Raw genomic sequence first — 115,343 nt, forward strand, 5'->3', positions numbered from 1 at the left:
GTTCGGGTACGTCAAGGCGGGAAAGAAGGGAGACAGTTTCGGGCGACATGGGGCTCGCCAGCAGTGCCACCAGGCAGTCTTCGATGTTCTTGATGAACAACTCGGTGTCCATCACCAAGGTCTTCTTATCACTCGCATCAAGCATGCGAGAGTGATCGGCAAGCCCATGGAGGAGCAATACTGCCGCCAAGTGCAGGCGCTGCTGGGCCACAGACTCCGGTAGGTCCTGGAGGACCCCGAGCAGCGCCCGCCTCAACCGATCCACCTGACCCAGATTGAGCGTGGAAGCGCGCAGGTTCTGTACGGAGAGCGTATGCACCGCCACCAGTTGGGCATCCAGTCGGATAAAGTCCTTCCCTCCGTTGGGATCGAACATCTTGTCGGCCACCGGATACATCAGCGCGCGGACCACGTCTCGCACCGAGGGGCTACCTCGCTTCTCCAGTTCATCGAGCAATGCGTTGCGCCGAGCGGCAATACCAGGTTCATGCTTGTCGAGGATGGCCTGCAGCAAGCCGTCCTTGCTGCCGAAGTGGTAATTCGTGGCGTTCTTGTTTCGCTGCCCGGCGGCTTTGTTGATGTCGCTTAACGACACCCCTTCGATACCGCGCTCGGCGAACAGCCGTTCGGCAATTGACACGAGCTTTGCTCGAGTGACGACGCTTTTCAGTGTCAAACGTTCGATTTTCCTGACTTGCTGGGTCATCACACCAATCTTTTGAGTCGACCAATGGTACGAAACGAATCGCAGTTTAACATCGGCCATAGGGTGGATCGTACAAGTAAACTCACCGACCGGCCGGTGCGCTTCGCAGGACGCAAAGTTACACGATCTGGCAGGTAGGCCCACCTCCTTTCAGACTATGGATCCGGGTGTTGCGCTCAATCGACGACGGCACTTATTCTCGACCATCTCCAACACTAATAAATATAAAAGGATTGTCCATGCAGAGCCTCAGCCTCGAGACGTTCAGCGAGTTCGTCGGCAATCTCTATCAAGGACCGCTGGAGAACATCCCCTGGACGACCTTCCTCAACCGGCTCAATGTGCATCTGCAAAGCAAGTTCGTCACCTTCATCCTGCGCCCGCCGAGTCAACACGACACTGGCCTGATGATCCACACCACGGGTTCCTCAGCCGAAATCACTGCCTCCTATAACCAACACTTTTTCACCCTCGACCCCTTTGTCGACCTGCCCAACCGCCAGGTCGTTACCCTGGCCGAATTCGTCTCCCACGACGATTGGCAAAACTCCGAGTTCTGCAAGAATTTCCTCGAACCGCAGGACGTGTTCCATATCCTCGGCGCCGACATCAACACTGCCGACGGCGCTCAGTGCCGCATCCGCATCAGCCGCGGTCGAGAAGACAGGGCGTTCAACAATGATGAAAAGGCCCTGTTGGCGCAGTTCATTCCGCACCTGGAACGTTCGATCGAGATCCATATGCGCTTGAACCGTATCGAAACCGAGCGCAACCTCTACGCTGGCGCGGTAGATCAGATGGCAGTTGGAACGATCATTCTCGACGAAGCCGGCAAAGTGCTGCGGACCAACCAGGTGGCCGACCGCCTGATCCAGGAAAAAGATGGTATCAAGCTGGTCAACGATGGCCTGCAGATCGGCACCGCGCGGGACACCCAAGAGTTCCGGCGTCTGGTGAAACAGTCGCTGCTCTCACAAAAAAGCAGTAACCCCTCGGTGGTCGAGGCCTTGCGCGTGCAACGGCCTTCGGGCCGCGCTGACCTGGGCATCATCGTGCGCTCGGTACCGTTGTCAGACTGGAGCGAAGGCAAGCAGTGCCCGGCAGTGGTGATCTTTATCAGCGACCCGGAACAGCAATCCAGTGCACCGCAAGAAATTGTCCGCGCCCTGTTCGACTTCACCCCAGCCGAAACCCAACTGGCCATGCTGCTGGCCAACGGCCTGACCCTGGACGAGGCCTCCGAAGAACTGGGCATCAGCCGCAACACCTCACGGGCACACCTGCGTTCGACTTTCTCCAAGACCGGGGTGACCCGCCAGACCATGTTGGTGCGGTTGATCCTGCGCAGTGTAGCGACCCTCGGTTAGGGTAAGCAGTAGCCGTGTTGGATGCAGTGTATTTCACTGAACTTCAGGCACAAAAAAAGACGTCCGTGGACGTCTTTAGATGATGAAGTGGTGGGCCGGGGTAATTTGAATCCGTTTAGTAAATTATTGATTTATAACATTAATACCTAATTTGATTTTTAGTTGGAATACCAATTGGAATACTGCACTCCAGTTGACCACCCGTTTGCATTCGATCTGACCAGCACGTTTCGTAACCATGATTGGCAGTGAACTAACCATAGCTGCCGGTTGCGACAGGCAGAAATCGGTCAGTAGCTGCCCCTCATCAGAGGCAACAAACGGCCAATAGCCGACGGCGGCGCCAGGTAAAACTCGACCCTGATTGAACAGTCGTGCATCTACGACATTGGGGGGGGGGAGACTCTATGTGATTGAGCTTGCTTGGCGACTACTCGTCCATTCAGCTACGAAGGCTATAGTCTGTGATCAGTCGAACGGTAGCAGGTACATTTTATGCCGCGTCTCAAGGATATTTACCCAACGACCACTCAACTGTGTGACGCGCCTTTGCTGGATTTGAGTGAAGCAGTTCTCCAAGTCTTGGGTAGCCAATTGCAGGGTTCTCAAAAAGCTGAGTGCGCCCATAACTTTCTTTCAAGCGTTCTGACCGACTACGACCGAAGCGAGCTCGCAGCATTGGCATGTTCAGAAGCATGGGGTTGGCTGTATAGCAACGGTTTTATTTGCCATCACCCGATTAGCGACAGCCCGTGGATGACCCTCTCACGCCTCGGGTGTAAACACTACGAGCAAAGCACGCCGTTGAAATCGTGGGTAGAGGATCGCCAACTCCCAGAGGAGTTGCTCCACCCGTCACTACGGTCTGCCGCACTAAATCTGTTCAAGCAAGAAATGTTTGATACTGCAGTTTTTGAGGCGTTCAAGACTCTCGAAGTCTCAATACGCAAAGCAGCACTTCTCAGCGATGAATGGATTGGCACCAAGCTCACTACGCATGCTTTTGCTCCAAAAATTGGTCCATTGACGGATAAAAAAGCCGAATCGGGCGAGCAGCAAGCATTGATGCAACTGATGTCAGGCGCAATCGGTAGTTATAAGAATCCTCAAAGCCATCGGCATGTAGGGCTTGAGGCGTCCGAGGCACGGGAGATGATCATTATGGCATCCCACTTGCTCGGCATCGTCGACAGCCGCCGTGCTTCATAGCGGCATATTCGTTCACGGCAACTACCTTTTTTGGGGGCAGTTAGCGGCCAGAAGCAGCTATTCGGCCACCGGGCTTCTGGACACATCACACCTTTCCTGCGGGCTTGCGAAAACTAGAAATATGTATCTCGACACTGATACCTGACGCTATGCTCAGAGCCTTCATACATGTTCTTTTCCGCAAAGGATCTACCCAATGGGAAAATTTTCATGGCCAGCCTATCCCTTGGCAGAGGCTGAGTTTGAACAGCTCATGGCCGCTACTGATAAAGCGTTAGCAACTGAAGGCTTGACGCCTTTTCAAAGGCCACTTCACGTTGGACGCTTATTCTGGGAAGCTTTCGGTTGGGGCGGTCGTATGACCCCGCCTGACGAGCTAGCTGACCTGCCTGGTTACCAAGGCGATATTCTGATGGCCAAGGCTCTTCGTTGGTACACACAAACTCTTGGTAACCGGTTGAAAACCTATTTCGAACTAGGATACGTACCGGCTCGTCTTGCACAGACCATTTGGCGAGTTCGGATAGCTGGCTGGTATGGCTCCGTGGAATTTTTCCTACATAGAAACTTGCAAAATAAAGGATCAAGCAAAGGGAGCCAATCAAGCTTACCAAGCATGAACATACTTACACTCGTCGAAGATTTACCACAAGGGTTGGTAGACCGACTTACTAACGGTGAACTAGAAGCTCATTTTATGTACCACATGTTCGCCGTAGAAAATATCCAGTGGCTGGATAATCTTCCCCGCACGAATATGCTTAGCGTTGCGAAAGGTGATTATGCAGGCTCCACTCAGGAACTCCTCGCACACCGTTATCCCCAATCCCGATGGGCAGCGCAGCAATGTGTCGAAAAAACATTGAAAGGTTTTTTGGAAATCGCCGGCATAGCTTATTCCAAGAGAGGAAAAGATGGTCACGATCTCAGCAAGCTGGCGAAGACTCTTCATGATGAACAAGGAATTTCGATAAATTCGCACCTGATCGATATGGCTCACTGCTCCACCGGCGCGAGATACCAGGATGAGCCATCCACGGAAGATCAGGCTTTCCAAGCCAACGTGGCCGCACTTCACATTTTCGACACACTGAGGAAAAGCCCAGAAATCGTTAGATTGCTGGAAAATCACTATACAAAAAATCCAATTTGTTAAGTTGCCTCACAATAACAAATGGAGCCGCAGGTATTTGCTGGTTTCAACGCCCGCTTCTCAATGATTTCCGCCTAGTCGCGACAGTCAGCTATGGGTCGTTTTCAGCCGGTCGCGACAGGCAGAAAACGGACAAGAGCGTACGTTCAACCAAGGACTATTTAAGGCAAGATGTCCCAACGGCAAGTCTCTCAGAAACAAATATCAATAATTTTAACCGCCAAATGAGATATACGAAATGGACCTCTCAGAATTTACATGTTCTATATTTCAGTTCGGCACCGAGACTTATCAAGCGTTCAATAATTTAAAAGACCCAATAATGGCTGCCGCGCAAGCAGCAATCCTGGACGAAAAGAGCGCGATCTGGGCAACATTAGTAACCGATATAATCACTATTGCCGCAGCCCTTGGGGCACTCGCACTTCCAATATCATTGAACGTCATCGAGACAACTAGAACGCGCTACAGAAGCCCCTCACTATTAAAAATAACCTCATCGCTTTCAGGGGTAGATGCCAAAAAGTTAAACCGACATCTATTTGTGGTTTTAGGGATTTCTCTCGCAGCCAAGTTTCTTATTTCAATTCGAGTGTTTGACTTGATCTCCTTGGCTCCATATTTGTGTGGGTTAACGGTCGGGTTCAGCATTGTAGTGGGTCAGGTATACCGACACCTCAAGTTCACTTACACTTTTATGTCCAACATAGAAGCAATTCATGAGCGCATTTATCGGAACATAAACAAATATGCCAATCACAGTTTTTTGCTATACGATGATGAGCGTGGGATATTTGCCAGGAGTCTGCTAAGAATAAACAGCCTGTTCTCTAGTCGAGTACAAATACAGGATAATATCGCTGCGCTTATGGAGCTGGAGTCATATCTGCTCTGCGCAGATCCGATCAGAACCAACTTAGATAGCCGAATCATAACTATTTCGTACAAAGCGCTCGACAACCTAGAAAGCCATGATGCAAATGAGTTCGCACGTCATTTGCTAGCTTCCCTTCCTTCTGTCTTAGCGACAGTTGAAGTCTCTAGAGAGGTAGATGTTTATCAATCCATCGCTGGCTTTTATTTGAATTTAGCCATGGCAGCAATTCTTGCCAAAGAAGAATACAGATCACAGATCGGGGTAATTGAAAGAATCGCGAGATTCAGAGAGGACAAGCTTCCTTCATACGGTCGTTTTTGTCGAAATGGCCGCTTATTTCTTAGCTTTGCTAACAAAATTACATCTGGCAATGAAGCCTATACATACCTTCAAGCACACTTTAAATTACTTATCGAAACATCCGCTCGCGAGCAGCCAGAAAATATCCCGGAGCTATTGAGAAATATTCGTCAAGTAATACAGTTCAAGAGCAACTACAACAAAGGCGCCTGGGACCTTCCTGAGAAGGTTGAGGAGTTGTGGGGGTACTCACCCATGGCAGAGTTTGATAAAGATGTTGGCGATACTTATGCTGGAAGATTAGCAACAGACGAGCTTGATAAAAAAATAGAGACGAAATACAAGCCCGAGATGCGAGCATATATTGAAGGAAAGATTACAGACAAGATAGTCGTCAAAGAAAAATTTGAAGCGATAGATGCGGCCTTAGAGGAGTGTTGGCACGGCATAGCACTAAATGGATTTTCTAGCGAAATAGAAACAGAAACCCTTCGGGTCCTATCTACTTTGTTATCCACGCACCCAGAGATATTCGTAGAATGTAGGGAGTTACGCAATCCAGCGGGATCGAAATCATTCAATGTGGGGCATTCACCAGTTCCAACCTCTTTGAGCGAGTGCGTCGCGGCATTTCTATCTGCGAAGAACTTCTCTGACTTTTATACAGTTCGCAATGATCTCCAAGAATATAAAATAGTAGACGCAATAGGGGCGCTTATAGTCTATGAACTTTGGAATACTTTTATATTGCGCGCAAGTGGTGCGACCATCAAACCTGAGATGTCTATACCAGCGATACCAAGTTGCCAACTTAGCGAATTAAAAGCTGCAGCGCAAAGGGTCTCCCTACTTAAAACATCACTTCTAAAAGCATTAGCCAATACTAGATTTATAGACCGATTAGGGATTTTAACGGAGCAATCGTTAACATTACAGGAATATGCTTGCGAATTTTGCGACCGACTGAGTGTGGTTCTCGCAGAAAATACGAGAACTCAGATTGCAAATCAAAAGCTGGATGCTGCATCTCTAGAAAGATTTAAGCGCGAAGTTACTGAGGCGATTGGATCGTCCGTAAAGAGATTTGATTTGTTCAAAAGACTCACATTAGATGAAGTATCACCAATAGTTTCAAACATTAGTCTCCCGCGCGAAGCTTTTCTTTCGGGGAACGATACCTATTACGTGTTCGACACATATGGCTTTAATCTGGCTCAAGAAGTTCACAACTGGCTAAATGCTCAAATACTATTCCGCAATCAACAGACTGAGAACTCAGAAATCACACTACCCACTCGCAAAGCTGAATGGATGATTTGCTCCTCTAACGCGCTGAAAAAATTTCAAGCAGCCGGATTTACAACCTCGGGCCGAAACATTACATGGCCTGACGGAAGGGGTAGTATGAAATTCATTGAAATCAATTGCGATGGCTGTGGGTATTACTTGGTTTTTTCTGGTGAGAGTCTGATTAAAGCTAGCTATGCTCATCAAGAAAATGAACTTCCAATAAGTATTAGCTTTACCGATAATGGTGAGTGTGTCGACTTTAAGATTGAATATTATGTTGGTGTTCGGCAATGAGGTGTAGTGCATCGCCCCATTTTATAGACATTCTCCAATGACTGCTTTTGGCCGATTCTGTTGAAAAAGTCGGTCCGCCCAAACTGCCTGCTCATTGGCTGGTGAAAACGCCTTTTTGCACGCGGCTACGTGAAATCCGAGTCCGGAAGCCTCTGCCAAAAGTAAAGATTTCAATCTCGGACGCGTACTTTTCCGATGCGCAAACCATGGCCGACTTTTTCAACAGAATCGGCCGTTTTCTGCCTGTCATCCAAGGTAGCAATCGATGGTGTATTCAATCTGTCGAGCTTCTGCTGCGCGTCATGTGTATGAGGGCCGATCGGCCGTTTCCCAAAAAAGGTCGCTCCTCAATGGCATAAGGCACAAACCCAAGCTTGGGGTAGAGCAGCAGGCCTGCCGTGTTTTCGTTGAAACAGGAAATCTGCACCTCCTTGGCTCCGTAACGCTCGAATGCCAAGCCGGTCATCGTCTCCACGATAAACGTGGCCACTCCTTCGCCCCGAGCGCTCGGCGAGACGATGACATTGCCGATACAGCAAACGCCATTGCGTTCAGCTCGATAGAAATTGGCAAACCCAACGACAGTCCCATTGATCTCCACGACGGTAGAGTCGAAGCGTTGGGAGATCGCGGCATGCAACTGCGTTTCCGTTAGCGGGAAGTGCGCCTTCGGAAACATGAAAAACAACTCTTGAGCATTCTGAGGAAAGCCGCAGATCATTTTTACGTCGTTAGCCTTCACTGGCCTGTGGTTCAGTTTCACTGCTGGTCTCTAAGTTCCATGAGTCAGTACTTTAGCGGCTAGCTCAGGGTGATGGAAAGCAATGGCATGTACGCAAATGGCTGATGGCTGCCCTTGGTGAGAGGCAGCTTGTGGCCGAAAGCGGAGACTTCGGCTGCAACATTTGGTGAAAGAACCGGAGTTCAGACGGGCACATTAATTGGATAGCCATTGCGCATCTGAATGTGAGGACTAACATCAGCTAAATGATTGGTGGCTGAATATGGGGATTTAAATGGACCTATTTCTCGCAGGTCTGAAGGAGATCGCCGGAGCTTCCTCACAGCTCACTACCTGGGCGCTGGCCATGCTCGGCGGCTCGGTAGCTGTCGTTATTGGATCGTCGCATTACAGCCCTGCTAACCGGAGGTGGCGTAGCTTCTACTTTTTCCTAGTTCCAGCCTGGATCTCCCTGCTGGTATCCGTTCGGGCGGGCAATGAGCTCTCGCGAAGCTACCTAGCTGCGTTGTTTACCAAGGGGGCTGCCCAAGATGAAGCGTTTAATCAGATTAATGCCTACTTTCAGGCCCAACTGGATTACCTGTTCTATGGGGTGATTGCGCTCGCACTTTGGCTCACAGCCTATCTTCTTTGGTGGGTGCTTTTTCGCGACGTTGACTGTGGAGAGGGCGACGCATGAAATCGAACCGGGTTGTTGGGATGCTGCTTTGGATGGTTGCTATGAACGTTTCTGCGGACGTCACCTGCAAGTGCGAGTCCTTTCCATTTTTGCCGTCGCCTCCTTGTCCAAAGGTCTGCAGAACCCTTCTATTCGAAAAGGCGGACATTGGCGCGCTTACAACAAGCCTTGAATTGTCGAACGACGAAGCCCAAGCAATTGAGCGATATCGCGTACGCTTTGGGTTTACCGATACACCTAATCAGCCGATTGATAGAAATGTGGAGCTTACGTCTGAAGAACTTGCCGATATCACGAAGGTAAAGCAGAAGGTCGTCGATCTCGATAGACAGCAGATTAAGCCACTGATCAAGACAATCAAACCGGCTGATCGAACGGTCCCCTACTCTGAGTGGGTAGAGCAAAGACAAGAGTTTGAGGTACCGATCGATCTTAAGAATGGTCTGAAATAGCCTAGTATTTTTGACTGACCACTTCTGGCCGCTTTTTGCCGTTGCCGCGTGTGCTTCGAGCAGGTTCATCAGCAAGAGGATATCCGCGCTGAGATAGATGACGGCGGACAAGTGTGCCTGGAAGGCTGCCTACTCACGATTCGAGCGATCCATCAGCAATTGCCGGCCGTTCCCTAATCGCTTCCAGATCAGCAGAGCGGTGAGTCGATAGTAATACCGGGTGGCGCCGGAATGGTCTTTCAGGTGCTGAGTGAGAAACCAGCGCACATGCTTGAGCTGCCAGGTCCAGGGATTGTCTCGCTGCCATCGCTGTTGAATGGCCGCTTGCATGATTCGGGCTTGCCGTAGGTGTCGTTGCTGCGTGACCTGCGAGCCGGTCAGTACGCCGCTCAGGAACAGCGCTATATCGAATGGTTTGGTCACTCTCGACCTCCAATGTAGGCCGAAACCACATCGATCCGGTTATGCCCGAGCTCTAGGCTGATTTGTTGGCGCGCCTATTGATCAAGGTCGCGGTCAATGCGATGGCAGTGGCCACCATTGACTGGTGCGGCGTGCCCCGTGAGCTGTTCGTAGCGCTCGCAGGCGTAGGCTGCTCGCAGTTCATGGAAACCCTTCAGCCCTTGTTCATGCAGCGTTTCTCGGGCGGGGAGCACGGTCTGTTGCAGAAACGCGGCGTAGCTTTCGTCGCGGGCCAGTAAGTTGCGGCTGCGGTGCGGCGATGCCTTACGAGCAAACTGCAGCGCCGCTTTCACCTCTTCATTTACCGCGACCCATCGCGGCGCTGATGCGCCTGAGCGGCCGCCCTTGGTGCCGTCCTGGATGTTGATGCGGCCTAAGTGTTCGGCTTCGCGGTGCAAGCGTGGCAGGTCGGCCAGGATCGCTTCGCGCAGGCGCATGCCGGTTGTTCGGGCCAACAGGACAATCGCGGCCACCCGCTCGTGGTGCTGTTCGCCAAGTGCCTCGAGTACTCGCCGCACCTGTTGGCGGTCTTGGCCATCCGGCGCGCGGGTGCGTACGCTCGAGCGCTGCAGTCCTAACGCCTGGCTCGGGCTGGCGATCCTCACGTCCTGATCACCGCGCAGCGCAGCGAGGGTGCGGTTGACGCTGCTCAGGCGGTTCTGCGCGGTCGCGATGCAGAGTTCACTTTGCTGGATCTGCTGGCGCAGACACGCGGCGTAGTCTTGCAGCGTCCGTCGATCGATCTGGCGCGCATCGTTGTAACCGGGGCCGTCCTCTGATCGACACCAACGCACGAACGCTTGCCAGCGATCACTATGCGCTTTGACCGTGGCGAAGTGGCCGCCGGCAAACAAATCCTTGAGCGCTTGTGGGCCGGCGTAGCTCAGTTGGCGGCCGTAGCCAAAGTTGCGACCCTCACGCCGACCGACCAGTGCCATCGTCATCACCGTTTTCGTTTGTTTGCAGAAAGCGCAGCAGGGCTTTCCAGTGGAGGCTGAGCCTGTCTACCTGCTGCCAGTGTGTTGGGCGGATCAGGAGGGTGTTCTCGTGGTGTTGCAGCAGTGCCCCTTCCTCACGCAGTTGCTCAACCAGCAGGACGAGGTAGGCAGGATCAAGTGGTGGTGTGGCGACAGCGGCGACAGTGGCGACAACCTGCGTCGTTTCTGGCCTGGCACGTGGCGACAGGGTGGCGACAGTGGCGGCGATACGCCGCGATGCTGGTTGCGATTGATGTTGCGCCTGGTAGCGGCGCACCGCGTCATTGAGGCGAAACATGGCGGACCTCGAAGGTTTTCCCGTCGTGGCTGCTCAACCAGCGATGAGTGATCAGCACGACCAATAAAGAGGCGGTATGGTCAGCGCTCTTGCGGGCAAAACGAGGGCCGTTGCGATTAACGTCGCGGATGGTGAAGTGGGTCCAGCCTTTCTGCATCAGCCAGCGCAGCAGCCGATCCGCTTCCTCGCGTCGGCTATTGACCGGTTCCTGTTCGGTCAGGCGCTGAATCTCGGCCAGGTAGTAATCCATCAGCGTGGAGGCGCGCTGGATGTGTCCTTCGTCCAACGCACTGGCCTCTTCAACCATGGCCAGCACTCCCGCGATACGCAGTACATTCGCCGCGGCCTTGCCCGCGACCGGCTGGATGCCGGCTAGCTCGCCGAATTCGCCAGACTGGCACTCGATGGTGTCGTGAATATCAATCCAGGCACAACGGGCACGGGCGGTCAGCTCGAGCGTGGCGGGATTGAGTGAGCCATCCTTGTGAAGCGACCAGGGCTTTTGCAGCAGGGCGGTGATCCGCTGTTGGTAGCCCTGGACTTTGGCATCTCGGGTCAGGTCGATTGCCTTGTAGAGTCGCTGGCCAGCCAGGCGCTCGGGCCAACTGATCAGGCAACGGCCGAGGATGCCTTGGCCATTGATCACCGGGTCTTTGAACAGTTGGTTGGCCAGGTAGGGCTGCAGCATCAGGTGCAGACTGAGGCGGCGGTCATAGGCGCGCAGGCTTTCTCCGGCCATGGAGCGTGCCCGGTCGATGGGGCTGCCATCCCACAGTGTCGACAAGGTGGTGATCGCCTTGAGTAGGTTCTCTTTACTCATGGTGCTGCTGCCCAAGAATTGGCCGCCTTCATCATTGAACAAGCCCATGCTGGGCAAGCCCTGGCACAGACTTTTGACCAGGGCCTCAATGGTGGGCTCGGCAATGATCAGTCTCGGTGGTACCGGCTCGGATAGCTCACCGCCTTCCGCCTCCGTGTGTTTCTTTGCGGTTTTGGGTTTGGCCATGATGTTGCTGGCTGCGCGATAGGCTTTGAGCTTTTCCCCATACAGGGTCCACTGCTGTCGTTCCCAGTCGCGCGCCGCCTTCAGTGCCAGCTGGTCCACCGCGCTTTTGCGATCACCCGAGGACGCCACCGTCAGTAGGTAGAGGGACAGCGGATAGGTTCGACCGTCGAGTTGGACATTGGCATGACCCTGGCTCACCAGGGCAGTAGTAGCCAGCACCGATTGCGCCGCCATGGCGCAGGGTACGCCGATCACCTCGGCTAGTCGTTCGACCGCAGGGCCCAACAGTTCCCCGAGTGCTTCGACCGGGTAGGGCAGTGGCGCCTGCTGGTATTCCAGCAATGGTTGTGGGGGCTCGAAAGCTTCGCACAGTTGCATCGAAATTCTCCTGAGATTATCGACTTCGTCCTCACTCATCCCGCCACGGTTGTTGAGTGTTTTCAGGGATCAAGGCCCTTGCTACCTGTGAGGTTTGTCCACTCACGCAGGACTGACGGCTCCTTACGGCCGGGAGCTTGGGCATCTCATGATCTGGCCTCCTGAACACTTCCGTAGAAGTGGGCGGGTGGAGGCTGCACTGGCTTACGAAGCCGGTGCCGCGAGATCCTGAGTCAGGTGAAGGCAGTGAGGTGATGACCGGGGCATGCCTGACTGTCAGTCAGGTGCAGTCCATTTCATGGGCTGCGGCACCATCATCGGCATCGCTGTGGCGAGTGAGCACTCGGTGTTTGTCACGCCGATTGTCACGAGGGGGAAAGCCGCAAAGGCCCGTGCGAGCAGGGCTGCAGCAATGTGATATGCGCCCGTCTCTTTAGGGGGCAAAGAGACGGGCAAAAGGTTGGCGCAAGAAATAGCCAAGCGGATAAGTTGCTGCAGAGCAGCCAGGAGGGGGCATGAGTTGCCGCAGTGGGCATTCTGGAGGAAGTGGCATCCATCACATCGCTGTGACCGTGCGAGCCGCCGGACGCTAATCGCACTTGGGGGAGAACCACCACAATGTGGCGTAGCCTCAAAGGTTCTGGCTACCTGGGTGCTGTCGAGGACAGCGCTTGTACGGTTCTGGTTTAGCGCTCGTTCTGCTCGCGGTCAACCGTATTTTGGGGGTGGCTGTTGCGCCAATCGGTAACGGTGGAAGACCTTGGAAACCGGTGGTTTTCCATGGCCGGGTGGTCGTTCGTCGGTTTTTAATGTGAGCCTGCGTAATTGCATGGACTTGACCATTTGCATTGTCACTGACCAGTCAATTGCAGTCGTGCTGATCAACCGTTTGCATTCGACTTGATCAGCACACGCCGTAGTGACGACCAGCGGAGCACGGCCAAAAGCAGCCCCTGGTCGCTGTCCAACCTTCGCCCTCATTATGTCGCTCAACCGTAGCAACATCTCCAACCGGTGCTTAATGGTCGACAACGACTAAAACGACATATCATATGAGATTCGTATTAGGCAGATGTAGCAATGGCTACTGATCAGCGTTGAGAACCCAGTCTCTGATCAAGGGCACGCAACGCGCCGCGACTACCTAAGCGCATCGAATAATCTAGGAGCCGAGATGGCATACGTGGTGGCTTTGCTTGCAACTCGATGGGGAAGTGATTTAGGTGGCCTCAATGTATTCAATAAGGGTCTAGCAGAAGGCTTGATCCAAGCACTACCCAAAGGAAGCCAAACGTACTGCTTTGTAAATCGGTTGCCGGAAATCGGATGCGAGGTAGGGGTGACGCTTATAGAGCATAAAGAGTTCAAAGCTTCCGACATAGCTGCCGAAATTGCCAGCTATTGTAGGATAGTAGATATGGAGGCGTTGCAAGGCGTGTTGGTTGTGGGGCATGACGTCATTACTGGCCAAGCTGCCGTCGACTGCGCCAACCAACTTCGTCAACATCTGAGCGAGACGGATATCAAGTCAGCCGTTATAGGTCATATGGACTATTCGTCGTATGCCTTTATGAAAGGGCAAAGCATGGAGGAGGTGACTGCGCGCTCGATCAAGCAGCGAGAAGTCATTGCTGCTGCAGATTGTGCATTTGCCGTGGGTCCACTTTTACAGCGTAACTTCGCATCGGCACGAAGTGCCAAGCATCGACCAAGATCACCTGTAAGGCCATTGATACCCGGAGTGGAAAAGGTTAAGTGGCAGCACCACGATCCTCGCGTCGACTTACAAGTTTTTATCTCAGGTCGGCTTAATCGTGATGATGATCCAATTAAAAATTCTATACTGGCCATTCATGCACTCGCGGAAGCATATTCGCGAGGTCGACAAATTGATGCTGTGGCCTGGCGAGCGCGCGGGCAGCTTTTTGCTTGGGGAGTAGACCCAAGTTCCGACCAAGTTGTGGTAGAAGAGCTGAAGGAGATCGGCAGCAAGAATGCTGCGTTTACTCTTCATGCAGAGCCTTTTTCCGATGACCAGGTAGCCCTACGCCAACGCTTGGCAAATTGTCATGTAGCGTTGATGCCGTCTTGGCATGAAGGGTTTGGCTTGAGTGGATGGGAGGCTCTTTGCGCCGGTATCCCTCTGGTATGCTCGCGTCAGTCCGGGCTCGCGATGCTAATTGATGATCTAAAGCAGCAGTTCCCAGAAGTTCCATTCGACAGCGTTGAGTTCGTGAATCTTGGCGGCAGCATGACTGCAGGTACGCCGAGCCAGGAGGATATCGGGAAATGTGCTGACGCATTGCTTGCGATTACAGGCAACCTCGAGGTGCGAAAGCAAGCTGCTATCGAGGTTGCATCCCTGCTGAAGCGTGAATATAGCTGGAAACGCTGCGCATCTGATTTGCTAGAAGGTACTGGTTGGTACTTGCCTGGATCGGTGCATTGGGCGAACCGACAAGCTGTCGGTCGAAAGCAGGAGGAGTCTCGTCAAGTATTGGACCGAATACTTGAGACTTTGGGCCAACTAGACCTCGAAGAGGACTGGGCTGATTTGACGACGGCCTTCAATAGTCTTAGCGACGCCGGTAAGAACGCCGATTTACATAATAGGGCCGAACTGCAAGAGAAACTGCGTGATATCGGCAGCGCTATTGGTGATCGTATGGCTGTGGCGAGCTCAGCAAGAGACTCGGGATACATGGACGTGTGTTGGCGATTTATGGCTGCTTGCGCAAACATTTGCCCTAGTTTCAGAGCTTTCTCTGAGTCCTTTCCAGAGCCTATGTTACAGGTCATCTGGAAAGATGCATTTTTGACTAAGGAGTTACTCTACTACTCATCAGCCTTTGCTAATGAAATCTTGAATCAGGCCAGCGAGATTGCTCCTAAGTTCTTCGAGCCAGCTCGTTTATTCGATTTTGGGACCTCGTTCGCTATTCGACTCGCCCGCTTGGCAAGCAAAAACCCAGGGCTCGCACAACTTGTTTCGGGAATTGAAACTGATCCTGCTTTCATAATGGAAAATGAGCGCTGTATTAAAGTAACGCAGCACTCACATGATATTGCGGAAATCATCGCAACCGACCCTATGTTGGCGCCTACGACGCTGGCGCTAATGGCGCATGGCTTGGATCCGACTCGACAGATTTCTGATCAGGCTGTCAGTTTTTTAAATATTTATTATCCTGCTGTTGGCAAAGTTAAGGGGCATTGGCGTGGGGATAAGCGTGTATTCGCAGCGCTTGCTACCGCGAGCTTATCGACGCAGGTGCTTCTCGAGACTTTACGGAGAATGGCTCTTGATGAGGATGAAAGTATTAGATGGGCCTCATTGCACCTAGCCTTCTCACACACATTGCGACGGCGACTAGAAGCTGCCTTCTCCGCGGGGGGGTTGAGCATAGAGGGCTCCCTAAATGAGGAACTGGGTAGAATTGTGGACTTGGCTATCAGCACCGATAATGGCCATCCATGGCTGCATCGGGAATTTCTGAGTCATTATCTAGAAGAGTGTGTTTCACTATCGGAACCCGGGAAGCCCGCACCTTTAGGCGTATTGGACTTCCCCGTCGCAAGATGGTTGATTGGCCCAGTCGTAGGTGAGACTGCGCCTACACTTCGTGGTTGTATGCATCCAGAAGTTGCCGTTACGCGCGCTGATACTCTCCAAGATGTTAAGCGCATCCTGCTTGTACTACCTCCCATTGAAATCGATGATGCTGCATCCGGAGCATCGCGGACCAGCACACCAGCTTTGGGCCTGGGCCTACTGGCCTCTCATCTCGCGGCTCAGGGGCACGACGTTCAGATCGCGGACTGTCATAGGTTCCCAAGGCTGCGTGCTGAAGTTTTACGCCTAGCACGAACTTTCGACTTAATTGGATTCAATACAGTATTTTCTACAGTTCAATCAACGATGAATATGCTCGTTGGTATTCGCAAGCGAACACATAGTACTACACTGGTAATCGGCGGGCCGGCAGCCAAGCTAAATGCATGGCAGTTCTCTACAGTACATACAGAGGACGCCCAAGCAAGCTGGGACTTTGCAGTTTCAGACAATGCTGTGGAAAATCTATCGTCCTTGGTGGCTAGTTTGAAAACTCCAGGGAAATGGCCCGAAGCACCGGGTATTACCCCCAACTTAAAGAGTTGGAATGTGGTTGGTCGTGGAGTCCAGAAAGGTAACATGCTGCCGGCCTTATCGCTAAAGTCGCCAGCGGCTACCTGGCCGCAAGTCATAATTGATCGTCGCATTTATCGTAACGAGGGTGGCCAGTATGAGCCCACGCGAACCAGGGCAAAATCGAAGACTTTTCATGAAGCTCATGTAGTTATGTCGCAAGGCTGCGACTGGAATTGTGCTTTTTGTACCGAGCGGAGAGAGAAAAGTGGAGGTGAAATTCGCCGAGAGGTCTCGCATGTTCTCATGGAGGTTAACGGCCTGGCTTTGCAACATCCAGAACTCCGAGTTCAGTTTGTAGACGATAACTTGCTGCCGCAGATTGCATCCGATGGAAAACTTCGAGCAGATAAGTACAATGGACTCGCATGGGCTAGCGATTTTCTTGATGGATTGGTCAGAGTCAAAGAGCGGGCTGGCGACTCATTTGGGTGGCGTGGAATCTTCCGTATTGAGGATTTCATTGCTTACGAAGAGAGTATGGATGTTCCTTTCATAGAGCGGTTACAACAATCAGGATGTCGTATGCTTGCATTCGGCATTGAGCACGGAAGTGAAGAGCGGAGAAAAAAGAGTAAAGCAGCAAGTGAGATCGTAACGAATCGTCAAATTTCAGAATTGTTTGCGCGACTTCGATCTGCGGATATTCTCACAAAGGCCTATTTCATGCTTGGCGGTCAGTGGGAGACACCAGAGTCAGCACAGCAGACTATTGATTTTTCGGTTGAATGTGGAGTGACGCTAGCATATTTTGCACTTTATAAAGATTTTTCCAGCGCTTCAAGCGTCCTGAGTAAAGAGCAGCATGCCAATGACCCAAAGTCAGAAAGCTATATACGATATAAACAGCTAACACTTAACTGGGATCGGAAACTCACTGACGTACGAAGCAATCCTGTGAGCTTGGATTTCGATATGGGCGGCTCTCCTATTACGGAGCAAGAGCTGAAATGCTATCGTGAGCTTTCAACCCTGGGCTTTCAATTTGCAGACTTGGTCAAGTACAACGACTTTCATAGCGAAGAATCTAATGGAGGTAAACTTCTACACTCTGTAACATGGGGGGCACCATCGGAGTACTTCAAAATCGTTGAGCAAGCATACCGTAGGTTCTATTTGCGAGATGGATTTGTTAAAGAGTATTGCGCATTGCTGGAGCACGGATATTGAGCCAGCGCCAGTATCCGCTCTTGGCCGATTCTGTTGAAAAAGTCGGCTTCGGTTTCCATGGCAGAAAAGTACGCGTCTGAGATTGAAATCTGTGTTTTGCGCAGAAGGTTCAGGGCTCAGATTTGACGTAGCAGCGTGCAAAAAAGGCGTTTTCACCGCTCAATGCATGGGTACTCAGGCCGGGTCGACTTTTTCAACACAATCGGCCGGTTGCAGTCCTTCAGTGCTTGGCTGACGCACTCGCGCTGAGTGGCACCCGCTGATACCCATCAACTGCAAACGGCTGGTCAGCGCGAATGCAAATGACTGGTCAAGCCGGATGCAAACGACTGGTCAGTGGCAATGCAATTAGGTGGTCAAGTGAGATGCAATTACCCAGAGCCCATGCGAGTGGGAATGCGGAGCCTTCCCGCTCGCGTGGGCTTGGCCGAGAAAGCCCCAAGAGCGAGGCTTGCAACGGCGACAGTCGCCACTTCTGTCGCCATGCTGCAGGCCAGGTATTACATGGGTTGTCGCCGGTGTCGCCGCTGTCGCCAAATCAACCATCACTCTATCTGGGGAGTCATCATCGGTTACCAACGGCGTCCGGTGAGCGCTCACCGTATCGGCACGACGTTGTGGTCCCTGGTTTGATTGATCGCAGATGCCGACAGGTTGCCAGTGGCCGCTTTTTGGATGTGCTCACTCCACCAAGCCATCATCGGACGCCGGCGCTCGATGTAGTCAGCTCGGTTGTAGGCACTTCGGACTTCGTCCTTGTCGACATGCGCCAGCGCGACTTCGATCAGCTCCGGATCCCACCCATGTTCGTTCAGGATGGTGCTGGCCATGGAGCGCATGCCATGGCTGACCAAGCGGTCCTGGAAACCCATGCGTTTCAACGCCATGTTGGCGGTCTGACTGTTGGCGTGGGTGCGCGGGTTTCTATCTGCCGGGAACACGTATTCCCTATGGCCGCTGAGGGACTTGAGCGCCTCCAGTAACGCGAGTGCCTGTTCGGTCAGCGGGATGGTATGCGGACGCCGCTTTTTCATGCGCTCCGGCGGGATGGTCCAGATGCGTTTGTCGAAGTCGATGTCTGCCCATCGAGTGGTGGCCGCCTCGACAGGGCGGGTCATGGTATGAAGTTGCCATTCGATCAGGCAGCGGGTCGTCCGCTTGATGCTGGCGTTCGCGATTTCCATCATGAGCTCCGGAAGCTCATCAGGTGGTAGCGCGGCCATATTCTCTTTCTTGGGTTTCTTGAACACCGCTCGAATGCCGCTGAGAGGGTTGGCAAAGATCATTCCGGAGTTGACCCCGTAGGTCATGATCTCGTTAAGGCGCTGGCTCACTCGCTTAACCGTCTCGAGGCTGCCTTTGGCCTCAATCGGACGAAGCAGCTTGATGACCATCGGGGCGTTCACTTCCGATAACGGCGTTGATTTCATGCTTGGAAAAACATGCAGTGTGAGCGAGCGCCAGATGTCTTCGGCATACGCCGGGGTGACGGAATCCTTCTTCAATTCGAACCACGCGGTGGCTACGTTCTCGAACGTATGTTCCGTTTCCGCTCGTTTGGCTTCCTGCAGTTCATTACGCTGAGCTTTGGGGTCGATGCCCTGTGCAAGCAGCTCTCTGGCCTCAACGGTTTTCTTCCTCGCTTGCGCAAGAGAAACCTCGGGATAAGAGCCGAGTGCCATGTTGATTCGATTCTTGGTGACGGGATGCCGGTAGTTGAAATTCCACTGCATCGAGCGATTGACCCTGACTCGCAGCTGGAGCCCGTCGCCATCCGTGAGGACGTAATCCTTGTCTTTCGGTTTGACCGCCTTGAGCTGGCGGTCGGAGAGGCGGGTGGTTTGAGCGCACATGAGAAGTACTCCATGACACCTTTTGGTATTCCCAAGATTAGCGCCGGGTAGCCGGGAATACCATTGGGAATACCAAACCGCCTGGAACTCAAAAAACCTGGAAAGCCTCCCGCAGCCCTGAAACCCCCGTATTCACTGGATTTCAGGCACAAAAAAAGACGTCCGTGGACGTCTTTAGATGATGAAGTGGTGGAGCCGGGGGGATTTGAACCCCCGTCCGCCAGTACTCCGCTGTCGGTACTACATGCGTAGCCGTGTCTATTAAGTTAACCCTCAGCGACCCGACGGGCAGGGTGCTTTGGGCGAGTTGTGTAAGTTTTAGCCGCTTCGTCCACAACGTACTGCACGGCGATTCTGTTCTATATGACAATCACTTTGGGTTTACAGACATCCCCTGGTGATTGCTGGACCCGAAGGTACCAGAAGCTCAGGGCTAAGGCTGCTTACGCAGCGAGAGCGAATTCCTGGCCGTAGTTATCGTCATTGGCAACTATAAGTAGTTGCAACAGTGGATTTACGAGTTCTGTTACCAACTCGGCATGCACCTAAAGTTTCGCAACCGGCGTCGAATCCTAAACGGCCCCGAGCCTGATGCTCTGTGAATCAAGTGAGCAGCAGGCCTGTACAGTGTACGTCATCACGCCCCGGAAGGCCAACCCGAAGGTTGACCACCACAGATCATGGGTTTGGTTGGTTGCCCTGACTGTCAGCAAGTGCCAATGCCTGGGTGGCCTCGGTGACGCATTTTTTGTCGTCCCCGGAGGCTTGTGAGGCTTCGGCGCTGGACATCAGCCTTTTGATCTCCATTGAGGTGTTTGTGGCGGTCGCCGGCAGCGCATTCACTTTGCCTTTGAGCTCTTGCAACTTGCTCGTACAAAGGTTGTTGTCCGCAGCAAATACAGGAGAGGCCAGCATGGCGGCAGCAATGAACAGGCCAGCGAGTGTGGTGCGTTTCATGGGTATCTCCTTGAGCTGATGGTCTCGGTGCTGGCGTATGAGCGGACAGCCAGGCCAAGCCCGAAAAATCAGCCACGATCTGATGGGGCTTACCTCAAAGACTGCGATTCAACGCAAGAATTCGGTTTTTTAAGAAAGTGTGTCGAGCTTTTCCAGCGATGGTAGGCACATTTCCAGACCCCAGATGCAACAAAACCCGCAACTGGCGGGTTTTGGTTTGCTTCGTAGCGGGTGCAGCCGGGCTTTGAACTCCCGGCTGCCTGTACTCCGTTGTTGATGTACGCCAGCGTGGCGCGGAAGGTCAACCCGGAGGTTGGCCGTGGACCGGGTTACTTCCCGCCTTTTTTCGAGTCGGTGACGGCCTTGATGATGTCGTTGGTCTCGGCGATGCAATCATCAGTGCCTTCCTTGGTGCCTTTTGCCTGGTCGGCTTTGGCTTGCTCGACAGAGGCTTTTACCTGGTCAGTCATTTCCGGAGGAATCTGTGCCTTGCCGTTTTCGATGGTTTGCAGGTTGACCGCGCATAGGTCTTTTTCGGCCGCAAACGAAGTGGAAGCCATCATGGAAGCAGCAACGAACAAACCTAACAGCACAGAACGATTCATGTGTTTCTCCTTGAACTGAAGGTCCAGCATTGCTGGCCATCAAATCGGTTTACCGAGTTTTGGGAAAATCCCGCATTTGCGGGGCTTGATCAGTGGACTGCGGTGGCACATCAGGGTTCTTTTTTTCTGTAGAGCTGTCGATTCCGACAAGAAGCGTTAACGAAGGGCACCTTTATGCACCCTCCTTTAGATCCTGCTATCAGGGCACCCTAGCCTGGGTAACGCGGTCCACCAGATAGACTAGTCCGTGGTAGTCAATGCCGCCATGTTGCGTCAGACCGATCTCACAGGTGCGGCTGGTGGAAATCCCCTCGCTGCACTGTTTCACCGCGTCCTTGAGCGTGCGCAGCGAATGGGCGTTCAGTTCCGGGGTGGTGAAACCCTTGTCGCCGGCGAAGCCGCAGCAGTGGATACCCTCGGGAATAATCACGTTTTTGCTGCACTTGCGCGCCAGGTCGATCAACGCCTGGCTTTCTCCGAGGTGCTGGGTGCTGCAGGTTACGTGCACGGCGATCGGCGCCTCCTGAGGCTTGAAATCCAGGCGGTCCATCAGGTGTGTACGGATGAAGCGTACCGGGTCGTACAGGTCCAGACGGACTTCACCGAGGTCTTGAACCAGGCGCAAGGTGCAGGGGCTGGTGTCGCAGTAGATCGGGTCGAGCCCGCCACGGCTGGCGTGGAGCAGGGCGCCGATCAGTTCCTGTCGTTTGTGCTCGGCTTGCTCGGCGTAGCCTTTGGATGCGAATGGCTGACCGCAGCACAGATTGTCCAGGTTGTCCGGGAACACCACCTGGTAACCGGCCTTTTCCAGCAGGCCACGGGTCTTGTCGTGCAGCGACATTTGCTCCGTATCGCCGGCTGCCGGACCCATGGCGCGGGACACACAGGCCGCCAGATAGACCACGCGCGGGCGCGCGTCCATCACCGTCGGGCTGAAGCGAATGGCCTTTTCCGGTTGCGGCATCGCGTTGGTCCATTGCGGGACCTGACCCTTGGACAGGCGCGTCAACGTCGCCGACAACTTCGCCAATCTCGGCGCCCCCCAGCAACATCCGCGCGCCATTGGCCACGTGCAGGGTGAAGCGTGCACCTTGAAGTGCCGTGGCGAAATTTCCTTCGAGCCAGTTGGCGGTTTTCGTATGCGTCGCCTTCCGGCTACGCAGCTTTTTCACCAGCTCGCCGGTATTGATGCCTACAGGGCAACGCTGTGCGCACAGGCCGGTGGCGGCGCAGGTGTCGATGCCTTGATAGTCGTAGGCGGCTTCGAGTTCGGACGTATCGATGCCCGCGCGTTTCTTCGCCTGGATGTCGCGCCAGATCACGATGCGCTGGCGCGGGCTCAGGGTCAGTCCTTTCGACGGGCAAACCGGTTCGCAGAAGCCGCATTCGATGCACTTGTCCACAATCTCGTCAGCGGCGGGCAAGGGCTTGAGGTGCTTGAGGTGGATCTGTGGATCTTCGCTGAGCACCACGTCCGGATTGAGAATGCCGTTGGGGTCGAGCAGTCGTTTGAGTTGCCACATCAACTGGTAGGCATCGCTGCCCCATTCCAGTTCGACGAACGGCGCCATGTTGCGCCCGGTGCCGTGTTCGGCTTTCAGCGAACCGCCGAACTCCACCGCCACCAGTTGCGCCACGTCGTCCATGAACGCCTGATAGCGCGCGACTTCTTCCGGGCTGTTGAAGCCTTGGGTGAAGACGAAGTGCAGATTGCCTTCCAGGGCGTGTCCGAAAAGGATCGCTTCGTCGTAGTGATGTTTGTCGAACAGTTCGATCAGGCGGTTGACGCCGATAGCCAGTTGTTCGACCGGAAAGGTGACGTCTTCGATGATCACCGTGGTGCCGGTCTTGCGCACGGCGCCGACGGCCGGGAAGGTGTCCTTGCGGATGGCCCAGAGACGGGCGTTTTCCTGCGGGTCTTCGGTGAAGTCGACCTGCTTTTCCACCGGGAACGCCTTCAGCGACGCCATGATCTGCGCCAGTTGCTCGTGCAGTAAGGTGGACGACGCGGCGCGGGATTCGATCAGCAAGGCGCAGGCATTGTTCGACAGATGCTGTACGAAAGCGGGCATGCCGGGTTTGTTCTGCACCGAGCGCAGGCTGCGGCGGTCCAGCAGTTCCACGGCCGATACCGGTTGGCTTTTCAACACGGTGACCGCGTTGCAGCAGGTTTCGACATCCGGGAACACGATCAGCGCCGAGGCCTTGTTCGGGTGGTCGATCACGGTGTCGTAGGTCACGGCACTGATGAACCCGAGCGTGCCCTCGGAGCCCACCAGCAAGTGGCTCAAGATATCCACAGGCTCGTCGAAATCCACCAGGGCATTGAGCGACAGGCCGGTGGTATTTTTCAGACGGTATTTGTGGCGAATTTTCGCAGCCAGCTCGGCGTTTGCCCGGGTCTCGCGGCCCAGAGACGCCAAGCGCTCCAGCAGGGCGGCGTGGCTTTGGTGAAACGCCGCGACACTGGCGGTATCTTCAGTGTCGAGACGACTGCCGTCGGCCAGCACCAGACGAATGCCGGCCAGGGTGTGATAGGTGTTTTGCGCCGTGCCGCAGCACATGCCGCTGGCATTGTTGGCGACGATGCCGCCGATCTTGCAGGCATTGATCGAGGCCGGGTCCGGGCCGATCTTGCGCCCGAACGGTGCCAGCCAGGCATTGGCCTGGGCGCCGATCACCCCCGGTTGCAGGCGGATTTGCGTGCCTTGGCCGCGGATCTCGCGAGCGTTCCAGTTATCTCCCAGCACGATCAATACCGAGTCGCTGATGGCTTGGCCGGAGAGGCTGGTGCCGGCGGCGCGGAAAGTCACCGGCACCTGATCCCGTTGCGCCAGTTGCAGCAGTGCGACCACTTCGTCTTCGGACTCGACGCGGATCACCAGTTGCGGAATCAAGCGATAGAAGCTGGCGTCGGTGCCGAAGGCCAGGGTCGACAACGGGTCGTCGAAACGTCGCTCTAGGGGGATCAGTTGCTGTGCATCACGCAGGAAAGCAGCCGGTAGACTCATTGGTCCTCCAGGATCAGTACCACCAGGTCCTTCGGACCGTGGGCGCCGTACGCCAGCACTTGTTCGATGTCGGCGGTTTTCGACGGGCCGGATACCAGCAACGCGTTGGTCGGCATGCCCTGGGCCCATTCGAATTCCTGCTGCATTTGATAGAAGTTGTCGCGGATTTCACTGGCCTTGAGCAGGGCGAAATGCATCGGTGGCACCAGGCTCATCAGGCGTGGTTCTTCCCGGGTCGGCCAGAGAATAAGGCTGCCCGTGGCTGCGATGGCGCCGAGGGTTCCAGTGATGCTCGCCGGGGTGTCGTTGAACAGCTCGGCTTTCCATTCTTCAACCGGACGGTCGTAGGCCTTGAGCATTGGCAGGCCGGGATTATTCGCCCAGTGCTGCGTGATCCGTTGACCGTGGGGCGTTGTCGGTGCGATCAGCAGGCTTGGCAACTGGCGGTCCTGCAGCAACTGCGCGAGTAGCGTCGGCCACTCTTGGCCGGACGTCAGATGTGTTTCCGTGTGCACCGCTTCCATCAACTTGCGCAGTTGCGCAATGCGCTGCTCAGGGGCGTAGGTGTAAGGCTGGGTCACCAGATCGACATCGAAGTTGTCGGCCACTGGCGTGGTGCCTGTCAGGCTTTTGCGCAGTTTCGCGAGGATATTTTGCTTGGCGCTCATCAGCGGTCTCCCTGTTTGGCCAGATGTTCGCGGGCCATGTCATGCAGCGAGCGGGCAGCGGGTTTTGGTGCGCTGTGGTTTTGCGTCCATGGGCCGACGTTGCTCGGCGTGAGGGCGCGCAACCGGGTGGCGAAGAAACCGAACAGGCGATACAGCGTCGGCGAGCTGTTGAGCTTGGCCCAGGCGTTCCAGATGAACCGCTCCTTGCGCGAATACTTGCTGCCCTGACCGCGCATCACTTGATGGGGGCTGTCCGGGGCCTTGACGTTCTCTTCCCGCAGGCGTCGCAGCAAAGCAGGGATCGGGATTTTCACCGGGCAGACTTCACCGCAGGCACCGCACAGCGAAGACGCGCTCGGGTGATCCGGGACTTTCGCCAGGCCGACCATGTGCGGGGTGATGATTTTTCCGATAGGGCCGGGGTAAACCTCCCCATAGGCATGGCCGCCGATTCGGGTGTAGACCGGGCAATGATTCATACAGGCGCCGCAGCGAATGCAGTTCAGGGTCTGGCGCAGTTCGCTGTCGGCAAAGGCCTGGCTGCGGCCGTTGTCGAGCAGTACCAGGTGTACTTCTTGAGGGCCGTCGAGCTCATGCTCCTTGCGCGGACCGGAGATCATGTTGACGTAGGTGGTGATCGGAATGCCCAGGGCCGAGCGGGTCAGCAATGACAGCAACGGCACCACGTCGCGCAGGTTTTCCACGACTTTTTCGATACCTGTGACGGCGATGTGTACCGGAGGCACCGTGGTGGTCATGCGACCGTTGCCTTCGTTTTCCACCAGCAGCAGGGTGCCGGTTTCGGCCACGGCGAAGTTGACGCCGGAGACGCCGATGTCCGCTTCGAAGAATTTCTGCCGCAGGACTCTGCGGCCGATCTGAATGAGTTGGTCTACGTCCTTGGTGTATTCCACGCCAAGTTTGTCGTGGAACAAGGACGCGACCTGACCGGCGTTCTTGTGGATTGCCGGCATGATTATGTGTGAAGGCTTCTCGTGGTCGAGCTGGACGATGTACTCGCCCATGTCCGATTCCAGGCATTCAATGCCCCGATCAGCGAGGAAATGGTTCATCTCCATTTCTTCGCTGACCATCGATTTGCCCTTGATCACTTGCCGCCCCTCGTGAGCGCGGATGATCGAGAGGACGATGCCATTGGCCTCGTCCACCGTTTCCGCCCAGTGCACTGTCACACCGTTGCGGGTCAGGTTCTGTTCCAGTTGCTCGAGCAGGTCGGGCAATTTGGAGAGCGCGCGGGCACGGATTGCATTGCCCAGTGCGCGCAAGTGTTCTCTTTCATGGGCATCGCTGAACGCCGCTGCCCGTTTGGTCATCAGTGAATCCATCGCCTTGCGAAAGTTGCCTCGCAATTGCGCGTCACCCAGCGCGTTGTGGGCGCGGGTGCGGAAATCTTCTTCTACGGCAACCGTAGGAATAATCGTCGAGGTGCTCATTTCGCACCTCCGGTTCGCTGCCAGAGGAAACTGGCCAGATGCTGACCGCGCAACGCTTCCTGCTGTTTTTCCAGCGAGCCGTTGATGTTCATCAAACAGCCGCAGTCGGCACTCAACACCTTGTGCGCGCCGGATTCCTTCAGCGCCCGGGTCTTGTCAGCCACCATCGCGCCGGAAATGTCTGGCATACGGACGCTGAATGTCCCGCCAAAGCCACAGCACTCACTTTCGTGATCGTGATTGACCCGCTCCACATTGCTTAGTTGCGACAACAACTCGCGGCCGTGCAGGTGGGTGTTCATTTCACGCCGTGCCGAGCACGAGGTGTGCAGCGCCACTTTTACCGGCTCGCCGCTGTCCTTGAGCTGCACCTTGCAGACAAACAACAGAAACTCGGCCAGCTCGTAGGTCCTGGCCGCCAGGGCCTGGACCTGTTTCAACGTGTCCGGCTCGTCTTTGAACAAGTCGGCGTAATGTTCGCGCAGCATGCCCGCGCAAGAACCTGACGGCACCACCACCGGATAGTCGCCGGCAAACAACGCCAGTTGCGAGCGCGCCACGGTCCGTGCCTGTTCGGTGTAACCAGATGTGTAGGCCGGTTGGCCGCAGCAGCTTTGCCCTTGCGGGTATTCGACACGAATGCCTTCGCGCTCCAGCAGGTGGATCGCATCCATCCCGGCTTGCGGGTAGAACAGATCGACTACGCAAGTCCCGAACAGGTAGACCCGTGACGGTTTCTCGCTGGGGTATTGCCGAGGCTCGGGCAGTGGCGGGGCGACACGGGTCGCATTCGGCACGGCGTTGTAATAAAGCTCGCTCATCAGGCGGTCTCCGGGTGGTCCCGGTTATTCGTCTGTCGAGGCTGCTGAATATAGAGCCGGAAGCTTTCAGTAGCCTTACAGACCGGGGTGTGAATAGCGGACGCCGGGGGCGTGGCCCGGCGTCGGTTTTTATCGTGTTGCCTGTAGCCCTTAGTGCACCAGCATGCCGGTGAACCAGTAGGCCTGGGCCAACGTGATCAAGCCGACAATCGTTGCAAAGAATAGGCTGTGCTTGAGGGTGAAGCGGAACAGATCCGATTCTTTGCCCACCAGACCGGTCGCGGCACAGGCCACGGCGATCGATTGTGGCGAGATCATCTTGCCGGTCACGCCACCGCTGGTGTTCGCCGCCACCAGCAAGGTGTCGTTGACACCGATCTGGTGCGCAGTGGTCGCTTGCAGCGAACTGAACAGGGCGTTGGACGAAGTATCGGAGCCGGTGAGGAACACGCCCAGCCAGCCGAGGAACGGCGAGAAGAACGGGAACGCCGCGCCGGTGCCTGCCAATACCAGGGCCATGGTCGAGGACATGCCCGAGTAGTTGGTGACGAAAGCGAAGGCCAGCACCATGCCGATGGACAGGATCGGCCAGCGCAGTTCGTAGAAGGTCTCCTTGAAAGTGGTAAGACCAGTTTTGATGTTGATCTTCAGCACCAGCATGGAGATCAGGGCCGAGAAGAAAATCGCCGTGCCGGTGGCGGAAATCGGGTCCAGTTTGAACACTGCCGGAAGGGCGGTTGGCGCGGTCACGATCGGTGCGACCTTGATCACCATCTGGTCAAGGTGCGGGATGGCGAAGTTGAATACGAAGCTGTACATCGAACCGCCGGCGGCGAACATCGCCTTGAACGGCTTCAGGGTCCAGATGGTGACCAGTACGGTCAGGATCAGAAACGGCGACCAGGCCTTGAAGATTTCCCCGAGGCTGTAGGGCGAAGCCACGGTGGTGCGTTTCTGGCCGAAACCACCGACACTGGCGCTCACCACAGAGGCCGATACAGCGCCGACGATGTGTTGGCCGGCGGCGCGTTTTGGTTGCCAGACTTTCAGGAACAGGGTCAGGGAAATCAGGCTGGCCAGGGCCGAGGTGATGTCCGGCAGTTCCGGGCCGATGAAGTTCGAGGTGAAGTACTGGGTCACGGCAAAGCTCAAGCCGGCTACCAGGGCTGCCGGCCAGGTTTCCCGCACGCCGCGCAGGCCGTCCATCATGAACACCAGCCAGAATGGCACGAACAACGACAGCAGTGGCAATTGGCGACCGGTCATGGCGCCGATCTTGAACGCGTCGATACCGGTGACTTGGCCGGCAACGATGATCGGAATGCCCAGGGCACCGAATGCCACCGGCGCCGTGTTGGCGATCAGGCACAAGCCAGCGGCGTACAGCGGGTTGAAGCCAAGACCTACCAGCAGCGCAGCGGTAATCGCCACGGGTGCGCCAAAACCGGCTGCACCTTCGAGGAAGGCGCCGAAGCAGAAACCGATCAGCAGGACCTGCAGGCGCTGGTCATCGGTGATCGACAGGACCGAGCTGCGGATGACTTCAAACTGCCCGCTCTTGACTGTCAGTTTGTAGAGGAATACCGCTGCCACGATGATCCAGGCAATCGGCCACAGGCCATAGGCGAAGCCATACCCGGCGGCGGCGAACGCCATGTCGACCGGCATCTGGAAGGCGAAGATCGCCACCAGGATCGACAAAGCCAGGGTGATGCTGCCGGCCACATGCCCTTTGAGGCGGAACACGGCCAAAGCCAGGAAGAAAAACACGATGGGGATGACGGCGGCGAGTGCGGACAGGCCGAGGCTGCCGAGCGGGGTATAGAGCTGTTGCCAGGTTTGCATATGGGGTGGCCCCTAATTGTTGTTGGTCAGGCACTGATCAGCGTTATTGGATAATTGGTAAGACCAATTTACAATCGCTGTTGGCTAGGGTAAAAGCCTTGTAGGCGGTGTGTCAATTTGCCGCCCTAAAACTTTTGTCGAATGCGAAGTGCGCAGGTCGTCTGCCTGGTATGACCAAATGCGTTGTGGCAGGTGCTGGCGCGGCGCCGATAGGCCAGAATAGAGCGCCGGCGAGCCGTCGGATCGTGGAGTAATCGAGTTATGGGGTTTGATCAGATTCGTCAGCGCCGTTTGTCTGACGATATTGTCGAGCAGCTTGAGGGCATGATCCTCGAGGGCACGCTCAAAGCGGGTGGGCGCTTGCCGGCCGAGCGCGCGCTGGCCGAGCAATTTGGCGTGTCTCGCCCTTCGTTGCGCGAAGCCATTCAGAAACTGACCGCCAAGGGCCTGCTGGTCAGTCGCCAGGGTGGTGGCAACTATGTGGTGGAATCACTGGGCAGCACCTTCAGTGATCCCTTGTTGCATCTGCTGGAAAGCAACCCCGAGGCGCAACGCGATCTGCTGGAGTTTCGCCATACGCTGGAAGCGTCTTGCGCCTACTATGCGGCGCTGCGTGCCACGGATGTGGATCGCGAGCGGCTGACCGCGGCATTCAACGAATTGCAGGACTGTTATTCGCGTCACGAAGAAGTGAGTCGTGCCGAAGAGGGTGCGGCGGACGCAAGGTTTCACCTAGCGATTGCCGAGGCCAGCCACAATGCCGTGTTGCTGCACACCATTCGCGGGCTGTTCGATCTGCTCAAGCGCAACGTGGTGACCAACATCGGTGGGATGTACAAGCAGCGCACTGAAACCCGCGACATGCTGATCACGCAGCATCGAGAGTTGTATCAGGCGATTATCGAAGGGCATGCGGAGCAGGCGCGGGAAGTTTCCAGTCGGCACATTCTGTATGTGCAGGAAGTGCTGGAAGAGGTGCGTCAGGAAGTGCAGCGCGTGGCCCGGGCGGAGCGGCGCAAGGGGATGTGACCGTTTAATGCAAAAGATCGCAGCCTTCGGCAGCTCCTACATTGGAATGCGTTCCCTGTAGGAGCTGCCGGAGGCTGCGATCTTTGTTATTCGCGCCGCAATTCGCAGGCAGAAAAATCAGTCTTCCTTGCCCTTGTTGCGCACCGCACGCTGCAACTCGCGACCGGCATCGCGTTCGCGTTCGGTATCGCGCTTGTCGTATTCCTTCTTGCCCTTGCCCAGGGCGATCTCGCACTTGACCATGTGCTTGCTCCAGTACCAGGACAGGCACACGCAGGCGTAACCCTTTTGCTGCACGGCCGCGGCCAGCTTTTCCAGCTCGCGCCGGTTGAGCAGCAACTTACGGGTGCGCACGGGGTCGGCGATGACGTGGGTACTGGCGGTCGTCAGGGGCGTAATGTGGCTGCCGAGCAGCCAGGCTTCGCCATCCTTGAGCAGCACGTAGCTGTCAACCAGCTGCAGCTTGCTTGCCCGCAGACTTTTTACTTCCCAGCCGGCCAGGACCAGACCAGCCTCGAAACGATGCTCGATGAAGTAATCGTGTCGCGCCTTTTTGTTTTGCGCGATGGTCCCTGTTGGGTGTTTCTTCTGTTTAGCCATAGGGGCGGCATTATAGGGAGTTGCACGCGAGTCGGCTACGGTGTTGCTACGTGCTTGAGCAGGTTGATTGAATCCCGGACAATGCGGCCTCTTTTTTGAACGCTTGGGCGTGATAACGATGTCGACAGACAAGGTTTCTGTCCACGGCAGTTGGGCTAGCCGCTGGGTCTTCATACTCGCCGCGACCGGTTCGGCCGTGGGGCTGGGTAGTATCTGGAAATTCCCGTACATGGTCGGCGTCTATGGCGGCGGTGCCTTCGTGCTGATGTTCCTGGCCTGCATCGCGCTGATCGGGGTGCCGGTCATGCTGGCGGAAACCCTGATCGGCCGGCGTGCCCGGCAGAGCCCGGCCAATGCCTTGAAGATCCTGGCGACAGAGGCGGGGCATTCGGCCAAATGGTCCTGGGGCGCTTTTGCCGGGATGATCACCGCGTTGCTGATCCTGTCGTTCTACAGTGTGGTCGGCGGCTGGTCGCTGGACTACATCATCGACATGGGGCGTGGCGATTTTCAGGGGGCGACGCCTGATCAGGTGGGGGCTTACTTCGGCAATGTGATCGCCGATCCCTGGCGCCTGACACTTTGGCACACCATTTTCATGCTGTTGTCCGCGGTGGTGATCGCCAAGGGCGTGGTTGCCGGGCTTGAACGCAGTTTGCGCATCATGATGCCGCTGCTGTTCGTGATGATCCTCGTGTTGTTGGGCTACAGCATGACCACCGGGCATTTCATGGCGGGCGTGCATTTCATGTTCGACTTCCACCCGGAAAAGGTCATGGACGGCTTGTTGCCCGCGATGGGGCATGCGTTCTTTTCCCTGAGCGTGGGCGTCGGCTCGATCATGATCTACGGCGCCTACATGCCGAAGAACTCGTCGATTTCAGGGACGGTCGTTGGCGTGGCGCTGCTCGATACCTTCGTTTCCCTGGTGGCCGGCCTGGCATTGTTTCCGATTGTTTTTGCGGCGGGCCTGAATCCGAGCGAGGGACCGGGGCTGATGTTCGTCAGCCTGCCGTTTGCCTTCGGTAACGTGGCGTTCGGGCAATTGATGGGGGTGGTGTTCTTCGTGCTGGTGGCGGTCGCTGCCTGGAGTTCGGCGATTTCCCTGCTTGAGCCGATGGTGGCCTACCTGGTCGAGCGCACTAAAGTGAGCCGAGCCTGGGTCACCTTCTGGCTGGCGTTCAGCTGCTGGTTTGTCGGCCTGGGCACGGTGTTCTCCTTCAATATCTGGAAGGAGGCGAAGTTCTTCGTGAACGAAGGCGGGATGTTCCACCTCTACCAATGGGGAGCCGCCGGTGGTCTCGACTTCTTCGGTGTGATCGATTTCTTCACCTCGCGACTCATGTTGCCGCTTGGCGGTTTGTGTTTCGTGGTGTTTGCGGGCTGGATCATGGGGCGCGAAGCGGTGCGCGACGAGTTGTCGATCCGTAACCCTGCGCTGTTTGGCCTGTCCTTGTTCTTGATGCGCTATGTGGCGCCCATCGGCATTCTCGTAGTGTTTGCCGCCCAGCTGTGGAAGTGACGCTGACATGACGACACACATTTCACGTTCGGCCTTGCTGCCGTACCCGGCACAAGCGCTGTATGACCTGGTCAACGACGTGGCGCGCTATCCGGAGTTTCTGCCGTGGTGCTCGTCCGCCGAAGTCCTGGAGAGCTCACCTGAGCATATGCGGGCGAGCGTCGGCGTGGCGAAGGGCGGCCTCAGCCAGCATTTCGTGACGCGCAACACGCTGGTTCCGGGGCAGTCGATCGAAATGAACCTCGAAGAGGGCCCTTTCACCCAATTGCATGGCATCTGGGTATTCAAGGCGTTGACCGACAAAGCCTGCAAGATCAGCCTCGATCTGTCGTTCGATTATGCCGGGCCGCTGGTTCGTGCCACCTTGGGACCGCTGTTCAATCAGGCGGCCAATACTTTGGTGGATGCGTTCTGCCAGCGCGCCAAGCAGATACATGGTTGAGGTCATGATTGAAGTCGAGGTGGTCTACGCGGCCGAAGACCGTCAGGTGCTGCTGACAGTGACCGTGCCTGTTGGAACGACCGTGCGGGCGACCTTGCTCAGGTCGGCCGTGGCCGAAGAGTTTCCGGAGCTGGATCTGGCCCATTGCCCTGTGGGGATCTTCGGCAAGGTGGTAGCTGATCCGGAAAGTCGGGCAGTCCAGGCTGGGGATCGCATCGAGATTTACCGCCCGTTGCTGGTCGATCCGAAAGAGGTGCGCCGACTGCGTGCGGCGAAAGCGGCCGAGGCCAAGGCGCGGAATCAGTGATTGGCTGGAACGCCAGACAATAAAAAGCCCGGGCATGCCGGGCTTTTTATTGCGTCGCAAATTATTGCGGCGAGGTGTCCAGTGGTTGCGGCGTCGGGACCGGAACGGTTTCTACACCGTCGACGTCCTTCTGGATCTGATCCAGCAACGAACCTGGCTTGACCGGTTTTTCCGGTTTTGGCTTCTCGACGTTTTCTGCCGGGGCGGCCACTGTCGTGCCGCTGTCCTTGCCGAGAATGGCTTCGTCACGGCTCACGCCTGGCATGAAATCACCAGAGAGGCTGACAAGCTGATCATTTGGGTTGAAGATAACGCTGACGCGTTCCTGTTGGCGTTCACCGCCACCCGGTTGCAGGCTGTACAGATAATCCCAGCGATCGGCATGGAACGTGTCGGTCAGCAGAGGGTTGCCCATGATAAACCGTACTTGCTTACGGGTCATTCCCGGGCGTAACTGGTCTATCATGTCCTGCGTGACGACATTGCCCTGCTGGATGTCGATTTTGTAAACCCCGGGGAATGAACAACCGGCGAGTGCGAGCAGTCCCACAAAGGTGAAACTGGTTAGCAAGAGCTTGGTGTTTTGCATCGGTGGGCGACTTCCACTATCTTGGCTGGGACAACGTAAACGCCGATCATACCCGCATTAAGAGAAGCTGCGAAGCAGCATCGCGAGAAAGCTGACCATGGTTGAAAATAGCGAACTACGCAAAGCCGGCCTCAAAGTGACCCTGCCACGGGTCAAAATTCTGCAAATGCTCGACTCCGCCGAGCAGCGCCACATGAGTGCCGAGGATGTCTACAAGGCCCTTATGGAGGCTGGTGAGGACGTCGGTCTGGCCACGGTTTACCGTGTTCTGACCCAGTTCGAGGCAGCTGGCCTTGTGGTGCGGCACAACTTCGACGGAGGCCATGCGGTCTTCGAGCTGGACGACGGAAAGCATCACGACCATATGGTCAACGTCGAAACCAGCGAAGTGATCGAATTCTTCGACGAAGAAATCGAGCGGCTTCAGAAAGCAATCGTCGACAAGTATGGCTTCGAGATGGTTGATCACAATCTGGTGCTGTACGTGCGCAAGAAAAAGTAAGCATGTCGCGCGAACTCAGGTTCGCGAAACGAACGAAGGCGACCCCAGGGTCGCCTTCGTGCTTTCTGCCTTTATTTATTCAGGCTTTTGCGGCCACCACCATTTTTTTGGCGTGCGCCAGGGACTCCTTGGTGAGATCGATGCCCCCCAGCATCCGTGCGACTTCTTCGACGCGGTCGTTTTTGCTCAATTTGGAAACAGCCGTGCGGGTGGCATCTTCGCCGCGCACTTTATGCACAAATAGATGTTGATGACCTTGCGCTGCTACTTGCGGCAAGTGCGTCACGGTCAGTACCTGTCCGCGTTCTCCGAGGCGCCGCAACAGTTGGCCGACGATTTCTGCTGTCGGACCACCGATACCAACGTCTACTTCGTCGAACACCAGGGTCGGTACGCGGGAGGTCTGCGCGGTGATCACCTGGATCGCCAGGCTGATCCGTGACAGCTCGCCTCCGGAGGCGACTTTTGCCAAGGCTTTCAATGGTTGGCCCGGGTTGGCGCTGACCAGCAGTTCAACCTGTTCAAGTCCGTTAGGCAGCAGTTCGTCGCTGCTGTTTGGGCGCAGTTCGATGGTGAAGCGCCCGCCAGGCATGCCCAGGCGCTGGATTTCCAGCTCCACGGCGCTGGCCAGGCTGCTCGAGGCCTGATGACGCAGGTCGCTCAGTTCCCGAGCCTTTTCCTGATAATGACGAGCGTATGAAGACAGTTCGTCGCTCAGCCGCTCGATGGATTCGTCGTTGGCGTTGAGGGTTTCGATTTCATCCAGCAGTTTCTGCTGCATCTCTGCGACTTCGGTCGGCTGGATGCGGTGTTTGCGCGCCAGGGTGTAGATCGCGTCGAGGCGCTCTTCGAGGTATTGAAGGCGCGACGGATCGGCGTCGAAGTTGTCGAGGAAGCGGTTCAGTTCACCAACGGCCTCTTCAACCTGGATCTGTGCGCTGGTCAGCAAGCTGCTGGCTTCGCCCAGTGCACCGATCGTACTGTTCGCGCTCGACAGGCGGTTGAGGCTGGCGGTGAGGGCGTTCAGGACATTCCCGGAATCGCTCTCACTGCATTGCTCGACGACTTGTCGGCAGATGCCGAGCAGGGTCTCGGCGTTGGTCAGGTTCTTGTGTTCCTGCTCGAGCTGCTCCAGTTCGTTGTCGCCAAGGCCAAGGTTCTCCAGCTCCTCGAGTTGATAACTGAGCAACTGATGGCGGGCGCGTTGCTCATCGCCGGAGTTGGAGAGTCGCTCCAGTTCCTGGCGGGTCTGGCGCCAGCGCTGGGCGGCGAGTTGAACCTGGCGGGCCAGATCGGTCGCGCCGGCATATTCATCGAGCAGGCGACGGTGGGTATCGGTCTTGAGCAGGGATTGGTGTTCGTGCTGGCTGTGAATGTCGATCAGCAGTTCACCCAGCGCCTTGAGGTCGCCAAGCGGGCAGGGCGTGCCGTTGATGTAGCCACGCGAGCGCCCTTCGGATGTGATGACCCGGCGCAGGATGCACGGGCCGTCGTTTTCGAGGTCGCGTTCGGCCAGCCAGGCGCTGGCTTCCGGAATGTCGACCAGATCGAAGGTGGCCAGGATATCGGCCTTGTCGGCGCCGGGGCGGACCACGCCACTGTCGGCGCGATCGCCCAGGGTAAGGCCCAGCGCGTCGAGCATGATTGACTTGCCCGCGCCGGTTTCCCCGGTGATCACGCTCATCCCGCGATCGAGTTCGAGATCGAGATGTTCAACGATGGCGTAGTTGTGTACGGACAGGTGCACCAGCATATGGGCCGCTCCCAGGTGTTAGGTCTGGTTATTTATACAGTGTTTTGTTTCCGGCTGACAATGCCCCTCGTTAGCTCGATTCGCTCGGTCCGACGAAAGCCTTATCGCGGCCGGGAATGACAAAGCAGTTGTTTTTTGTAGGGTTAATCGTCGGACCCCCTTGAAGCCGGATTTTGTGGCCCCATATAGCTGGGCAGAAGCGCGAGTTGAGCTCGCGGACGAAATTGAAAGGAGAAATCTATGGCTGACGAACAGACAGTGGATACGCAAAACCCAGACGCCAACCAGGCGCCCGAGGCTTCGGGTGATGACCTGGCGGCTCGTGTACAAGTGCTCGAAGAGCAACTGGCAGGCGCTCAGGATCAGGCTTTGCGTGTAGCCGCGGATCTGCAGAACGTCCGCCGTCGCGCCGAGCAGGATGTGGAAAAGGCTCACAAGTTCGCGCTGGAAAAATTCGCTAGCGACCTGCTGCCGATCGTCGACAGCCTGGAGCGCGGCCTGGAACTGTCCAGCCCGGACGACGAAAGCATCCGTCCGATGCGCGAAGGCATCGAGCTGACCCTGAAAATGTTCCACGACACCCTCAAGCGTTATCAGCTTGAAGCGATCGATCCCCATGGCGAACCGTTCAACGCCGTTCACCATCAGGCGATGGCCATGCAGGAAAGCGCTGACGTCGAGCCGAACAGCGTTCTGAAGGTGTTCCAGAAGGGCTATCAGCTCAATGGCCGCCTGCTGCGCCCGGCGATGGTCGTGGTCAGCAAGGCGCCTGCGCCGGTTTCGCCTTCGATTGACGAGCAGGCTTGAAATCCGCCGCAAGGCCCCCATTTATAAGTCAAGCGTTTAAGTGCTACCGCAGTTAGCCACCACTGCTGCGGCAACCAAATCCAAAGTTTCGGGAGAGTGAACATGGGCAAAATTATCGGTATCGACCTGGGGACTACCAACTCCTGCGTCTCCGTGCTGGAAAACGGCAAGGCAAAAGTTATTGAAAACGCTGAAGGCGCGCGTACCACGCCGTCGATCATCGCTTACGCCAACGATGGCGAAATCCTGGTTGGCCAGTCGGCCAAGCGTCAGGCCGTGACCAATCCGCATAACACCCTGTATGCGGTGAAGCGTCTGATCGGTCGTCGTTTCGACGAAGAAGTCGTGCAGAAAGACATCCAGATGGTCCCTTACAAGATCGTCAAGGCTGACAACAGCGACGCCTGGGTTGAAGTGAACGGCCAGAAAATGGCACCGCCACAAATCTCGGCTGAAATCCTGAAAAAAATGAAGAAGACCGCCGAAGACTATCTCGGCGAGACCGTGACTGAAGCGGTGATCACCGTTCCGGCCTACTTCAACGACAGCCAGCGTCAGGCCACCAAAGACGCCGGCCGCATTGCTGGCCTGGACGTAAAACGTATCATCAACGAACCAACCGCAGCCGCTCTGGCTTACGGCATGGACAAAGCCAAGGGCGATCACACCGTGATCGTTTACGACCTGGGTGGTGGTACTTTCGACGTTTCCGTGATCGAGATCGCTGAAGTCGATGGCGAGCACCAGTTCGAAGTACTGGCCACCAACGGTGACACGTTCCTGGGCGGTGAAGACTTTGACATTCGTCTGATCGACTACCTCGTCGACGAATTCAAGAAAGAAAGCGGCATGAACCTCAAAGGCGACCCGCTGGCCATGCAGCGCCTGAAAGAAGCCGCTGAAAAAGCCAAGATCGAACTGTCCTCGAGCCAGTCGACCGACGTGAACCTGCCGTACATCACTGCAGACGCCACCGGTCCTAAGCACCTGAACGTGAAGATCTCCCGCGCCAAGCTCGAAGCGCTGGTGGAAGACCTGGTTCAGCGCACCATCGAACCTTGCCGCATCGCAATGAAAGATGCCGGTATCGACGTTGGCGCGATCAACGACGTGATCCTGGTGGGCGGTCAGACCCGTATGCCACTGGTTCAGAAGCTGGTAACCGAGTTCTTCGGTAAAGAAGCTCGTAAAGACGTCAACCCGGACGAAGCGGTTGCCATGGGTGCTGCCATCCAGGGCGCGGTACTGGCCGGTGACGTGAAAGACGTTCTGCTGCTCGACGTCAGCCCGCTGACCCTGGGTATCGAAACCATGGGTGGCGTGATGACCGCGCTGATCGAGAAAAACACCACGATTCCTACCAAGAAATCGCAAGTGTTCTCGACTGCCGACGACAACCAGGGCGCCGTGACCATTCACGTGCTGCAAGGCGAGCGTAAGCAAGCCGCACAGAACAAGTCCCTGGGCAAGTTCGATCTGGCCGACATTCCACCAGCTCCACGTGGCGTGCCACAGATCGAAGTGACCTTCGACATCGACGCCAACGGCATCCTGCACGTAGGTGCGAAGGACAAGGCTACCGGCAAGACTCAGTCGATCGTGATCAAGGCCAACTCCGGTCTGTCCGACGAAGAAATCGAGCGCATGGTGCGTGATGCCGAGGCGAACGCCGAGGAAGACCGCAAGTTCGAAGAACTGGCCGCTGCCCGCAACCAGGGTGACGCACTGGTTCACTCGACGCGCAAAATGGTTGCCGATGCCGGCGATAAAGTGAGCGCTGAAGAGAAGACTGCAATCGAAGCGGCCGTAGTTGCCCTGGAAGCCGCTGTTAAAGGCGACGACAAGGCTGCTATCGACGCCAAGGTTGAGGAGCTGTCCAAGGTCTCCGCTCCAGTGGCGCAGAAGATGTACGCCGAACAGGCTCAGCCTGCTGAAGGCGCTGCACCGCACGACGACAAGGCGGAAAAGGCTGACGACGTTGTCGATGCCGAGTTCGAAGAAGTCAAAGACCACAAGTAAGTTGTTGGTCGGCCGGTTGACTGCCTCAAGGCGGTGACTGGTAGGATGTCGCCGCGCGGGAGCTTGCTCCCGCGTTGGCGTATCTGGAATACGCGAATTTTTACAGCATGCGACAGCGGTCGCGTGTTGTTGGTATGGCCGGGAATGCTCCTGCTTTTCGTGCCGCAAGTACCGCAAGAATCAAAGACCAGGATCGTTGAATTGACGTGAGTTGGGTCCGGGCCTGTATTGGGGCTCAACGAGTTCGGCAAACTCAGGAGGGTTTTGTCGGACGTCCTCAAGAGTGCAAAGACTTATGGCAAAGCGTGACTATTACGAAGTGTTGGGTGTTGAGCGTGGCTCAAGCGAAGCGGACCTGAAAAAGGCCTACCGTCGCCTGGCAATGAAGCATCACCCGGACCGTAATCCCGATGACAAAGCGTCGGAAGACATGTTCAAGGAGGCCAACGAGGCCTACGAAGTGCTGTCCGACTCCAGCAAGCGCGCGGCATACGACCAGTATGGCCATGCCGGTGTCGACCCGAGCATGGGTGGCGGCGGTGCCGGTTTCGGTGGTCAGAACTTCTCCGACATCTTTGGCGATGTCTTCAGTGACTTCTTCGGTGGTGGTCGCGGCGGTTCCCGTGGCGGCGCTCAGCGCGGCAGTGACTTGCGCTACACCCTGGAACTGGACCTCGAAGAAGCGGTGCGCGGTACGACCGTGAATATCCGCGTTCCGACGCTGGTCAACTGCAAGCCTTGCGACGGCTCCGGTGCCAAGAAGGGTTCTGCGCCCGTGACCTGCCCGACTTGCGGCGGTATCGGCCAGGTGCGCATGCAGCAAGGTTTCTTCTCGGTGCAACAGACCTGCCCGCGCTGCCATGGCCAGGGCAAGATCATTTCCGATCCGTGCGACTCCTGCCACGGCGAAGGTCGTGTCGAAGAGTACAAGACCCTGTCGGTGAAAGTGCCGGCCGGTGTCGATACCGGTGACCGCATTCGTCTGTCCGGTGAGGGCGAGGCGGGTGCCCAGGGTGGGCCGACTGGCGACCTGTACGTGGTGATCAATGTGCGCGAGCACTCGATTTTCCAGCGCGATGGCAAGCATCTGTTCTGCGAAGTGCCGATCAGCTTCGTCGATGCGGCGCTGGGTGGCGAGCTGGAGATTCCGACCCTTGATGGTCGGGTCAAGCTGAAGATTCCTGAGGGGACCCAGACCGGCAAGCAGTTCCGTGTACGTGGCAAGGGTGTCGCGCCTGTGCGTGGTGGTGGTGCTGGTGACTTGATGTGCCGTGTGGCGGTCGAGACTCCGGTCAACCTGAGCCGTCGCCAGCGTGAAATGCTCGAGGAGTTCCGTAGTTCGCTGGCGGATGACAACAGCCATTCGCCAAAAACCACCGGTTGGTTCGAAGGCGTGAAGCGTTTCTTCGGCGATTTGTAAGGAGGCAGGCATGCGACGTATTGCAGTGATGGGCGCCGCCGGGCGCATGGGCAAGACCCTGATTGAAGCGGTGCAGCAAACACCGGGCGCCGGTCTGACGGCGGCGGTGGATCGCCCCGACAGCACGCTGGTCGGCGCGGATGCCGGTGAGCTGGCTGCGCTGGGTCGTATCGGCGTGCCTCTGTCCGGTGATCTGGATCGGGTGGTCGACGAGTTCGACGTGCTGATCGACTTCACTCACCCGACGGTGACCCTGAAGAACCTGGCTTTCTGCCGTAAACACGGCAAGGCCATGATCATCGGTACCACCGGTTTCAGCGTTGAAGAGAAGCAACTGCTGGCGGAAGCGGGCAAGGACATTCCGATTGTCTTCGCGGCCAACTTCAGTGTCGGGGTCAACCTGTGCCTGAAGCTGCTCGACACGGCCGCTCGCGTGTTGGGCGACGATGTCGATATCGAAATCACCGAAGCTCACCATCGGCATAAAGTCGATGCGCCGTCCGGCACTGCCGTGCGCATGGGTGAGGTGATTGCCGATGCGTTGGGTCGCGACCTGAAGAAAGTGGCGGTGTACGGTCGTGAGGGGCAGACCGGCGCTCGTGAGCGCGAGACCATTGGTTTCGCCACCGTACGCGCTGGCGACATCGTTGGTGACCACACCGTGCTGTTCGCTGCCGACGGCGAGCGTGTCGAGATCACCCACAAGGCTTCCAGTCGCATGACGTTCGCCAAGGGCGCGGTACGTGCTGCTTTGTGGCTGGACGGGCGCGAGCCTGGCCTTTACGACATGCAAGACGTGCTCGATTTGCGTTAATATGCACCCGAAATCGGGCTCGCGCACCGCGTTTGAGCCCGGTTTTGTTCCGCCAAGCGACGTCCTGTCGCATTCTCCAGCCTTTAAGGCTCATTGGCGGTAGACCAAAAAAGCCTTTTTCTGTAAGCTACAGCTTTAGTGTGTCCACTAAAAGCGCGCAGAATAATTCAGTGAAGAAGCGGGGTGACGTGTCCATACGTCACTCCGCTTTTTTACAACCTGCGATCGCCCTTTCAGGCTTTATTTACGGGAGGTCTTCTTGACTAAGCCAGCCATACTCGCCCTTGCTGATGGCAGCATTTTTCGCGGCGAAGCCATTGGAGCCGACGGTCAAACCGTTGGTGAGGTGGTGTTCAACACCGCAATGACCGGCTATCAGGAAATCCTTACCGATCCTTCCTACGCCCAACAAATCGTTACCCTGACTTACCCGCACATCGGCAACACCGGCACCACGCCGGAGGACGCCGAGTCCAACCGCGTCTGGTCTGCCGGCCTGGTCATTCGTGACCTGCCACTGGTGGCGAGCAACTGGCGTAACACGATGTCCCTGTCCGACTACCTGAAGGCCAACAATGTTGTGGCCATCGCCGGTATCGACACCCGCCGCCTGACGCGCATCCTGCGTGAAAAAGGCGCGCAGAACGGCTGCATCATGGCCGGTGACAACATTTCCGAAGCTGCCGCCATCGCCGCCGCCCAGGGTTTCCCTGGCCTCAAGGGCATGGACCTGGCGAAAGTCGTCAGCACCAAGGAAAGCTACGAGTGGCGCTCGACTGTCTGGGATCTGAAAACCGACAGCCACGCAACCATCGAAGCCTCCGAGCTGCCGTACCATGTGGTTGCCTACGACTACGGCGTCAAGGTGAACATCCTGCGCATGCTGGTCGAGCGCGGTTGCCGCGTGACTGTCGTGCCTGCGCAAACTCCTGCCGCCGACGTTCTGGCGCTGAAGCCGGACGGCGTGTTCCTGTCCAACGGCCCTGGTGATCCGGAGCCTTGCGACTACGCGATCCAGGCGATCAAGGATGTGCTGGAAACCGAGATCCCGGTCTTCGGTATCTGCCTCGGTCACCAGTTGCTGGCCCTGGCCTCCGGCGCCAAGACCCTGAAAATGGGTCACGGCCACCACGGTGCCAACCACCCCGTCCAGGACCTGGACAGCGGTGTGGTGATGATCACCAGCCAGAACCACGGTTTTGCCGTAGACGAAGCGACCCTGCCGGCCAACGTTCGCGCGATCCACAAATCGCTGTTCGACGGCACCCTGCAAGGTATCGAGCGTACCGACAAGAGCGCCTTCAGCTTCCAGGGTCACCCGGAAGCCAGCCCTGGCCCGAACGACGTAGCGCCATTGTTCGATCGCTTCATCACCGAGATGGCCAAGCGACGCTGATCGCTCGCCCTGATGTAGCAAAGCTTGAGGGTGGCCCCGTACCGGCGGCCCCCTCAAGGCTTCAGAGATTGAACAAGACGGCTTGCCGACTGACCTGCGGATTTGAGTGACAAACCCATGCCAAAACGTACAGACATTAAAAGCATCCTGATTCTCGGCGCTGGCCCGATCGTGATCGGCCAGGCCTGCGAATTCGACTACTCCGGCGCCCAGGCCTGCAAAGCCCTGCGCGAAGAGGGTTACCGCGTCATCCTGGTGAACTCCAACCCGGCCACCATCATGACCGACCCGGCCATGGCCGACGCCACCTACATCGAGCCGATCAAGTGGCAGACCGTTGCCAAGATCATCGAGAAAGAGCGTCCGGACGCGCTGCTGCCGACCATGGGTGGCCAGACCGCTCTGAACTGCGCCCTGGACCTGGAGCGCGAAGGCGTTCTGGAGAAGTTCGGCGTAGAGATGATCGGTGCCAACGCCGACACCATCGACAAGGCTGAAGACCGTTCGCGTTTCGACAAGGCGATGAAGTCCATCGGCCTGGCGTGCCCGCGTTCCGGTATCGCCCACAGCATGGAAGAGGCCAATGCGGTCCTCGAGAAGCTCGGCTTCCCGTGCATCATCCGTCCGTCCTTCACCATGGGCGGCACCGGTGGCGGTATCGCTTACAACCGTGAAGAGTTCGAAGAAATCTGCGCCCGTGGTCTGGACCTGTCGCCGACCAAAGAGCTGCTGATCGACGAATCGCTGATCGGCTGGAAAGAATACGAGATGGAGGTTGTCCGCGATAAGAAGGACAACTGCATCATCGTCTGCTCCATCGAAAACTTCGACCCGATGGGCGTGCACACCGGTGACTCGATCACCGTGGCTCCTGCACAGACCCTGACCGACAAGGAATACCAGATCCTGCGTAACGCCTCCCTGGCGGTACTGCGCGAGATCGGCGTGGAAACCGGCGGTTCCAACGTTCAGTTCGGTATCTGCCCGAACACCGGCCGCATGGTCGTGATCGAGATGAACCCGCGAGTATCGCGTTCTTCGGCCCTGGCTTCGAAGGCCACCGGCTTCCCGATCGCCAAGGTCGCGGCCAAGCTGGCTGTGGGTTACACCCTCGACGAGCTGTCGAACGACATCACCGGCGGCAAGACCCCGGCGTCCTTCGAACCGTCCATCGACTACGTCGTCACCAAGTTGCCACGCTTCGCTTTCGAGAAGTTCGCCAAGGCTGACGCGCGCCTGACCACCCAGATGAAGTCGGTGGGTGAAGTCATGGCCATCGGCCGTACCTTCCAGGAATCCCTGCAGAAAGCCCTGCGTGGCCTGGAAGTGGGCGTTTGCGGCCTGGACGAGAAGGTTGATCTGGCCAACCCGGAAAGCATGAGCGTACTCAAGCGCGAGCTGACCGTGCCGGGTGCCGAGCGTATCTGGTACGTGGCGGACGCCATGCGCGCCGGCATGACCGTCGAAGACATCTTCGGCATGACCATGATCGACCCTTGGTTCCTGGTGCAGATGGAAGACCTGATCAAGGAAGAAGAGAAGGTCAAGACCCTGGGTCTGACCAGCATCGACCGCGATCTGATGTTCCGCCTCAAGCGCAAAGGCTTCTCCGATATGCGCCTGGCCAAATTGCTGGGGGTGACCGAGAAGAGCCTGCGCGCTCACCGTCACAAGCTGGAAATCTTCCCGGTCTACAAGCGCGTCGACACCTGCGCCGCCGAGTTCGCCACCGATACTGCCTACCTCTACTCGACGTACGAGGAAGAGTGCGAAGCGGCGCCATCGGGTCGCGACAAGATCATGATCCTGGGTGGCGGTCCGAACCGTATCGGCCAGGGCATCGAGTTCGACTACTGCTGCGTACACGCGGCACTGGCCCTGCGCGATGACGGCTACGAGACCATCATGGTCAACTGCAACCCGGAAACCGTTTCCACCGACTATGACACTTCCGATCGCCTGTACTTCGAGCCAGTGACCCTGGAAGACGTGCTGGAAATCGTTCGCGTCGAGAAGCCGAAAGGCGTGATCGTCCAGTACGGCGGCCAGACTCCACTGAAGCTGGCTCGCGCCCTGGAAGCCGCCGGCGTGCCGATCATCGGTACCAGCCCTGACGCCATCGACCGTGCCGAAGACCGTGAGCGCTTCCAGCAGATGGTCCAGCGCCTGAACCTGCGTCAGCCGCCAAACGCCACCGTGCGCAGCGAAGACGAAGCGATTCGTGCCGCCAGCAAGATCGGTTACCCGCTGGTGGTGCGCCCGTCCTATGTACTGGGCGGTCGTGCGATGGAAATCGTCTACGAAGAAGAAGAACTCAAGCGCTACCTGCGCGAAGCGGTGCAAGTGTCCAACGACAGCCCGGTGCTGCTGGACCACTTCCTCAACTGCGCCATCGAGATGGACGTGGATGCGGTCTGCGACGGCAAAGACGTTGTGATCGGCGCGATCATGCAGCACATCGAGCAGGCTGGTGTTCACTCCGGTGACTCCGCGTGCTCGCTGCCGCCGTACTCGCTGCCAGCGCACATCCAGGACGAGATGCGTGACCAGGTCAAGAAAATGGCCCTGGAACTGGGCGTAATCGGCCTGATGAACGTTCAGTTGGCGCTGCAAGGCGACGACATCTATGTCATCGAAGTCAACCCGCGTGCTTCCCGTACGGTGCCGTTCGTTTCCAAGTGCATCGGTGTTTCCCTGGCAATGATCGCGGCTCGCGTCATGGCCGGTAAGACCTTGAAGGAAATCGGCTTCACCAAGGAAATCATCCCGAACTTCTACAGCGTGAAAGAGGCGGTGTTCCCGTTCGCCAAATTCCCTGGCGTTGACCCGATCCTCGGCCCGGAGATGAAGTCCACCGGTGAAGTGATGGGCGTGGGCGACACCTTCGGTGAAGCGTTCGCCAAGGCCCAGATGGGTGCCAGCGAAGTGCTGCCGACCGGCGGTACTGCGTTCATCAGCGTACGTGACGACGACAAGCCGCTGGTTGCGGGCGTGGCCCGTGATCTGATCAACTTGGGCTTCGAAGTGGTTGCCACTGCCGGTACTGCCAAGCTGATCGAGGCGGCAGGCCTGAAAGTGCGCCGTGTGAACAAGGTGACCGAAGGTCGTCCGCATGTGGTCGACATGATCAAGAATGACGAAGTCACGCTGATCATCAACACCACCGAAGGTCGTCAGTCGATCGCTGATTCGTACTCCATTCGTCGTAATGCCTTGCAGCACAAGATTTACTGCACCACCACCATTGCTGCTGGCGAAGCCATCTGTGAAGCGCTGAAATTCGGTCCCGAGAAGACCGTGCGCCGCTTGCAGGATCTACACGCAGGATTGAAGGCATGAGCATAACGAAGTACCCAATGACCGTTCAGGGCGCTCGCGCCCTGGAAGAAGAGCACACTCACCTGACCAAGGTCGTTCGTCCGAAGCTCAGCCAGGATATCGGTACGGCCCGCGAGTTGGGTGACTTGAAGGAAAACGCCGAATACCACGCTGCCCGTGAGCAGCAGGGTATGGTCGAGGCGCGCATTCGTGACATCGAGGGCCGGATTCAGAATCAGGTCATCATTGATGTCACGACCATTCCTCACACTGGCAAGGTTATCTTCGGTACCACCGTCGAAATCGCCAACGTCGAGACTGATGAAAGCGTCACTTACCACATCGTGGGTGAGGATGAAGCTGACTTCAAACTTGGCAAGATTTCGGTCGGCTCGCCCCTGGCTCGTGCCTTGATCGGCAAGGAAGAGGGCGATGTGGTTGCGGTGAAAACGCCAAGTGGCGTTATCGAGTACGAGATTGTCGAAGTTCGCCACATCTGAAAGCCGGCGCCCGTTTCATGCGGGCGCCATGCTTTGGCAACTGACCCAGATGTTGTGGGTCGGCGGCCTGTGGCTGTTGCAAATCGGTCTGTTGCCGGTGCTGGGGCGAATTGGCCTGGCGCCGCTGCTGATCGACGAAATCGCAGGCATGCTCAATACGCTGGTAGTGGGATTCGCTACGGCGTGTGTGATTTTTCAGGCTTTGGTGCTGGTTAAGGCCGAGGGCCGTGCCAGTCTATGGCGGGATATTCGCGGGCAACTGCTGTTGATGGCGCTGTGTGCGTGCGCGATGTACTTCGCGGTGCGTTTCGGCTGGCCGGATGCGCTGCGTTGGCAGGCGTTCAGCTATCTTGTCCTGGGCTTTTCCGGGCTGGTGCTGGTGTTGCAGCCGGTGCCGGGATGGAGTGGCAGGGTGCGCGAAGCACACCCTTGACCCTTGTCATCACTTGAAGCGATGGACGTTCGACAGCTGCTTGTTGACGCTGAAGTTCTTGCGGTAGATCAGTGCCATCTTGCCGATGACCTGGACCAGATCCGCTTTGCCGACCTTGCAGAGCTCTGCAATGGACGCCAGGCGCGATTCGCGATCGAGGATGTTGAGCTTGATCTTGATCAGCTCGTGATCCGCCAATGCGCGTTCGAGTTCGGCTAACACACCTTCAGTCAAACCATTGTCTGCCACAATCAATACTGGTTTCAGATGGTGGCCAATGGATTTGTACTGTTTCTTCTGCTCTTGAGTGAGCGGCATAATCTGACCCCTGCGTCTGATCTTGTAAAAAGCGGCGGCCAGTTTACCCGAGCGAGTCCGGGACCGCCCAGTTAATCACGACCCGTTTTATTTCCGAGGTATCCCGTGGCCCGTTCCAAGACAAGCCTTAACTGGCTGAAAGAACATTTCAACGACCCATTCGTCAAAATGGCACAAAAAGACGGGTACCGTTCCCGCGCCAGCTACAAATTGCTGGAGATCCAGGAAAAGGATCGTCTGATCCGTCCGGGCATGAGCGTAATTGACCTTGGTGCGGCTCCCGGTGGGTGGTCCCAGGTGACCAGTCGTCTGATTGGCGGGCAGGGTACGCTGATCGCTTCTGACATTCTGGAAATGGACAGCATCCCGGACGTGACCTTCATTCAGGGCGACTTTACCGAGGACGCCGTGCTGGCCCAGATCCTCGATGCCGTCGGAAATAAGGAAGTAGACCTTGTGATTTCCGATATGGCCCCCAATATGAGTGGATTACCGGCCGTAGACATGCCACGAGCGATGTTCCTGTGCGAATTGGCACTGGATCTTTCGACTCGGGTGCTCAAGCCCGGTGGTGATTTTTTGATCAAGATCTTCCAGGGCGAAGGCTTCGACGAGTTCCACAAGAGCGTTCGCCAGCAGTTCGACAAGGTGCAGATGCGCAAGCCGACCTCGTCGCGCGACCGTTCTCGCGAGCAGTACCTGCTGGGTCGCGGTTTCCGCGGGCGCAGTGAAGGTTGAGTGAATTTTCGATCAGGGTGATAGGTTTTTTGTATTACGCCTTGTCAGAATTAGCGAATATTGTGTAGGAAGTGTTTCACAAAGGGTTACAGACGGCGCCTGCCAAGTTGTAGGTAATGTAGTAAGTTAGGCCGGTGAATATCATGCGAAGCGCGCGTCAGTAGCGGAGCTTGCTTCAGAGGGTAGTTAATTGAACGATATGGCAAAGAATCTGATCCTGTGGTTGATCATCGCGGCTGTCCTGGTGACGGTGATGAACAACTTCTCCAGCCCTAACGAGCCGCAGACCCTCAACTATTCCGACTTCATCCAGCAGGTCAAGGATGGCAAGGTCGAGCGCGTGGCGGTTGATGGCTACGTGATTACAGGCAAGCGCAACGATGGCGACAGCTTCAAGACCATTCGTCCCGCGATCCAGGACAACGGCCTGATCGGTGACCTGGTGGATAACCACGTCGTAGTCGAAGGCAAGCAGCCTGAACAGCAATCCATCTGGACTCAGCTTCTGGTCGCCAGCTTCCCTATCCTCGTGATCATCGCCGTATTCATGTTCTTCATGCGGCAGATGCAGGGCGGTGCCGGTGGCAAGGGCGGGCCGATGAGCTTCGGTAAAAGCAAGGCGCGCCTGCTCTCGGAAGATCAGGTGAAAACGACCCTGGCTGACGTCGCCGGTTGCGACGAAGCCAAGGAAGAAGTCGGCGAGCTTGTCGAGTTCCTGCGTGATCCGGGCAAGTTCCAGCGCCTGGGTGGCCGCATTCCTCGCGGTGTGCTGATGGTCGGTCCACCGGGTACTGGTAAAACCTTGCTGGCCAAGGCCATCGCTGGCGAAGCCAAAGTACCGTTCTTCACCATCTCCGGTTCCGACTTCGTCGAAATGTTCGTCGGTGTTGGTGCCAGCCGTGTTCGCGATATGTTCGAACAGGCCAAGAAGCACGCTCCATGCATCATCTTCATCGACGAGATCGACGCCGTTGGTCGCCATCGTGGTGCTGGCATGGGTGGTGGTCATGACGAGCGCGAGCAAACGCTCAACCAGTTGCTGGTTGAGATGGACGGCTTTGAGATGAATGACGGCATCATCGTGATTGCCGCGACCAACCGTCCTGATGTACTGGACCCTGCGTTGCTGCGTCCGGGCCGTTTCGACCGACAGGTTGTGGTCGGTCTGCCGGACATCCGTGGTCGCGAACAGATTCTCAAGGTTCACATGCGCAAAGTGCCGATGGGTGACGACGTTGCCCCGGCCGTGATCGCTCGTGGTACTCCAGGCTTCTCCGGTGCTGATCTGGCCAACCTGGTGAACGAGGCGTCGTTGTTCGCTGCCCGTGCCGGCAAGCGCATCGTCGAAATGAAAGAGTTCGAACTGGCGAAAGACAAGATCATGATGGGTGCCGAGCGCAAATCCATGGTCATGTCCGAGAAAGAAAAACAGAACACGGCTTATCACGAAGCGGGCCACGCCATCGTGGGTCGTGTCGTGCCTGAGCACGATCCGGTGTACAAGGTGTCGATCATCCCGCGCGGTCGTGCGCTGGGTGTGACCATGTTCCTGCCGGAAGAAGACCGCTACAGCCTGTCCAAGCGCGCACTGATCAGCCAGATCTGCTCGCTGTACGGCGGTCGTATCGCTGAAGAAATGACCCTGGGCTTCGACGGCGTGACCACCGGTGCCTCCAACGACATCATGCGCGCCAGCCAGATTGCGCGGAACATGGTGACCAAGTGGGGGCTTTCGGAAAAACTCGGTCCGTTGATGTACGCCGAAGAAGAGGGTGAAGTGTTCCTCGGTCGCGGCGGTGGCGGTCAGGGTGCAAGCTTCTCTGGTGAGACAGCCAAGCTGATCGACTCCGAAGTGCGCAGCATCATCGATCAGTGCTACGGCACGGCGAAGCAGATTCTCACGGACAACCGTGACAAGCTCGATGCGATGGCCGATGCCTTGATGAAGTACGAAACCATCGATGCCGAGCAGATCGACGACATCATGGCGGGTCGTTCGCCTCGCGAGCCGCGCGACTGGTCGGGTGGCACGGGCACTTCCGGTACCCCGCCGGCGGTGCAGGATGAGCGTCCGGAAACACCGATCGGTGGTCCTGCTGCTGACGTATAAGGTTTGAAATGACTTCTGTTCAGTCCTCGACCCGGTTGCCTTGCGGCAACCGGGTTCTTGATTTGGCCCAGACGCATGTCATGGGTATTCTCAATGTCACTCCTGATTCTTTCTCCGATGGCGGCCAATATAGCCAGCTCGACGCGGCCATGCGCCACGCCGAAGCCATGGTGGCGGCCGGCGCGACGCTGATCGATGTCGGTGGCGAGTCCACCCGTCCCGGTGCCAGGGGTCGTATCGCCACTCGAAGAGCTGGAGCGCGTAGCCCCCATCGTCGAGCGCATCAGTCGCGAGCTGGATGTGATCATATCGGTCGATACCTCAACGCCAGCCGTCATGCGTGAAGCTGCGCGCCTGGGGGCCGGGTTGATCAATGACGTACGTTCGTTGCGTCGTGATGGTGCTCTGGATGCAGCGGCAGCCACCGGGCTTCCGGTTTGTCTGATGCACATGCTGGGCGAGCCGGGCGATATGCAGGACAATCCGCAGTATCAGGACGTTACAAGGGAGGTCGGAGAGTTTCTCGCCGAGCGCATGCATCAGTGTTCATTGGTGGGTATTCCCGCTGAGCGGGTCATTCTTGACCCCGGCTTTGGCTTCGCTAAAACCTTGCAGCACAATCTAAGCTTGTTCAAACATATGGAGGCCTTGCATGCCTTGGGGCGGCCCCTGTTGGTCGGGGTTTCTCGAAAGAGCATGATTGGTCAGGCGTTGAGTCGTCCGGTGGGGGGCCGACTGTATGGCGGTTTGGCGCTCGCGGCGCTGGCTTTGGCGAAAGGTGCGCGTATATTGCGCGTCCATGATGTAGCCGAAACAGTGGATGTGGTGCGGATGATCGCCGCAGTGGAATCAGCCGAATAAGAATGATGGAGCACTTATGAGCAAAAAATATTTTGGCACCGATGGTATTCGTGGACGTGTTGGTCAATACCCGATTACCCCTGATTTCATGCTCAAGCTCGGCTGGGCTGCTGGCATGGCTTTCCGCAAGATGGGCGCCTGCAAGGTGCTGGTCGGCAAGGACACTCGAATTTCCGGCTACATGTTTGAGTCGGCGCTTGAAGCAGGGCTGACGTCGGCAGGTGCCGATGTGATGCTGCTGGGGCCTATGCCGACTCCGGCAATCGCCTATCTGACGCGTACTTTTCATGCCGAGGCAGGCATCGTCATCAGTGCGTCGCACAATCCGCATGATGATAATGGCATCAAGTTCTTCTCCGGCAAGGGCACCAAGCTCCCGGATGAAGTCGAACTGATGATCGAAGAGTTGCTCGATACGCCGATGACCGTGGTTGAGTCGAGCAAGATCGGCAAGGTTTCGCGAATCAACGATGCGTCGGGGCGCTATATCGAGTTCTGCAAGAGCAGCGTGCCGACCGGCACCAGCTTCACGGGCCTGAAGATCGTCATCGACTGCGCTCACGGCGCGACCTACAAAGTGGCGCCGAGCGTGTTCCGCGAGTTGGGCGCTGAAGTCGTCGTGCTGTCGGCGCAACCCAATGGATTGAACATCAACGACAATTGCGGTTCGACCCATATGGGGCCGCTGCAGGCTGCCGTCGTGGCTGAGAAGGCCGATCTGGGCATTGCTTTCGATGGCGACGGTGACCGCGTCCAGATGGTCGATCACACCGGTGCGGTGGTGGATGGTGATGAGCTGCTGTTCATCATTGCCCGTGACCTGCATGAGCGCGACAAGCTTCAAGGCGGCGTGGTCGGAACCTTGATGAGTAACCTGGGGCTGGAGCTGGCCCTGGCTGACCTGGGTATTCCATTGGTGCGTGCCAACGTCGGTGACCGCTATGTCATTGCCGAGCTGCTGGAGCGCAACTGGATCGTGGGTGGTGAAAACTCCGGGCACATCGTGTGCTTCAGTCACACCACCACCGGTGATGCAATCATTGCGGCGCTTCAGGTGTTGATGGCGCTGCGATCGCGTGACGAAAGTCTGGCGCAATCCCGGCAGGCGCTGCGCAAGTGCCCTCAGGTGTTGATCAATGTGCGATTCGGTGGCGGCGCAAGCCCTCTTGATCATCCGTCGGTCAAGGAAGCCAGCGAGCGGGTGACCAAGGCCATGGCGGGTCGCGGGCGTGTGCTGTTGCGCAAGTCAGGAACCGAACCGCTGGTGCGTGTGATGGTCGAAGGCGAAGACGAAACGCAGGTTCGTGGCTATGCCGAAGAGCTGGCAAAACTGGTTACTGAAGTTTCTGCCTGAATTCGGCTTGCCAGCCATGATTGTGTTGGGTAACATCTGCGCCCACTTTGACCGACGAGGTACAGCATGCGTCGCCCTATGGTAGCTGGTAACTGGAAGATGCACGGTACCCGCGCCAGCGTCGCTGAGCTGATCAACGGCCTTCGTGACTTGGCGTTGCCGAGCAGTGTTGATGTCGCGGTATTCCCGCCTTTGCTGCATATCAATCAAGTGATTGATGGCCTGGAAGGAAAGTCGATTTCGGTCGGTGCGCAGAATTCTGCGGTGGAATCCGGACAAGGTGCGTTGACCGGTGAAGTTGCACCGAGTCAGTTGGTGGATGCAGGTTGTTCCCTGGTACTTGTCGGGCACTCCGAACGCCGCCAGATCATGGGCGAGCAGGACGCAGTGCTGATCCGCAAGTTCGCAGCGGCACAGGCATGTGGCTTGATTCCGGTGTTGTGCATAGGGGAGACCCTTGAGCAGCGTGAAGCCGGAAAAACTCTTGAGGTTGTCTCGCGTCAGCTGGGCAGTATCATCGAGGAGCTGGGTGTTGGTGTCTTTGCCAAGGCAGTGATCGCTTACGAGCCGGTCTGGGCCATTGGCACCGGGCTGACTGCAACGCCACAACAGGCGCAGGATGTGCATGCAGCCATTCGCGCCCAGTTGGCGGCAGAGAATTTTGAAGTCGCACAAGGTGTGCGGCTTCTATACGGCGGCAGCGTGAAGGCGGCCAATGCGGTCGAACTGTTCGGCATGCCGGATATCGATGGGGGTCTCATTGGTGGGGCTTCCCTGAATGCAGATGAGTTCGGTGCGATCTGTCGCGCCGCGGGAAACTGAAAAAATGCTGGAAACAGTCGTAGTCGTTTTTCATCTGCTGGGTGCATTGGGCGTAGTAGCTCTGGTTTTGCTGCAGCAGGGTAAAGGTGCGGATGCTGGCGCGTCTTTCGGAGCAGGTGCTTCAAATACTGTGTTCGGAAGCCAAGGTTCCTCTACCTTTCTTAGTAAGTTTACTGCTATACTTGCCGCAGGTTTTTTCATAACCAGCTTGGGGTTAGGTTACTTTGCTAAAGAGAAGGCTCACCAGCTGACTCAAGTAGGTCTCCCAAATCCAGCGGTACTGGAAGTTCCAAAGCAACAACCGGCTTCTGATGATGTCCCGGTGCTTCAAGAGCAAAAGTCGGCTACTCCAGCGACTGACGTGCCTCCAGCTCAAGAGCAGAAGTAAGAAGGGTTTCAAACGTAGTATTGCCGAGGTGGTGGAATTGGTAGACACGCAACCTTGAGGTGGTTGTGCCCATAGGGTGTAGGGGTTCGAGTCCCCTTCTCGGTACCAATTAGTCAGGAGAGCCCGCTGTTGCGGGCTTTCTTGCAGGTGGAAGGTTACATTGACCCTGTAGGGGATCGGTCGTATACTTCCGCCCCAGCTTTGTCGCGGGGTGGAGCAGTCTGGTAGCTCGTCGGGCTCATAACCCGAAGGTCGTCGGTTCAAATCCGGCCCCCGCAACCAGTTTAAGGAGCCCCTTTTAAGGGGCTTTTTGTTAGCTGGACACTTTCAACGCCGCTGTTCGACGGCGTTTCAAGGATGGGCGTTTCGCCCATTTTTTTATTTTGCATAGCATGCACATACATGCACTAGGGGGTTCAGGTGTCGAGCAAGCTAGAAGAGTTGCAGGCCTTGCTGGCCCCGGTGGTCGTGGCCCTAGGCTATGAATGCTGGGGTATCGAGTTTTCGGCTCAGGGTCGTCACTCGATGTTGCGCGTTTATATCGATAAAGAAGGCGGCGTGCTGGTGGACGATTGCGCCATCGTCAGCCGTCAGATCAGCGGTGTGCTGGATGTTGAAGATCCAATCTCCGTTGAGTACACCCTTGAAGTTTCCTCGCCTGGCATGGAACGCCCTCTGTTCACTCTTGAGCAGTTTGCAAAATTTGCCGGTGAACAAGTGAAGATCAAGCTGCGCTCGCCTTTTGAAGGACGACGCAACTTTCAGGGCCTTCTGCGCGGCGTAGAAGAGCAGGATGTCGTGGTGCAGGTAGATGACCATGAGTTCCTGTTGCCGATCGATATGATCGACAAGGCCAACATTATTCCCAGTTTTGACTGAGGCGTGCCAGATACTGCGGATCCCGCGGATCCAATGGCTTGCGAAAGGCGAGGCGTACGATGAGCAAAGAAGTACTGCTGGTTGTTGAGTCGGTATCCAATGAAAAGGGCGTACCGGCAAACGTGATTTTTGAAGCGCTGGAGCTGGCCCTGGCCACTGCTACCAAGAAGCGTTTCGAAGACGAAGTTGATCTGCGTGTGGAAATCAACCGCCACACGGGTGCATACGAGACATTCCGTCGCTGGACGGTCGTCGAAGAAGCAGACCTGGACGATCCGGCCATCGAAACCTGGCCGAGCAAGGTTGCCGAAACGCATCCTGGTGCCAAGGTCGGTGACGTCGTAGAAGAGAAGATCGAGTCTATCGAGTTCGGCCGCATCGCTGCACAGACTGCCAAGCAGGTCATCGTGCAGAAAGTTCGCGAAGCCGAGCGCGCTCAGGTTGTTGACGCTTACCGCGAGCGCCTGGGTGAAATCATCTCCGGCACCGTGAAAAAAGTCACCCGCGACAACGTGATCGTTGATCTGGGCAACAACGCTGAAGCGTTGCTGGCCCGTGAAGACATCATTTCTCGCGAAACTTTCCGGGTTGGCGTGCGTCTGCGTGCGCTGCTCAAGGAAATCCGCACCGAGAACCGCGGCCCGCAGCTGATCCTGTCGCGTACCGCGCCGGAAATGCTGATCGAGTTGTTCCGCATCGAAGTGCCGGAAATCGCCGAAGGCCTGATCGAAGTAATGGCTGCGTCCCGCGACCCGGGTTCGCGCGCCAAGATCGCGGTCCGCTCCAAGGACAAACGCATTGATCCGCAAGGCGCTTGCATCGGTATGCGCGGTTCGCGCGTCCAGGCAGTGTCCGGCGAGTTGGGCGGTGAGCGTGTGGACATCGTCCTGTGGGACGATAACCCGGCTCAGTTCGTGATCAATGCAATGTCGCCGGCTGAAGTGGCGGCAATTATCGTTGACGAAGATGCCCATGCAATGGACATCGCCGTTGGCGCAGACAATCTGGCTCAGGCCATCGGTCGCGGTGGTCAGAACGTGCGTCTGGCCAGCCAGTTGACTGGCTGGACCCTGAACGTGATGACCGAATCGGACATCCAGGCTAAGCAGCAAGCAGAAACCGGCGACATCCTGCGCAACTTCATCGACGAGCTGGAAGTCGACGAAGACCTGGCACAGGTGCTGGTAGATGAAGGCTTCACCAGCCTGGAAGAGATTGCCTACGTACCGTTGGAAGAAATGCTCAACATCGACGGCTTTGACGAAGAAACCGTCAACGAGCTTCGCGCTCGTGCCAAGGATCGTTTGTTGACCAAAGCCATCGCTACTGAGGAAAAGCTGGCAGACGCCCATCCGGCCGAAGACCTGCTCTCGCTTGAGGGTATGGACAAGGATTTGGCGATGGAACTGGCGGTGCGCGGCGTAATTACCCGCGAAGACCTGGCCGAGCAGTCTATTGACGACCTGCTCGACATCGACGGCATTGACGATGATCGTGCCGGCAAGTTGATCATGGCCGCCCGAGCCCACTGGTTCGAGTAATTAGGCGCGGCCTGAGGAGAGAAGTGCATGACGCAAGTCACGGTGAAACAACTGGCCGATGAGGTCAAAACACCGGTAGAGCGCCTGTTGCAGCAGATGCGTGAGGCAGGTCTGCCGCACACCGCCGCCGAAGAACATGTGACTGACAGTGAGAAGCAATCGTTGCTGACTCACTTGAAAAGCAGCCACAAGGCGAAAGTGGAAGAACCACGCAAGATTACGCTGCAGCGTAAAACCACCAGCACCCTGCGTGTTGCTGGCAGCAAGAGCATCAGCGTTGAAGTACGCAAGAAGAAGGTCTTCGTACAGCGCAGCCCGGAAGAAATCGAAGCCGAGCGCAAGCGTGAACTGGATGAACGTCGCGCAGTAGAAAATGCTGCTCGTCAGAAGGCTGAAGAAGAAGCCAAGCGTCGCGCCGAAGAAGAAGCGCGTCGCCAGCCTGCTGCTGCGTCGACCGCTCAAGCCGTACCTGTTGCAGCGCCTGCTGCGGTGGCCGAGCCAGTTCGCGAAAGCGCACCGGTTGTGGCGGCTGCTCCAGCGCCTGCGGCCGATACCCGCAAGCGTGACGAACAGCGCCGTCCGGACAAGCCACGTGCCGACGACAGCAATCGTCGCGGTAGCGGCGATGGCGAGCGCAAAAACGCTCCGCATCGTGCTTCGGTCAAGGAAAAGGCTCCGGCTCCACGTGTTGCCCCACGTACTACCGACGAAGAAAGCGATAGCTTCCGTCGTGGTGGTCGCGGCAAGGCCAAGCTGAAGAAGCGCAACGCCCACGGTTTCCAGAGCCCTACCGGCCCTGTCGTGCGCGAAGTGAAGATCGGCGAAACCATCACTGTTGGCGATCTCGCCCAGCAGATGTCGGTGAAGGCTGCTGAAATCATCAAGTTCATGTTCAAACTGGGTACTCCAGCGACCATCAACCAGGTACTGGATCAGGAAACTGCCCAGTTGGTTGCCGAAGAACTGGGCCACAAAGTGACCCTGGTCAGCGACACCGCCCTGGAAGACTCCCTGGCCGAGTCCCTGAAGTTTGAAGGCGAGGCAGTTTCCCGTGCACCAGTCGTGACCGTAATGGGCCACGTTGACCACGGTAAGACTTCCCTGCTCGACTACATCCGTCGTGCCAAGGTTGCTGCTGGCGAAGCCGGTGGTATCACCCAGCACATCGGCGCATACCACGTTGAAACCGACCGTGGCATGGTGACGTTCCTCGACACCCCTGGTCACGCTGCGTTTACCGCAATGCGTGCCCGTGGTGCCAAGGCGACCGACATCGTGATCCTGGTGGTTGCAGCGGACGACGGCGTGATGCCGCAGACCATTGAAGCTGTCCAGCACGCGGTAGCGGCTGGTGTGCCACTGGTTGTTGCAGTGAACAAGATCGACAAGCCAGGTGCTGACCTCGATCGCATCCGTAGCGAACTGTCGGTTCACGGCGTGACGTCGGAAGAGTGGGGTGGTGACACTCCGTTCGTACCGGTCTCGGCGAAGATGGGTACTGGTGTCGACGAACTGCTCGAAGCCGTATTGCTGCAAGCCGAAGTTCTGGAACTGACTGCAACTCCTTCGGCTCCTGGCCGTGGCGTTGTGGTTGAGTCCCGTCTGGACAAGGGCCGTGGCCCGGTGGCTACCGTTCTGGTTCAAGACGGTACCCTGCGCCAAGGCGACATGGTCCTGGTCGGTTCGAACTATGGCCGTGTACGTGCCATGCTCGACGAGAACGGCAAGCCAATCAAGGAAGCCGGTCCGGCCATCCCTGTCGAGATCCTCGGCCTGGACGGTACCCCGGATGCTGGCGACGAGATGAGCGTGGTTGCCGACGAGAAGAAAGCCCGTGAAGTGGCTCTGTTCCGTCAAGGCAAGTTCCGCGAAGTCAAGCTGGCCCGTGCTCACGCCGGCAAGCTGGAAAACATCTTCGAAAACATGGGTCAGGAAGAGAAGAAGACGCTCAACATCGTCCTCAAATCCGACGTCCGTGGTTCGCTGGAAGCGTTGAACGGTGCCTTGAACGGCCTGGGTAACGACGAAGTGCAAGTGCGTGTAGTGGGTGGCGGTGTCGGTGGTATCACCGAATCCGACGCCAACCTGGCACTGGCCTCCAACGCTGTACTGTTCGGCTTCAACGTGCGTGCCGATGCCGGCGCGCGCAAGATCGTCGAGCAGGAAGGTCTGGATATGCGTTACTACAACGTGATCTACGACATCATCGAAGACGTCAAGAAAGCCCTGACCGGTATGCTCGGCAGCGATGTTCGCGAGAATATCCTGGGTATCGCCGAAGTGCGTGACGTGTTCCGTTCGCCGAAGTTTGGCGCGATCGCCGGTTGCATGGTTATCGAAGGTGTTGTGCACCGTAACCGTCCGATCCGTGTACTGCGTGAAGACATCGTTATCTTCGAAGGCGAGCTGGAATCCCTGCGCCGCTTCAAGGATGACGCTTCCGAAGTACGTGCCGGCATGGAATGCGGTATCGGCGTGAAGAGCTACAACGACGTCAAGGTCGGTGACAAGATCGAAGTCTTCGAGAAGGTGCAGGTTGCTCGCAGCCTCTAATTCGCGCACTTCAGGAGCCGTGACGGGTCGTCGCATGCAAATGCGCAGCTCGTCACCAGGACTCTAAACGCAACGCCCGGTCTGGCTTTTGTCAGGCCGGGCGTTTGCCGCTTTCAGACCTCACGGGTTTCACCGTGGGGCAGTAACAGGTAACAAGACATGGCAAAAGAATATAGCCGTACCCAACGCATCGGCGATCAGATGCAGCGCGAGCTTGCACAACTGATCCGTCGTGAAGTCAAAGACCCGCGCGTCGGCCTGGTCACCATTACCGCAGTGGAAGTCAGCCGTGACGTCGGTCACGCCAAGATCTTCATCACCGTGATGGGGCAGGACAGCGCCGAAGAAATTGCACAAAGCATCAAGGTGCTCAACTCCGCCGCCGGTTTCCTGCGTATGCAGCTGGCTCGCGAGATGAAACTGCGCAGCGTTCCACAGCTGCACTTCCACTACGACGAAAGCGTCGTGCGTGGTGCGCATCTGTCGGCATTGATCGAGCGCGCAGTGGCTGAAGACAATCAGCATCCGGTTGCGGCAGAAGCCGAAGACACCAAGGAGTAATCGGTGGCTCAGGTCAAACGTATCCGTCGTAACGTCAGCGGCATTATCCTTCTCGACAAGCCGCTGGGGTTCACCTCCAACGCGGCCTTGCAGAAAGTTCGCTGGTTGCTGAACGCCGAAAAGGCAGGTCATACCGGCAGTCTCGATCCCTTGGCCACCGGCGTGTTGCCGCTGTGCTTTGGCGAGGCCACCAAGTTCTCACAATACCTGCTCGACTCCGACAAGGGTTATGAAACCCTGGCGCAACTGGGCAAGACCACCACCACGGCGGATGCCGAGGGTGAAGTTTTGCAGGAACGCCCGGTGACCGTTGGTCGCCCCGATATCGAGGCTGTACTGCCGAAATTTCGTGGGCAAATCAGTCAGATACCGCCGATGTACTCGGCGCTCAAGCGTGATGGCCAGCCGCTGTACAAGCTGGCTCGTGCAGGCGAAGTAGTGGAGCGCGAACCGCGTTCTGTTACTATTACGCGCTTGGAATTACTGGCCTTCGAAGGTGATACTGCGCGGCTGGCGGTGGATTGCACTAAAGGCACCTATATCCGCACCCTGGTGGAGGATATCGGTGAGCAACTCGGTTGTGGCGCTTACGTTGCAGAACTGCGACGTACCCAGGCCGGGCCATTCACCCTGGCGCAGACGGTTACCCTCGAAGAGCTGGAAGCGGTACATGCCGAAGGCGGCAACGAAGCGGTCGATCGCTTCCTGATGCCATCGGACAGCGGCCTGCTGGATTGGCCACTGTTGCAGTTCTCGGAAGCGAGTGCGTTCTACTGGCTCAACGGCCAGCCGGTACGTGCCCCGGATGCTCCGAAGTTCGGCATGGTGCGGGTACAGGATCACAATGGTCGCTTCATCGGTATCGGTGAAGTGAGCGAAGACGGGCGCATCGCGCCGCGTCGACTGATTCGGTCAGAATGACCGAAACCAGTCTGTGTAACAGCAGGCTGGCGAGGGTGGCTGTCAACAGGCACGGTCACTACTCATTTTTAGATACAGGGATTTGTCCCTGGCCTGTTGAAACTGTTTTTCGACAAACAGTTTCCTGATAAAAGGATTGCCTCATGGCTCTCGACGTTCAAGAAAAAGCTCAAATCGTAGCTGACTACCAGCAAGCTGTTGGTGACACCGGTTCGCCAGAAGTGCAAGTTGCACTGCTGACCGCCAACATCAACAAACTGCAAGGTCACTTCAAGGCCAACGGTAAAGACCACCACTCCCGTCGTGGTCTGATCCGCATGGTTAACCAGCGTCGTAAGCTGCTGGACTACCTGAAAGGCAAGGATCTGGGTCGCTATCAGACTCTGATCGGTCGCCTGGGTCTGCGTCGCTAATAAGCGATTGCGCTAGAGGTTGGTTGTCTGTCGTGCACCAGCGGGTTTCCCGTTGGCGCATGGCAGGCTCCCAGCCTCAAGTTTTATCTGGATACCTGCTTTGCCTGAGTAGCACCTGGACAAACCGGTCGGGCCGATTCCCGACATTGCCCAAGAATTTCGCAAGAAACCAGTTCCCCCAAGAGCCACAAAGAAGGTAGGACACCGTGAACCCGGTAATCAAAAAATTCCAGTTCGGTCAGTCGACCGTTACCCTCGAGACTGGCCGTATCGCCCGTCAGGCCTCCGGCGCAGTATTGGTCACCGTTGACGACGACGTCAGCGTATTGGTGACCGTAGTCGGTGCAAAACAAGCCGATCCAGGCAAGGGCTTCTTCCCTCTGTCTGTTCACTACCAGGAAAAGACTTACGCTGCCGGTAAGATCCCTGGCGGTTTCTTCAAGCGCGAAGGCCGTCCTTCCGAGAAAGAAACCCTGACTTCCCGACTGATCGACCGTCCGATCCGTCCGCTGTTCCCCGAAGGCTTCATGAACGAAGTGCAGGTTGTCTGCACCGTCGTTTCCACCAGCAAGAAGACCGATCCGGACATCGCTGCGATGATCGGTACCTCGGCTGCTCTGGCAATCTCCGGCATTCCTTTCGATGGCCCGATCGGCGCTGCCCGCGTTGCCTTCCACGAAAGCACCGGCTACCTGCTGAACCCGACCTACGAGCAACAGGCTGCCTCGAGCCTGGACATGGTCGTTGCCGGTACTTCGGACGCCGTGCTGATGGTTGAATCGGAAGCCAAAGAGCTGACCGAAGACCAGATGCTGGGCGCGGTACTGTTTGCTCACGACGAGTTCCAGGTTGTGATCAACGCCGTCAAGGAACTGGCCGCTGAAGCTGCCAAGCCGACCTGGACCTGGGCACCTGCGCCAGAAGCCACCGAACTGCTGGGCGCTATCCGTGCCGAGTTCGGCGAAGCGATCTCCCAGGCCTACACCATCACCGTCAAGGCCGACCGTTACGCTCGCCTGGGCGAGTTGAAGGACCAGGTCGTTGCCAAGCTGTCCGGTGAAGAAGGCCAGCCTTCTTCCAGCGAAGTCAAAGCGGCTTTCGGCGAAATCGAATACCGCACCGTTCGCGAAAACATCGTTAACGGCAAGCCACGTATCGACGGTCGCGACACCAAGACCGTACGTCCGTTGAACATCGAAGTCGGTGTTCTGCCAAAAACCCACGGTTCGGCTCTGTTCACTCGTGGCGAAACCCAGGCTCTGGTCGTTGCAACACTGGGTACTGCCCGTGACGCACAACTGCTGGACACCCTGGAAGGCGAGAAAAAAGACCCGTTCATGCTGCACTACAACTTCCCTCCGTTCTCGGTAGGCGAGTGTGGTCGCATGGGTGGTGCTGGTCGTCGCGAAATCGGTCACGGCCGTCTGGCCCGTCGTTCGGTGTCGGCCATGCTGCCTGCCGCTGACGTGTTCCCGTACACCATCCGTGTTGTGTCGGAAATCACCGAATCCAACGGTTCGAGCTCGATGGCTTCCGTTTGTGGCGCTTCCCTGGCCCTGATGGACGCTGGTGTGCCAATGAAGGCGCCGGTTGCCGGTATCGCCATGGGTCTGGTTAAAGAAGGCGAGAAATTCGCCGTCCTGACCGACATCCTGGGTGACGAAGACCACCTGGGCGACATGGACTTCAAGGTAGCGGGTACCGCCAAAGGCGTCACCGCGCTGCAGATGGACATCAAGATCAAGGGCATCACCGAAGAGATCATGGAAATCGCTCTGGGCCAAGCCCTGGAAGCGCGCCTGAACATCCTCGGCCAGATGAACCAGATCATTGGCCAGTCGCGTACCGAATTGTCGGCCAACGCTCCGACCATGATCGCGATGAAGATCGACACCGACAAAATCCGTGATGTCATCGGTAAAGGCGGCGCGACCATTCGTGCGATCTGTGAGGAAACCAAGGCTTCGATCGACATCGAAGACGACGGTTCGATCAAGATCTTCGGCGAAACCAAGGAAGCGGCGGAAGCTGCTCGTCAGCGCGTTCTGGGCATCACCGCTGAAGCCGAGATCGGCAAGATCTATGTCGGTAAGGTTGAGCGCATCGTCGACTTCGGCGCATTCGTCAACATCCTGCCGGGCAAGGACGGTCTGGTTCACATCTCCATGCTGAGCGATGCTCGCGTTGAGAAAGTGACCGACATCCTCAAAGAAGGCCAGGAAGTGGAAGTACTGGTACTGGACGTGGACAACCGCGGCCGTATCAAGCTGTCCATCAAAGACGTGGCGGCAGCCAAGGCTTCGGGCGTTTAATCACGCCTCACGCCTGACCGCTTCAACGTTATAAAAAATGCCCCGCAGTGAAAGCTGTGGGGCATTTTTTTGTCTGCAGGAAATTGAGACGTTCCGGAAGTTGCCTGCCCCTGAAGTCAGTGCTAGGTTTAGCCCACCGCCCGTGTAGCTCAGCCGGTAGAGCAGCGCACTCGTAACGCGAAGGTCGCAGGTTCGATTCCTGTCTCGGGCACCAGCAACACTTGTTTTCAGATGATCCCGAATGGTTCTGAAGGCCAGAAAAACCATGCTTGATACGGTTTTTTTGCGTCAGAGAGATCCTTGATGATCCAGATCCATCTTCCATTCCCCAGATCAACGAGAACGCCATGACAATAAAAGAATTGACCCAAGAAGCCCGACACGAAGAAGCACTGAAAAAGTACGTGCTGGATGTGCCGGATCTGATGGAGGAGATCAAGGACCTGAGTCCCGATGATCAGAAAGACCAGATTCAATGGGCTTTCGAGGACGAGGCGGAAGCCCAGGGCCTGCAGCCGTGGGAGCTGACGCTCAAGTACACCTCAACGCCGGAAGAATACGAAGCAGAACGCCTGAAGCTGCACAAAGAAGCGGCCGAGGTGTTGGGCGTCGAGTGGGAAGAGTACTGCGAGATGAACAATCTGGTGGTCTGACAAAAAACGCCAGCCTTGAAGAGGCTGGCGTTTTTCATGCGGCGCGGCGCGATCAGAGGCTCAGTCGCATCGACAGGTCTACCGCCTTCACATCCTTGGTCATCGCACCAATCGAAATATAATCCACCCCGGTTTCGGCGATGGGCAGCAACGTATTTTCGTTGATCCCGCCGCTGGCCTCCAGCTTGGCCTTGCCAGCGTTCAGGCGCACGGCTTCGCGCATGTCGTCCAGGCTCAGTTCGTCGAGCATGATGATGTCGGCACCGGCCGCCAGCGCTTCTTTCAATTCATCCAGGCTTTCCACTTCAATCTCGACCGGTTTGCCCGGGGCGATCTTGTGCGCGGCGGCGATGGCCTGCGCGATGCCGCCGCTGGCGGCGATGTGGTTTTCCTTGATCAGGAAGGCGTCATACAGGCCGATGCGGTGGTTATGGCAACCGCCGCAGGTTACGGCGTACTTTTGCGCCAGGCGCAGCCCCGGCAGTGTTTTGCGGGTGTCCAGCAGCTTGACCTGAGTCTCGGCCACGAAGTCCGCCAGGTATTGCGCACGGGTCGCCACGCCGGAGAGCAGTTGCAAGAAGTTGAGGGCGCTGCGTTCGCCGGTCAGCAGCGAACGTGCAGGGCCTTCGAGGTGGAACAGCACCTGATTGGGTGTCACCCGTTCACCGTCGGCAACCTGCCAGTGCACCGCCACCCGTGGGTCCAGTTGCCGAAACACGTTATCCACCCAGGCGGTGCCGCTGATGACGGCCGCATCGCGGGTAATGATGGTGGCTTTGGCCAGGCGTTCGGCCGGGATCAACTGTGCGGTGATGTCGCCGCTGCCGATGTCTTCACGCAACGCACGGCGCACGTTGGCTTCGATTTCGGCGGTCAGATCGGCGAGACGTAGATTCGGCATAACGGACTCCACAAACAAAGTGGCTCGATTATAGGGCCATGGCACGGACCAACCCAAGGCATCAGAGCGTTACGTTGGCACTGGCGCCTGCATTTGGTCGAATCCCTGCCGTTGTCGCGTTGTTCATTGTTGCCGAGCAAACGCCTGTTTGAGAGCTGATGCAGAGTCTTCTGGCGCAAAGGGGAGCTTTTCAAGATAATCCGCCTTGTATTTGACGTCATGAGTTTGACGAGCCGAAGCAAAACCGTTCCTGGGAGACCGAATGCACAACGACGGGAATGTAGTGCCTTTGCACAAGGCAACTACCGACCAGGTGGCTCACTCGCCACTCGCCCGCCTGCCGGCGATTCTTCTCCAGGTTCGCGACAAGGCCGCGCAACAGCTGCGGCACGGATTGCAGGCGTTGTTCGATAACGCCGACGACACCCTCTTCGAAATGGCCGACCGCGCCCACTGTGACGTCGAACAGAACATCTTCTTTCAAGCGATGCGCGATTTGCGCCTCAAGCGCAAAAGCATCGAACGGGTTTTTCTCGAACAGTTTTTCGCCGCGTTTATCCGTCTCGCCCAATACGAAAGCGTGCTTGCGGCTTTGCCCCATGCCCTGGATGCCGATACCTCGACGGTGCAACCCGATGACGAGCGCGAGCGCACGGTCGCGGTGCAAGCGATGGTCAACCGGGTGCTGGACCGCGACGGTTTCGCCTTGGACCAACTGACGGCCCGGCTCTGTGCCTTGTTGGGCAAGGAGCCGGGCGATCTGCACAATCCCCTGGGTCCGGCGATGTTCTGCGAGTACTTTTTGCAAGCCGCACGCCAGTTGGGGCTGGAGATCAAGGTCAAGCTGATCATCCTCACTTTGTTTGAGCGCTATGTCCTCAGCGAGGTCGATCAGCTTTACGCAGAAGCCAATCAGTTGCTGCTCGCCACCGGTGTGTTGCCCGACCTGAAACCGGCCCCGGTGCGTCGCACCACGGACCGACCTGACCAAAGCGTCACGGGCGGACTGACCGACGAGGGCCCCGATCCGATTTCCACGCGAGATCTGTTGCGCCTGCTTTCGCACTTGCAGCAATACGTGCCGGCACCGGCGGCCGTCGATGATTTCGATCTGCGCAACCAACTCGAACTGTTGTTGACCCGGGTCAGCGTCAAAAGCGGCAGGTCGCGGGTTTTCGGGGAGGCCGATGAGGATGTGATCAACCTGGTCGCCCTGCTTTTCGAATGCATGCTCGATGATCGCAACCTGCCGGACTCCCTCAAGGCACTGGTCGGCCGATTGCAGATTCCACTGGTCAAGGTGGCGCTGCTCGACAAGAGCTTCTTCAGCCGCAGCAGTCATCCGGCGCGACGTCTGCTCAACGAAATCGCCAACGCGGCCATGGGGTGGGGAGTCTGTGACGATCATGACCGTGACAGCCTGTACGTACGCATCGACCAGGTCGTACAGCGCCTGTTGAATGACTTTGTCGATGACCCGGCGATATTTTCCGAATTGCTGGCTGATTTTCTCGCGGTTACCCAGGACGAGCGAAGCCGCACCGACCTGGCCCCGGAGCTGCGCAACGGCGTGGCGCGAATGCTTGACGATACCTTGCTGTTCGAGCGTGCACTGGAGTCGGTGATCGGCAACCTAAAGCGTCTCAATCGCGGCAAGTGATCGCGCCCCGGGGGATTATCGCGGCATACTGTGCCAATACTGTCGACATTGAAGGAATCGGTATGCAGTTGGACCCCGCGAGCGGTTGGATTCAGGGTGCGCATGTCTGCCCCTCACCCAACTTCAATGCGCGCCCCACAGGCGAAATTTCCCTGCTGGTGATCCATAACATCAGCCTGCCGCCGGCGCAGTTCGCCACCGGCAAGGTGCAGGAGTTTTTCCAGAATCGTCTGGATGTCACCGAACACCCCTATTTTGAAGGGATCGCGGATTTGCGGGTGTCGGCGCACTTTCTGATCGAGCGAGACGGTACTGTCACCCAGTTTGTTTCGTGCCTTGAGCGTGCGTGGCATGCGGGTGTCTCGTGCTTCGAGGGGCGGGAAACCTGTAACGATTTTTCCGTGGGCATCGAGCTCGAAGGCACGGATGATCTGCCGTTCACCGACGCGCAATACAGCGCGTTGACAGCCCTGACCCGCCAGTTGCAACAGGCGTTCACGGCAATCACCACAGAGCGCATCTGCGGGCACAGTGACATTGCACCGGGGCGCAAAACCGATCCAGGGCCGGCGTTCGACTGGGCACGCTATCGTGCCGCCCTGGCACAAGAGGAAGGACGATGAGTTTTCTGGTGTTGCTGTTGGCGGTGTGGATCGAGAAGTTCTCGGCCCTGCGCCATCGGGTTCAGCGTGATAATGGCTGGACACACGAGCTGAACAAGCTTGAAGCCAGCCCGCGACTTTCGAACCGACCATGGCTGGTGCTGGCGGCACTGGTCTTGTTGCCGGTGGCGTTGCTGGCTTTGCTGCTGGTTGTCATCGAGCCGGTGGCCTATGGGTTGTTGGCGTTGCCAATTCATTTGCTGGTGGTGATCTACAGCCTGGGGCGCGGTGATCTGCTGGGCGATCTCGGGCCGTTCCGCGATGCCTGGCGTCGGGAGGACCTGCAAGCGGCGGCCCATGTCGCCAAGCGCGACCTGGATATCTGCGCAGACAATGGTGAACAGCTACTGGAACAGGTCGAAGGGCATTTGCTGTGGGAGGCCTACCAGAGCTTTTTCGCGGTGATTTTCTGGTACTTCCTGTTGGGTCCGGTCGCGGCGCTGAGTTATCGCCTGCTGGCGCTGGCCGAAGAGCACGGGAAAAACCCGGCGGTGGTCGAGCGCGCCGGGCAACTGCGTCACGCCTTCGACTGGTTGCCGGTGCGCCTTCTGGCGGCGAGCCTGGCGTTGGTCGGCAATTTTGTCGCGGTCAGTCGGGTCATGCTGCATGAGCTGCTGAACTGGAATATCAGCGCCGCGCAATTGATCGTGAAAGTCGGGCTGGTGGCCGGTGAAATTCCGGCGCCGGTGGCTGGCGTGGAAGGTATCAACAATCTGGACCGTATCTGGGCGCTGCTGCTACGTGCGGCGGTGCTCTGGTATGCCGGGTTTGCGTTGTGGACGGTCCTGCATTAGTCCAGCAGTCAGAGCCATTGTGGCGAGGGAGCTTGCTCCCGCTGGGCGACGCAGTCGCCCCCCATTCAATTCAACAACGACTGCTGCGCAGCCGGACGGGAGCAAGCTCCCTCGCCACAGGGGCGATTACTTGGTCGTAGGGCTTCGCGCTGTCGTTAACCTTAAGTTACAAAACCTCCTGCCGATTTAAGTTATACAGAGATAGCGTCGAATAGTGGCTATCTGCCGTCTGTCTGCGCCTGCCAATAAAAAAAATAAGAAACTGAAGGGAGACATCCAGTGAAGAGCTTGCTCTATCCCGCTGTCGCACTGATGAACCGCCTGAGCTTCGGCATGAAGTTCAGCCTGATCAGCGTACTGTTCCTGGTGCCGATGCTGGTGACCAACTTCTATCTGGTGCGTGACTCCTACCGCGAATTCCAGGGCACGCGCATCGAACTGCAAAGTCTCGACCTGTTGGGCAGCAGCCTGGCGTTGCGGCGTGATCTGGAAACCCTGAACAACCTGGTGCAGATCAATGTCAGCCTCGGCCAATCCGGCAAGGCCGGCAATGTCGAATCGAAGATCAGCGCCCTTGAGCAGAGTATTCTGACTCGCCTGCAAGGGCTGGCGGCGATGACCAGCGACCCGGAGCAGGTCGCGGTGTTTGATGGCAAACGCGATGAAATGATCGCCGCGTTCAAGGCCCAGCAAACGGAAAACTCCCTGCAAAGCAAAAGTGCCCTGATCGGCAAGCTGGTGGGCAGCGCGCAGATTTTCAGCCAGCTCATCACCAGTCAGTCCGGCCTCAGTCGCGACAACCAGAGCGACATGCGCCAGTTGAGTGAGCTCGTCACCCTCGTCACGCCACGAGTCACCCAGCTCCTGGGCGAAGGTCGGGCAATGGGGTCTTACTCGTTGGGGCAGGGGTTCATCAACTCGGCTTCGAGTACCCGTTTCGATGAGTTGCTGGCGCAGATTGAAAAGCTCCAGGCCGAGTATGGCCTGAAGTTGCAGGATGCCCTGGGTTCCAGCAAAGCCGCACGCGATAACCTGGCCGCTCAGGCCGATAGCAGCCGGGCATCCTTGAAGAAAGCCAGCGAGCTGTTCGAAGAACAAGTGGTCATGGCCGATACCCTCGACGCGCCGTGGCAGGGTTTTTACGATCAGGTCAGCGCCCTGATGGACCAGACCTACCAACTCAACGAAGCCACCCTGAAGTATCTGGGCCCGCAGTTGCAGCAACGCCTGGAGCAGAACCGCACGCACATGGTCTTGCAGGCCGTGGCGCTGTCAGTCGTGTTTGTGTTGATCTTTTATCTCTACGGCGCGTTCTACGTCTCGACCCGCACCACGCTCAAGCGCCTGGGCGCGGTGATGGACAAGGTGGCGGCCGGCGATATGACCGTGACCTTCAGCGCCCATAGCCGTGATGAGCTGGGGGAGTTGGGCGAGGTGTTCAACGGCACCGTGAAAAAAATCCATGACCTGATCGAGCGGGTGGGGCAGACCGTCAGTGAAGTCGAGCGTCAGGCCGGGCAAGTGGAAAGCGTTTCCGCGCAAAGCAACCAGGCCGTCGCCGGGCAGCGCACGCAGATCGAACAAGTGGCCACGGCCATGAACCAGATGTCGGCCACATCCCAGGAGGTCGCGCGCAGTGCCGCCGCGGCGGTGAGCAGTGCCCACAGTGTCAACGATGAAACCATCAGTGGCCGCGGCCTGGTGGAGTCGCAACAAGGCAGCATTGCCGCGCTGGCCAACGAGATCGATCAATCGGTACTGGTGATCAACCAACTGGCCAGCGACAGCCAGTCCATCAGCCGCGTGCTCGAAGTGATCAAGAGTATCGCCGAGCAGACCAACCTGCTGGCGCTCAATGCCGCCATCGAGGCGGCACGGGCCGGCGAGCAGGGGCGTGGTTTCGCAGTGGTAGCCGATGAAGTCCGGACCCTGGCCAAACGAACCCAGCAATCGACCGAAGAAATCGAGCAGATGATCGCCAGGCTCCATGGCGGTGTCGGCGCGGCGGTCAAGGCCATGGGCACCAGCCATGAAATGGCCAGCGGCACGGTCGGGCAGTCGGAGAAGGTCCAGCGGGCGCTGGAAAACATCCTGGGCGCGGTCGGCATGATCGTCGACCAGAACCAGCAGATTGCCGCGGCCGTGGAGCAGCAAACCGCCGTGGCCCACGACATCGACCAGAACATCGTCGAGATCAATCGCGCCGGCGAGCGTACCGCTGAAGGCGCACATCAGACCGAAGATGCCAGCCGGGCGTTGTCGGCCCAGGTCGTGGAGTTGAAGCAGTTGATCAGCGCATTCCGGGTCTGAAATTCTCCTCGGTACCCTGTGGGAGCGGGCTTGCTCCGGGCGGCGATCCAATGAAAGCGATCTTTCAGTCACATTGATGTTGAATGTGCCGCCGTCTTCGCGGGCAAGCCCGCTCCCACAGTTGGCGGGTGCTGGCAGTCATGACCAGTTAAACAACTCGCAGGCATTGGCCGTACTGGCCGCGGCCAATTGCTCGGGGCTGATTGCCATGATGTCGGCCAGTGCCGCGCAGATCGCTGGCAGGTGTGCGGGGCTGTTGCGCTGGCCGGGGAACATGGCAGGGGCCATGTCCGGCGAGTCGGTTTCCAGCACCACAGAATCCAGTGGCAGCTCGGCGAGCACGCGGTGCATGCGCAGCGCCTGCGGCCAGGTCGCGGCACCGCCGAGGCCCAGTTTGAAGCCAAGCTTGATGTATTCCCGGGCTTCTTCCTTGCTGCCGGCAAAGGCGTGGATGATGCCGGCCCGTTTCAGGCGAAACCGTTTGAGCGTGGCAATCACCGCCGCATGGCTACGCCGCACATGGATCAAGGCCGGAAGGTCGAAATCCGCCGCCAATTGCAATTGCGCCTCGAACAACGCCTGCTGGCCGTCGCGGTCCAGGGTTTCGATGAAGTAGTCCAGGCCGATCTCGCCGACCGCACACAGTTGCCGATGGCCGGCCAGGCGAGTCAGCCAGTCGCCGAGTTCGCTCAGGTGTTCCGGTTGATGATCGTCCAGGTACACCGGGTGCAATCCGAACGCGGCGTGCAGGTCGGGGTCACTCTGCACCAACTCCCAGACCCGCTGCCAATTGGCCTGATAAACCCCCAGCACCACCATCCGCCGCACTCCGAGGGCGCGGCTTTCGGCCAGCAGGGCCTGACGGTCGGCGTCGAAGTCTGGAAAGTCCAGATGGGTGTGGGTGTCGATCAGCTCCACGGTTCAGTCCTGGCGAATACGCTGCTTGAACGTGCGCGCGATGGCTTGCACGCCGGGCCGGTAATCCGACTGCTCGATGGCTGCCAGGGCCAGCGCGAGGGCCTTGTCGGCGATCAGCTGGTGTTGCTGGGCCATGGCGTTGACCGGCAGCGGCAGGAAGTCCAGCAACTGGGTGTCGCCGAACGTGCCGAGGCGCAGCGGGCGGTTTTTCAGCGGGAAGTCGTGCAGCGCATCGAACACGCCCTGAAGCAGCACGTAGGATGTGGTCACCAGGGCATCGGGCAAATGGCCCAGGCGCTGCAGCAACTCTTCCATCAATTGTTTACCGCACTCGCGGCTGAAGGACTCACCTTCTTCGATCAGCACCTCACCGTTGAACCCGGCGAGCGCCTCTTTGAAGCCGGCGGAGCGTTCCTGACTGATGCTGAGCTCCGGGCGGGCGCCGATCAGCGCGATCTGTTTGGGCAAGGGATCGAGCAGGCTGCGGGTCAGTTGCAGGCTGGCCTCGCGGTCGTCACTGATCACCGAGCAGAAATGCTCGGGTTCCATGACCCGGTCGATGGCGATGATCGGAATGCCCTTGGCCTGCAATTGGCGATAACTGTCGTCGCCGGCCGGCAGGCAGCTGGCAACGATCAGTGCGTCGCAGCGCCGGGCGCGGAACAGTTGCAGCAGTTGCCGTTCGCTGTCCGGTGCATCGTCGGAACTGGCGATCAGCAACTGATAACCCCGGGCCCGCGCACCTTGCTCCAGCAATTTGGCGATTCGCGCGTAACTGGGGTTTTCCAGATCCGGCAGAATGAACCCCAATGTGCGGGTGTGCCGGCTGCGCAAACCGGCAGCCTGTGGGTTAGGCGTGAAGCCATGTTGTTCGACGACCGCGCGCACGCGTTCGACGGTAGCGCTGCTGATGCGCTGTTGTTCGGCCTTGCCATTGATGACATAGCTGGCGGTGGTGACGGACACACCGGCCAACTGGGCGATATCACTGAGTTTCAACCCGCTGTTTCCTTGTTTTTTCGAGATTGCCTCGACATTTTCGTCAATCCTAACCGATTAAGGCAGGCGACCATTGTCGCAACGCATCCGACAAGTTGGACTTCAAGGATGGGCCAATATCGAGTAACGTGCCAATCGATCTAGATTAAACGTTTCAGCAGGCGTATTTTCTACGTTTTAGGCGCCTTTGGCCGGTTCTGCCGTGAAACCGCCAAAAGCGATGACCAAGCGCCTAAGCTGACTCATTCAAAACAATACCTGGTGCCCCAAGGCGCCAAAAAGGAGAAAGCATGCTCGAGCTCACTGTAGAGCAGATTTCCATAGGCCAATCGGCTGTGGATAAGTCCGCAGCGCTGCAATTGCTGGCCCGGCATCTGGTCGCCGACGGCCTGGTTGCCGAGGGGTATCTCGCCGGTTTGCAGGCACGGGAAGCCCAGGGCTCGACCTTTCTCGGTCAAGGTATTGCCATCCCCCACGGTACGCCCGAAACCCGCGACCTGGTGTTCACCACCGGTGTGCGCCTGATGCAGTTTCCCGATGGCGTGGACTGGGGCGACGGTCATATCGTTTACCTGGCGATCGGTATCGCCGCCAAATCCGATGAGCATCTGCATCTTTTGCAATTGCTCACCCGCGCCCTCGGCGAGACTGATCTGGGCCAGGCCCTGCGTCGCGCCGGTTCCGCCGAAGCCTTGCTGAAGTTGCTCCAAGGCGCGCCGCAGGAGTTGGCGCTGGATGCGCAGATGATCGGCCTCGGTGTGGCGGCTGAAGATTTCGAAGAGCTGGTCTGGCGCGGCGCACGCTTGTTGCGGCAGGCCGACTGCGTGAGCAACGGTTTCTCCGCCGTGTTGCAACAGGTCGAAGCGCTGCCCCTGGGCGATGGCCTGTGGTGGCTGCACAGCGAGCAGACGGTGAAGCGTCCGGGCCTGGCCTTCGTCACCCCGGACAGACCGCTGCGCTATCTCGGCCAGCCACTCAATGGACTGTTCTGCCTGGCCAGTCTCGGTGAGGCCCATCAAGCCCTGCTCGAACGCCTGTGCGCGTTGTTGATCGAAGGACGTGGCCATGAGTTGGGCCGCGCCACCAGCAGTCGCAAAGTCCTCGAAGTGCTCGGTGGTGAAGTGCCCGCCGACTGGCCCAGCGCACGAATTGCATTGGCCAACGCCCACGGTCTGCATGCGCGGCCGGCGAAAATCCTCGCGCAACTGGCAAAGAGTTTTGAAGGTGACATCCGCGTGCGCATCGTCGATGGCCACGACAGCGCGGTATCGGTAAAGAGCTTGAGCAAGTTGCTCAGCCTCGGCGCCCGTCGGGGGCAGGTCCTGGAAATCATCGCCGAACCGGGCATCGCGGCGGATGCGTTGCCGGCCTTGTTGGCCGCCATCGAAGAAGGCCTCGGTGAGGAAATCGAACCGCTGCCGCCGGTAAGCCAGGTGCACGAAGTGGTTGCCGATATGGCTGAAGTGGTCCTCGCCCCGATATCCGGCAGCGTGGTTCAGGCGATTGCCGCCGCTCCAGGGATCGCTATCGGCCCGGCGCATATTCAAGTGCTGCAAACCATCGATTACCCGTTGCGTGGCGAATCCGCCGGCATCGAGCGTGAGCGTCTCCAGCAAGCTCTGGCACAGGTACGCCGTGACATCCAGGGCCTGATCGAGCGCAGCAAGAGCAAAGCCATCCGCGAAATCTTCATCACCCACCAGGAGATGCTCGACGACCCGGAACTGACTGATGAGGTCGATACGCGCCTCAAGCAGGGCGAAAGCGCCGAGGCGGCGTGGATGGCCGTGATTGAAGCGGCGGCCCGGCAGCAGGAAGCATTGCAGGATGCCTTGCTCGCCGAGCGAGCGGCCGACTTGCGCGATATCGGGCGTCGGGTGTTGATGCAACTCAGTGGCATCGAAACCCCGAGTGAACCGGACCAACCGTACATTCTGGTGATGGACGAGGTCGGCCCGTCCGACGTCGCGCGTCTGGACCCCGCTCGCGTGGCGGGGATTCTCACCGCCCGGGGTGGCGCAACTGCGCACAGTGCGATTGTCGCCCGGGCGCTGGGCATTCCGGCACTGGTCGGCGCCGGCCCCGGCGTGTTGCTGCTGGCGCCGGGCACGCCGTTGCTGCTCGATGGCCAGCGTGGTCGCCTGCATGTGGACGCTGACCCGGCGACCTTGCAGCGCGCCACGGTCGAACGCGATACCCGCGAGCAGCGCTTGAAGGCGGCTGCGGAACGGCGTCATCAACCGGCGCTGACCACCGATGGCCACGCCGTCGAAGTGTTCGCCAACATTGGTGAAAGCGCTGGCGTGACCGGCGCGGTGGAGCAGGGCGCCGAAGGCATCGGCCTGTTGCGCACCGAACTGATTTTCATGGCCCACCCGCAAGCGCCCGACGAGGCGACCCAGGAAATCGAGTACCGCCGCGTCCTCGACGGTCTGGCCGGGCGACCGCTGGTGGTGCGCACCCTCGATGTCGGTGGCGACAAACCGCTGCCGTACTGGCCGATTGCGAAGGAAGAGAACCCCTTCCTCGGCGTGCGCGGCATTCGCCTGACCCTGCAGCGCCCGCAGATCATGGAAGCGCAACTGCGCGCCTTGCTGCGGGCTGCCGATAACCGTGCGCTGCGGATCATGTTCCCGATGGTGGGCAGCGTCGACGAGTGGCGCCAGGCCCGTGACATGACCGAACGCCTGCGCCGGGAAATCCCGGTCGCCGACTTGCAATTGGGGATCATGATCGAAGTGCCGTCGGCGGCATTGCTGGCGCCGGTGCTGGCCCGGGAGGTCGACTTTTTCAGCGTCGGTACCAACGACCTGACCCAATACACCCTGGCCATCGACCGTGGCCATCCGACGCTGTCGGCCCAGGCCGATGGCTTGCATCCGGCGGTGCTGCAACTGATCGACATCACCGTGCGCGCGGCCCATGCCCACGGCAAATGGGTCGGTGTATGCGGTGAGCTGGCGGCCGACCCGCTGGCAGTGCCGGTGCTGGTCGGCCTCGGGGTGGATGAACTCAGCGTCGGGGCGCGCAGCATTGCCGAAGTCAAGGCGCGGATTCGCGAACTGGACTTCACTCAGACTCAAACCCTTGCCCGACAGGCCCTGGCCGTGGGCAGCGCCAATGAAGTGCGCGCATTAGTGGAGGCCCTGTAATGGCCCGGATTATTACCCTGACCCTCAACCCGGCGCTGGACCTGACCGTCCAGTTGCCGCGCCTTGAAGCCGGCCAGGTCAACCGCAGCGATGTGATGCACACCCACGCCGCCGGCAAAGGCGTGAACGTGGCGCAAGTGCTGGCGGACCTCGGGCATCAGCTGACCGTCAGTGGCTTTCTTGGCGAAGACAACCTGCAAGCGTTCGAAACATTGTTCGCCAAACGCGGTTTTGTCGATGCCTTTATCCGTGTTCCGGGCGAGACCCGCAGCAATATCAAACTGGCGGAAAGCGAAGGGCGCATCACCGACATCAACGGGCCGGGGCCGCAGGTCAGCGAAGCGGCGCAGCAGGCCTTGATCGATCGACTGGAGCAGATTGCCCCGGGCCACGATGCGGTGGTTGTCGCCGGAAGCTTGCCATTGGGCGTCAGTGCTCAATGGTTGCAGGCGTTGATCTTGCGCTTGAAAAACCTGGGGCTGAACGTCGCCCTCGACACCAGCGGCGAGGCGCTGCGTGCAGCGCTGAAAGCGGGGCCGTGGCTGATCAAACCCAACACCGAAGAGCTGGCCGAGGTGCTGGACTGCGAGGTTGTGTCGGTCAGTGCCCAGGCCTTGGCGGCGGAGCGCTTGCACGCTCAGGGCATCGAGCATGTGGTGATTTCCCATGGTGCCGAGGGTGTGAACTGGTTCAGCGTCGGTTCGGCACTGCATGCCACGCCACCCAAGGTCAGCGTCGCCAGCACGGTGGGCGCGGGTGATTCGTTGCTGGCTGGGATGCTCCACGGTTTGCTCAGTGCCGATACGCCTGAGCAGACCTTACGCACCGCCACGGCGATTGCCGCGATGGCAGTGACCCAGATCGGATTCGGCATTGGCGACGCAGCGCAACTGGCGCAGCTCGAACAGGGTGTGCGCGTGCGTCCCCTGACAGAACAATAAGAGGGTTTGTCATGAAGTTAGCCATCGTTACGGCCTGCCCGAACGGCATGGTCACCAGTGTGCTGTGTGCCCGGCTGCTCGATGCCGCGGCCCAGCGCCAGGGCTGGAGCACCAGCGTCGAAGTCACAGATGCCGCGCATCCCGAAAAACAACTGTCGGCGGCCACCCTCGATGCGGCCGAGTGGGTACTGCTGGTGACCAGCGCGCCCGTGGACATGTCGCGGTTTGTCGGTAAGCGGCTGTTCCAGAGCACTCCGGCCCAGGCCCTGCAGGATGTGGAAGCCGTGCTGCAGCGAGGAGCGCAGGAGGCTCAGGTTTACGCCGCTGAAGTGTCCGTCGTCGAACCGGTGGCGGTCGTCGAGAACGCGCCGCGACTGGTGGCCGTCACCGCGTGCCCGACGGGTGTCGCTCACACGTTCATGGCCGCCGAGGCCTTGCAGCAAGCGGCCAAGCGCCTGGGCTATGACCTGCAGGTGGAAACCCAGGGGTCGGTCGGTGCGCGCAATCCGTTGAGCGCGCAAGCCATTGCCGAAGCCGATGTGGTGCTGCTGGCGGCCGATATCGAAGTCGCCACCGAGCGTTTCGCCGGTAAGAAAATCTATCGCTGCGGCACCGGCATTGCTCTCAAACAAGCTGAAGCGACCTTGAAAAAAGCCCTGGCCGAAGGCCAGCAGGAAAGCGCTTCGAGCACCGCCAAGACAACGGCCAAACAAGAGAAGACGGGCGTCTATAAACACCTGCTGACCGGCGTGTCGTTCATGTTGCCGATGGTGGTGGCCGGCGGCTTGATGATCGCCTTGTCGTTCGTGTTCGGCATCACCGCATTCAAGGAAGAGGGCACGCTGGCGGCGGCGTTGATGCAGATCGGCGGCGACACTGCGTTCAAGCTGATGGTGCCTCTGTTGGCGGGTTATATCGCCTATTCCATTGCCGACCGTCCTGGCCTCGCGCCGGGGATGATCGGCGGTATGCTGGCGAGCACCCTGGGCGCCGGTTTCATCGGCGGGATCATCGCCGGTTTTCTGGCTGGTTATGCGGCCAAGGCGATCAACCGATATGCGCGGTTACCGCAAAGTCTCGAGGCGCTCAAGCCGATCCTGATCATTCCGCTGCTGGCGAGTCTGTTCACCGGGCTGGTGATGATCTACGTGGTCGGCAAGCCGGTCGCCGGGATGCTTGCCGGGCTTACGCATTTCCTCGACAGCATGGGCACCACCAATGCGATTCTGCTCGGTGTGCTGCTGGGCGGCATGATGTGCGTCGACCTCGGCGGGCCGATCAACAAGGCAGCCTATGCGTTCTCGGTGGGCTTGCTGGCGTCGCAGAGCTACGCGCCGATGGCGGCGACCATGGCGGCCGGCATGGTGCCGCCGATCGGTCTGGGCATCGCCACGTTCATTGCCCGGCGCAAGTTCGCCCAGACCGAGCGCGAAGCCGGTAAAGCGGCGCTGGTGCTGGGGCTGTGCTTCATCTCCGAAGGGGCGATTCCGTTTGCGGCCAAAGACCCGCTGCGGGTGATTCCGGCGAGCATCGCCGGCGGTGCGCTGACCGGTGCGTTGTCGATGTACTTCGGCTGTAAACTGATGGCGCCCCACGGTGGGTTGTTCGTGTTGGCGATCCCGAATGCGATCAACCATGCGCTGCTTTATTTGTTGGCGATTGTGGCGGGGAGCCTGTTGACGGCGGTGGTGTATGCGCTGGTGAAACGGCCGGAGACGGTGGAGTTGGCACTGGAGCCAGCCAGGGCCTGACACCATTAACTGTGGGAGCGGGCTTGCTCGCGAAAGCGGAGTGTCAGCAAAGAATACTTCGGCTGACACGACCCCTTCGCGAGCAAGCCCGCTCCCACAAGGGATCTGTGGTGTTGGCGGGATCTGTGTCATGCCAGGGTCATAGGGCCATGCTTTAGTTTTTCCTTTTTCAGGGAGAACACCATGAGCGATTTCAACCTCGGGCGCCGTCGTGTCATGCAAGCGGTCGGCGCCGGGCTGTTGTTGCCGGGGCTGGCGCCGGCGGTGATCGCTTCGGTCAAGGATCGGCCGCAACTCACCGACGGCGTGCAGTCCGGCGACCTGCTGGGCGACCGGGCGATCATCTGGAGCCGCTGCGACCGCCCTGCGCGGATGGTGGTGGAGTGGGACACCCGCAGCCTGTTTCCCAACCCTCGGCGATTCGTCTCGCCCCTGGCCGATGCACGCACCGATTTCACAGCCCGGGTCGAACTCACCGGGCTGCCCGCCGATCAGGCGATTTTCTATCGCGTGCAGTTCGAGGACGCCCAGAACGGCGTTGCCAGCGAACCCTGGTTCGGTCACTTGCGCAGCGTGCCGCAAACCCGCCGTGACATCCGTTTCGTCTGGAGCGGCGACACCGTCGGCCAGGGCTTCGGCATCAATCCGGACATTGGCGGCATGCGCATCTACGAAGCAATGCGCCTGCGCCTGCCGGACTTTTTTATCCACAGCGGCGACACCATTTACGCCGACGGCCCGATCCCGGCGCAGCTCACCACGGAAGACGGCCGGGTATGGCGCAACATCACCACCGAAGCCAAGAGCAAAGTCGCCGAGACCCTCGATGAGTATCGCGGCAATTATCGCTACAACCTGATGGACGAAAACATCCGTCGCTTCAACGCCGAGGTCCCGCAGATCTGGCAGTGGGACGACCACGAAGTGGTGAACAACTGGTCGCCGGGCAAGCAGCTGGATGCGCGTTACCAGGACAAGGATATCCACAGCCTGGTGGGCCGCGCACGCCAGGCCTGGCTCGAATACGCGCCAATGCGCTTGCAGAGCGGCGATGGTGGCGGGCGGATCTATCGCAAGCTCGGTTACGGCCCGCTGCTCGATGTATTTGTACTCGACATGCGCAGTTATCGCGGTGCCAACGATGACAACCTGGGCGCTGAAAAACCCTTCCTCGGGCGTGAACAACTGGACTGGCTCCAGCGCGAAATGCAGGCGTCGAATGCGCAATGGAAAGTCATCGCCGCCGACATGCCTATTGGCCTGGGTGTACCCGACGGCGAAGTCAGCCCCGGTGTCGCGCGCTGGGAAGCGGTGGCCAACGGTGACCCAGGCCCGGCCCAGGGGCGTGAATTGGAAATCGCTGAATTGCTCGGTTTCCTGCGGGCGCAGCAGGTGCGCAATTTCCTGTTTCTGACTGCGGATGTGCATTACTGCGCGGCCCATCATTACCACCCGGATCGGGCGGAGTTCCAGGATTTCGAACCGTTCTGGGAGTTCGTCGCCGGACCGTTGAATGCCGGTAGCTTCGGGCCTAATCCGCTGGATAAGACCTTCGGCCCCGAAGTGGTGTTCGAAAAGGCGCCGCCCGCGCAGAACGTCTCGCCGTTTGCCGGCTTTCAGTTTTTTGGCGAGGTGAATATCGATGGGCAAACGGGGGAGTTGAGCGTGGTGTTGCGGGATCTGGACGGGGTGTCCGTATTCGAGCGCAAGTTGCAGCTGGTTTGACCAACATTCAAGCCACTGTGGGAGCGAGCTTGCTCGCGATTGCGGTCTGACAGCCAACAGATTTGTTGAATGTAAAACAGTCATCGTCGGAACGCCGCCCGGAGCAAGCTCGCTCCCACAGGGAACTCAGTGAATCAGTACACGTCGCGGCGGTAGCGGCCCTGTTCGATCAGGCGCTCCACTTCGTCGGCGCCCAGCACTTCGTTGAGTACCTGGTCCACGCCCGAAGCCATGCCTTGAAGGCTGCCGCAGATGTAGATCACCGCACCATCCTCCAGCCACGTCTTGAGCTCGGCCGCGGATTCACGCAGACGGTCCTGTACGTAAATCTTTTCGGCCTGGTCGCGGGAAAACGCCAGGTCGAGGCGCGCCAGATCACCGTTGATCAGCCACTCCTCCAGCTCCTTTCGACACAGGTAGTCGTGCTCGCGATGGCGCTCGCCAAACAGCAGCCACTGACGTTGCTGACCATCGGCAATCCGGGCCTTGAGCAGGCTGCGCAACCCGGCCAGCCCCGTGCCATTGCCCAGCAGGATCATCGGCACCGGTTGGGCCGGCAGATGGAAACCACTGTTGCGCCGTACGCGCAGGCTGATGGCGCTGCCCACCGGCGCGTGTTCGGTCAGCCAGCCGGAACCGACACCGAGGTTGCCGTCGGCATGCACTTCCTGACGCACGATCAACTCCAGCACGCCATCGGCCGGGATCGACGCAATGGAGTACTCGCGCATGGCCAGCGGCACGAGGGCCTCTGCCAACGCTTGGGCGTGCAGGCCGACCAGGTGGGCGCGGTTCTCCGGCAACTGGCGGCTGGCCAGGGCCTGTTCGAGGGCTTCTTCCAGGCCGTTGAGTCGCACCTTGGTTTCACCGTGGATCCCCATGCCGTCGAGGAAGTGCTCGATGGCCCACGGGCAATTGCGCGGCATCACTTCCACCAGGTCGCCCGCCAGCCAGCTGCTGGTGGAAGGCGGCTTGAGGCCCAACAAGTACACCGGCGAACCGCTGCTGTCCGGGTTGAGCAGTTCACGATGCAGCAGGGTCCAGTTGTCGTAGCTGGGCGCTTGCCAGGTATCAACGGGGGCCTGGCCGGTCAACAGGCCCAGTTGCTGTTGCCAGTGGCGCAAGGCGTAAGGGTCACCGCTATCGACCTCCACCGGGGCGAACAGGGTCTTTGCACCCTGTTCGCCCAACCAGGCATGCAGGCGTTTGGCGAAACCGCAGAAGTGTTGATACTGCCGGTCGCCCAACCCAAGGACGGCATAATTCAGGCGTCCCAGGCTCGGTGCCCGGCCCAGTACCTTGCGCTCGAAACCGCGGGCGCTGTCCGGTGCTTCGCCGTCGCCGAAGGTGCTGACCACGAACAAGGCATTGTTCGATTCATGCAAGTCCTGCTCGCTGACGTCCGCCAACGGCTGCACTTTGACCGGCAAGCCTGCAGCCTGCAATTGCCCGGCGGTCTGCCACGCAAGTTGCTCGGCAAAACCACTTTGGCTGGCGAAGCCGATCAGCCACGCCGGCGCGTCGCTGGCGGTTTGCACCAGGTCTTTGCGCGCATCCTTGATCTGGCGTTTTTTGCGCCGACGATCCAGGTACAGCATCCAGCCGGTGATGAAGAACAGTGGCATGGTCAGTGAGGTGATGGTCAGGAGGATGCGCCCGACGATGCCGAAGTAACTGCCAACGTGCAGCGCATAGATGCTGGTCAGCAACTGCGCCTTGAGGCTCTTGTCGCTGTAGCGATCCACCCGTTTGACCACACCGGTGGCCGGGTCGAGGGTGATCTGGTTCAGGGCGCGGTCGTGAGGTGAAGTTTTCAGCAGGAAGAACACGGTCGCCGGTTGACCGGCCACGGGCGGCATGCGCACGTTATAGGAACTGAGTTGCGGGCCGGCCGCGCTGTAGATGCTGCTCCACATCGCCGCGTAATCGGCTGTCGGTGCCGGACCGCTTGGCGCAGGCCCGCGTCCGCCGCGAACGCGTTCGCTCTGCGGTGAGTCGGAGAGCAAGCGGGTCAGTCCCTTGTTGTACCACTCGTAGGACCAGGACAACCCGGTCAGCGCCGCCAGGAGGTAAAACACCAGGCACCAGGTACCGGCCACCGAGTGCAGGTCCCAGTTGAAACTGCGGCCCTTTTTCTTCCAGTCCAGGGTCAGCCAGGCACGCCAGCTTTTCCACTGGCGAGGCCAGCGCAGGTACAGGCCGGACAGGCAGAAGAACACCAGGATCAGCGTGCACGCGCCGGTGATCTGCCGACCCGTGTCGCCCATGGCGAGGAAGCGGTGCAGTTGCAGCATCAGGCCGAAGAAGCCCTGGCCGGAGGCATCGCCAAGGAACTCGGCGGTGTACGGGTCGAAGTAGCGCATCTCGCCACGGCGCTCACCCGGCGGCGGGGTGAACCACACTTTGGCGGCGTTGCCGCTGTCGGTTTCCACCGTGAGCATCGAGACTTTTTTGCCCGACACGGCTTCGATGTGCTCCACCAGCTCGACAGGCGGCAGCACACCGGCGACCTGTTTTTCGACCTGCAATACAGACGGGTTGAGTGTGCTCAGGATTTCATCCTGAAACGACACCGCCGCCCCGGTGATGCCCATAAGGGCCAGGACCAGCCCGGCGCTGATGCCGTAAAACCAGTGCAACTGGAACAGGGTTTTCTTCAACACGTCGCTCGCCTTGTTCGTTCAAGTTGATTCATCACGGCGCGCATTATGCCGTGGGGTTGTCGAGAAGCATTCTTTTTTACGCACAAAAGCCCCGTTCAGTTGAACGGGGCCTGGCCTTTCAAGCGCAGTCCATGTGGGAGCAAGCCCGCTCCCACAGTTTCTACATCTATCAGAAGTGGAAGTTGGTGCTCAGCAAAGCGGTACGACCGGCCGCCTGGTTGGCGAAGTGAGTCGAGAACGCCTTGTCGTAGTAGGTTTCGTCGGTCAGGTTCTGCACGTTCAGTTGCAGGTCGACGTTCTTGGTCAGCTTGTAGGCCGCCATCGCGTCGTAACGAACGTAGGAATCGACCATGGTGGTGTTGGCGGCACTGCCGAACACGTCATCGACATAGAACGCACCGCCGCCGATGGTCAGCCTTGGCGTGACCTGATAGGTCGTCCACAGGCTGGCGCTGTTTTTCGGCGTGTTAGGCAGTTCGTTGCCATCGTTGGCTTTGTTTGCCGGCATGTCGCCGCCATCGACTTGTTCACTGTCCATGTAGGCATAACCGGCGAAGACCTGCCATTTGTCGGTGAGCTTGCCGGTGGCCGACAGTTCGACACCTTGAACGCGGGTTTTGCCGACGTTTTCGTACGTCGTGGTGTTGGTCTGCACACGAGCGTTTTCTTTCTCGGTGCGGAAGATGTCGGCGGTCAGGGACAGACGATCATTCAGCAGGTCCCACTTGGTGCCGATCTCGTAGTTCTTGGTGGTTTCCGGCTCCATGTCGCTTTTCAGCAGGTTGCCGTTGCGATCCGGCGTGCCGCCCAGCGGGTTGCCTTCCGAACCTTCGCCCAGGGTGTTGCCCGGTGGCGTGGCAGATGTCGCGTAGGACGCATAGATGCTGCCGTTTTCGGCTGGTTTGTACACCACGCCGAACTGACCGGTAACGAATTCGCTGGTGTCATCGCCTTTGGACGTGGTCACGCTGGAACCGTTGAAGGTTTTGTAGTCGGTGTCGAAATGGTCGTAGCGCAGCCCCATGTTCACCAGCCACTGTTCGGACAACGTCAGTGTATCGAACACATACAATGCGTAGGTGTTGGCCTTGGTTTCGGTGCCCGCATAGTTGCGCGAGATGGCGCCGCTCCACGGATCATTCGGGGTCGGGTTGGACAGCGAGGTACAGTTGTAACCGCTTGGCGCGCCGATCATTGCCGGCGAGCAGTTGGTGGTTACCGCTGCTGTTCCCGGGGTGGTGTCCGTGTTGACGTTGTACGAGGATTTTTCACTTTCCTCATGGGTGTATTCGACACCGGTGGAGAAGCTGTTCTTGAATCCGGCGATGTAGACATCACCAAACAGGTCGGTCTGGTTGGTGGTGGTCTCGGTGTTGCTCACGCGGGTGTTCGCCCGACGCCAGACACTGCCGTTGTTGACGTTGCCTTTACTGTCGTCAGGCTGGGTCAGGATGTAGTCCTGCATGCTGGAGCCGTGACGCAGGGTGTTCTTGATGGTCAGCGAGTCGCTCAGGTCGTGCTCGATGGCGAAGGTCGCCGTGTCGGTGCGGGTCTTGCGGAAGTCGCGATCGGTCAGGCCATAGAAATTGCTGCTGTCGCCGCCGTCATTCGGCTTGTCCGGGTTGGATTTGGTACGGGCGGCCGAGCCTCCGGTCGGGATGCTGTACGGAATACCCGAGTCCGGCAGGTCGTTGCTTTCGAGGTGGTAGTAGTCGAGGTTGACGCGAGTGTCGGTGCCCAGGCCGAAGGCCAGGGACGGTGCAACACCCCAACGGTCGTAGTTGACGCTGTCACGTCCGGCGACGTTGCTCTCGTGGCTCAGCAGGTTCAGACGGCCGGCGGCGGTATCGGTGAACTGGTAGTTGCCGTCAAAGGTGTAGCGCTGGGTCTGGTCGGAACCCCAGGTGAAACCACCGTCGAGCGAGTCGCCCAGGTGAGCTTTCTTGCTGACCAGGTTGATGCTGCCGCCCGCAGCGCCACGGCCGCCGATGGCGGAGTTCGGGCCCTTGCTGACTTCGATCGATTCAACGGCGAAGATTTCGCGGCTCTGGGAACCGGTGTCGCGCACGCCGTCCAGGTAAGTGTCGCCCTGGGCGTCGAAGCCGCGGATGAACGGACGATCACCCTGGGGGTTGCCACCTTCACCGGCACCGAAAGTGATGCCGGGAACGGTGCGTAGCGCGTCCTGCATATTGAGGGCGCCGGTGTCTTTGAGAACCTGTTGCGGAATGACGGTTACCGAGCGCGGCGTGTCGATCAGCGGCGCGGTGTACTTGGGCGAGGAGGCTTTCTCTACGTTGTAGGTTGTCTCGTCCTGGGCTTCGCCGGTGATGGCGGTGGCGCCCAGCGAAATCACTTTGTCGGGGGCTTTTTCGTCGGTTTTTTCCGCCGCGAAAACCATGTGGCCCGCAGACCCGGCAGTTATCGCCATGCCGATGGCCGATGCGAGCAGACGTGGTGAACTGACCGGTACTTGTGGTTGTTGACGCGACATTTGGATTCCCCTCCCCAAGGATTTGAGGTCGCGGAATATAGTGTAAATAAGTATTTGTAACAATTGCGAAATATTACTATTCGCACTGAATTTACAATCTTTACAATTTAACCTTACGGTTTCTGCTGACTCATTCGTCAGATGTGTTTTACACAGGCAATAAGAATCAATACCATTGGCGCTCCTTTGTATTCAGGTGTCTTTGTCATGCTGCTGCACATTCCCGGCCTGTTTGAAAAAGACGAGGTGCAGCGCATTCGCGAGGCTCTGGAGCAAGCCGATTGGGCCGATGGCAAGATCACCGCCGGCTACCAGTCGGCCAAGGCCAAGCACAATTTGCAGCTGCCCGAATGGCATCCGCTGGCCAAGGAGATCGGCGCGGCGATGCTGGAGCGGCTGTGGAAAAATCCGCTGTTCATGTCAGCAGCCTTGCCGCACAAAGTCTTTCCACCGTTGCTGAACTGTTACACCGCCGGTGGCAGTTTCGACTTCCATATCGACAACGCGGTGCGTCAGCCCAAGGGCGGCATCGAGCGGGTGCGCACGGATTTGTCCGCCACGCTGTTCTTCAGCGAGCCGCAGGATTACGACGGCGGCGAGCTGGAGATCCAGGACACCTTTGGCACTCAACGGGTGAAGCTGCCTGCCGGCGACATGGTGCTTTACCCAGGCACCAGCCTGCACAAGGTCAATGCGGTGACACGAGGAACGCGACTCGCCTCGTTTTTCTGGACGCAAAGCCTGGTGCGTGAAGACAGCCAGCGCGCCCTGTTGTTCGAGATGGACGGGGCCATCCAGCAACTGACCCGCGATGTGCCCGATCATCCATCGCTGATCCGCCTCACCGGTACCTATCACAACCTGTTGCGGCGCTGGGTCGAGGTGTAAGTGGCGGATTTCCGTTTACGCCGCGAGGAAATGCTCGACGGTGAGCGCCTGCGCGCGATGCTCGACGAAAGTCCGGCCCGGGCGGCCCAGGCGATTCTGATCGCGGCCCGCGAAGACGTCCTCGATGCGCAGGCGTTGCTCGGGCAGATTTTGCTGGACGGGCAGGGCATTGCTCAGGATCGGCCGCTGGCACTGCGTTGGTTCGATATCGCCGCGCGACGCGGGCATGTGATGGCGCGCAACATGCTCGGCCGTTGTCATGAGCATGGTTGGGGCTGTGCTGCCGATACATCGCTAGCGGCCAGGCATTACCGACTTGCCGCCAGTGCAGGGCTGGATTGGGCGATGTACAACTACGCCAATCTGCTGGCGACCGGTCGCGGGGTGGTTGAGGACCAGTTTCAAGCACTGAGTCTCTATCGCCGTGCGGCTGAGTTGGGCCATGCAAAATCGATGAATCTGTTGGGACGGTATCTGGAAGAAGGGCGGGTTTGTCCCGCGGATCCGGCTGCGGCTCGTAACTGGTATCGACGTTCGGCCGAGGGTGGGGATTTTCGCGGGCAGTTCAGCTTTGCAGCGGTCTTGACCGACGAAGGGAATATCGAGGATGCGTTGCTCTGGCTGCACAAGGCGCTGGCCGGGGGGAATCTGAATTTTCTGCGGGTGGCGAGTCAGGCGCTGATGGACGCGACCGATCCGAGGATTCAGGCACTGGCCGACGATTACGCTCGCCGCTGCGCCGATCTGCAGCGAACTCAATCCATGTAGGAGCTGCCGAAGGCTGCGATCTTTTGACCTTTAGAAGCAAGATCAAAAGATCGCAGCCTTCGGCAGCTCCTACCGAGGCGAATTTCAGGCACAAAAAAGCCCATGACATGTCATGGGCTTTTGTTTTCTACGCAGTATTTACACGTAGAACGACTTCAGCGGCGGGAAGCCGTTGAATTCAACAGCGCTGTAGCTGGTGGTGTACGCACCGGTCGACAGCCAGTACAGGCGATCACCGATGGCCAGGTTCAGCGGCAGGCCGTACTTGTAGTTTTCGTACATGATGTCGGCGCTGTCGCAGGTAGGACCGGCGATGACCACTTCTTCCATCTCGCCTTTCTTCTCGGTCCAGATCGGGAACTTGATGGCTTCGTCCATGGTTTCGATCAGGCCGGAGAACTTGCCCACATCCGTGTACACCCAACGCTCGACGGCGGTACGGGATTTACGCGCAACCAGCACCACTTCACTGACCAGGATGCCGGCGTTGGCGATCAGCGAACGGCCTGGTTCCAGGATGATTTCCGGCAAGTCATCACCGAAGTCTTCCTTCAGGAAACGGATGATTTCCTCGGCGTAGGTTTCCAGGCTGTTGGTGCGGGTGATGTAGTTGGCCGGGAAGCCGCCGCCCATGTTGATCAGCTTCAGATGGATGCCGTCTTCTTCTTTCAGACGCTCGAAGATCACTTTGACCTTGGCGATCGCGGCGTCCCAGACGCTGATGTCGCGCTGTTGCGAGCCAACGTGGAACGAGATGCCGTAAGGCACCAGGCCCAGGTCGCGAGCGAGGATCAGCAGGTCCATGGCCATGTCGGTCTGGCAGCCGAATTTGCGCGACAGTGGCCAGTCGGCGGTGGTCGAGCCTTCGGTCAGGATGCGTACGTAGACTTTCGAGCCCGGAGCGGCCTTGGCGATGTTGCGCAGGTCGGCTTCGGAGTCGGTGGCGAACAGGCGCACGCCCTTCTCGTAGAAGTAGCGGATGTCCTTGGACTTCTTGATGGTGTTGCCGTAGCTGATCTGGTCGGCGCTGACGCCGCGCCCCAGCACTTTGTCCAGCTCATAGATAGAGGCGATGTCGAAGCTCGAACCTTTCTCTTTGAGCAGGTCGATGATTTCCACGGCCGGGTTGGCCTTGACCGCGTAGTAGACCTTGGCGAATTCGAAACCGGCGCGCAGATCGTCATAGGCCTGGCTGATCATCGCGGTGTCGATCACCACGAATGGGGTTTCCTGTTTGTCGGCGAACGCCTTCATTTTCTGAAAGGTTTCACGCGCGAAATAGTCTTCGACCTGGATCGACATACCTGGGAGCTCCTAAAGGCAAACGTTGTTAATCAATGGGTGCAAATGAACGTCCTCCGTATCCCCACTTTGGTTCGCCTACTTCCCAAGGCATGTCGCCGAAAGCAAAAAGGCCATGGGAAGTGCAGCTTTCCCTTGGCCTTGCTGTCTCGTCGTCAGTACTTGAGCCGGATGGATCGTTTCCAGCATGGACGTTCGGCGCGAACTTTAGGGCGTGAGGGGCTTGAGATCAACAAAAAATGTCGCGTTTTTGCACTCTTCTGACGCGCGTTGCGGGCATCACTCTTTGTAACCGACCCAGATGACAGTCGGATGTTCCCGAGGAATTATGAAGTGTTAAGAATACCTGCACGTTCAACGCTTTTGTGCGCTAAGTCGCTAGTGAATACGATAGCGTCAACATCGGCGACGTTGGCTGCGAAAAGGTGAGTTGAGAGGGGATTTGACCATTCCGGAGCGTGTTTCCGGACTGATTTAGCAGACGCTACTGTTGATATTTTTTTCCGGCCTGCGAATCACTGGAAAATTGCATGGAACCTGTGGGAGCGAGCTTGGTCCGGGCTCGCTCCCACAGGGTTTGTATTTTTACCGGGTAATGTGAGCTGTCAGGCGACCACTGCCTCGGCAGGCGACACGATGTTGGTCTTCATTCCTCGCGAACGACCTGAGCTCAAGTAAGCTGCAATCGACTCCTGCGTCACCTCACCCAAAAACACCCGCTCGGCATCCATCACCGGCAACCACGCTCGATTGAACTCGTACATGCGCGACAGCAGGATGCGCAAATGTTCGTCGTACGCCGCCGTGGCATTGAACTCGCGTTGGTACTGCGCGCAGGTGCCGGTCTGACGGTGCAGGTCGCGACGTCGTACGTAACCCAGGGCTTTATTCTCGGCACAAGTGACCACCACATAGCGTCGGTCATGCTCGTCCATCAACTCCAGCGCTTCAGCCACCGGGGTTTGCGGGCTGACGGATGGGGCGTTGTCCGCCGCGTCTTCGGCTTTCACCAACAGCAGACGCTTGAGCGTGCTGTCCTGTCCGACGAAGTTGCTGACAAACTCATCCGCCGGATGCGCGAGCAGAGTGTCCGGGTGATCGATCTGCAGCAGCTTGCCGGCGCGGAAGATCGCAATCTTGTCGCCGAGCTTGATAGCCTCGTCGATGTCGTGGCTGACCATGATCACGGTCTTGTTCAGCGCCCGCTGCATTTCGAAAAATTCGTTCTGGATCATCTCGCGGTTGATCGGGTCGACCGCACCGAAGGGTTCGTCCATCAGCAACAGCGGCGCATCGGCGGCCAGTGCGCGAATCACGCCGATCCGCTGTTGCTGCCCACCGGACAATTCCCGTGGGTAACGATGCAGATACTGCTTGGGTTCGAGCTTGATCATGCTCATCAGTTCGCGGGCGCGGTCGTGGCATTTCTGTTTATCCCAGCCGAGCAGCTTCGGCACCACCACAATGTTCTCCTCGATGGTCATGTTCGGGAACAGACCGATCTGCTGGATCACGTAGCCGATGTTGCGGCGCAGGGTCACTTCGTCGAGGCCGGTGGTGTCTTCGCCGTTGATCAGGATCTTGCCCGAGGTCGGATTGATCAGGCGGTTGATCATTTTCAGCGTGGTGCTTTTACCGCAACCCGATGGCCCGAGGAACACGCAGATTTCGCCTTCATTGACGGTCAGGCTTACCGAGTCCACGGCTTTCACATCTTTGCCGTTGCTTTGGAAGGTCTTGCTGAGGTTTTGAAGTTCGATCATTTGAGTAATCCTTTTGGAGTCAGCGAGCGTTGCAGCCATTGCAGAAGCAGGTCGGCGAAGATGGCCAGCACACTGACCAGAACAGCGCCGACAATCAGCATCGACATGTCGCTGCGGCTGATGGAGGCGAGGATGAGTACGCCCAGACCGCCGGCGCCGATGGTGGCAGCGATGGTCATGACGCCGATGTTCATCACCACGGCGGTGCGCACACCGGCGAGGATCACCGGCACGGCGATGGGCAACTCGACCATGCGCAGGCGCTGGCCGAAGGTCATGCCGATGCCGCGGGCGGCTTCGCGGATGCCCGGTTCGACGCTGGTCAGGGCCAGGTAGGTGTTACGCATGATCGGCAGCAGCGAGTACAGGAACACCGCGGTAATCGCCGGCATCGGCCCCAGGCCCTGGCCGAACTTTGAGTAGAACGGCAGCAGCAGGCCGAACAGGGCAATCGACGGCACGGTCAGCAGCACCGTGGCGCTGGCTTGCAAGGGGCCGGCGAGACTCGGGAAGCGCGTCATCAAAATGCCCAATGGCACGCCGACCAGAATCGCCAGGGTCACGGCAATGCCGACCAGGGTGATGTGTTGCCACGTCAGGTGTAAGACCAATGGCCAGTCGAGATGGGAAAAGGCGTTCAGGAATTCCATGACTTTTCCTCCTTAATTGATCGGGTGTTGGCGCAGGAAATCGGCGGCGACGGCTGAAGGACTTTGGTGCTCGACGTCGACCCGGGCGTTGAGTTCGCGCATGGTGTTGTCGTCGAACAGTTCAGCCAGCGGCTTGAGCTGAGCGGCTAATTGCGGATGCGCATCGAGGTAGGCCTGACGCACCACCGGTGCGGCGGTGTAGTCGGGGAAGTAGTGCTTGTCGTCTTCCAGCAGTTTCAGCTTGAAGGCGTTGAGGCGACCGTCGGTGGTGTAGACCAGGCCGGCAAACACCTGGCCGTTACGCAGCGCGGTGTAGACCAGGCCGGCGTCCATCTGCCGGATATTCTTGCGGGTCAGGTTCATGTCGTAGAGCTTGACCATGCCATCCAGACCGTCCGAACGGTTGGCGAACTCGGTATCCAGCGCCACCAGATTGTTGGTCCCGGCTTCCTTGCGCAGCACCGTGTTCAGCTCACTGATGGTGTTGATCCGTGGGTATTGGTCGGCGACGTTCTTCGGCAGGGCGAGGGCGTAGGTGTTGCTGAATTTCGACGGGGTGAGCCAGACCAGGCCTTTTTTCGCGTCGAGTTCTTTTACTCGTGCGTAGGACTGTTCGCTGTCGAGTTTTTCAGTGACATGGTTGTAGGCCACCAGCGACACGCCGGTGTATTCCCAGAGCATGTCCAGTTGGCCGCTTTCGTGGGCGCTGCGGGCCAGATTGCTGCCCAGGCCGCCGGTCACTTGCACTTCGTAACCCTTGGTGCGCAGGTACTGCGAAGTGATTTCCGCCAGCAGGGTTTGTTCGGTGAACACCCGGGCGCCGATGCGGATCAAGGGTTTATCGGCGGCTTGGGCAAATCCTGCGAACAGCAGGACGCAGCCTAGTAAAAAGCTTGATGTTTTCATGACGATTCCTTTGCCGGGGCTTAAGACGGGCGCAAGCCGCGTTCGAGCCAGAGGCGGCTGGCGAGTGTCACCAGGCCGTCGAGCAACAAGGCCAGCAAGGCGGTGCAGGCCGCGCCGAGCAGTAATTGCGGCTGATTGTTCAGGGCAATCCCGGGGAAGATCAGGCTGCCGAGACTGTTGGCGCCGATCAGGAACGCCAGCGGCGCGGTCCCCACGTTGATCGCCAACGCCACGCGAACACCACCGATGATGATCGGCACCGCGTTGGGCAATTCGACTTTCCACAGCACCTGGCGCGGGGTCATGCCGATGCCGACGGCGGCTTCCTTGAGCGACCCCTGAACGTTTTTCAGGCCTTCATAGGTGTTGCGCACGATGGGCAGTAGTGAGGCGAGGAACAGGGCGAAGATGGCCGGACCGCTGCCGATGCCGAGGATGCCCAGGGCGATGGCCAGGACGGCGAGGGGCGGAACGGTGTTGCCGATGTTGAAGAACTGCATGAAGCGTTCGGCGCGGCCGACCATGGACGGGCGGCTGAGGAGGATGCCGGCAGGAATGCCCACGACAAGGGCGGCCAGCATGGAAGCGAGGACGAGAACCAGATGAGCTTGCAGATAAAACAACAAATCGTCGCGGTAAAGTTCGATCGTGTTGATGCCGATCCATTGGATCAGCAGGGCCAGAAGGGCGATTACCAGCGCGCCTCCTATCAGCCCTTTGCCATAGTGGATAGCCACAGGCGGACTCCTTTTTTCAGTCGGCAAACACTCTTTCGTGTGGCAACGCCATTCCTGGCTGCCGAAAAAATGATCGCGATAAGCAGCTCGAACAGGCCGGCAAAGCGGCATGCATCGAGCCATGAGCACAGCCTCGTCAGGCCGATTTGCAGGTGTTTCAGGCCCCCGACGAGTGGTCGTAACGGGGGAGTGGACGTCTCCGGGCTTTAAAAGGTTCCCATCTGCGGGAGCATTTGGCCACTCCTAATGTGCTCAACGGTTCGGTTCTTGGATCAACTTGGGCTATAATCTGCGCCCTTTTTTGAATCACCTGCCAGGCGATTTCCCATGACCAAACAGGCCGCCGAAGTCGCGAAACGCCGCACTTTCGCCATTATTTCCCACCCCGATGCCGGTAAGACCACCATCACCGAGAAGCTCTTGCTGATGGGCAAGGCGATTGCGGTAGCCGGTACGGTGAAATCTCGTAAATCCGATCGCCATGCCACCTCCGACTGGATGGAAATGGAAAAGCAGCGTGGTATTTCCATTACCACGTCGGTCATGCAGTTCCCGTATCGCGAACACATGATCAACCTGCTCGACACCCCGGGCCACGAAGACTTCTCCGAAGATACCTACCGCACCCTGACCGCGGTGGACTCGGCGTTGATGGTTCTCGATGGCGGTAAAGGTGTAGAGCCACGGACCATCGCCCTGATGGACGTCTGCCGTCTGCGTGACACGCCGATCGTCAGCTTCATCAACAAACTCGACCGTGACATCCGCGACCCGATCGAACTGCTCGACGAAATCGAAGCGGTCCTGAAGATCAAGGCGGCGCCGATCACCTGGCCGATTGGTTGCTACCGCGACTTCAAGGGCGTGTATCACCTCGCCGATGACTACATCATCGTGTACACCGCCGGTCACGGCCACGAACGCACCGAAACCAAGATCATCGAGAAGCTCGACTCCGATGAAGCCCGCGCCCACCTGGGTGACGAGTACGAGCGTTTCATCGAGCAGCTGGAACTGGTGCAGGGCGCCTGCCACGAGTTCAACCAGCAGGAGTTCCTCGACGGTCAGTTGACCCCGGTGTTCTTCGGTACGGCACTGGGCAACTTCGGTGTCGACCACGTCCTCGACGCCGTCGTCGATTGGGCGCCGCGCCCGCTGGCACGCGTGGCCAACGAGCGTACCGTGGAGCCGGTGGAAGAGAAGTTCTCGGGCTTCATCTTCAAGATCCAGGCGAACATGGACCCGAAGCACCGCGACCGTATCGCCTTCATGCGTATCTGCTCCGGCAAGTACGAAAAAGGCATGAAGATGCGCCACGTGCGCACCGGCAAGGACGTGCGGATCGGCGACGCGCTGACCTTCTTCTCCTCCGAGCGTGAGCAACTGGAAGAAGCCTTTGCCGGCGACATCATCGGCCTGCACAACCACGGCACCATCCAGATCGGCGACACCTTCAGCGAAGGCGAAGCCCTGGGTTTCACCGGTATCCCGCACTTCGCCCCGGAACTGTTCCGCCGCGTGCGTTTGAAAGATCCACTGAAATCCAAGCAACTGCGCCAGGGCCTGCAACAGCTGGCCGAAGAAGGCGCGACCCAGGTGTTCTTCCCGGAACGCAGCAACGACATCATCCTCGGCGCCGTCGGTGTGCTGCAGTTCGATGTGGTCGCCAGTCGTTTGAAAGAGGAATACAAGGTCGAGTGCTCCTACGAGCCGATCACGGTTTACTCGGCACGCTGGATCGAATGCAGCGACAAGAAGAAGCTTGAGGAATTCTCCAACAAGGCTGTGGAAAACCTGGCACTGGACGGCGGTGGTCACCTGACCTACCTCGCACCGACGCGGGTCAACCTGGCCCTGATGGAAGAGCGCTGGCCGGACGTGAAATTCCGTGCGACGCGTGAGCATCACTAAGCGCTGAGTTGAAATACCCAAAACCCCGTTTGTGAAAGCAGCGGGGTTTTTTATTGCCTATCACATACTTCTGTGGGTTTTTCGGTGTTAGCTGAATTGTGAATAACCCCTATTCCAAACCAATCTGCCAACCCGCTGCATTTTCCCTCGCTCGATAGCATCCAATCTGGAGAACCCGGCTGATCGGAACTAGATTTGACTCAGCGCCAGACAGGCACTCAACGAAAGGACGGAATCGGCTATGAACAGATTGTTTCGCGTTTTACTGCTGTTGAAGGTGATGGTGATGCTCTCGCTCGGCACTTCGATGGCGTGGGCCGAGTGTATCGATCATGGGGAGCAGGCTTCGAGCGGGCAGGCGGGTTATGCGGGGTTGATGATCGCCAAGTCCGAATCGGAACCGGGAGATCAGGGGCAGGGTGGTGCGGACAACGACGATGACTCGACCACCGACGAGCCGGACACCGATGAAGAAGAAAGCGACAGCCAGACGTAGTCGCTCGATAGCGGGCAAAAGAAAACCCCTTCTACCTGAGTGATGCTCAATCGAGGTGGAAGGGGTTGGGTTAACGCGTATTTACTTGAACTACTCAATCCCTGTGGGAGCGGGCTTGCTCCGGGCGGCGTTCCGACGAAAGCGATCTGTCAGTCGACATTGATGTTGACTGGAATGACGCCTTCGCGAGCAAGCCCGCTCCCACATTTTTTATGCCGCGCCGTCGAGGAATTGCTCGGCGTAGTGGCAAGCCACCTGGCGGTTGTCGAGCAGGCGCAGGGCCGGCTCTTCAGTGCTGCAACGCTCGGTGGCGTACGGGCAGCGCTTGTGGAAGGCGCAGCCGGACGGCGGGTTCAGCGGGTTGGGTAGCTCACCGACGATCTTGATTTTTGGCTTGTCCGGATCCGGGTGGATGGCCGGCGTCGCCGACAGTAGCGCCTGGGTGTAGGGGTGCAGAGGGCGTGAATAAATGTCCTCTTTCGTGCCCATTTCCACCGGACGACCGAGGTACATCACCATCACGTGGTCGGCAACGTGGCGTACCACTGCCAGGTTGTGGGAGATGAACACGTAGGCGGTGTTGAACTCTTGCTGCAAATCCATGAACAGGTTGAGCACCTGCGCCTGAATCGACACGTCCAGCGCCGAGGTCGGTTCGTCCGCCACCAGCACTTTCGGTTGCAGCATCATCGCCCGGGCCAGGGCGATCCGCTGGCGCTGGCCGCCGGAGAACATATGCGGATAACGCTGATAGTGCTCGGGACGCAAGCCCACCTGCTTCATCATCGCCTGGACTTTCTCGCGACGTTCGGAGGCGCTCAGGCTGGTGTTGATCAGAAGCGGTTCTGCAAGCTGATCACCGACTTTCTGCCGTGGGTTCAACGAGGCGTACGGGCTCTGGAACACCATCTGCACGTCTTTGCGCAGTTGCTTGCGCTGGGCCTTGTCGGCCCCGGCAACTTCCTGCCCGGCGATTTTCAAGGAGCCGGAGGACGGTTCTTCGATCAGGGTCAGGGCACGTGCCAGGGTGGACTTGCCGCAACCCGACTCGCCGACGACAGCGAGGGTCTTGCCGGCTTCCAGTTCGAACGACACGCCGTTGAGGGCGCGCACGGTGGCGTGCCCCTTGAACAGGCCTCGGGACACCTCGTAGTGACGGGTCAGGTCGCGGGCGGTAAGAACGACGGCCATTACGCCACCTCCTGGTTCAGCGGGTAGAAGCAGCGAGCGAGGCTGTTGCTTTTCTGGTCAAGGGCCGGACGTTGTTGACGGCAGTTGTCTTTCACGTACGGGCAGCGCGGCGACAGCAGGCAACCCTGCGGACGGTCGTAGCGACCGGGCACGATGCCCGGCAGGGTCGACAAACGCGCGGCGCCGAGGCTGTGTTCCGGAATCGCCTTGAGCAGCGCTTCGCTATACGGGTGCGCCGGGATGTCGAACAGTTGCGGCACCTGACCGACTTCGACCGCCTGGCCGGCGTACATCACGCACACGCGCTGGGCGGTTTCGGCCACGACGGCGAGGTCGTGGGTGATCAGCACCAAGCCCATGTTCTGCTCTTTCTGCAACGCCAGCAGCAGGTCCATGATCTGTGCCTGGATGGTCACGTCCAGCGCCGTGGTCGGTTCGTCGGCGATCAGCAGTTTCGGTTCGCCGGCAATCGCCATGGCAATCGCGACACGCTGGCTCATGCCACCGGACAGTTGATGCGGGTAAGCGTCCATACGGCTGGCGGCACCCGGGATCTCGACTTTTTCCAGCAGTTCGATGGCGCGTTTGCGGGCCGCCTTGCCGGACATTTTCAGGTGCAGGCGCAGCACTTCTTCAATCTGGAAGCCGACGGTATAGCTCGGGTTCAGCGCGGTCATCGGATCCTGGAAGACCATGGACAGGTCTTTACCGACGATCTGTCGACGCTGACGATTGTTGAGCTTGAGCATGTTCTTGCCGTCGAAGTTCAGGGCGTCAGCGGTGACGATCCCCGGATGCTCGATCAGGCCCATCAGCGCCATCATGGTCACGGATTTGCCGGAGCCGGACTCGCCAACGATGGCCAGCACTTCGCCCTTGTCCACTTTCAGGTCGAGGCCATCGACCACTGGCGTGGCGTTTTTGTCGCCGAAGCGAACGTTGAGATTCTTGATTTCTAGCAGTGACATGGGAATCTCCTCAGGCGGCGTTCTTGAGTTTCGGGTCCAGCGCATCGCGCAGGCCGTCGCCCATCAGGTTGATTGCCAGCACGCTGAGCAAAATGGTCAAACCAGGCAGGCTCACCACCCACCAGGCGCGTTCGATGTAGTCGCGGGCCGAAGCCAGCATGGTGCCCCACTCAGGGGTTGGCGGTTGTACGCCAAGGCCGAGGAAGCCCAGTGCGGCGGCATCGAGGATCGCCGAGGAGAAGCTCAGGGTGGCCTGAACGATCAGCGGCGCCATGCAGTTGGGTAGCACGGTGACGAACATCAGGCGCGGCAAGCCGGCACCGGCCAGGCGCGCGGCGGTCACGTAGTCGCGGTTCAGTTCGCCCATCACCGCAGCGCGGGTCAGGCGAACGTACGACGGCAGGGACACCACGGCGATGGCGATCACGGTGTTGATCAGGCCGGGGCCGAGGATGGCGACGATCGCCACGGCCAGCAGCAGGGACGGCAGGGCCAGCATGATGTCCATCAGACGCATGATGGTCGGACCGAGCACGCGCGGGAAGAACCCGGCGAACAGGCCCAGCAGGATGCCCGGAATCAGTGACATCACCACCGACGACAAGCCGATCAGCAGCGACAGGCGCGAACCCTGGATCAGTCGCGACAGCAGGTCGCGGCCCAGCTCATCGGTACCGAGCAGGAACTGCAGTTGCCCACCTTCGAGCCAGGCTGGCGGGGTCAGCAGGAAATCGCGGTACTGCTCGCTAGGATCGTGAGGGGCAACCCACGGGGCGAAGATGGCGCAGAAAATCACCAGCAGCATGAACATCAGGCCGGCGACGGCGCCTTTGTTCTTGGAGAACGCTTGCCAGAATTCTTTGTATGGAGACGGGTACAGCAGGCTTTGATCGACTGCTACCGATGGAATTGGAGTGGTCATGGTCATGATCTCAGCGCTGATGACGGATGCGTGGGTTGGCAAAACCGTAGAGGATGTCCACTACGAAGTTGACCAGAATCACCAGGCAGGCGATTAACAGGATGCCGTTTTGTACGACCGGATAGTCCCGGGCACCAATGGCTTCGATCAGCCATTTGCCGATGCCGGGCCACGAGAAGATGGTTTCGGTCAGGACCGCACCGGCCAGCAGGGTGCCGACTTGCAGGCCGACCACCGTCAGTACCGGGATCAGCGCGTTACGCAGGCCGTGTACGAACACGACGCGCGCCGGCGACAGGCCTTTGGCCTTGGCGGTGCGGATGTAGTCTTCACGCAGCACTTCCAGCATCGACGAGCGGGTCATCCGCGCGATCACTGCCAGCGGAATGGTGCCGAGCACAATGGCCGGCAGGATCAGGTGGTGCAGGGCGTCGAAGAAGGCGTCCGGCTCGTCGGCCAGCAGCGTGTCGATCAGCATGAAGCCGGTGCGCGGCTCGATGTCGTAGAGCAGGTCGATCCGCCCGGACACCGGGGTCCAGCCCAGGCTCACCGAGAAGAACATGATCAGGATCAGGCCCCACCAGAAGATCGGCATCGAGTATCCCGCCAGGGAGACACCCATCACCCCATGGTCGAACAGGGATCCTCGCTTGAGTGCCGCGATCACCCCGGCCAGAAGGCCCAGGATGCCGGCGAACAACAGGGCGGCCATGGACAGTTCCAGGGTCGCGGGGAACAGGGAGGTGAATTCGCTCCACACACTTTCACGGGTACGCAGGGATTCCCCGAGATCGCCGTGGGCCAGCTTGCCGATGTAATCCAGGTACTGGGCATACAGGGGTTTGTTCAGACCTAGGCGTTCCATTGCCTGAGCGTGCATTTCGGGATCGACCCTGCGTTCTCCCATCATGACTTCCACGGGGTCGCCCGGGATCATGCGAATCAACGCGAAAGTCAGCAGGGTGATGCCGAAGAACGTGGGGATCAATAACCCCAGTCGGCGGGCAATAAAACTAAACATCGTGTGTTGTACCTCATCAGCCGGTTAGGCGTGCCCGGCATGCCTGGGTCAGGAATGCCGGGAGTTTTCTTATTACTTCACCTGGGTGGTGGCGAAGTTATTCGTGGTCAGGGGGCTAATGTGATAGCCCTCTACGTTGTTGCGCATTGCGGTAAACATTCTAGTGTGGGCCAAGCTGATCCACGGTTGGTCCTGGTTGAAAATAAGCTGGGCCTGCTCGTACAGGGCTGCACGCTCGGCCGGGTCGGTTTTTTCCCGGGCCTGATCGATCAGGGCCTGGAACTTGTCATTGCACCAGCGGGCGTAGTTTTCGCCGTTCTTGGCCGCTTCACAACTGAGCATAGGCGTCAGGAAGTTATCCGGGTCGCCGTTATCGCCCGCCCATCCGGCGGAAACCATGTCGTGCTCGCCGTTTTTCGCGCGTTTGAGCATTTCGCCCCATTCCATCACGCGAATGTCGATCTTGATCCCGACCTTGGCCAGGTCGGCCTGCATCATCTGCGCACCGAGCATCGGGTTCGGGTTGGTTGCACCGCCTCCGTTGCGGGTGAACAGGGTGAAGGTGGTGCCTTCCGGTACGCCGGCTTCCTTGAGCAGGGCACGGGCCTTGTCCAGATCGCGGACCGGGTTCTTCAGGGTGTGGTTGTAGCCCAGCAGGGTGTCCGGGAACGGGTTGACGGCGGCTGTTGCATTGCCCTTGCCGAACAGCGCGTTGACAGCCGCTTCCTTGTCGAAGGCGATGTCGATGGCTTTACGCACCCGTACATCGCTAAGGTACTTGTGCGTGGTGTTGATGGCGATGTACGCGACGGTCATCGCATTCAGCTCATCGACTTTCAGCTTGTCGTCTTTCCTGATGCTCGGAATGTCATCCGGTTTTGGATACAGCGCGACCTGGCACTCGTTGGCCTTGAGCTTCTGCAGGCGCACGTTGTTGTCGGTGGCGATGGCCAGGATCAGCGCATCAGCCGGAGGCTTGCCTCGGAAGTAGTCCGGGTTGGCCTTGAAGCGAACCTGGGCGTCCTTGTTGTAGCGCTGGAAGACGAACGGGCCGGTGCCGACCGGCTTGTTGTTCAGGTCGCCGGTCTTGTTGGCCTTGAGCAACTGGTCGGCGTACTCGGCGGAGTAGATCGACGAGAAGGCCATGGCGATGTCGGCCAGGAACGGCGCTTCGCGACGGGTCAGGGTGAACTTGACCGTGTTGTCGTCGACTTTCTCGACGCTTTTCAGCAGTTCCTTGAAGCCCATGCTTTCAAAGTACGGGAAGCCCACGCTCGACAGTTTGTGCCATGGATGATTCGGGTCCAGCTGGCGCTGGAAACTCCAGACCACGTCGTCGGCATTCATGTCGCGGGTCGGCTTGAAGTATTCGGTGGTGTGGAACTTGACGCCTTTACGCAGATGAAACGTGTAGCTCAGACCGTCTTCGCTGATGTCCCAGGAATCGGCCAGTGCCGGAATCACTTCGGTGGTACCGGGCTTGAAGTCTGCCAGGCGATTGAAGATGGTTTCGGCCACCGCATCGGCTGTGACTGCAGTCGTGTACTGGACCATGTCGAAGCCTTCGGGGCTGTTTTCGGTACAAACCACCAGGGGTTTGGCCGAGACACCAACAGCGACACTGAGCAACGCAGCCGCGATGGCCGCACGTAGGGGAAGCATTTTCATCAAGAACCCTCTGCAATCAGTTAAAGGACAAAAGCCGAACGGCCGATCCGTCATTGAATCAGCCGTTCGGCACGGGCATTACAGGATGTTGAACGGAACCGTGGTCACGAGACGGAACTCGTTGATGCTGCCATCAGCCTGGTTTTCGCTGGCACGGTGAGCGGTGTAGGTGCCGCGAATCGTGGTGGCCTTGAGCGGGCCGCTCTGCACGGCGTAGGTCGCGCCGATGCCGTATTCATAGTGGTGTTCGCCATCCTGGGACTGGATGCCATCGTAACCCTTGCCTGCCACGCCGCCGTTGCCGGTGTAGTGAGTACCGTCGATACCCCAGCCGCGAGCCTGGTAGATGTTGAACTTCAGGCCTGGCACGCCGTATTCGGCCATGTTCAGACCGTAGGCAACCTGGAACGATTTTTCGTTCGGGCCGTTGAAGTCCGACAGCAGGGAGTTGGCCAGGTAGATACCGTTGGTTTCGTGCAGGTAGTCGAAGTACTCGTTACCGTTCACTTCCTGATACGAGAGGGTCAGGGTATGGGCCTGGTGGGTCAGGCCGAACGACAGCGAGTAGGTGTCGTTGTCGATATCGCCGATCAGGGCTTTACCGGTTTCCTTGGTTTTGTAGTAGTTCAGGCCGGTGGTCAGGCTCAATACCTGGCTGTCGCCCAGTACGTGGGAGGCGCCGAAGTAGTACTGGTTCCAGATGTCTTCAGCCTGGGTCGCCCAGAGGCTGGTGGTCAGGCTGGCAAATGGGGTGTAGGTGATACCGCCGGTGTGAACGTGGTCGGTTTCGACGATGCCGTTGGCGTATTCGGTGCGGAATTTGCGCTGGCTTTCTTCGGTACGCGGTGAGTTGCGGTCGAAGGTGGCCAGGTCGAAGGCCAGGTTGTTCAGCTCTTCGCTGTGCAGGGCCACGCCCTGGAAGCTCGAAGGCAGTGCACGGTTACCGATTACGTCGACCATCGGGCTGCTGAAGTTCATGCGGCCGGCGGTCAGGGTGCTGTTGGAAACACGGGCCTTGACGTTGGCCAGGCCCAGTTTGCTCCACTGGCCTTGAGCGTCGCCGCCCTCTTTGGTCAGGGTACGGTTGTTGCCCGCGCCTGGACGACTGCCTGGTGCGCCGCCGTTGTTCGACGCCAGGTCTTTGCGGTCCTGGTCCAGGGCGATGGCGTTGTACGCCGCCACTTCAGTGCTGAAGCCCACGGTGCCTTCGGTGAAGCCCGAGTTGTACTTGAGGATGGTGCCCTGGACCCAGTTGATCCGGCGATCGGTCGGGGTCGAAACGCCGTCTTTTTTGTAGGCGAATTTGGCGCCGCGGTGCAGTTGCTCATTGGCGTACCAGTTACGCGTGGTGCCGGTGATCGACTGGCCTTCGACAAAGCCAGTGGCTTCGCTCTGGGCGTTTTTCTCGTTCACGGTAACCGGGGTGAAAGCCTGGCTTTGGGTTTCTGCGTAAGCCGTGGCGGTTACGCTGCTGATGGCCAAGGCCAATAACGCGGTGCTGCTCAGTTTCATGGGTAAAGCTCCTTACTTTCTTTTTTTATGCCGGTCTTTTTTTGTGATCCGGCTATTGGTTTAGAACTCATTCAAGGCATCGCAAACGTTTGCTGTCGGCCAAATTGACAAAAGACGGCAAAGCGTCTGCGTGAGGGCGGAAAATCCGCCCCCCGGCATTTCTGGCTAATCGGTTATTTTTCGATGCTGACACCCGAGAAAACATTGCGACCGAACGGGCTCACCTTGAACCCTTCGATTTTGGCGCTCAGCGGCTGGTTGACCGTTGAGTGGGCGACCGGCGTGATCGGTACCTGCTGCTTGAGGTACTGCTGCGCCTGTTTGTAGAGCAGGGTGCGCTGTTCACGGTCGGTGACGACCTTGGCCTGCTTGATCAGCTTGTCGTAGGCCGGATCACACCACATCGAGTAGTTGTTGCCGCCAATGGCGTCGCAGCTGTAGAGCGTGCCCAGCCAGTTGTCCGGATCACCGTTGTCACCGGTCCAGCCGATCAGGCTGATGTCGTGCTCGCCATTCTTGGTGCGCTTGATGTACTCGCCCCACTCATAGCTGACGATCTTGACCTTGAGGCCGATCTTCGCCCAGTCAGCCTGGAGCATCTCGGCCATCAACTTGGCGTTGGGGTTGTACGGACGCTGGACCGGCATGGCCCAGAGGGTGATCTCGGTACCTTCCTTGACGCCAGCAGCCTTGAGCAGCTCCTTGGCTTTTTCCGGGTTGTAGGCGGCGTCCTTGATCGTGTCGTCGTAGGACCATTGGGTTGGCGGCATGGCGTTGACCGCCAGTTGCCCCGCGCCCTGGTAGACGGCATTGAGAATGCCTTGCTTGTTCACCGCCATGTCCAGCGCCTGGCGCACTTCGAGCTGGTCGAAGGGTTTGTGGCGCACGTTGTAGGCGATGTAGCCGAGGTTGAAGCCGGGCTTCTCGATCAGTTGCAGGGCCGGGTCGCTCTTCAGCGCGGTTACATCGGCAGGGCGTGGATGCAAGGTGATCTGGCACTCGCCGGCCTTGAGTTTCTGCACGCGCACCGAGGCGTCGGTGTTGATGGCGAAAATCAGGTTGTCGAGCTTGACCCGGCTCGGGTCCCAGTAATGCTGGTTGCCGGTGTAACGGATGTTCGAGTCTTTCTGGTAGCTCTTGAACACGAACGGCCCGGTGCCGATCGGCTTCTGGTTGATGTCGCTCGGCTTGCCCTCGGCCAGCAGCTTGTCGGCGTATTCGGCCGAAAGGATGGCGGCGAAGCTCATGGCGATGTTCTGGATGAACGCGGCGTCCACGCTATTGAGCGTAAAGACCACGGTCAGCGGCCCGGTCTTTTCGACCTTGGCGATGTTCTTGTTCAGGCTCATGCCGTTGAAGTACGGAAACTCTGTCGGATAAGCCTTACGGAAAGGTTGTTGCGGGTCGAGCATGCGATTGAACGTGAACAACACGTCATCGGCGTTGAAGTCCCGGGTCGGCGTGAAGTATTTGGTGGTATGAAACTTCACCCCTTCGCGCAGGTGGAAGGTGTATTTGAGGCCGTCCTCGGAAATATCCCAGCTCGTGGCCAGGCCCGGTACGACGTTGGTCGCGCCTTTTTCAAACTCTGCCAATCGGTTGTATAGCGGCTCGGCGGCGTCGTTGTCAGTCGCAGTGGTGTACTGCGCCGTGTCGAAACCGGCGGGGCTGCCTTCGGAGCAGAACACTAGGCTGTTGTTGGCGGCCTGGCTGATGGAAGTGGCGCCCAACAGACCGGTGCCCAGCAAAGCGGATAAAACCAGGGTATGGCGCATAACGCTTCCTTTTCTCTCAAATGTTGTCAATGAGCCGCCGTCCCGTGCGCGGACGTAGAGGCATCACTGATTTCAAACCATGCACACAGCAGTAACCGATGACCCACGCGTGCACTGGTCAGATCCCGACGGTATGAGCCATGGGTCCGGCAGTAAATGCGTAGAGTCCTAAAGACTCGTAGGAAATGGCAACGCGTCCTCGCCCGATGCTGTAGTCAGCTGCGGATTAGGATGTAGGCGAATTCCTGCTTTCTCGGAAGATAAAGCAACGGCGACGTCAGGAACGTCGCCGTTGCAAAATCTTATTTGCTGACGCTGACGCCGTAGAAGGAGTTCAAGCCAAATGGGCTGATCTTGAAGTCCTGCACGTTGGCGCGCATGGGTTGGAACACCGTCGAGTGAGCGATAGGTGTCATAGGCACGGCATCCTTGAGGACGTGTTGCGCCTGTTTGTACAGTTCGGTGCGTTTGCCTTGGTCCGAAGTGCGCTTGGCTTGCTTGACGATGTCGTCAAACTTCTTGTCGCACCATTTGGAGAAGTTGTTGCCTTCCAGCGAGTCGCAGCCGAACAGAACGTTCAGCCAGTTGTCCGGATCACCATTGTCACCGCTCCAGCCAATCAGCATCGCCTGGTTCTCGCCACCTTTGGAGCGCTTGATGTACTCGCCCCACTCGTAGCTCTGGATCTTGACCTTGAGGCCGATCTTGGACCAGTCGGACTGCAGCATTTCTGCCATCAGCTTGGCGTTCGGGTTGTAAGGACGCTGTACCGGCATCGCCCAGAGAACGATTTCGGTGCCCTCTTTGACGCCGGCTTCCTTGAGCAGCTCTTTGGCTTTCTCAGGGTTGTACGGCGCATCCTTGATGGTGGTGTCGTAGGACCACTGGGTTGGAGGCATGGCGTTGACGGCCAGTTGGCCGGCGCCCTGGTACACGGAGTCGATGATCTGTTGCTTGTTGACCGCCATGTCCATTGCCTGGCGTACCTTCAGGTCAGCCAGCGGGTTCGCATCGGTTTGTCCCTTGACCTTGGGCATCACGTTGTAGGCGATGTAACCGAGGTTGAAACCAGCCTGGTCAGGCAGCTTCAGGGTCTTGTCTTCGCGCAGTGCCTTCAGGTCGGCCGGACGAGGGAACAGGGTGACCTGGCACTCGTTCTTCTTCAGCTTCTGGATACGTACCGATGGGTCGGTGGTGATGGCGAAGATCAGGTTGTCGATCTTCACGTCGTCAGGCTTCCAGTAGTCCTTGTTCCCGGTGTAGCGGATGTTGGAGTCTTTCTGGTAGCTCTTGAACACGAACGGGCCAGTACCAACCGGCTTCTGGTTGATGTCGGCGGCCTTGCCTTCCTTGAGCAGCTGGGCAGCGTACTCGGCGGACTGGATCGAGGCGAAGCTCATGGCCATGTTCTGGATGAACGCGGCATCAACGTCCTTGAGGGTGAACTTGACAGTCTTGTCGTCGACTTTATCGATCTTGGTGATGTTGGTATCCATCCCCATGTCAGTGAAGTACGGGAATTCGGTCGGGTACGCTTTGCGGAACGGGTCATCCTTGTTAATCATGCGATTAAAGGTGAACAGCACGTCGTCGGCGTTGAACTCACGAGTTGGCTTGAAGTACGGCGTGGTATGGAACTTGACGCCTTCACGCAGGTGGAAGGTGTAGGTCAGGCCGTCATCGGAGACGTCCCAGCTGGTCGCCAGTCCAGGAATTACCGCGGTGCCGCCGCGCTCGAACTGCGTCAGGCGGTTGAACATGGTTTCTGCAGAGGCGTCGAAGTCGGTTCCGGTGGTGTATTGACCTGGATCGAAACCGGCCGGGCTCCCTTCGGAGCAGAACACCAGGTTAGTCGCTGCTTGGGCGAACGGTGCGCTGGCTAACAAGCTTGCGCCAACTAAGAACGGAATGACCGCGTGTTTAAGCATGGTGGCCTCATGATTTGTTGTCATTTTTGGAATTAGAGGACGACCTCGTGAGTCGTGCCTGCGGATACTTATGCAGGGGCCATACCCAATGCAAGATCCAGAGCGACTACAGGCCTTAAACGGTGGCACGAACGTACCTTAATGTCGCATTTGTATAATTGCTGACGCATTTGACCGTTTGCGCAGCATTTTTACGGTGCAAATGACGCACTTTTAGAGTGCGTTCCTGACTCGGGTTGCTCCTGCGTGGGGCGGGGTGTTACTTATTCATACCCCGGATTGTGGGGTGGGCATGGCGTGAATAAGAGTGGTTATTGTTGCACCGATAGTGGCCAATCGACGTCTTTTCTCGGGTGGACCTATCCAGTTATAGCTCATGCCTGAAAACTGCCAAAAAAAACGGCGATCATTTTTATGATCGCCGTTTTTGTTTACGGGCTATCGATTCAAGGCATCAGCACTTCAATCGAGCCATCGGCGGTCATGCTGACCTGGCTGGTACCGGCCTCGACATCCGGCGTCACCGGTGCGCTGTCCATGGCGGCGGCTTTCATCATCATTGGCGCGCGCATGTAAGGCTGTGGATAACCGTTGCTGTTGAGGTTCAGGTTGACGATTTTGTAGCTCTTGCCGCCCAGAGCATCAGTCGCAAGCTGGGCGCGGGCCTTGAACGCGGTCACGGCATCCTTGAGCAGGGCGTCTTCGCTGGCCTTGCGGGTCGGGGTGGCGATGGCGAAGTCCATGCCGCCCATTTTCAGGTCGGTGAGCAGTTCGCCGGTCAGCTTCGACAGCGCAGCGAAGTCCGAGCTTTCCAGGCGCAATTCGGCACGCTCGCGCCAGCCGGTGATTTTCTGGCCCTTGGTGTCGTAGATCGGGTAGCTGTTGCGACTGCCCTGGCGCTGGGTGATGTTCTTGACTTGCTTGGCCTGGGCCAGCGCCTTATTCATGGTGGTGCTGACATCGGCGGCGAGTTTGGCCGGGTCGGTGTTCTGTTCTTCGGTGTAGAGGGTCACGATCATCAGGTCGCGGGCCACTTCCTGACTGACTTCGGCGCGCAGGGAAATCTGGTTGTAATGAAGCTCGTCGGCTGCCAGGGCCGGGAGGCTGGCGACGGTGCCAACGCTCAGGGCGAGGAGGGCGGCGCTGCGGCGGAATGTGTGCATGAAGGCTCCTTGAAAGGTGCGCAGGGGTATGATCCAAGCCTGCGTGAAACCATCAGACTCTAGCTTTTATGCTCCGGTTCGCACAGTTACAACTTCTATACAGATGGTGCACAGGTGGCTGCTTCGCAGCCAATCGCGAGCAAGCTCGCTCCCACAGTTGACCGCATTCCAATGTGGGAGCGAGCTTGCTCGCGAAAGCGGCCTCATAGACGCTGCAGGCCTTCCTGCCATGTGGCCGTTTGCCGCACTTTTGCCTGTCAGCCCCCGGGCTTGGTTATACTCCCTGCGATCCGCCTGGAGCGCTCATCAGGAGAGCTCATGCTCGCCCCCGTTCAAATCACTTCCGCCACTCGCCAGAACCTCTGGCGGCTGACGTTCATCCGCACGTTGGTGCTGGCCGCCCAGGCCGGTTCCGTTGGCCTGGCCTACTGGCTCGAATTGCTGCCACTGCCCTGGTTTCAACTGGCTGCGACGCTCGCATGTTCAATGCTGCTGTGCGTGTTCACGGCCATTCGCCTGCGCACTTCGTGGCCGGTGACCGAGCTCGAATACGCCGTGCAACTGGCCTGCGACCTGTTTATCCACAGTGCGCTGCTGTATTTCTCCGGTGGCTCGACCAACCCCTTCGTCTCCTATTACCTGGTGCCGCTGACCATTGCCGCGGTAACGTTGCCATGGCGTTATTCGGTGATCCTGTCGGGTATTGCGCTGACGATGTACACGCTGTTGCTGGCGCAGTTCTACCCGCTGCAAACCTTCCCGATCGCTCGGGAAAACCTGCAGGTCTATGGGATGTGGTTGAGCTTTGCCCTCGCGGCTGCGGTGATCACCTTCTTCGCCGCGCGCATGGCCGAAGAACTGCGTCGCCAGGAAGAGTTGCGCGCCATTCGTCGCGAAGAAGGCCTGCGCGATCAGCAACTGCTGGCCGTCGCCACCCAGGCCGCCGGCGCGGCCCATGAACTGGGCACGCCGCTGGCGACCATGAGTGTGCTACTCAAGGAAATGCGTCAGGATCATCATGATCCGATGTTGCAGGACGACCTGAGCGTGCTGCAGGATCAGGTCAAGTTGTGCAAGCAAACCTTGCAGCAACTGGTGCGCGCCGCCGAGGCCAATCGCCGGTTGGCGGTGGAGATGCAGGACGTCACCGATTGGCTCGATGAAGCCCTCAATCGCTGGCACCTGATGCGCCCGGAAGCCAGTTATCGCTTCCAGCGCCTCGGCCAGGGCCCGGTCCCGCGCATGGCGCCGCCGCCGGACCTGACCCAGGCTTTGTTGAATCTGTTGAACAACGCTGCCGATGCCTGCCCCGAAGGGCTGCAAGTGACGCTGGACTGGGATTGGGAAAACCTGACCATCAGCATTCGTGACCATGGCGCTGGCGTGCCTCTGGCCATCGCCGAGCAAATCGGCAAACCGTTTTTTACCACCAAGGGCAAAGGCTTCGGCCTGGGCCTGTTTTTGAGCAAGGCCAGCGTGACACGCGCCGGCGGCTCAGTGAAACTCTACAGTCATGAGGAAGGTGGCACGCTCACCGAGCTGCGCCTGCCCCGTGTCGCCCGAGGAAACGAACATGAGTGAAGAGATCCAAGTCGAAGGCGAAGAACTGCCACATTTGTTGCTGGTCGATGACGACGCCACATTCACCCGCGTCATGGCCCGCGCCATGGCCCGCCGCGGTTTTCGCGTCAGCACTGCCGGTTCCGCCGAGGAAGGCCTGGAGCTGGCCAAGGCCGATCTGCCGGATTATGCCGCCCTGGACCTGAAGATGGACGGCGATTCCGGCCTGGTACTGCTGCCCAAGTTGCTGGAAATGGACCCGGAAATGCGCGTGGTGATCCTCACCGGTTACTCGAGCATTGCCACCGCCGTCGAGGCGATCAAGCGTGGTGCCTGCAACTACCTGTGCAAGCCGGCCGACGCCGACGACGTGCTGGCGGCGCTGCTGTCCGAGCACGCCGACCTCGACAGCCTGGTGCCGGAAAACCCGATGTCCGTGGACCGCCTGCAGTGGGAGCACATCCAGCGCGTGCTGACCGAACACGAAGGCAACATCTCCGCCACGGCCCGTGCCCTGGGCATGCACCGCCGCACCCTGCAGCGCAAACTGCAGAAGCGTCCCGTTCGCCGCTGAACCTGCGCTGAATGAATGCGGGCCGTATCTCGCGACAAACCGGACCGATCATCTATGATCGGTTCGTGTGCGTACTTTTCTCTATCGAGCCTTATCCATGAATCAGAACGCTGAGTATTCCGCGGTCAACGACGCCGTGCGCGGGCAGTTTTTTCGCAAAGTGTGGGCGATGATCACGCCTTACTGGCGCAGTGAAGAGAAGGCCAAGGCCTGGACGCTGCTGATCGCGGTGATAGCGCTGTCGCTGATCAGCGTGGGGATCTCGGTGTGGTTCAACACCTGGTACAAGGACTTCTACAACGCCCTGCAAAAGAAGGACGAGGCCGCGTTCTGGCAACTGATCCTGTACTTCTGCGCGATTGCGGCGGTGGCGATCGTCGGCGCGGTGTACCGGCTGTACCTGACGCAAATGCTGACAATCCGCTGGCGGGCATGGCTCACCGAAAAGCACTTTGCACGCTGGCTCGCCGACAAGAATTACTACCAGCTGGAGCAGGGCGGTTACACCGATAACCCGGACCAGCGGATTTCCGAAGACCTCAACAACTTCACCTCCAACACCCTTGAGCTGGGTATCGGGCTGCTGCGCAATATCGTCAGCCTGGTGTCGTTCTCGATCATTCTGTGGGGCGTGTCGGGCAGCATTGAAGTATTCGGCATCACCATTCCCGGCTACATGTTCTGGTGCGTGCTGGTTTATGCGGTGGTCGGCAGTTGGCTGACGCATTTGATCGGTCGTCGCCTGATCGGCCTGAACAACCAGCAACAACGCTTCGAAGCCGACCTGCGTTTCTCAATGGTGCGAATTCGCGAGAATGCCGAAAGTATCGCGTTGTACAACGGCGAGCCGAACGAGAATCGTCGGTTGAGTGATCGCTTCGAGATGGTCTGGCATAACTTCTGGGACATCATGAAAGTGTCCAAGCGCCTGACGTTCTTCACCGCCGGTTACAGCCAGGCCGCCATTATCTTCCCTTTCATGGTTGCCGCCCCGCGTTACCTTTCCGGCAAGATCGAACTGGGCGAGCTGATGCAAATCAGCTCGGCGTTCGGCAACGTGCAGGAAAGCTTCAGCTGGTTTATCAGTGCCTACCAGAGCCTCGCTTCCTGGCGCGCCACCTGCGATCGTCTGTTGAGCTTCCACCAGGCCATGCGTGATAACGAAGAGCGTGCGCCGGCCATCGACGTACAGAATTCGGGCTCGGTGCTGAAGGTGCACAACCTCGGCCTCGACCTGACTGACGGTCGCCACCTGCTGTCCAACGCCGACATGACCGTGGAGGAGGGCGAGCGTGTGATGCTCAGCGGTCGTTCCGGCAGCGGCAAGTCGACGCTGCTGCGGGCGATGGGACATCTGTGGCCGACCGGCCACGGCAGTATTCGTCTGCCATCGGCGCGCTACCTGTTCCTGCCGCAAAAACCGTATTTGCCGATTGGTACCCTGCGTGATGTCCTCAGTTATCCACAGCCCGGCGATACCTATCCGAACGAACGCTACGCGCAGGTGCTGGAAACCTGCCGCCTGCCGCACCTGATTGCCCGTCTCGACGAAGCCAATCACTGGCAGCGCATGTTGTCACCGGGGGAGCAGCAGCGCCTGGCCTTCGCCCGTGCGCTGCTTTATGCACCACAATGGCTGTACATGGACGAAGCCACCTCGGCGATGGACGAAGAAGACGAGGCCACGCTGTATCAGGCGCTGATCGACGAGTTGCCGGGGCTGAGCATTGTCAGCGTGGGCCATCGCAGCAGCCTGAAACGCTTCCACCCGCGGCACATTCGTATCGAGAATGGCCATCTGGTGGACCAGGCCGTGACCGCATAAACACCACAAATCCTGTAGGAGCTGCCGCAGGCTGCGATCTTTTGATCTTGAAAAATCAAAGTCAAAAGATCGCAGCCTGCGGCAGCTCCTACAGGGGTGGTAGTGATCGTACAACCGCGTTGCGCTATGATGCGCTTTCAGCCGCCGATTTTTTCGAGACAGATGTTCACCATGGAAAACCCGAACGACGCTCCACGTCTCCCACGCAAGCGCCGCAGCCTCGCTCAGGAACTGGTGACGGTGCTGTCCGAGCAGATCCGCGACGGTCATCTCAAGCGTGGCGACAAGTTGCCCACCGAGTCAGCCATCATGGATGCCCATGGTGTCAGCCGTACGGTGGTGCGCGAGGCGATTTCCCGTTTGCAGGCGGCAGGGCAGGTGGAAACCCGCCACGGTATCGGCACCTTCGTGCTCGACACACCGAGCCCGAGCGGTTTCCGTATCGACCCGGCGACCGTCGTGACCTTGCGAGATGTGCTGGCGATCCTGGAACTGCGCATCAGCCTGGAAGTGGAGTCCGCCGGATTGGCGGCGCAACGTCGTAGTCCGGAACAGTTAGCCAATATGCGCGCCGCCCTCGACGCGTTGAATGAAAGCGCCGCTCACGCCAGTGACGCCGTAGCCTCTGACTTCGCCTTCCACCTCGAAATCGCGCTGTCCACCGGCAACCGTTATTTCACCGACATCATGACCCACCTGGGTACCAGCATCATTCCGCGCACACGGCTGAACTCCGCGCGCCTGGCCCATGACGACCAGCAGCACTACATGGGGCGCCTGAGCCGTGAGCACGAAGAAATCTACGACGCCATTGCCCGCCAGGATTCCGATGCGGCGCGTGCCGCCATGCGTTTGCACCTGACCAACAGCCGTGAGCGGTTGCGTCATGCCCATGAAGAGGCCGAGGCGCAGCGGGTTTAGGTTTTTTGCTTTTGGTGATGGGGCGCCCGATAAGCCGTCTTCGACTTGCTCGCGAAGGGGCCGCAAGCCATCCCGCAAGACCTTCGATCAGCCTCTTTTGTACTTATCTCCTGCTTCAATCTTCCGACAACGTATCTCCTGAACACCTGTTTTTCGAGGTGTGATCTTCCCTGCGCTCCCCTGAAGAAGCCCTCTAAAACAGGACTTCAACGAATTATTGTCGAACAATTTTCACCCCCAGCGATGAAATGCAGTTGACGGTTGTATTTTAAGTTGTACGATGACCTACAACTTCAGCGCGGGCTGAACGGTTTTCTCACACAACGTCGTTATCCAGGGTGTTCGAATAATGAATCCACAAGAACTGAAGTCCATCCTCTCTTCCGGTCTGCTGTCTTTCCCGGTTACCGATTTCAATGCTCAGGGCGACTTCAATCGCGCGGGTTACATCAAACGTCTCGAATGGCTGGCCCCATACGGCGCCTCGGCTCTGTTCGCCGCGGGCGGTACCGGTGAGTTCTTCTCTCTGGCGGCCAGCGAATATTCGGAAATCATCAAGACGGCCGTCGACACTTGCGCCTCCAGCGTGCCAATCCTGGCCGGCGTGGGCGGTTCGACCCGCCAGGCCATCGAATACGCACAGGAAGCCGAGCGCCTGGGCGCCAAAGGCCTGTTGCTGCTGCCGCACTACCTGACCGAAGCCAGCCAGGACGGCGTTGCCGCCCACGTTGAAGCCGTGTGCAAATCGGTCAACATCGGCGTGGTGGTCTACAACCGTAACGTCTGCCGCCTGAACGCACCGCTGCTGGAACGTCTGGCCGAGCGCTGCCCGAACCTGATCGGCTACAAGGATGGCCTGGGTGATATCGAGTTGATGGTGTCGATCCGTCGCCGCCTCGGTGATCGCTTCAGCTACCTGGGTGGCTTGCCGACCGCCGAAGTCTACGCCGCGGCCTACAAGGCGCTGGGCGTGCCGGTCTACTCCTCGGCGGTGTTCAACTTCATCCCGAAAACCGCGATGGACTTCTACCACGCGATCGCTCGTGAAGATCACGCCACCGTCGGCAAGATCATCGACGACTTCTTCCTGCCGTACCTGGACATCCGTAACCGCAAGGCCGGTTATGCCGTGAGCATCGTCAAGGCCGGGGCAAAGATTGCCGGCTACGACGCAGGTCCTGTGCGTGCACCGCTGACCGACCTGACCGGCGAAGAGTACGAAATGCTCGCCGCGCTGATCGACAAGCAGGGCGCGCAGTAATACATCCGATTAAGTAAGGCCGCTGAGCAATCAGCGGCCTTTTGCGTGAGGAGATCTTCAAGTGGCTGATTCAAAGCGTTTCGATAACTACATCAACGGCGAATGGGTTGCCGGTGGCGATTATTCGACCAACATCAACCCGTCCGAACTGAGCGACGCCATCGGTGACTACGCCAAGGCTGACCTGGCTCAAGTCCACGCCGCCATCGACGCCGCCCGTGCCGCGTTCCCGGCCTGGTCCACTTCCGGCATTCAGGCGCGTCACGACTCCCTGGACAAAGTCGGTACTGAAATCCTCGCCCGACGCGAAGAACTCGGCACCCTGCTGGCCCGGGAAGAGGGCAAGACCCTGCCTGAAGCCATCGGCGAAGTGACCCGCGCCGGTAACATCTTCAAGTTCTTCGCCGGCGAGTGCTTGCGCCTGTCCGGCGACTACCTGCCGTCGGTGCGTCCGGGCGTCAACGTTGAAGTCACTCGCGAAGCCTTGGGCGTGGTCGGTCTGATCACCCCGTGGAACTTCCCGATCGCCATCCCGGCATGGAAAATCGCCCCGGCCCTGGCCTACGGCAACTGCGTCGTGCTGAAACCCGCGGACCTGGTTCCGGGTTGCGCCTGGGCCCTGGCTGAAATCATCTCCCGCGCAGGCTTCCCGGCCGGTGTGTTCAACCTGGTGATGGGCAGCGGTCGTGTGGTTGGCGATGCACTGGTCCACAGCCCGAAAGTCGATGGCATCAGCTTCACAGGTTCCGTGGGTGTCGGTCGTCAGATCGCCGTCAGCTGCGTATCGCGCCAGGCCAAGGTCCAGCTGGAAATGGGCGGCAAGAACCCGCAGATCATTCTCGACGACGCTGACCTCAAGCAAGCGGTCGAGCTGTCGGTACAGAGTGCGTTCTACTCCACCGGCCAGCGTTGCACCGCTTCCAGCCGCTTTATCGTCACCGCTGGCATCCACGACCAGTTTGTCGAAGCCATGGCCGAGCGCATGAGGTCGATCAAGGTCGGCCATGCGCTGAAAGCCGGCACCGACATTGGTCCGGTGGTTTCCCAGGCTCAGCTTGAACAGGACATGAAGTACATCGACATCGGCCAGTCCGAAGGTGCGCGTCTGGTCAGCGGCGGTGCTCTGGTGACCTGCGACACCGAGGGTTACTTCCTCGCGCCAACCCTGTTTGCCGACAGTGAAGCCTCGATGCGCATCAGCCAGGAAGAAATCTTCGGCCCGGTAGCCAACATCGTCCGCGTCGCCGACTACGAAGCCGCGCTGGCCATGGCCAACGACACCGAGTTCGGGTTGTCGGCGGGCATCGCTACCACGTCCTTGAAGTACGCCAACCACTTCAAGCGCCACTCCCAGGCCGGGATGGTGATGGTCAACCTGCCGACCGCCGGTGTGGATTACCACGTTCCGTTCGGTGGGCGTAAAGGTTCATCCTATGGATCACGTGAGCAAGGTCGCTATGCGCAAGAGTTCTACACGGTCGTGAAGACCAGTTACATCGGTTCGTAAACGCAATACCTCTGTAGGAGCTGCTGAAGGCTGCGATCTTTGCTTTTGAAGATCAAAAGATCGCAACCTCGTTTCACTCGGCAGCTCCTACAGGGAAATACCAAAGATTCACCCCGCATAAAAATAATCAGTGGGAGTACATCTACATGCAATCGACCAAGCCGACTCACGTCCGCTATTTGATCCTGCTCATGCTGTTTCTGGTGACCACGATCAACTACGCCGACCGGGCTACCATCGCAATCGCCGGCTCCAGCCTGCAAAAAGACCTCGGCATCGACGCCGTTACCCTCGGCTACATCTTCTCCGCATTCGGTTGGGCCTACGTGGCCGGGCAAATCCCCGGTGGCTGGCTGCTGGACCGTTTCGGTTCGAAAAAAATCTACGCACTGAGCATCTTCACCTGGTCGCTGTTCACCGTGCTGCAGGGGTATGTCGGCGAGTTCGGCATGTCCACCGCCGTGGTCGCGCTGTTCATGCTGCGCTTTTTGGTGGGCCTGGCCGAAGCGCCATCCTTCCCCGGCAACGCACGCATTGTGGCCGCCTGGTTCCCGACCGCTGAACGCGGCACCGCCTCGGCGATCTTCAACTCGGCGCAGTATTTTGCCACCGTGTTGTTCGCACCGCTGATGGGCTGGATCGTCTACAGCTTCGGCTGGCAGCACGTGTTCATCGTCATGGGCGTGATCGGCATCATCTTCTCCGGGATCTGGCTGAAAGTGATCTACAGCCCACGCCAGCACCCGATGATCAATGATGCTGAGTTCAAGCACATCGCCGACAACGGCGGCATGGTCGACATGGACCAGGACAAGGGCAAAGGCAAAAAGGCCGACGGTCCGAAGTGGGACTACATCCGCCAATTGCTGACCAACCGCATGATGCTCGGCGTGTACCTGGGCCAGTACTGCATCAACGGCATTACCTATTTCTTCCTGACCTGGTTCCCGGTGTACCTGGTGCAGGAGCGCGGCATGACCATCCTCAAGGCCGGTTTCATCGCGTCCTTGCCGGCGATCTGCGGCTTCATCGGTGGTGTGCTCGGCGGGGTGATTTCCGATTACCTTCTGCGCAAAGGCCATTCCCTGACCTTCGCCCGCAAGGCACCGATCATTGCTGGCCTGCTGGTTTCCAGCAGCATCGTGGCGTGCAACTACGTGGACGTAGAATGGATGGTCGTCGGCTTCATGGCCCTGGCGTTCTTCGGCAAAGGCGTGGGCGCACTGGGCTGGGCGGTGGTGTCCGACACCTCGCCGAAGCAGATCGCCGGCCTGAGCGGTGGCCTGTTCAACACCTTCGGTAACATTGCGTCGATCACCACTCCGATCGTGATCGGCTACATCATCAGCTCCACCGGTTCGTTCAAATGGGCGCTGGTGTTCGTCGGTTGCAACGCATTGGTCGCGGTGTTCAGCTACCTGGTGATCGTGGGCCCGATCAAGCGCGTGGTGCTCAAAGAGCCACCAGCGAACGGTACTGAAGCCCCTGGCAAATTGTCTCAAGCGCATTCCTGAGGAGCGGCGTCATGCAGTTGATTGAACATTCCGACTCGCCGCGCTACATCCGCCTGCACGAGCGGGACAACGTAGTGATCGTGGTCAATGATCAGGGTGTACCGGCCGGCACCGAGTTTGCCGATGGTTTGGTCACCGTGGACTTCGTGCCACAAAGCCACAAGGTCACCCTGGAAGACATTCCAGAGGGTGGCCAGGTGATTCGTTATGGCCAGGTCATTGGCTATGCCTTGCAGCCGATCCCCCGCGGCAGTTGGGTCAAGGAAGATCAACTGCGCATGCCGACCGCGCCACCGCTGGACAGCCTGCCGCTGTCCACCGATGTGCCGGCCGCGCAGGCACCGCTGGAAGGTTTCACCTTCGAGGGTTATCGCAACGCCGACGGCACCGTCGGCACGCGCAACATTCTGGGCATCACTACCACCGTGCAGTGTGTGACCGGGGTGCTCGATCATGCGGTCAAGCGCATCAAGGATGAGTTGCTGCCCAAGTACCCGCACGTCGATGACGTGGTGGCGCTGACCCACAGCTATGGCTGTGGCGTGGCGATCACCGCGACTGACGCGTACATCCCGATCCGCACTGTGCGCAATCTGGCGCGCAACCCTAACCTGGGTGGCGAAGCCTTGGTGATCAGCCTGGGCTGCGAGAAATTGCAGGCCGGGCAAGTGATGCACGACAACGACAGCTCGGTGGATCTCAGCGAGCCTTGGTTATACCGCTTGCAGGATTCCAGTCACGGTTTCACCGAAATGATCGAACAGATCATGGAACTGGCCGAGACACGCTTGAAGAAGCTCGATCAACGTCGCCGGGAAACCGTGCCGGCGTCCGAACTGATTCTGGGCATGCAATGCGGTGGCAGTGATGCGTTCTCCGGCATCACCGCCAACCCGGCGCTCGGTTATGCCTCGGACCTGCTTCTGCGGGCCGGTGCGACGGTGATGTTTTCTGAAGTCACCGAAGTACGTGATGCCATTTATTTACTGACCTCACGGGCGGAAAAC

Annotated in this window: 87 protein-coding genes, 3 tRNA genes, 1 other RNA gene and 4 pseudogenes (2 of these 95 cut by a window edge); 57 read left to right on the forward strand and 38 right to left on the reverse strand. The window is 58.5% G+C overall.

Annotation, left to right across the window (positions count from 1 at the left end; translation table 11 throughout):
- Positions 1-706: the 5' portion of a TetR/AcrR family transcriptional regulator gene (locus AB4O40_RS21180; protein ID WP_056728191.1), read on the reverse strand. The gene continues 35 nt to the left of window position 1, outside the view; the window shows 706 of its 741 coding nt (coding positions 1-706); its start codon is at positions 704-706; its stop codon lies off the left edge, out of view.
- Positions 707-945: 239 nt separating this feature from the next.
- Between AB4O40_RS21180 and AB4O40_RS21185 the strand changes: the two genes are divergently transcribed.
- The 4 genes from AB4O40_RS21185 (at position 946) to AB4O40_RS21200 (ending at position 7,196) form a co-directional block, all read left to right on the forward strand.
- Positions 946-2,073 (forward strand): helix-turn-helix transcriptional regulator, encoded by a 1,128-nt coding sequence (locus tag AB4O40_RS21185; protein ID WP_460053480.1) that lies wholly within the window; start codon positions 946-948, stop codon positions 2,071-2,073.
- 495 nt (positions 2,074-2,568) lie between these two features.
- On the forward strand, positions 2,569-3,282 hold the full coding sequence (locus AB4O40_RS21190) for a TIGR02391 family protein (RefSeq protein WP_460053479.1): 714 nt from the start codon (positions 2,569-2,571) through the stop codon (positions 3,280-3,282).
- A 196-nt stretch (positions 3,283-3,478) separates the two neighbouring features.
- Positions 3,479-4,438, forward strand: a complete 960-nt coding sequence (locus tag AB4O40_RS21195; protein ID WP_460053477.1) for a HEPN domain-containing protein — start codon at positions 3,479-3,481, stop codon at positions 4,436-4,438.
- Between the two features lie 235 nt (positions 4,439-4,673).
- Entirely contained in the window at positions 4,674-7,196 is a 2,523-nt protein-coding gene (locus AB4O40_RS21200) for a hypothetical protein (protein ID WP_460053475.1), read from the forward strand.
- A gap of 274 nt (positions 7,197-7,470) precedes the next feature.
- Here AB4O40_RS21200 and AB4O40_RS21205 read toward each other — a convergent pair whose 3' ends face one another.
- Positions 7,471-7,959 carry a GNAT family N-acetyltransferase gene (locus tag AB4O40_RS21205; protein ID WP_110657889.1) on the reverse strand — a complete coding sequence of 163 codons (489 nt, stop codon included), beginning with the start codon at positions 7,957-7,959 and terminating at the stop codon, positions 7,471-7,473.
- Positions 7,960-8,212: 253 nt separating this feature from the next.
- On the opposite strand from AB4O40_RS21205, the gene AB4O40_RS21210 reads away from it, so the two are divergent.
- On the forward strand, positions 8,213-8,617 hold the full coding sequence (locus AB4O40_RS21210; protein WP_460053474.1) for a hypothetical protein: 405 nt from the start codon (positions 8,213-8,215) through the stop codon (positions 8,615-8,617).
- Complete coding sequence (locus AB4O40_RS21215) at positions 8,614-9,069, forward strand: hypothetical protein (protein ID WP_460053473.1); 456 nt, start codon at positions 8,614-8,616, stop codon at positions 9,067-9,069. Before AB4O40_RS21210 ends, AB4O40_RS21215 begins: the two co-directional genes overlap by 4 nt.
- 129 nt (positions 9,070-9,198) lie before the next feature.
- Here AB4O40_RS21215 and AB4O40_RS21220 read toward each other — a convergent pair whose 3' ends face one another.
- The 4 genes and pseudogenes from AB4O40_RS21220 to AB4O40_RS21235 form a co-directional block, all read right to left on the reverse strand.
- Positions 9,199-9,492 (reverse strand): hypothetical protein, encoded by a 294-nt coding sequence (locus AB4O40_RS21220; RefSeq protein ID WP_122552632.1) that lies wholly within the window; start codon positions 9,490-9,492, stop codon positions 9,199-9,201.
- Positions 9,489-10,469: pseudogene (locus AB4O40_RS21225) on the reverse strand (integrase domain-containing protein). Before AB4O40_RS21225 ends, AB4O40_RS21220 begins: the two are co-directional and overlap by 4 nt.
- The gene (locus tag AB4O40_RS21230) at positions 10,447-10,806 is read right to left on the reverse strand and encodes a hypothetical protein (protein ID WP_460053471.1); all 360 of its coding nucleotides are present in this window, start codon (positions 10,804-10,806) and stop codon (positions 10,447-10,449) included. Before AB4O40_RS21230 ends, AB4O40_RS21225 begins: the two are co-directional and overlap by 23 nt.
- Positions 10,790-12,190: a YfjI family protein gene (locus AB4O40_RS21235; protein WP_460053470.1), complete on the reverse strand. Its 1,401-nt coding sequence runs from the start codon at positions 12,188-12,190 to the stop codon at positions 10,790-10,792. The genes AB4O40_RS21230 and AB4O40_RS21235 overlap by 17 nt, the downstream gene beginning before the upstream one ends.
- Before the next feature lie 1,174 nt (positions 12,191-13,364).
- Between AB4O40_RS21235 and AB4O40_RS21240 the strand changes: the two genes are divergently transcribed.
- Entirely contained in the window at positions 13,365-17,546 is a 4,182-nt protein-coding gene (locus AB4O40_RS21240) for a glycosyltransferase (protein WP_460154594.1), read from the forward strand.
- A gap of 596 nt (positions 17,547-18,142) precedes the next feature.
- Here AB4O40_RS21240 and AB4O40_RS21245 read toward each other — a convergent pair.
- The 9 genes and pseudogenes from AB4O40_RS21245 to AB4O40_RS21285 form a co-directional block, all read right to left on the reverse strand.
- Entirely contained in the window at positions 18,143-19,399 is a 1,257-nt protein-coding gene (locus AB4O40_RS21245) for an integrase domain-containing protein (protein WP_460053466.1), read from the reverse strand.
- Positions 19,400-19,586: 187 nt separating this feature from the next.
- Positions 19,587-19,983: a transfer-messenger RNA gene (gene ssrA, locus AB4O40_RS21250) on the reverse strand.
- 94 nt (positions 19,984-20,077) lie between these two features.
- The gene (locus tag AB4O40_RS21255) at positions 20,078-20,356 is read right to left on the reverse strand and encodes a hypothetical protein (RefSeq protein ID WP_056728194.1); all 279 of its coding nucleotides are present in this window, start codon (positions 20,354-20,356) and stop codon (positions 20,078-20,080) included.
- A gap of 329 nt (positions 20,357-20,685) precedes the next feature.
- Positions 20,686-20,961 carry a hypothetical protein gene (locus tag AB4O40_RS21260; protein ID WP_056728196.1) on the reverse strand — a complete coding sequence of 92 codons (276 nt, stop codon included), beginning with the start codon at positions 20,959-20,961 and terminating at the stop codon, positions 20,686-20,688.
- A 199-nt stretch (positions 20,962-21,160) separates the two neighbouring features.
- A pseudogene (locus AB4O40_RS21265) lies at positions 21,161-23,972 on the reverse strand (FAD-binding and (Fe-S)-binding domain-containing protein).
- Entirely contained in the window at positions 23,969-24,640 is a 672-nt protein-coding gene (locus AB4O40_RS21270; RefSeq protein WP_056728199.1) for a LutC/YkgG family protein, read from the reverse strand. The pseudogene AB4O40_RS21265 and the gene AB4O40_RS21270 overlap by 4 nt, the downstream one beginning before the upstream one ends.
- On the reverse strand, positions 24,640-26,094 hold the full coding sequence (locus tag AB4O40_RS21275) for a LutB/LldF family L-lactate oxidation iron-sulfur protein (protein WP_056728201.1): 1,455 nt from the start codon (positions 26,092-26,094) through the stop codon (positions 24,640-24,642). Before AB4O40_RS21275 ends, AB4O40_RS21270 begins: the two co-directional genes overlap by 1 nt.
- On the reverse strand, positions 26,091-26,915 hold the full coding sequence (locus AB4O40_RS21280; protein ID WP_056728203.1) for a (Fe-S)-binding protein: 825 nt from the start codon (positions 26,913-26,915) through the stop codon (positions 26,091-26,093). The genes AB4O40_RS21275 and AB4O40_RS21280 overlap by 4 nt, the downstream gene beginning before the upstream one ends.
- Positions 26,916-27,065: 150 nt before the next feature.
- Positions 27,066-28,760, reverse strand: a complete 1,695-nt coding sequence (locus AB4O40_RS21285) for a lactate permease LctP family transporter (RefSeq protein WP_414913289.1) — start codon at positions 28,758-28,760, stop codon at positions 27,066-27,068.
- Between the two features lie 261 nt (positions 28,761-29,021).
- Between AB4O40_RS21285 and AB4O40_RS21290 the strand changes: the two genes are divergently transcribed.
- On the forward strand, positions 29,022-29,789 hold the full coding sequence (locus AB4O40_RS21290; protein ID WP_056728208.1) for an FCD domain-containing protein: 768 nt from the start codon (positions 29,022-29,024) through the stop codon (positions 29,787-29,789).
- 117 nt (positions 29,790-29,906) lie between these two features.
- Here AB4O40_RS21290 and smpB read toward each other — a convergent pair whose 3' ends face one another.
- Positions 29,907-30,389, reverse strand: a complete 483-nt coding sequence (smpB, locus tag AB4O40_RS21295) for an SsrA-binding protein SmpB (protein WP_008057382.1) — start codon at positions 30,387-30,389, stop codon at positions 29,907-29,909.
- Positions 30,390-30,507: 118 nt separating this feature from the next.
- On the opposite strand from smpB, the gene AB4O40_RS21300 reads away from it, so the two are divergent.
- From AB4O40_RS21300 to AB4O40_RS21310, 3 genes are read left to right on the forward strand one after another with little or no spacing between them, the layout of a single operon-like run.
- The gene (locus AB4O40_RS21300; RefSeq protein ID WP_056728211.1) at positions 30,508-31,911 is read left to right on the forward strand and encodes a sodium-dependent transporter; all 1,404 of its coding nucleotides are present in this window, start codon (positions 30,508-30,510) and stop codon (positions 31,909-31,911) included.
- Positions 31,912-31,918: 7 nt separating this feature from the next.
- A complete protein-coding gene (locus AB4O40_RS21305; protein ID WP_046038689.1) occupies positions 31,919-32,353 on the forward strand; it encodes a type II toxin-antitoxin system RatA family toxin in 435 nt (144 codons plus the stop codon).
- Positions 32,346-32,660, forward strand: a complete 315-nt coding sequence (locus tag AB4O40_RS21310) for an RnfH family protein (RefSeq protein ID WP_460053462.1) — start codon at positions 32,346-32,348, stop codon at positions 32,658-32,660. Before AB4O40_RS21305 ends, AB4O40_RS21310 begins: the two co-directional genes overlap by 8 nt.
- A 61-nt stretch (positions 32,661-32,721) precedes the next feature.
- Here AB4O40_RS21310 and AB4O40_RS21315 read toward each other — a convergent pair whose 3' ends face one another.
- The gene (locus tag AB4O40_RS21315) at positions 32,722-33,249 is read right to left on the reverse strand and encodes an outer membrane protein assembly factor BamE (protein WP_056728218.1); all 528 of its coding nucleotides are present in this window, start codon (positions 33,247-33,249) and stop codon (positions 32,722-32,724) included.
- Positions 33,250-33,346: 97 nt separating this feature from the next.
- Between AB4O40_RS21315 and fur the strand changes: the two genes are divergently transcribed.
- Positions 33,347-33,751, forward strand: a complete 405-nt coding sequence (gene fur / locus AB4O40_RS21320) for a ferric iron uptake transcriptional regulator (RefSeq protein WP_003197684.1) — start codon at positions 33,347-33,349, stop codon at positions 33,749-33,751.
- A 79-nt stretch (positions 33,752-33,830) separates the two neighbouring features.
- Here the strand turns inward: fur and recN are convergent, their stop codons facing one another.
- Positions 33,831-35,504: a DNA repair protein RecN gene (gene recN / locus AB4O40_RS21325; RefSeq protein WP_056728219.1), complete on the reverse strand. Its 1,674-nt coding sequence runs from the start codon at positions 35,502-35,504 to the stop codon at positions 33,831-33,833.
- A 240-nt stretch (positions 35,505-35,744) separates the two neighbouring features.
- Between recN and grpE the strand changes: the two genes are divergently transcribed.
- The 8 genes from grpE (at position 35,745) to AB4O40_RS21365 (ending at position 46,211) form a co-directional block, all read left to right on the forward strand.
- Complete coding sequence (grpE, locus tag AB4O40_RS21330) at positions 35,745-36,311, forward strand: nucleotide exchange factor GrpE (protein WP_056728221.1); 567 nt, start codon at positions 35,745-35,747, stop codon at positions 36,309-36,311.
- A gap of 102 nt (positions 36,312-36,413) precedes the next feature.
- Positions 36,414-38,330: a molecular chaperone DnaK gene (dnaK, locus tag AB4O40_RS21335; RefSeq protein WP_056728222.1), complete on the forward strand. Its 1,917-nt coding sequence runs from the start codon at positions 36,414-36,416 to the stop codon at positions 38,328-38,330.
- A 295-nt stretch (positions 38,331-38,625) separates the two neighbouring features.
- Positions 38,626-39,750, forward strand: coding sequence for a molecular chaperone DnaJ (gene dnaJ / locus AB4O40_RS21340; protein WP_056728224.1), 1,125 nt, complete (start codon positions 38,626-38,628; stop codon positions 39,748-39,750).
- Between the two features lie 10 nt (positions 39,751-39,760).
- A complete protein-coding gene (gene dapB, locus AB4O40_RS21345) occupies positions 39,761-40,564 on the forward strand; it encodes a 4-hydroxy-tetrahydrodipicolinate reductase (protein WP_056728226.1) in 804 nt (267 codons plus the stop codon).
- 259 nt (positions 40,565-40,823) lie between these two features.
- Entirely contained in the window at positions 40,824-41,960 is a 1,137-nt protein-coding gene (gene carA / locus AB4O40_RS21350) for a glutamine-hydrolyzing carbamoyl-phosphate synthase small subunit (RefSeq protein ID WP_046038697.1), read from the forward strand.
- 117 nt (positions 41,961-42,077) lie between these two features.
- Complete coding sequence (gene carB / locus AB4O40_RS21355; protein WP_056728228.1) at positions 42,078-45,299, forward strand: carbamoyl-phosphate synthase large subunit; 3,222 nt, start codon at positions 42,078-42,080, stop codon at positions 45,297-45,299.
- Positions 45,300-45,301: 2 nt separating this feature from the next.
- Positions 45,302-45,778: a transcription elongation factor GreA gene (greA, locus tag AB4O40_RS21360; protein WP_056728592.1), complete on the forward strand. Its 477-nt coding sequence runs from the start codon at positions 45,302-45,304 to the stop codon at positions 45,776-45,778.
- Positions 45,779-45,806: 28 nt separating this feature from the next.
- On the forward strand, positions 45,807-46,211 hold the full coding sequence (locus tag AB4O40_RS21365) for a hypothetical protein (protein ID WP_056728230.1): 405 nt from the start codon (positions 45,807-45,809) through the stop codon (positions 46,209-46,211).
- A 9-nt stretch (positions 46,212-46,220) separates the two neighbouring features.
- On the opposite strand, the gene AB4O40_RS21370 is transcribed toward AB4O40_RS21365, so the two are convergent.
- Positions 46,221-46,529 carry a YhbY family RNA-binding protein gene (locus tag AB4O40_RS21370; RefSeq protein ID WP_007942889.1) on the reverse strand — a complete coding sequence of 103 codons (309 nt, stop codon included), beginning with the start codon at positions 46,527-46,529 and terminating at the stop codon, positions 46,221-46,223.
- A gap of 105 nt (positions 46,530-46,634) precedes the next feature.
- On the opposite strand from AB4O40_RS21370, the gene rlmE reads away from it, so the two are divergent.
- From rlmE to AB4O40_RS21455, 17 genes and pseudogenes are all read left to right on the forward strand, one after another.
- Positions 46,635-47,267, forward strand: coding sequence for a 23S rRNA (uridine(2552)-2'-O)-methyltransferase RlmE (gene rlmE, locus AB4O40_RS21375; protein WP_056728233.1), 633 nt, complete (start codon positions 46,635-46,637; stop codon positions 47,265-47,267).
- A gap of 199 nt (positions 47,268-47,466) precedes the next feature.
- Positions 47,467-49,377 (forward strand): ATP-dependent zinc metalloprotease FtsH, encoded by a 1,911-nt coding sequence (gene ftsH, locus AB4O40_RS21380; RefSeq protein WP_056728235.1) that lies wholly within the window; start codon positions 47,467-47,469, stop codon positions 49,375-49,377.
- Between the two features lie 8 nt (positions 49,378-49,385).
- Positions 49,386-50,238 (forward strand): annotated as a pseudogene (gene folP, locus AB4O40_RS21385) (dihydropteroate synthase).
- A gap of 16 nt (positions 50,239-50,254) precedes the next feature.
- Positions 50,255-51,592, forward strand: coding sequence for a phosphoglucosamine mutase (glmM, locus tag AB4O40_RS21390; protein WP_056728239.1), 1,338 nt, complete (start codon positions 50,255-50,257; stop codon positions 51,590-51,592).
- A 66-nt stretch (positions 51,593-51,658) separates the two neighbouring features.
- Positions 51,659-52,414 carry a triose-phosphate isomerase gene (gene tpiA, locus AB4O40_RS21395; protein WP_460053454.1) on the forward strand — a complete coding sequence of 252 codons (756 nt, stop codon included), beginning with the start codon at positions 51,659-51,661 and terminating at the stop codon, positions 52,412-52,414.
- 4 nt (positions 52,415-52,418) lie between these two features.
- Positions 52,419-52,802, forward strand: a complete 384-nt coding sequence (gene secG, locus AB4O40_RS21400; RefSeq protein ID WP_017336473.1) for a preprotein translocase subunit SecG — start codon at positions 52,419-52,421, stop codon at positions 52,800-52,802.
- A gap of 22 nt (positions 52,803-52,824) precedes the next feature.
- Positions 52,825-52,910, forward strand: a tRNA-Leu gene (locus AB4O40_RS21405).
- A gap of 97 nt (positions 52,911-53,007) precedes the next feature.
- Positions 53,008-53,084 (forward strand) — tRNA-Met (locus tag AB4O40_RS21410).
- Positions 53,085-53,222: 138 nt separating this feature from the next.
- On the forward strand, positions 53,223-53,681 hold the full coding sequence (gene rimP / locus AB4O40_RS21415) for a ribosome maturation factor RimP (RefSeq protein WP_007915250.1): 459 nt from the start codon (positions 53,223-53,225) through the stop codon (positions 53,679-53,681).
- 59 nt (positions 53,682-53,740) lie between these two features.
- A complete protein-coding gene (gene nusA / locus AB4O40_RS21420) occupies positions 53,741-55,222 on the forward strand; it encodes a transcription termination factor NusA (RefSeq protein WP_007900474.1) in 1,482 nt (493 codons plus the stop codon).
- Positions 55,223-55,249: 27 nt separating this feature from the next.
- Complete coding sequence (gene infB / locus AB4O40_RS21425) at positions 55,250-57,775, forward strand: translation initiation factor IF-2 (RefSeq protein WP_056728243.1); 2,526 nt, start codon at positions 55,250-55,252, stop codon at positions 57,773-57,775.
- Between the two features lie 159 nt (positions 57,776-57,934).
- Positions 57,935-58,336: a 30S ribosome-binding factor RbfA gene (gene rbfA, locus AB4O40_RS21430; RefSeq protein ID WP_007973108.1), complete on the forward strand. Its 402-nt coding sequence runs from the start codon at positions 57,935-57,937 to the stop codon at positions 58,334-58,336.
- Between the two features lie 3 nt (positions 58,337-58,339).
- The gene (truB, locus tag AB4O40_RS21435; RefSeq protein ID WP_056728245.1) at positions 58,340-59,257 is read left to right on the forward strand and encodes a tRNA pseudouridine(55) synthase TruB; all 918 of its coding nucleotides are present in this window, start codon (positions 58,340-58,342) and stop codon (positions 59,255-59,257) included.
- A gap of 143 nt (positions 59,258-59,400) precedes the next feature.
- Positions 59,401-59,670: a 30S ribosomal protein S15 gene (rpsO, locus tag AB4O40_RS21440; RefSeq protein WP_015093441.1), complete on the forward strand. Its 270-nt coding sequence runs from the start codon at positions 59,401-59,403 to the stop codon at positions 59,668-59,670.
- A 206-nt stretch (positions 59,671-59,876) separates the two neighbouring features.
- Positions 59,877-61,982, forward strand: coding sequence for a polyribonucleotide nucleotidyltransferase (pnp, locus tag AB4O40_RS21445; protein ID WP_007915263.1), 2,106 nt, complete (start codon positions 59,877-59,879; stop codon positions 61,980-61,982).
- Between the two features lie 138 nt (positions 61,983-62,120).
- Positions 62,121-62,196 (forward strand) — tRNA-Thr (locus AB4O40_RS21450).
- Between the two features lie 133 nt (positions 62,197-62,329).
- Entirely contained in the window at positions 62,330-62,635 is a 306-nt protein-coding gene (locus AB4O40_RS21455; protein WP_056728247.1) for a DUF6388 family protein, read from the forward strand.
- Between the two features lie 52 nt (positions 62,636-62,687).
- On the opposite strand, the gene nadC is transcribed toward AB4O40_RS21455, so the two are convergent.
- On the reverse strand, positions 62,688-63,536 hold the full coding sequence (nadC, locus tag AB4O40_RS21460; RefSeq protein WP_056728249.1) for a carboxylating nicotinate-nucleotide diphosphorylase: 849 nt from the start codon (positions 63,534-63,536) through the stop codon (positions 62,688-62,690).
- Positions 63,537-63,798: 262 nt separating this feature from the next.
- On the opposite strand from nadC, the pseudogene AB4O40_RS21465 reads away from it, so the two are divergent.
- The 4 genes and pseudogenes from AB4O40_RS21465 to AB4O40_RS21480 form a co-directional block, all read left to right on the forward strand.
- Positions 63,799-65,085: pseudogene (locus tag AB4O40_RS21465) on the forward strand (DUF1631 family protein); the annotation flags it as partial.
- Between the two features lie 173 nt (positions 65,086-65,258).
- On the forward strand, positions 65,259-65,819 hold the full coding sequence (ampD, locus tag AB4O40_RS21470) for a 1,6-anhydro-N-acetylmuramyl-L-alanine amidase AmpD (RefSeq protein WP_056728251.1): 561 nt from the start codon (positions 65,259-65,261) through the stop codon (positions 65,817-65,819).
- Positions 65,816-66,652: a regulatory signaling modulator protein AmpE gene (ampE, locus tag AB4O40_RS21475; RefSeq protein WP_056728252.1), complete on the forward strand. Its 837-nt coding sequence runs from the start codon at positions 65,816-65,818 to the stop codon at positions 66,650-66,652. The genes ampD and ampE overlap by 4 nt, the downstream gene beginning before the upstream one ends.
- Before the next feature lie 279 nt (positions 66,653-66,931).
- The gene (locus AB4O40_RS21480; RefSeq protein ID WP_056728254.1) at positions 66,932-68,962 is read left to right on the forward strand and encodes a methyl-accepting chemotaxis protein; all 2,031 of its coding nucleotides are present in this window, start codon (positions 66,932-66,934) and stop codon (positions 68,960-68,962) included.
- A 138-nt stretch (positions 68,963-69,100) separates the two neighbouring features.
- Here the strand turns inward: AB4O40_RS21480 and AB4O40_RS21485 are convergent, their stop codons facing one another.
- Together AB4O40_RS21485 and cra are read right to left on the reverse strand one after the other, a co-directional pair.
- Positions 69,101-69,880 (reverse strand): TatD family hydrolase, encoded by a 780-nt coding sequence (locus AB4O40_RS21485; protein WP_056728257.1) that lies wholly within the window; start codon positions 69,878-69,880, stop codon positions 69,101-69,103.
- A gap of 3 nt (positions 69,881-69,883) precedes the next feature.
- Positions 69,884-70,879, reverse strand: coding sequence for a catabolite repressor/activator (gene cra / locus AB4O40_RS21490; RefSeq protein WP_223542504.1), 996 nt, complete (start codon positions 70,877-70,879; stop codon positions 69,884-69,886).
- A 290-nt stretch (positions 70,880-71,169) separates the two neighbouring features.
- Here cra and ptsP point away from each other — a divergent pair, with 290 nt between their 5' ends.
- The 4 genes from ptsP to AB4O40_RS21510 all read left to right on the forward strand — a co-directional run bounded on the left by ptsP (position 71,170) and on the right by AB4O40_RS21510 (position 78,448).
- Complete coding sequence (gene ptsP / locus AB4O40_RS21495; protein ID WP_056728260.1) at positions 71,170-74,031, forward strand: phosphoenolpyruvate--protein phosphotransferase; 2,862 nt, start codon at positions 71,170-71,172, stop codon at positions 74,029-74,031.
- Positions 74,031-74,972, forward strand: coding sequence for a 1-phosphofructokinase (gene pfkB, locus AB4O40_RS21500; RefSeq protein WP_460154596.1), 942 nt, complete (start codon positions 74,031-74,033; stop codon positions 74,970-74,972). Before ptsP ends, pfkB begins: the two co-directional genes overlap by 1 nt.
- Positions 74,973-74,983: 11 nt before the next feature.
- On the forward strand, positions 74,984-76,723 hold the full coding sequence (locus AB4O40_RS21505; protein ID WP_056728262.1) for a PTS fructose-like transporter subunit IIB: 1,740 nt from the start codon (positions 74,984-74,986) through the stop codon (positions 76,721-76,723).
- A gap of 183 nt (positions 76,724-76,906) precedes the next feature.
- A complete protein-coding gene (locus tag AB4O40_RS21510) occupies positions 76,907-78,448 on the forward strand; it encodes an alkaline phosphatase D family protein (protein ID WP_460053451.1) in 1,542 nt (513 codons plus the stop codon).
- 134 nt (positions 78,449-78,582) lie between these two features.
- Here AB4O40_RS21510 and AB4O40_RS21515 read toward each other — a convergent pair whose 3' ends face one another.
- A complete protein-coding gene (locus AB4O40_RS21515) occupies positions 78,583-81,111 on the reverse strand; it encodes a PepSY domain-containing protein (protein WP_460053450.1) in 2,529 nt (842 codons plus the stop codon).
- Positions 81,112-81,280: 169 nt separating this feature from the next.
- Positions 81,281-83,605, reverse strand: a complete 2,325-nt coding sequence (locus AB4O40_RS21520; RefSeq protein ID WP_056728266.1) for a TonB-dependent receptor — start codon at positions 83,603-83,605, stop codon at positions 81,281-81,283.
- Between the two features lie 207 nt (positions 83,606-83,812).
- Between AB4O40_RS21520 and AB4O40_RS21525 the strand changes: the two genes are divergently transcribed.
- Positions 83,813-84,493, forward strand: coding sequence for a Fe2+-dependent dioxygenase (locus AB4O40_RS21525; RefSeq protein WP_460053448.1), 681 nt, complete (start codon positions 83,813-83,815; stop codon positions 84,491-84,493).
- Between the two features lie 30 nt (positions 84,494-84,523).
- Complete coding sequence (locus AB4O40_RS21530; protein WP_056728268.1) at positions 84,524-85,261, forward strand: tetratricopeptide repeat protein; 738 nt, start codon at positions 84,524-84,526, stop codon at positions 85,259-85,261.
- Between the two features lie 138 nt (positions 85,262-85,399).
- Here AB4O40_RS21530 and AB4O40_RS21535 read toward each other — a convergent pair whose 3' ends face one another.
- From AB4O40_RS21535 to AB4O40_RS21555, 5 genes are all read right to left on the reverse strand, one after another.
- Positions 85,400-86,563, reverse strand: coding sequence for a type III PLP-dependent enzyme (locus AB4O40_RS21535; protein ID WP_056728269.1), 1,164 nt, complete (start codon positions 86,561-86,563; stop codon positions 85,400-85,402).
- A 605-nt stretch (positions 86,564-87,168) separates the two neighbouring features.
- Positions 87,169-88,326 (reverse strand): osmoprotectant ABC transporter ATP-binding protein OsmV, encoded by a 1,158-nt coding sequence (locus AB4O40_RS21540; RefSeq protein ID WP_056728271.1) that lies wholly within the window; start codon positions 88,324-88,326, stop codon positions 87,169-87,171.
- The gene (locus AB4O40_RS21545) at positions 88,323-88,976 is read right to left on the reverse strand and encodes an ABC transporter permease (RefSeq protein WP_056728273.1); all 654 of its coding nucleotides are present in this window, start codon (positions 88,974-88,976) and stop codon (positions 88,323-88,325) included. Before AB4O40_RS21545 ends, AB4O40_RS21540 begins: the two co-directional genes overlap by 4 nt.
- A gap of 12 nt (positions 88,977-88,988) precedes the next feature.
- Entirely contained in the window at positions 88,989-89,882 is an 894-nt protein-coding gene (locus AB4O40_RS21550) for a glycine betaine ABC transporter substrate-binding protein (RefSeq protein WP_056728278.1), read from the reverse strand.
- A gap of 20 nt (positions 89,883-89,902) precedes the next feature.
- On the reverse strand, positions 89,903-90,619 hold the full coding sequence (locus tag AB4O40_RS21555; protein ID WP_056728281.1) for an ABC transporter permease: 717 nt from the start codon (positions 90,617-90,619) through the stop codon (positions 89,903-89,905).
- Positions 90,620-90,946: 327 nt separating this feature from the next.
- Between AB4O40_RS21555 and AB4O40_RS21560 the strand changes: the two genes are divergently transcribed.
- Both AB4O40_RS21560 and AB4O40_RS21565 read left to right on the forward strand, forming a co-directional pair.
- Positions 90,947-92,530, forward strand: a complete 1,584-nt coding sequence (locus AB4O40_RS21560; protein ID WP_056728283.1) for a peptide chain release factor 3 — start codon at positions 90,947-90,949, stop codon at positions 92,528-92,530.
- A 241-nt stretch (positions 92,531-92,771) separates the two neighbouring features.
- On the forward strand, positions 92,772-93,026 hold the full coding sequence (locus tag AB4O40_RS21565) for a hypothetical protein (protein WP_056728285.1): 255 nt from the start codon (positions 92,772-92,774) through the stop codon (positions 93,024-93,026).
- Positions 93,027-93,236: 210 nt separating this feature from the next.
- Here AB4O40_RS21565 and AB4O40_RS21570 read toward each other — a convergent pair whose 3' ends face one another.
- The 9 genes from AB4O40_RS21570 to AB4O40_RS21610 form a co-directional block, all read right to left on the reverse strand.
- Positions 93,237-94,217, reverse strand: a complete 981-nt coding sequence (locus tag AB4O40_RS21570) for a peptide ABC transporter ATP-binding protein (RefSeq protein WP_056728287.1) — start codon at positions 94,215-94,217, stop codon at positions 93,237-93,239.
- Entirely contained in the window at positions 94,217-95,185 is a 969-nt protein-coding gene (locus AB4O40_RS21575; protein WP_056728291.1) for an ABC transporter ATP-binding protein, read from the reverse strand. The genes AB4O40_RS21570 and AB4O40_RS21575 overlap by 1 nt, the downstream gene beginning before the upstream one ends.
- A gap of 10 nt (positions 95,186-95,195) precedes the next feature.
- On the reverse strand, positions 95,196-96,107 hold the full coding sequence (locus tag AB4O40_RS21580) for an ABC transporter permease subunit (RefSeq protein WP_056728293.1): 912 nt from the start codon (positions 96,105-96,107) through the stop codon (positions 95,196-95,198).
- A gap of 10 nt (positions 96,108-96,117) precedes the next feature.
- A complete protein-coding gene (locus AB4O40_RS21585; RefSeq protein WP_056728294.1) occupies positions 96,118-97,128 on the reverse strand; it encodes an ABC transporter permease subunit in 1,011 nt (336 codons plus the stop codon).
- A gap of 72 nt (positions 97,129-97,200) precedes the next feature.
- Positions 97,201-98,796: an ABC transporter substrate-binding protein gene (locus tag AB4O40_RS21590; protein ID WP_056728297.1), complete on the reverse strand. Its 1,596-nt coding sequence runs from the start codon at positions 98,794-98,796 to the stop codon at positions 97,201-97,203.
- A gap of 78 nt (positions 98,797-98,874) precedes the next feature.
- On the reverse strand, positions 98,875-100,308 hold the full coding sequence (locus AB4O40_RS21595; RefSeq protein WP_056728298.1) for an OprD family porin: 1,434 nt from the start codon (positions 100,306-100,308) through the stop codon (positions 98,875-98,877).
- Between the two features lie 173 nt (positions 100,309-100,481).
- A complete protein-coding gene (locus AB4O40_RS21600) occupies positions 100,482-102,083 on the reverse strand; it encodes an ABC transporter substrate-binding protein (protein ID WP_056728299.1) in 1,602 nt (533 codons plus the stop codon).
- 302 nt (positions 102,084-102,385) lie between these two features.
- Entirely contained in the window at positions 102,386-104,011 is a 1,626-nt protein-coding gene (locus AB4O40_RS21605; protein ID WP_056728300.1) for an ABC transporter substrate-binding protein, read from the reverse strand.
- A 446-nt stretch (positions 104,012-104,457) separates the two neighbouring features.
- Entirely contained in the window at positions 104,458-105,174 is a 717-nt protein-coding gene (locus AB4O40_RS21610; protein WP_056728302.1) for an SIMPL domain-containing protein, read from the reverse strand.
- A gap of 318 nt (positions 105,175-105,492) precedes the next feature.
- Between AB4O40_RS21610 and AB4O40_RS21615 the strand changes: the two genes are divergently transcribed.
- The 8 genes from AB4O40_RS21615 to garD all read left to right on the forward strand — a co-directional run.
- Entirely contained in the window at positions 105,493-106,755 is a 1,263-nt protein-coding gene (locus tag AB4O40_RS21615; protein WP_056728304.1) for an ATP-binding protein, read from the forward strand.
- Complete coding sequence (locus AB4O40_RS21620) at positions 106,748-107,308, forward strand: response regulator transcription factor (RefSeq protein ID WP_007973041.1); 561 nt, start codon at positions 106,748-106,750, stop codon at positions 107,306-107,308. Before AB4O40_RS21615 ends, AB4O40_RS21620 begins: the two co-directional genes overlap by 8 nt.
- Positions 107,309-107,405: 97 nt before the next feature.
- A complete protein-coding gene (locus AB4O40_RS21625; RefSeq protein WP_460053444.1) occupies positions 107,406-109,133 on the forward strand; it encodes an ABC transporter ATP-binding protein/permease in 1,728 nt (575 codons plus the stop codon).
- 171 nt (positions 109,134-109,304) lie between these two features.
- Positions 109,305-110,054 carry a FadR/GntR family transcriptional regulator gene (locus tag AB4O40_RS21630; protein WP_177336501.1) on the forward strand — a complete coding sequence of 250 codons (750 nt, stop codon included), beginning with the start codon at positions 109,305-109,307 and terminating at the stop codon, positions 110,052-110,054.
- Positions 110,055-110,403: 349 nt separating this feature from the next.
- Complete coding sequence (kdgD, locus tag AB4O40_RS21635) at positions 110,404-111,315, forward strand: 5-dehydro-4-deoxyglucarate dehydratase (protein WP_056728312.1); 912 nt, start codon at positions 110,404-110,406, stop codon at positions 111,313-111,315.
- A 61-nt stretch (positions 111,316-111,376) separates the two neighbouring features.
- Positions 111,377-112,822 (forward strand): aldehyde dehydrogenase family protein, encoded by a 1,446-nt coding sequence (locus tag AB4O40_RS21640; protein ID WP_460154597.1) that lies wholly within the window; start codon positions 111,377-111,379, stop codon positions 112,820-112,822.
- Positions 112,823-112,968: 146 nt separating this feature from the next.
- A complete protein-coding gene (locus AB4O40_RS21645; RefSeq protein ID WP_409078300.1) occupies positions 112,969-114,336 on the forward strand; it encodes an MFS transporter in 1,368 nt (455 codons plus the stop codon).
- Between the two features lie 11 nt (positions 114,337-114,347).
- Positions 114,348-115,343: the 5' portion of a galactarate dehydratase gene (garD, locus tag AB4O40_RS21650; protein WP_056728321.1), read on the forward strand. The gene runs 558 nt beyond the window's last position; the window shows 996 of its 1,554 coding nt (coding positions 1-996); it begins with the start codon at positions 114,348-114,350; its stop codon lies off the right edge, out of view.

The sequence above is a fragment of the Pseudomonas sp. S2_F07 genome (assembly GCF_054668325.1).

What these genes read in the sequence shown, in the direction of transcription:
- AB4O40_RS21185 (WP_460053480.1), top strand. Translation starts at nt 946, where the DNA reads ATGCAGAGCCTCAGCCTCGAGACGTTCAGCGAGTTCGTCGGCAATCTC.
- AB4O40_RS21190 (WP_460053479.1), top strand. Translation starts at nt 2,569, where the DNA reads ATGCCGCGTCTCAAGGATATTTACCCAACGACCACTCAACTGTGTGAC.
- AB4O40_RS21195 (WP_460053477.1), top strand. Translation starts at nt 3,479, where the DNA reads ATGGGAAAATTTTCATGGCCAGCCTATCCCTTGGCAGAGGCTGAGTTT.
- AB4O40_RS21200 (WP_460053475.1), top strand. Translation starts at nt 4,674, where the DNA reads ATGGACCTCTCAGAATTTACATGTTCTATATTTCAGTTCGGCACCGAG.
- AB4O40_RS21210 (WP_460053474.1), top strand. Translation starts at nt 8,213, where the DNA reads ATGGACCTATTTCTCGCAGGTCTGAAGGAGATCGCCGGAGCTTCCTCA.
- AB4O40_RS21215 (WP_460053473.1), top strand. Translation starts at nt 8,614, where the DNA reads ATGAAATCGAACCGGGTTGTTGGGATGCTGCTTTGGATGGTTGCTATG.
- AB4O40_RS21230 (WP_460053471.1), bottom strand. Translation starts at nt 10,806, where the DNA reads ATGTTTCGCCTCAATGACGCGGTGCGCCGCTACCAGGCGCAACATCAA.
- AB4O40_RS21235 (WP_460053470.1), bottom strand. Translation starts at nt 12,190, where the DNA reads ATGCAACTGTGCGAAGCTTTCGAGCCCCCACAACCATTGCTGGAATAC.
- AB4O40_RS21240 (WP_460154594.1), top strand. Translation starts at nt 13,365, where the DNA reads ATGGCATACGTGGTGGCTTTGCTTGCAACTCGATGGGGAAGTGATTTA.
- AB4O40_RS21245 (WP_460053466.1), bottom strand. Translation starts at nt 19,399, where the DNA reads ATGTGCGCTCAAACCACCCGCCTCTCCGACCGCCAGCTCAAGGCGGTC.
- AB4O40_RS21255 (WP_056728194.1), bottom strand. Translation starts at nt 20,356, where the DNA reads ATGAAACGCACCACACTCGCTGGCCTGTTCATTGCTGCCGCCATGCTG.
- AB4O40_RS21260 (WP_056728196.1), bottom strand. Translation starts at nt 20,961, where the DNA reads ATGAATCGTTCTGTGCTGTTAGGTTTGTTCGTTGCTGCTTCCATGATG.
- AB4O40_RS21270 (WP_056728199.1), bottom strand. Translation starts at nt 24,640, where the DNA reads ATGAGCGCCAAGCAAAATATCCTCGCGAAACTGCGCAAAAGCCTGACA.
- AB4O40_RS21275 (WP_056728201.1), bottom strand. Translation starts at nt 26,094, where the DNA reads ATGAGCACCTCGACGATTATTCCTACGGTTGCCGTAGAAGAAGATTTC.
- AB4O40_RS21280 (WP_056728203.1), bottom strand. Translation starts at nt 26,915, where the DNA reads ATGAGCGAGCTTTATTACAACGCCGTGCCGAATGCGACCCGTGTCGCC.
- AB4O40_RS21285 (WP_414913289.1), bottom strand. Translation starts at nt 28,760, where the DNA reads ATGCAAACCTGGCAACAGCTCTATACCCCGCTCGGCAGCCTCGGCCTG.
- AB4O40_RS21290 (WP_056728208.1), top strand. Translation starts at nt 29,022, where the DNA reads ATGGGGTTTGATCAGATTCGTCAGCGCCGTTTGTCTGACGATATTGTC.
- smpB (WP_008057382.1), bottom strand. Translation starts at nt 30,389, where the DNA reads ATGGCTAAACAGAAGAAACACCCAACAGGGACCATCGCGCAAAACAAA.
- AB4O40_RS21300 (WP_056728211.1), top strand. Translation starts at nt 30,508, where the DNA reads ATGTCGACAGACAAGGTTTCTGTCCACGGCAGTTGGGCTAGCCGCTGG.
- AB4O40_RS21305 (WP_046038689.1), top strand. Translation starts at nt 31,919, where the DNA reads ATGACGACACACATTTCACGTTCGGCCTTGCTGCCGTACCCGGCACAA.
- AB4O40_RS21310 (WP_460053462.1), top strand. Translation starts at nt 32,346, where the DNA reads ATGGTTGAGGTCATGATTGAAGTCGAGGTGGTCTACGCGGCCGAAGAC.
- AB4O40_RS21315 (WP_056728218.1), bottom strand. Translation starts at nt 33,249, where the DNA reads ATGCAAAACACCAAGCTCTTGCTAACCAGTTTCACCTTTGTGGGACTG.
- fur (WP_003197684.1), top strand. Translation starts at nt 33,347, where the DNA reads ATGGTTGAAAATAGCGAACTACGCAAAGCCGGCCTCAAAGTGACCCTG.
- recN (WP_056728219.1), bottom strand. Translation starts at nt 35,504, where the DNA reads ATGCTGGTGCACCTGTCCGTACACAACTACGCCATCGTTGAACATCTC.
- grpE (WP_056728221.1), top strand. Translation starts at nt 35,745, where the DNA reads ATGGCTGACGAACAGACAGTGGATACGCAAAACCCAGACGCCAACCAG.
- dnaK (WP_056728222.1), top strand. Translation starts at nt 36,414, where the DNA reads ATGGGCAAAATTATCGGTATCGACCTGGGGACTACCAACTCCTGCGTC.
- dnaJ (WP_056728224.1), top strand. Translation starts at nt 38,626, where the DNA reads ATGGCAAAGCGTGACTATTACGAAGTGTTGGGTGTTGAGCGTGGCTCA.
- dapB (WP_056728226.1), top strand. Translation starts at nt 39,761, where the DNA reads ATGCGACGTATTGCAGTGATGGGCGCCGCCGGGCGCATGGGCAAGACC.
- carB (WP_056728228.1), top strand. Translation starts at nt 42,078, where the DNA reads ATGCCAAAACGTACAGACATTAAAAGCATCCTGATTCTCGGCGCTGGC.
- AB4O40_RS21365 (WP_056728230.1), top strand. Translation starts at nt 45,807, where the DNA reads ATGCTTTGGCAACTGACCCAGATGTTGTGGGTCGGCGGCCTGTGGCTG.
- AB4O40_RS21370 (WP_007942889.1), bottom strand. Translation starts at nt 46,529, where the DNA reads ATGCCGCTCACTCAAGAGCAGAAGAAACAGTACAAATCCATTGGCCAC.
- ftsH (WP_056728235.1), top strand. Translation starts at nt 47,467, where the DNA reads ATGGCAAAGAATCTGATCCTGTGGTTGATCATCGCGGCTGTCCTGGTG.
- glmM (WP_056728239.1), top strand. Translation starts at nt 50,255, where the DNA reads ATGAGCAAAAAATATTTTGGCACCGATGGTATTCGTGGACGTGTTGGT.
- tpiA (WP_460053454.1), top strand. Translation starts at nt 51,659, where the DNA reads ATGCGTCGCCCTATGGTAGCTGGTAACTGGAAGATGCACGGTACCCGC.
- secG (WP_017336473.1), top strand. Translation starts at nt 52,419, where the DNA reads ATGCTGGAAACAGTCGTAGTCGTTTTTCATCTGCTGGGTGCATTGGGC.
- nusA (WP_007900474.1), top strand. Translation starts at nt 53,741, where the DNA reads ATGAGCAAAGAAGTACTGCTGGTTGTTGAGTCGGTATCCAATGAAAAG.
- infB (WP_056728243.1), top strand. Translation starts at nt 55,250, where the DNA reads ATGACGCAAGTCACGGTGAAACAACTGGCCGATGAGGTCAAAACACCG.
- rbfA (WP_007973108.1), top strand. Translation starts at nt 57,935, where the DNA reads ATGGCAAAAGAATATAGCCGTACCCAACGCATCGGCGATCAGATGCAG.
- rpsO (WP_015093441.1), top strand. Translation starts at nt 59,401, where the DNA reads ATGGCTCTCGACGTTCAAGAAAAAGCTCAAATCGTAGCTGACTACCAG.
- AB4O40_RS21455 (WP_056728247.1), top strand. Translation starts at nt 62,330, where the DNA reads ATGACAATAAAAGAATTGACCCAAGAAGCCCGACACGAAGAAGCACTG.
- nadC (WP_056728249.1), bottom strand. Translation starts at nt 63,536, where the DNA reads ATGCCGAATCTACGTCTCGCCGATCTGACCGCCGAAATCGAAGCCAAC.
- ampD (WP_056728251.1), top strand. Translation starts at nt 65,259, where the DNA reads ATGCAGTTGGACCCCGCGAGCGGTTGGATTCAGGGTGCGCATGTCTGC.
- ampE (WP_056728252.1), top strand. Translation starts at nt 65,816, where the DNA reads ATGAGTTTTCTGGTGTTGCTGTTGGCGGTGTGGATCGAGAAGTTCTCG.
- ptsP (WP_056728260.1), top strand. Translation starts at nt 71,170, where the DNA reads ATGCTCGAGCTCACTGTAGAGCAGATTTCCATAGGCCAATCGGCTGTG.
- pfkB (WP_460154596.1), top strand. Translation starts at nt 74,031, where the DNA reads ATGGCCCGGATTATTACCCTGACCCTCAACCCGGCGCTGGACCTGACC.
- AB4O40_RS21505 (WP_056728262.1), top strand. Translation starts at nt 74,984, where the DNA reads ATGAAGTTAGCCATCGTTACGGCCTGCCCGAACGGCATGGTCACCAGT.
- AB4O40_RS21510 (WP_460053451.1), top strand. Translation starts at nt 76,907, where the DNA reads ATGAGCGATTTCAACCTCGGGCGCCGTCGTGTCATGCAAGCGGTCGGC.
- AB4O40_RS21520 (WP_056728266.1), bottom strand. Translation starts at nt 83,605, where the DNA reads ATGTCGCGTCAACAACCACAAGTACCGGTCAGTTCACCACGTCTGCTC.
- AB4O40_RS21525 (WP_460053448.1), top strand. Translation starts at nt 83,813, where the DNA reads ATGCTGCTGCACATTCCCGGCCTGTTTGAAAAAGACGAGGTGCAGCGC.
- AB4O40_RS21530 (WP_056728268.1), top strand. Translation starts at nt 84,524, where the DNA reads ATGCTCGACGGTGAGCGCCTGCGCGCGATGCTCGACGAAAGTCCGGCC.
- AB4O40_RS21535 (WP_056728269.1), bottom strand. Translation starts at nt 86,563, where the DNA reads ATGTCGATCCAGGTCGAAGACTATTTCGCGCGTGAAACCTTTCAGAAA.
- AB4O40_RS21540 (WP_056728271.1), bottom strand. Translation starts at nt 88,326, where the DNA reads ATGATCGAACTTCAAAACCTCAGCAAGACCTTCCAAAGCAACGGCAAA.
- AB4O40_RS21545 (WP_056728273.1), bottom strand. Translation starts at nt 88,976, where the DNA reads ATGGAATTCCTGAACGCCTTTTCCCATCTCGACTGGCCATTGGTCTTA.
- AB4O40_RS21550 (WP_056728278.1), bottom strand. Translation starts at nt 89,882, where the DNA reads ATGAAAACATCAAGCTTTTTACTAGGCTGCGTCCTGCTGTTCGCAGGA.
- AB4O40_RS21560 (WP_056728283.1), top strand. Translation starts at nt 90,947, where the DNA reads ATGACCAAACAGGCCGCCGAAGTCGCGAAACGCCGCACTTTCGCCATT.
- AB4O40_RS21565 (WP_056728285.1), top strand. Translation starts at nt 92,772, where the DNA reads ATGAACAGATTGTTTCGCGTTTTACTGCTGTTGAAGGTGATGGTGATG.
- AB4O40_RS21570 (WP_056728287.1), bottom strand. Translation starts at nt 94,217, where the DNA reads ATGGCCGTCGTTCTTACCGCCCGCGACCTGACCCGTCACTACGAGGTG.
- AB4O40_RS21575 (WP_056728291.1), bottom strand. Translation starts at nt 95,185, where the DNA reads ATGTCACTGCTAGAAATCAAGAATCTCAACGTTCGCTTCGGCGACAAA.
- AB4O40_RS21580 (WP_056728293.1), bottom strand. Translation starts at nt 96,107, where the DNA reads ATGACCACTCCAATTCCATCGGTAGCAGTCGATCAAAGCCTGCTGTAC.
- AB4O40_RS21585 (WP_056728294.1), bottom strand. Translation starts at nt 97,128, where the DNA reads ATGTTTAGTTTTATTGCCCGCCGACTGGGGTTATTGATCCCCACGTTC.
- AB4O40_RS21590 (WP_056728297.1), bottom strand. Translation starts at nt 98,796, where the DNA reads ATGAAAATGCTTCCCCTACGTGCGGCCATCGCGGCTGCGTTGCTCAGT.
- AB4O40_RS21595 (WP_056728298.1), bottom strand. Translation starts at nt 100,308, where the DNA reads ATGAAACTGAGCAGCACCGCGTTATTGGCCTTGGCCATCAGCAGCGTA.
- AB4O40_RS21600 (WP_056728299.1), bottom strand. Translation starts at nt 102,083, where the DNA reads ATGCGCCATACCCTGGTTTTATCCGCTTTGCTGGGCACCGGTCTGTTG.
- AB4O40_RS21605 (WP_056728300.1), bottom strand. Translation starts at nt 104,011, where the DNA reads ATGCTTAAACACGCGGTCATTCCGTTCTTAGTTGGCGCAAGCTTGTTA.
- AB4O40_RS21610 (WP_056728302.1), bottom strand. Translation starts at nt 105,174, where the DNA reads ATGCACACATTCCGCCGCAGCGCCGCCCTCCTCGCCCTGAGCGTTGGC.
- AB4O40_RS21615 (WP_056728304.1), top strand. Translation starts at nt 105,493, where the DNA reads ATGCTCGCCCCCGTTCAAATCACTTCCGCCACTCGCCAGAACCTCTGG.
- AB4O40_RS21620 (WP_007973041.1), top strand. Translation starts at nt 106,748, where the DNA reads ATGAGTGAAGAGATCCAAGTCGAAGGCGAAGAACTGCCACATTTGTTG.
- AB4O40_RS21625 (WP_460053444.1), top strand. Translation starts at nt 107,406, where the DNA reads ATGAATCAGAACGCTGAGTATTCCGCGGTCAACGACGCCGTGCGCGGG.
- AB4O40_RS21630 (WP_177336501.1), top strand. Translation starts at nt 109,305, where the DNA reads ATGGAAAACCCGAACGACGCTCCACGTCTCCCACGCAAGCGCCGCAGC.
- kdgD (WP_056728312.1), top strand. Translation starts at nt 110,404, where the DNA reads ATGAATCCACAAGAACTGAAGTCCATCCTCTCTTCCGGTCTGCTGTCT.
- AB4O40_RS21645 (WP_409078300.1), top strand. Translation starts at nt 112,969, where the DNA reads ATGCAATCGACCAAGCCGACTCACGTCCGCTATTTGATCCTGCTCATG.